The sequence below is a fragment of the Microbacterium sp. Root280D1 genome (assembly GCF_001428975.1).
Lineage (GTDB): Bacteria > Actinomycetota > Actinomycetes > Actinomycetales > Microbacteriaceae > Microbacterium.
Genome location: NZ_LMJK01000002.1, coordinates 169,764 through 285,106, shown reverse-complemented (window position 1 = coordinate 285,106; position 115,343 = coordinate 169,764). Strand labels below are relative to the sequence as shown.

At 68.4% G+C, this 115,343-nt stretch carries 101 protein-coding genes and 1 tRNA gene (1 of these 102 only partly in view); 44 read left to right on the top strand and 58 right to left on the bottom strand.

Features of this window, described 5'->3' with window-relative positions; genetic code table 11:
* Positions 1–124: 124 nt before the first annotated feature.
* Positions 125–727, top strand: a complete 603-nt coding sequence (locus ASE34_RS07435) for a PadR family transcriptional regulator (RefSeq protein ID WP_056278246.1) — start codon at positions 125–127, stop codon at positions 725–727.
* Positions 728–789: 62 nt separating this feature from the next.
* A complete protein-coding gene (locus ASE34_RS07430) occupies positions 790–2,127 on the top strand; it encodes a hypothetical protein (protein ID WP_053095666.1) in 1,338 nt (445 codons plus the stop codon).
* 63 nt (positions 2,128–2,190) lie between these two features.
* Here the strand turns inward: ASE34_RS07430 and hpf are convergent, their stop codons facing one another.
* From hpf to mtrA, 5 genes are all read right to left on the bottom strand, one after another.
* Positions 2,191–2,847 carry a ribosome hibernation-promoting factor, HPF/YfiA family gene (gene hpf / locus ASE34_RS07425; protein ID WP_053095665.1) on the bottom strand — a complete coding sequence of 219 codons (657 nt, stop codon included), beginning with the start codon at positions 2,845–2,847 and terminating at the stop codon, positions 2,191–2,193.
* A 94-nt stretch (positions 2,848–2,941) separates the two neighbouring features.
* Entirely contained in the window at positions 2,942–3,631 is a 690-nt protein-coding gene (locus ASE34_RS07420) for a ComF family protein (RefSeq protein ID WP_056278243.1), read from the bottom strand.
* 109 nt (positions 3,632–3,740) lie between these two features.
* On the bottom strand, positions 3,741–5,459 hold the full coding sequence (locus ASE34_RS07415; RefSeq protein WP_056278240.1) for a GerMN domain-containing protein: 1,719 nt from the start codon (positions 5,457–5,459) through the stop codon (positions 3,741–3,743).
* Positions 5,456–7,132 carry an MtrAB system histidine kinase MtrB gene (gene mtrB, locus ASE34_RS07410; RefSeq protein WP_056278234.1) on the bottom strand — a complete coding sequence of 559 codons (1,677 nt, stop codon included), beginning with the start codon at positions 7,130–7,132 and terminating at the stop codon, positions 5,456–5,458. The genes ASE34_RS07415 and mtrB overlap by 4 nt, the downstream gene beginning before the upstream one ends.
* A 7-nt stretch (positions 7,133–7,139) precedes the next feature.
* A complete protein-coding gene (mtrA, locus tag ASE34_RS07405) occupies positions 7,140–7,820 on the bottom strand; it encodes an MtrAB system response regulator MtrA (protein ID WP_053095661.1) in 681 nt (226 codons plus the stop codon).
* A gap of 96 nt (positions 7,821–7,916) precedes the next feature.
* On the opposite strand from mtrA, the gene ASE34_RS07400 reads away from it, so the two are divergent.
* From ASE34_RS07400 to ASE34_RS07380, 5 genes are all read left to right on the top strand, one after another.
* Positions 7,917–9,356 (top strand): hypothetical protein, encoded by a 1,440-nt coding sequence (locus ASE34_RS07400; RefSeq protein ID WP_056278230.1) that lies wholly within the window; start codon positions 7,917–7,919, stop codon positions 9,354–9,356.
* On the top strand, positions 9,353–9,994 hold the full coding sequence (locus tag ASE34_RS07395; protein ID WP_056278227.1) for a DUF4129 domain-containing protein: 642 nt from the start codon (positions 9,353–9,355) through the stop codon (positions 9,992–9,994). The genes ASE34_RS07400 and ASE34_RS07395 overlap by 4 nt, the downstream gene beginning before the upstream one ends.
* A complete protein-coding gene (locus ASE34_RS07390; RefSeq protein WP_056278224.1) occupies positions 9,991–11,184 on the top strand; it encodes a DUF4350 domain-containing protein in 1,194 nt (397 codons plus the stop codon). Before ASE34_RS07395 ends, ASE34_RS07390 begins: the two co-directional genes overlap by 4 nt.
* A 99-nt stretch (positions 11,185–11,283) precedes the next feature.
* Entirely contained in the window at positions 11,284–12,207 is a 924-nt protein-coding gene (locus tag ASE34_RS07385) for an AAA family ATPase (protein WP_230100690.1), read from the top strand.
* Positions 12,208–13,515, top strand: a complete 1,308-nt coding sequence (locus ASE34_RS07380) for a DUF58 domain-containing protein (protein ID WP_056278220.1) — start codon at positions 12,208–12,210, stop codon at positions 13,513–13,515. It abuts the gene before it with no gap.
* Positions 13,516–13,525: 10 nt separating this feature from the next.
* On the opposite strand, the gene ASE34_RS07375 is transcribed toward ASE34_RS07380, so the two are convergent.
* Entirely contained in the window at positions 13,526–14,518 is a 993-nt protein-coding gene (locus ASE34_RS07375; protein WP_053095656.1) for a stage II sporulation protein M, read from the bottom strand.
* A gap of 16 nt (positions 14,519–14,534) precedes the next feature.
* Here ASE34_RS07375 and ASE34_RS07370 point away from each other — a divergent pair, with 16 nt between their 5' ends.
* On the top strand, positions 14,535–15,344 hold the full coding sequence (locus ASE34_RS07370; RefSeq protein ID WP_053095655.1) for an RDD family protein: 810 nt from the start codon (positions 14,535–14,537) through the stop codon (positions 15,342–15,344).
* Positions 15,345–15,376: 32 nt separating this feature from the next.
* On the opposite strand, the gene ASE34_RS07365 is transcribed toward ASE34_RS07370, so the two are convergent.
* From ASE34_RS07365 to ASE34_RS07350, 4 genes are all read right to left on the bottom strand, one after another.
* Complete coding sequence (locus ASE34_RS07365; RefSeq protein WP_053095654.1) at positions 15,377–16,591, bottom strand: ABC transporter permease; 1,215 nt, start codon at positions 16,589–16,591, stop codon at positions 15,377–15,379.
* Positions 16,588–17,442 carry an ABC transporter ATP-binding protein gene (locus ASE34_RS07360; RefSeq protein ID WP_082586617.1) on the bottom strand — a complete coding sequence of 285 codons (855 nt, stop codon included), beginning with the start codon at positions 17,440–17,442 and terminating at the stop codon, positions 16,588–16,590. The genes ASE34_RS07365 and ASE34_RS07360 overlap by 4 nt, the downstream gene beginning before the upstream one ends.
* The gene (locus ASE34_RS07355; protein ID WP_230100638.1) at positions 17,439–18,398 is read right to left on the bottom strand and encodes an efflux RND transporter periplasmic adaptor subunit; all 960 of its coding nucleotides are present in this window, start codon (positions 18,396–18,398) and stop codon (positions 17,439–17,441) included. Before ASE34_RS07355 ends, ASE34_RS07360 begins: the two co-directional genes overlap by 4 nt.
* Before the next feature lie 80 nt (positions 18,399–18,478).
* Positions 18,479–18,685: a DUF3499 family protein gene (locus ASE34_RS07350; RefSeq protein WP_053095653.1), complete on the bottom strand. Its 207-nt coding sequence runs from the start codon at positions 18,683–18,685 to the stop codon at positions 18,479–18,481.
* A gap of 165 nt (positions 18,686–18,850) precedes the next feature.
* Here ASE34_RS07350 and ASE34_RS07345 point away from each other — a divergent pair, with 165 nt between their 5' ends.
* Positions 18,851–19,192 (top strand): metallopeptidase family protein, encoded by a 342-nt coding sequence (locus ASE34_RS07345; protein WP_053095652.1) that lies wholly within the window; start codon positions 18,851–18,853, stop codon positions 19,190–19,192.
* Positions 19,193–19,222: 30 nt separating this feature from the next.
* Here the strand turns inward: ASE34_RS07345 and ASE34_RS07340 are convergent, their stop codons facing one another.
* The 4 genes from ASE34_RS07340 to manA all read right to left on the bottom strand — a co-directional run bounded on the left by ASE34_RS07340 (position 19,223) and on the right by manA (position 25,294).
* Complete coding sequence (locus tag ASE34_RS07340; RefSeq protein ID WP_056278215.1) at positions 19,223–20,605, bottom strand: DUF5719 family protein; 1,383 nt, start codon at positions 20,603–20,605, stop codon at positions 19,223–19,225.
* Entirely contained in the window at positions 20,602–23,583 is a 2,982-nt protein-coding gene (locus ASE34_RS07335; protein ID WP_056278212.1) for a glycosyltransferase, read from the bottom strand. The genes ASE34_RS07340 and ASE34_RS07335 overlap by 4 nt, the downstream gene beginning before the upstream one ends.
* A gap of 92 nt (positions 23,584–23,675) precedes the next feature.
* A complete protein-coding gene (locus ASE34_RS07330; RefSeq protein ID WP_072591048.1) occupies positions 23,676–23,993 on the bottom strand; it encodes a WhiB family transcriptional regulator in 318 nt (105 codons plus the stop codon).
* Positions 23,994–24,151: 158 nt separating this feature from the next.
* Positions 24,152–25,294, bottom strand: a complete 1,143-nt coding sequence (manA, locus tag ASE34_RS07325; protein ID WP_056278209.1) for a mannose-6-phosphate isomerase, class I — start codon at positions 25,292–25,294, stop codon at positions 24,152–24,154.
* An 84-nt stretch (positions 25,295–25,378) separates the two neighbouring features.
* Between manA and ASE34_RS07320 the strand changes: the two genes are divergently transcribed.
* The 4 genes from ASE34_RS07320 to ASE34_RS07305 all read left to right on the top strand — a co-directional run bounded on the left by ASE34_RS07320 (position 25,379) and on the right by ASE34_RS07305 (position 29,763).
* Positions 25,379–26,794, top strand: a complete 1,416-nt coding sequence (locus ASE34_RS07320; RefSeq protein ID WP_056278208.1) for an O-antigen ligase family protein — start codon at positions 25,379–25,381, stop codon at positions 26,792–26,794.
* Positions 26,791–28,089 carry an O-antigen ligase family protein gene (locus ASE34_RS07315; RefSeq protein ID WP_056278204.1) on the top strand — a complete coding sequence of 433 codons (1,299 nt, stop codon included), beginning with the start codon at positions 26,791–26,793 and terminating at the stop codon, positions 28,087–28,089. The genes ASE34_RS07320 and ASE34_RS07315 overlap by 4 nt, the downstream gene beginning before the upstream one ends.
* Before the next feature lie 98 nt (positions 28,090–28,187).
* Positions 28,188–29,144: a glycosyltransferase family 2 protein gene (locus tag ASE34_RS07310; protein WP_053095647.1), complete on the top strand. Its 957-nt coding sequence runs from the start codon at positions 28,188–28,190 to the stop codon at positions 29,142–29,144.
* Positions 29,145–29,148: 4 nt separating this feature from the next.
* Positions 29,149–29,763 carry a hypothetical protein gene (locus tag ASE34_RS07305; RefSeq protein ID WP_056278201.1) on the top strand — a complete coding sequence of 205 codons (615 nt, stop codon included), beginning with the start codon at positions 29,149–29,151 and terminating at the stop codon, positions 29,761–29,763.
* 29 nt (positions 29,764–29,792) lie between these two features.
* Here the strand turns inward: ASE34_RS07305 and ASE34_RS07300 are convergent, their stop codons facing one another.
* Together ASE34_RS07300 and ASE34_RS07295 are read right to left on the bottom strand one after the other, a co-directional pair.
* Complete coding sequence (locus ASE34_RS07300) at positions 29,793–30,158, bottom strand: hypothetical protein (RefSeq protein ID WP_053095645.1); 366 nt, start codon at positions 30,156–30,158, stop codon at positions 29,793–29,795.
* A gap of 43 nt (positions 30,159–30,201) precedes the next feature.
* Positions 30,202–30,891: a hypothetical protein gene (locus tag ASE34_RS07295; protein ID WP_200955164.1), complete on the bottom strand. Its 690-nt coding sequence runs from the start codon at positions 30,889–30,891 to the stop codon at positions 30,202–30,204.
* A 92-nt stretch (positions 30,892–30,983) separates the two neighbouring features.
* On the opposite strand from ASE34_RS07295, the gene pseI reads away from it, so the two are divergent.
* Positions 30,984–32,045, top strand: a complete 1,062-nt coding sequence (pseI, locus tag ASE34_RS07290; protein WP_053095644.1) for a pseudaminic acid synthase — start codon at positions 30,984–30,986, stop codon at positions 32,043–32,045.
* A 9-nt stretch (positions 32,046–32,054) separates the two neighbouring features.
* Here pseI and ASE34_RS07285 read toward each other — a convergent pair whose 3' ends face one another.
* A complete protein-coding gene (locus tag ASE34_RS07285) occupies positions 32,055–33,539 on the bottom strand; it encodes a bifunctional UDP-2,4-diacetamido-2,4,6-trideoxy-beta-L-altropyranose hydrolase/GNAT family N-acetyltransferase (RefSeq protein ID WP_056278199.1) in 1,485 nt (494 codons plus the stop codon).
* Positions 33,540–33,645: 106 nt separating this feature from the next.
* Between ASE34_RS07285 and pseB the strand changes: the two genes are divergently transcribed.
* Genes pseB through ASE34_RS07270 form a run of 3 tightly spaced genes read left to right on the top strand, consistent with a single transcriptional unit; the run spans position 33,646 to position 36,490 of the window.
* Positions 33,646–34,635: a UDP-N-acetylglucosamine 4,6-dehydratase (inverting) gene (gene pseB, locus ASE34_RS07280; protein ID WP_056278197.1), complete on the top strand. Its 990-nt coding sequence runs from the start codon at positions 33,646–33,648 to the stop codon at positions 34,633–34,635.
* Positions 34,636–34,637: 2 nt separating this feature from the next.
* A complete protein-coding gene (locus tag ASE34_RS07275) occupies positions 34,638–35,762 on the top strand; it encodes a DegT/DnrJ/EryC1/StrS family aminotransferase (RefSeq protein WP_056278194.1) in 1,125 nt (374 codons plus the stop codon).
* Positions 35,648–36,490, top strand: a complete 843-nt coding sequence (locus ASE34_RS07270) for a glycosyltransferase family protein (protein ID WP_268778154.1) — start codon at positions 35,648–35,650, stop codon at positions 36,488–36,490. Before ASE34_RS07275 ends, ASE34_RS07270 begins: the two co-directional genes overlap by 115 nt.
* Positions 36,491–36,515: 25 nt before the next feature.
* On the opposite strand, the gene ASE34_RS07265 is transcribed toward ASE34_RS07270, so the two are convergent.
* The 8 genes from ASE34_RS07265 to rfbA all read right to left on the bottom strand — a co-directional run bounded on the left by ASE34_RS07265 (position 36,516) and on the right by rfbA (position 46,885).
* On the bottom strand, positions 36,516–37,253 hold the full coding sequence (locus ASE34_RS07265; protein WP_056278192.1) for an ABC transporter ATP-binding protein: 738 nt from the start codon (positions 37,251–37,253) through the stop codon (positions 36,516–36,518).
* Positions 37,250–38,071, bottom strand: coding sequence for an ABC transporter permease (locus ASE34_RS07260; RefSeq protein ID WP_056278189.1), 822 nt, complete (start codon positions 38,069–38,071; stop codon positions 37,250–37,252). Before ASE34_RS07260 ends, ASE34_RS07265 begins: the two co-directional genes overlap by 4 nt.
* A 10-nt stretch (positions 38,072–38,081) precedes the next feature.
* Positions 38,082–39,218 carry a UDP-galactopyranose mutase gene (glf, locus tag ASE34_RS07255; protein ID WP_056278187.1) on the bottom strand — a complete coding sequence of 379 codons (1,137 nt, stop codon included), beginning with the start codon at positions 39,216–39,218 and terminating at the stop codon, positions 38,082–38,084.
* 92 nt (positions 39,219–39,310) lie between these two features.
* Positions 39,311–41,389 carry an acyltransferase family protein gene (locus ASE34_RS07250; RefSeq protein WP_056278184.1) on the bottom strand — a complete coding sequence of 693 codons (2,079 nt, stop codon included), beginning with the start codon at positions 41,387–41,389 and terminating at the stop codon, positions 39,311–39,313.
* A gap of 67 nt (positions 41,390–41,456) precedes the next feature.
* A complete protein-coding gene (locus ASE34_RS07245; protein WP_082586553.1) occupies positions 41,457–43,601 on the bottom strand; it encodes an acyltransferase family protein in 2,145 nt (714 codons plus the stop codon).
* Positions 43,598–45,013, bottom strand: coding sequence for a dTDP-4-dehydrorhamnose reductase (gene rfbD, locus ASE34_RS07240; RefSeq protein WP_056278177.1), 1,416 nt, complete (start codon positions 45,011–45,013; stop codon positions 43,598–43,600). Before rfbD ends, ASE34_RS07245 begins: the two co-directional genes overlap by 4 nt.
* Positions 45,014–45,017: 4 nt before the next feature.
* Positions 45,018–46,016 (bottom strand): dTDP-glucose 4,6-dehydratase, encoded by a 999-nt coding sequence (rfbB, locus tag ASE34_RS07235; protein WP_056278175.1) that lies wholly within the window; start codon positions 46,014–46,016, stop codon positions 45,018–45,020.
* Complete coding sequence (gene rfbA, locus ASE34_RS07230) at positions 46,016–46,885, bottom strand: glucose-1-phosphate thymidylyltransferase RfbA (protein ID WP_053095633.1); 870 nt, start codon at positions 46,883–46,885, stop codon at positions 46,016–46,018. Before rfbA ends, rfbB begins: the two co-directional genes overlap by 1 nt.
* Before the next feature lie 104 nt (positions 46,886–46,989).
* Between rfbA and ASE34_RS07225 the strand changes: the two genes are divergently transcribed.
* Genes ASE34_RS07225 through ASE34_RS07210 form a run of 4 tightly spaced genes read left to right on the top strand, consistent with a single transcriptional unit; the run spans position 46,990 to position 51,389 of the window.
* A complete protein-coding gene (locus tag ASE34_RS07225) occupies positions 46,990–49,275 on the top strand; it encodes a hypothetical protein (protein ID WP_056278173.1) in 2,286 nt (761 codons plus the stop codon).
* Positions 49,276–49,312: 37 nt separating this feature from the next.
* Positions 49,313–50,068, top strand: a complete 756-nt coding sequence (locus tag ASE34_RS07220) for a glycosyltransferase family 2 protein (protein WP_053095631.1) — start codon at positions 49,313–49,315, stop codon at positions 50,066–50,068.
* The gene (locus ASE34_RS07215) at positions 50,065–50,463 is read left to right on the top strand and encodes a DUF2304 domain-containing protein (protein ID WP_053095630.1); all 399 of its coding nucleotides are present in this window, start codon (positions 50,065–50,067) and stop codon (positions 50,461–50,463) included. Before ASE34_RS07220 ends, ASE34_RS07215 begins: the two co-directional genes overlap by 4 nt.
* Complete coding sequence (locus ASE34_RS07210; protein WP_056278170.1) at positions 50,460–51,389, top strand: glycosyltransferase; 930 nt, start codon at positions 50,460–50,462, stop codon at positions 51,387–51,389. The genes ASE34_RS07215 and ASE34_RS07210 overlap by 4 nt, the downstream gene beginning before the upstream one ends.
* A 27-nt stretch (positions 51,390–51,416) precedes the next feature.
* On the opposite strand, the gene ASE34_RS07205 is transcribed toward ASE34_RS07210, so the two are convergent.
* Positions 51,417–52,418 carry a glycosyltransferase gene (locus ASE34_RS07205; RefSeq protein WP_056278167.1) on the bottom strand — a complete coding sequence of 334 codons (1,002 nt, stop codon included), beginning with the start codon at positions 52,416–52,418 and terminating at the stop codon, positions 51,417–51,419.
* A 110-nt stretch (positions 52,419–52,528) separates the two neighbouring features.
* Here ASE34_RS07205 and ASE34_RS07200 point away from each other — a divergent pair, with 110 nt between their 5' ends.
* On the top strand, positions 52,529–53,791 hold the full coding sequence (locus tag ASE34_RS07200; protein WP_056278164.1) for a lipopolysaccharide biosynthesis protein: 1,263 nt from the start codon (positions 52,529–52,531) through the stop codon (positions 53,789–53,791).
* Positions 53,784–54,557, top strand: coding sequence for a glycosyltransferase (locus ASE34_RS07195; RefSeq protein WP_056278162.1), 774 nt, complete (start codon positions 53,784–53,786; stop codon positions 54,555–54,557). The genes ASE34_RS07200 and ASE34_RS07195 overlap by 8 nt, the downstream gene beginning before the upstream one ends.
* Positions 54,558–54,588: 31 nt before the next feature.
* On the opposite strand, the gene ASE34_RS07190 is transcribed toward ASE34_RS07195, so the two are convergent.
* Genes ASE34_RS07190 through ASE34_RS07175 form a run of 4 tightly spaced genes read right to left on the bottom strand, consistent with a single transcriptional unit; the run spans position 54,589 to position 59,994 of the window.
* Positions 54,589–55,479 (bottom strand): glycosyltransferase, encoded by an 891-nt coding sequence (locus tag ASE34_RS07190; RefSeq protein WP_056278159.1) that lies wholly within the window; start codon positions 55,477–55,479, stop codon positions 54,589–54,591.
* Complete coding sequence (locus tag ASE34_RS07185; protein ID WP_056278155.1) at positions 55,476–57,416, bottom strand: DUF6541 family protein; 1,941 nt, start codon at positions 57,414–57,416, stop codon at positions 55,476–55,478. Before ASE34_RS07185 ends, ASE34_RS07190 begins: the two co-directional genes overlap by 4 nt.
* Positions 57,413–58,315: a glycosyltransferase family 2 protein gene (locus ASE34_RS07180; protein WP_056278153.1), complete on the bottom strand. Its 903-nt coding sequence runs from the start codon at positions 58,313–58,315 to the stop codon at positions 57,413–57,415. Before ASE34_RS07180 ends, ASE34_RS07185 begins: the two co-directional genes overlap by 4 nt.
* Positions 58,309–59,994: a glycosyltransferase gene (locus ASE34_RS07175; protein ID WP_056278150.1), complete on the bottom strand. Its 1,686-nt coding sequence runs from the start codon at positions 59,992–59,994 to the stop codon at positions 58,309–58,311. The genes ASE34_RS07180 and ASE34_RS07175 overlap by 7 nt, the downstream gene beginning before the upstream one ends.
* A 231-nt stretch (positions 59,995–60,225) precedes the next feature.
* On the opposite strand from ASE34_RS07175, the gene ASE34_RS07170 reads away from it, so the two are divergent.
* Positions 60,226–61,059, top strand: a complete 834-nt coding sequence (locus tag ASE34_RS07170; RefSeq protein ID WP_053099057.1) for an ABC transporter permease — start codon at positions 60,226–60,228, stop codon at positions 61,057–61,059.
* Positions 61,043–61,786 (top strand): ABC transporter ATP-binding protein, encoded by a 744-nt coding sequence (locus ASE34_RS07165; protein ID WP_053095621.1) that lies wholly within the window; start codon positions 61,043–61,045, stop codon positions 61,784–61,786. The genes ASE34_RS07170 and ASE34_RS07165 overlap by 17 nt, the downstream gene beginning before the upstream one ends.
* Positions 61,787–61,835: 49 nt before the next feature.
* Here the strand turns inward: ASE34_RS07165 and ASE34_RS07160 are convergent, their stop codons facing one another.
* On the bottom strand, positions 61,836–62,909 hold the full coding sequence (locus ASE34_RS07160; RefSeq protein ID WP_056278148.1) for a glycosyltransferase: 1,074 nt from the start codon (positions 62,907–62,909) through the stop codon (positions 61,836–61,838).
* Positions 62,910–63,018: 109 nt separating this feature from the next.
* Between ASE34_RS07160 and ASE34_RS07155 the strand changes: the two genes are divergently transcribed.
* Together ASE34_RS07155 and ASE34_RS07150 are read left to right on the top strand one after the other, a co-directional pair.
* Positions 63,019–64,779, top strand: coding sequence for a DUF4012 domain-containing protein (locus ASE34_RS07155; RefSeq protein WP_053095619.1), 1,761 nt, complete (start codon positions 63,019–63,021; stop codon positions 64,777–64,779).
* A 143-nt stretch (positions 64,780–64,922) separates the two neighbouring features.
* Positions 64,923–65,504, top strand: coding sequence for a hypothetical protein (locus ASE34_RS07150; RefSeq protein ID WP_053095618.1), 582 nt, complete (start codon positions 64,923–64,925; stop codon positions 65,502–65,504).
* A 189-nt stretch (positions 65,505–65,693) separates the two neighbouring features.
* On the opposite strand, the gene ASE34_RS07145 is transcribed toward ASE34_RS07150, so the two are convergent.
* The 6 genes from ASE34_RS07145 to ASE34_RS07120 all read right to left on the bottom strand — a co-directional run bounded on the left by ASE34_RS07145 (position 65,694) and on the right by ASE34_RS07120 (position 71,590).
* Positions 65,694–67,064 (bottom strand): LCP family protein, encoded by a 1,371-nt coding sequence (locus ASE34_RS07145; protein WP_222839157.1) that lies wholly within the window; start codon positions 67,062–67,064, stop codon positions 65,694–65,696.
* Between the two features lie 80 nt (positions 67,065–67,144).
* On the bottom strand, positions 67,145–67,612 hold the full coding sequence (gene purE / locus ASE34_RS07140) for a 5-(carboxyamino)imidazole ribonucleotide mutase (protein WP_053099056.1): 468 nt from the start codon (positions 67,610–67,612) through the stop codon (positions 67,145–67,147).
* A 109-nt stretch (positions 67,613–67,721) separates the two neighbouring features.
* Positions 67,722–68,846: a 5-(carboxyamino)imidazole ribonucleotide synthase gene (locus tag ASE34_RS07135; RefSeq protein ID WP_053095616.1), complete on the bottom strand. Its 1,125-nt coding sequence runs from the start codon at positions 68,844–68,846 to the stop codon at positions 67,722–67,724.
* A gap of 82 nt (positions 68,847–68,928) precedes the next feature.
* Positions 68,929–69,483, bottom strand: coding sequence for a PH domain-containing protein (locus ASE34_RS07130; RefSeq protein WP_056278146.1), 555 nt, complete (start codon positions 69,481–69,483; stop codon positions 68,929–68,931).
* 57 nt (positions 69,484–69,540) lie between these two features.
* Positions 69,541–70,305, bottom strand: coding sequence for a biotin--[acetyl-CoA-carboxylase] ligase (locus tag ASE34_RS07125; RefSeq protein ID WP_230100650.1), 765 nt, complete (start codon positions 70,303–70,305; stop codon positions 69,541–69,543).
* A 1-nt stretch (position 70,306) separates the two neighbouring features.
* Entirely contained in the window at positions 70,307–71,590 is a 1,284-nt protein-coding gene (locus tag ASE34_RS07120) for a CDP-glycerol glycerophosphotransferase family protein (RefSeq protein ID WP_056278141.1), read from the bottom strand.
* Between the two features lie 153 nt (positions 71,591–71,743).
* Between ASE34_RS07120 and ASE34_RS07115 the strand changes: the two genes are divergently transcribed.
* A complete protein-coding gene (locus ASE34_RS07115; RefSeq protein ID WP_053099055.1) occupies positions 71,744–72,769 on the top strand; it encodes a glycosyltransferase in 1,026 nt (341 codons plus the stop codon).
* 21 nt (positions 72,770–72,790) lie between these two features.
* Here the strand turns inward: ASE34_RS07115 and ASE34_RS07110 are convergent, their stop codons facing one another.
* Genes ASE34_RS07110 through ASE34_RS07100 form a run of 3 tightly spaced genes read right to left on the bottom strand, consistent with a single transcriptional unit; the run spans position 72,791 to position 77,123 of the window.
* The gene (locus ASE34_RS07110) at positions 72,791–74,227 is read right to left on the bottom strand and encodes a CDP-glycerol glycerophosphotransferase family protein (RefSeq protein ID WP_056278138.1); all 1,437 of its coding nucleotides are present in this window, start codon (positions 74,225–74,227) and stop codon (positions 72,791–72,793) included.
* On the bottom strand, positions 74,224–75,477 hold the full coding sequence (locus ASE34_RS07105; RefSeq protein ID WP_056278135.1) for a CDP-glycerol glycerophosphotransferase family protein: 1,254 nt from the start codon (positions 75,475–75,477) through the stop codon (positions 74,224–74,226). Before ASE34_RS07105 ends, ASE34_RS07110 begins: the two co-directional genes overlap by 4 nt.
* Before the next feature lie 53 nt (positions 75,478–75,530).
* Positions 75,531–77,123: a S1C family serine protease gene (locus ASE34_RS07100; RefSeq protein ID WP_082586551.1), complete on the bottom strand. Its 1,593-nt coding sequence runs from the start codon at positions 77,121–77,123 to the stop codon at positions 75,531–75,533.
* 100 nt (positions 77,124–77,223) lie between these two features.
* Here ASE34_RS07100 and ASE34_RS07095 point away from each other — a divergent pair, with 100 nt between their 5' ends.
* The gene (locus ASE34_RS07095; RefSeq protein WP_056278132.1) at positions 77,224–78,423 is read left to right on the top strand and encodes an aminotransferase class I/II-fold pyridoxal phosphate-dependent enzyme; all 1,200 of its coding nucleotides are present in this window, start codon (positions 77,224–77,226) and stop codon (positions 78,421–78,423) included.
* Between the two features lie 10 nt (positions 78,424–78,433).
* On the opposite strand, the gene ASE34_RS07090 is transcribed toward ASE34_RS07095, so the two are convergent.
* Complete coding sequence (locus ASE34_RS07090) at positions 78,434–79,255, bottom strand: carbon-nitrogen hydrolase family protein (protein WP_056278131.1); 822 nt, start codon at positions 79,253–79,255, stop codon at positions 78,434–78,436.
* 78 nt (positions 79,256–79,333) lie between these two features.
* On the opposite strand from ASE34_RS07090, the gene ASE34_RS07085 reads away from it, so the two are divergent.
* A tRNA-Met gene (locus tag ASE34_RS07085) sits at positions 79,334–79,407 on the top strand.
* 120 nt (positions 79,408–79,527) lie between these two features.
* Here ASE34_RS07085 and ASE34_RS07080 read toward each other — a convergent pair.
* Both ASE34_RS07080 and ASE34_RS07075 read right to left on the bottom strand, forming a co-directional pair.
* Positions 79,528–79,995, bottom strand: coding sequence for a hypothetical protein (locus ASE34_RS07080; RefSeq protein ID WP_053095607.1), 468 nt, complete (start codon positions 79,993–79,995; stop codon positions 79,528–79,530).
* Positions 79,996–79,999: 4 nt separating this feature from the next.
* Complete coding sequence (locus ASE34_RS07075; protein WP_053095606.1) at positions 80,000–81,319, bottom strand: hypothetical protein; 1,320 nt, start codon at positions 81,317–81,319, stop codon at positions 80,000–80,002.
* 221 nt (positions 81,320–81,540) lie between these two features.
* On the opposite strand from ASE34_RS07075, the gene ASE34_RS07070 reads away from it, so the two are divergent.
* Entirely contained in the window at positions 81,541–82,131 is a 591-nt protein-coding gene (locus tag ASE34_RS07070) for a hypothetical protein (RefSeq protein WP_056278129.1), read from the top strand.
* Positions 82,132–82,281: 150 nt separating this feature from the next.
* Here ASE34_RS07070 and ASE34_RS07065 read toward each other — a convergent pair whose 3' ends face one another.
* Positions 82,282–85,176, bottom strand: coding sequence for a UPF0182 family protein (locus ASE34_RS07065; RefSeq protein WP_053095604.1), 2,895 nt, complete (start codon positions 85,174–85,176; stop codon positions 82,282–82,284).
* A gap of 46 nt (positions 85,177–85,222) precedes the next feature.
* Positions 85,223–86,317: a PDZ domain-containing protein gene (locus ASE34_RS07060; RefSeq protein ID WP_082586550.1), complete on the bottom strand. Its 1,095-nt coding sequence runs from the start codon at positions 86,315–86,317 to the stop codon at positions 85,223–85,225.
* A 117-nt stretch (positions 86,318–86,434) separates the two neighbouring features.
* On the opposite strand from ASE34_RS07060, the gene ASE34_RS07055 reads away from it, so the two are divergent.
* Complete coding sequence (locus tag ASE34_RS07055; RefSeq protein ID WP_056278123.1) at positions 86,435–87,841, top strand: zinc-dependent metalloprotease; 1,407 nt, start codon at positions 86,435–86,437, stop codon at positions 87,839–87,841.
* Between the two features lie 789 nt (positions 87,842–88,630).
* Here the strand turns inward: ASE34_RS07055 and ASE34_RS07050 are convergent.
* Both ASE34_RS07050 and nudC read right to left on the bottom strand, forming a co-directional pair.
* Positions 88,631–90,352, bottom strand: a complete 1,722-nt coding sequence (locus tag ASE34_RS07050) for an ATP-dependent helicase (protein ID WP_053095601.1) — start codon at positions 90,350–90,352, stop codon at positions 88,631–88,633.
* Entirely contained in the window at positions 90,349–91,248 is a 900-nt protein-coding gene (gene nudC, locus ASE34_RS07045; RefSeq protein ID WP_056278120.1) for an NAD(+) diphosphatase, read from the bottom strand. Before nudC ends, ASE34_RS07050 begins: the two co-directional genes overlap by 4 nt.
* A 64-nt stretch (positions 91,249–91,312) precedes the next feature.
* On the opposite strand from nudC, the gene ASE34_RS07040 reads away from it, so the two are divergent.
* Entirely contained in the window at positions 91,313–92,662 is a 1,350-nt protein-coding gene (locus ASE34_RS07040) for a phosphotransferase (RefSeq protein WP_235567450.1), read from the top strand.
* Here ASE34_RS07040 and ASE34_RS07035 read toward each other — a convergent pair.
* Both ASE34_RS07035 and ASE34_RS07030 read right to left on the bottom strand, forming a co-directional pair.
* A complete protein-coding gene (locus ASE34_RS07035) occupies positions 92,608–96,087 on the bottom strand; it encodes an ATP-dependent DNA helicase (protein ID WP_082586549.1) in 3,480 nt (1,159 codons plus the stop codon). The genes ASE34_RS07040 and ASE34_RS07035 overlap by 55 nt on opposite strands.
* A complete protein-coding gene (locus ASE34_RS07030) occupies positions 96,051–99,284 on the bottom strand; it encodes an ATP-dependent helicase (protein WP_056278110.1) in 3,234 nt (1,077 codons plus the stop codon). The genes ASE34_RS07035 and ASE34_RS07030 overlap by 37 nt, the downstream gene beginning before the upstream one ends.
* A 186-nt stretch (positions 99,285–99,470) precedes the next feature.
* Here ASE34_RS07030 and ASE34_RS07025 point away from each other — a divergent pair, with 186 nt between their 5' ends.
* The gene (locus ASE34_RS07025; RefSeq protein ID WP_053095596.1) at positions 99,471–99,695 is read left to right on the top strand and encodes a DUF3107 domain-containing protein; all 225 of its coding nucleotides are present in this window, start codon (positions 99,471–99,473) and stop codon (positions 99,693–99,695) included.
* A 7-nt stretch (positions 99,696–99,702) separates the two neighbouring features.
* A complete protein-coding gene (locus ASE34_RS07020) occupies positions 99,703–99,990 on the top strand; it encodes a hypothetical protein (RefSeq protein WP_056278108.1) in 288 nt (95 codons plus the stop codon).
* Between the two features lie 22 nt (positions 99,991–100,012).
* Here the strand turns inward: ASE34_RS07020 and ASE34_RS07015 are convergent, their stop codons facing one another.
* Positions 100,013–100,726, bottom strand: coding sequence for a ferritin-like fold-containing protein (locus ASE34_RS07015; protein ID WP_053095594.1), 714 nt, complete (start codon positions 100,724–100,726; stop codon positions 100,013–100,015).
* A 167-nt stretch (positions 100,727–100,893) separates the two neighbouring features.
* Here ASE34_RS07015 and ASE34_RS07010 point away from each other — a divergent pair, with 167 nt between their 5' ends.
* Entirely contained in the window at positions 100,894–102,417 is a 1,524-nt protein-coding gene (locus tag ASE34_RS07010; RefSeq protein WP_053095593.1) for a DEAD/DEAH box helicase, read from the top strand.
* Between the two features lie 73 nt (positions 102,418–102,490).
* On the opposite strand, the gene ASE34_RS07005 is transcribed toward ASE34_RS07010, so the two are convergent.
* Complete coding sequence (locus ASE34_RS07005; RefSeq protein ID WP_056278106.1) at positions 102,491–103,366, bottom strand: PHP domain-containing protein; 876 nt, start codon at positions 103,364–103,366, stop codon at positions 102,491–102,493.
* Between the two features lie 88 nt (positions 103,367–103,454).
* Here ASE34_RS07005 and ASE34_RS07000 point away from each other — a divergent pair, with 88 nt between their 5' ends.
* Genes ASE34_RS07000 through ASE34_RS06990 form a run of 3 tightly spaced genes read left to right on the top strand, consistent with a single transcriptional unit; the run spans position 103,455 to position 106,832 of the window.
* Complete coding sequence (locus ASE34_RS07000; protein WP_056278102.1) at positions 103,455–104,474, top strand: endonuclease/exonuclease/phosphatase family protein; 1,020 nt, start codon at positions 103,455–103,457, stop codon at positions 104,472–104,474.
* Positions 104,475–104,511: 37 nt separating this feature from the next.
* Positions 104,512–105,933 carry an aminopeptidase P family protein gene (locus tag ASE34_RS06995; RefSeq protein WP_056278099.1) on the top strand — a complete coding sequence of 474 codons (1,422 nt, stop codon included), beginning with the start codon at positions 104,512–104,514 and terminating at the stop codon, positions 105,931–105,933.
* 8 nt (positions 105,934–105,941) lie between these two features.
* Positions 105,942–106,832: a phosphotransferase gene (locus ASE34_RS06990; RefSeq protein WP_056278096.1), complete on the top strand. Its 891-nt coding sequence runs from the start codon at positions 105,942–105,944 to the stop codon at positions 106,830–106,832.
* A gap of 4 nt (positions 106,833–106,836) precedes the next feature.
* Here the strand turns inward: ASE34_RS06990 and ASE34_RS06985 are convergent, their stop codons facing one another.
* From ASE34_RS06985 to ASE34_RS06970, 4 genes are read right to left on the bottom strand one after another with little or no spacing between them, the layout of a single operon-like run.
* A complete protein-coding gene (locus ASE34_RS06985; protein WP_056278094.1) occupies positions 106,837–107,592 on the bottom strand; it encodes a metallophosphoesterase family protein in 756 nt (251 codons plus the stop codon).
* A 12-nt stretch (positions 107,593–107,604) separates the two neighbouring features.
* Positions 107,605–108,255, bottom strand: coding sequence for an alpha/beta family hydrolase (locus ASE34_RS06980; protein WP_056278091.1), 651 nt, complete (start codon positions 108,253–108,255; stop codon positions 107,605–107,607).
* A complete protein-coding gene (locus ASE34_RS06975) occupies positions 108,255–109,034 on the bottom strand; it encodes a DUF4870 domain-containing protein (protein ID WP_056278089.1) in 780 nt (259 codons plus the stop codon). The genes ASE34_RS06980 and ASE34_RS06975 overlap by 1 nt, the downstream gene beginning before the upstream one ends.
* Positions 109,034–109,801 (bottom strand): general stress protein, encoded by a 768-nt coding sequence (locus ASE34_RS06970; RefSeq protein ID WP_230100666.1) that lies wholly within the window; start codon positions 109,799–109,801, stop codon positions 109,034–109,036. Before ASE34_RS06970 ends, ASE34_RS06975 begins: the two co-directional genes overlap by 1 nt.
* A 100-nt stretch (positions 109,802–109,901) precedes the next feature.
* On the opposite strand from ASE34_RS06970, the gene ASE34_RS06965 reads away from it, so the two are divergent.
* From ASE34_RS06965 to ASE34_RS06950, 4 genes are read left to right on the top strand one after another with little or no spacing between them, the layout of a single operon-like run.
* On the top strand, positions 109,902–111,167 hold the full coding sequence (locus ASE34_RS06965; protein ID WP_053095585.1) for a magnesium transporter MgtE N-terminal domain-containing protein: 1,266 nt from the start codon (positions 109,902–109,904) through the stop codon (positions 111,165–111,167).
* Positions 111,167–111,712: a DUF1003 domain-containing protein gene (locus ASE34_RS06960; protein WP_053095584.1), complete on the top strand. Its 546-nt coding sequence runs from the start codon at positions 111,167–111,169 to the stop codon at positions 111,710–111,712. Before ASE34_RS06965 ends, ASE34_RS06960 begins: the two co-directional genes overlap by 1 nt.
* Positions 111,709–112,827, top strand: coding sequence for an Mrp/NBP35 family ATP-binding protein (locus ASE34_RS06955; RefSeq protein ID WP_056278087.1), 1,119 nt, complete (start codon positions 111,709–111,711; stop codon positions 112,825–112,827). The genes ASE34_RS06960 and ASE34_RS06955 overlap by 4 nt, the downstream gene beginning before the upstream one ends.
* A gap of 8 nt (positions 112,828–112,835) precedes the next feature.
* Complete coding sequence (locus ASE34_RS06950; RefSeq protein WP_082586548.1) at positions 112,836–113,309, top strand: hypothetical protein; 474 nt, start codon at positions 112,836–112,838, stop codon at positions 113,307–113,309.
* Positions 113,310–113,346: 37 nt separating this feature from the next.
* Here the strand turns inward: ASE34_RS06950 and ASE34_RS06945 are convergent, their stop codons facing one another.
* Positions 113,347–113,733 (bottom strand): twin-arginine translocase TatA/TatE family subunit, encoded by a 387-nt coding sequence (locus ASE34_RS06945; RefSeq protein ID WP_053095581.1) that lies wholly within the window; start codon positions 113,731–113,733, stop codon positions 113,347–113,349.
* Positions 113,734–113,822: 89 nt separating this feature from the next.
* Here ASE34_RS06945 and ASE34_RS06940 point away from each other — a divergent pair, with 89 nt between their 5' ends.
* Complete coding sequence (locus ASE34_RS06940; RefSeq protein WP_053095580.1) at positions 113,823–114,458, top strand: O-methyltransferase; 636 nt, start codon at positions 113,823–113,825, stop codon at positions 114,456–114,458.
* 91 nt (positions 114,459–114,549) lie between these two features.
* Here the strand turns inward: ASE34_RS06940 and ASE34_RS17520 are convergent, their stop codons facing one another.
* Together ASE34_RS17520 and ASE34_RS06935 are read right to left on the bottom strand one after the other, a co-directional pair.
* Positions 114,550–114,723 carry a DUF3117 domain-containing protein gene (locus tag ASE34_RS17520; RefSeq protein ID WP_067122349.1) on the bottom strand — a complete coding sequence of 58 codons (174 nt, stop codon included), beginning with the start codon at positions 114,721–114,723 and terminating at the stop codon, positions 114,550–114,552.
* Between the two features lie 96 nt (positions 114,724–114,819).
* On the bottom strand, positions 114,820–115,343 hold the end of the coding sequence (locus ASE34_RS06935; protein ID WP_053095579.1) for a hypothetical protein. Its footprint extends 694 nt past the window's final position; 524 of the gene's 1,218 nt are visible here — the last part of the coding sequence; its start codon lies off the right edge, out of view; its stop codon occupies positions 114,820–114,822.

Genomic DNA, 115,343 nt, shown 5'->3' with positions numbered 1-115,343 from the left:
GCCAGGCATACCTTGTCATGTTACCGGTCCGTGACCTGCACGTCGTCTGCACGTCGTCTGCATGGCGTGCCTCCAACGCGTTTCCGAGTATGTATATATTGGTCCACGACACCGGGAGGTCCATATGTCGGTTCGACAGAGTCTGCTCGCGATCCTCGCTCAGGGCCCCTGCTACGGCTACCAGTTGCGGCACGAGTTCGACCGCCGCACGGGCTCGGTATGGCCGCTCAACGTCGGTCAGATCTACAACACGCTCGAGCGCCTCGAGCGTGACGGGCTCGTCGCTCGCGGTGCAGCGGACGAGCACGGCCACGTCTACTGGGAGATCACGGCCACCGGCGCGTCCGAGGTGGACCGCTGGCTCGCGTCTCCCGCGCCACGAAGCCAGGCGACGCGCAACGAGCTCGCCATCAAGCTGGCTGTGGCGGCAACCCTCCCCGGCGCGGACGCCGCCCGAGTCATCGCGGCCCAGCGCGCGGCGTCGGAAGAGCATCTCGCAGATCTCATCGCGACGAGGGCGACGCGCGAGGACGACAGCCCCGAGGGGCTCGCATGGTCGCTCGTCGTCGATTCGATGATCTTCACGGCGGAGGCCGAGGTCCGCTGGCTCGACCATGTGCAGACCCGGCTCGCCCAGCACCCTGTCCACGCCCTCGCTCTCGAGTTGACGACCGATCGACCCAAACGTGGCAGGCCTTCGAGGGCAGACGTGGCGGCACTCGTCTGACGGGTTTCGCCTCAAGCGTATGCACAGCCAGCGGCGTCGCCCGGGAAACTAGGATCAGTCCTATGGCTGGAATATGGGGCAGACGCAAGCGCGAGCAGGAAGAGCTGGCCGCACAGGACGCCGACCTGGCTCGCCGCGCTGAGCAGGCACTCGTCTCGGCGGACGAGCGCATCAGGAGCACGTCCGACGAGCTGGCGTTCGCGGAGGCCGAACTCGGGGAGCAGCTGACTCGTGACCTGAAGAAGGCGCTCGCTGCGGTGCGCACGCATCTGCGCGAGGCATTTCAGCTCCACCAGCTCAACCACGATGAGATTCCCGACACGCCTGAGGAGCTCCGCACCCGCAACGCGCGGATCATCCAGCTGTGCGATTGGGCGCAGGATCTGCTCGACGAGAAGACGTCGGATCTCGCGGCATCGATCTCGAAGGTGCGTCGCGCACCCGAGATCATCGCCCAGGTGCGTGCCGATGCCGAGGCGCTGAGCGCACGGATCCCGCACACGAACGAGACCGTCGCGCGTCTCTCCGCGCGTTACTCGGACTCGGCGATGCACCAGATCACGGCGAGCGCCGCCGAAGCAGAGCAGCTGATCGCGTTCGCAACGCACGGCGCGGCCGTCTCAGAGCGTCGCCGCGCGGCGAAGCAGAACGAGGAGGCGAACCTCGCACTGGAGACCGCCACCGAGGCCACGCGGCGCGCTTCCGCGCTGCTCGACGCCGTGGAGGACTTCGAGATCGAAGCGCTGCGTGCGGAGTCGACCCTTGCCGAGGTCGTCGCGGATTCACGCAACGACCTCATCGCCGCGCGCACCGCCCCCCAGGTGCCGGCCGTCGCGGCCGCCGTCTCCGCGCTGCAGGACGCGCTGAGCGCCCTGTCGCCCGCGGGCACCCCCGGGGATCCCTTCGCCGAGCTGTCGCAGCTGCGCGACGCGAACACGGCTCTCGACGACGCGATCGCCACCGCTCGGCATCGCGAGGCGCACCCGCTGCCCAGCATCCAGCAGGTGCAGCATGCGATCGATGATGCCGACCGCCAGCTCGGCGTCGCCCGCGGACTCATCGCCGGGCACCGCGGCTGGATCGGCGCCGACGCGCGCACGCGCCTCGCCGAGGCCGAGAGGCTGCGGGTCGATCTGTCGGATCTGCTTCCGGCGGAAGAGACGCGCGACGAGGCTCTGGCCAGTGCACGACGCGTCGCACACCTGGCTTCTGAGGCCCTGCAACTCGCCCAGCGCGACATCGATTCCTCACGGCCGCAGGATCAGGGCTGGGGCGGCGGAAACGGCTGGGGCGGCGGCGGCTGGAGCGGCGGCGGCCGACGCGGCGGTGGCGGCGACGTCGCCTCGGGCATCCTCGGCGGCCTCGTCATCGGCAGCATTCTCGACGGCATCTTCGACTGACGCGGTCGCACAACGCGACGACGGCCCGGCTCCCTCTGGAGCCGGGCCGTCGTCGTCTCAGCCTCAGGAGGCGAGCGCCTCAGTGGGCGGAGCCTGCGTCTCGAGAGCGATCACACCGTAATCCCAGCCCTTGCGTCGGTAGACGACGCTCGGGTGGTCGGTGCGCACGTCCACGAACAGGAAGAAATCGTGCCCGACCAACTCCATCCGGTCGACGGCCTCTTCGACGGTCATCCATTCCGCTCCGAAGTTCTTGGTGCGGATGACCACCGGCGAGTAGACCTCGTCGTCCTCGTTCTGGATCGGCACGTTGCCGGTCGCGACGGCCCGCAGGACATCCACGGATGCCGGCTGGACATCGATGCCCTCCAGCGCTCCGCTCTCCTTCTCGAAGTGCGCGCCACGCGGGTGCTGGCGTCCGTCGACTCGCTTCTCCTTCGCTCGACGAAGCTGCTCGGCCATCTTGTCGACGGCCATGTCGAGTGCGACGAACTTGTCTCCGTCCGTGGCTTCAGCGCGCACGACGGGGCCCTTGCTGACGAGCGTGAGCTCCACGGTCTCGTCCGGCACGTGACCGTTGCGGTACACCCGGTGGGTGACCTTGACATCCAGCCGTTGCGCACGGGACGCGAACGTCTGGATCTTGGCGATCTTCTCTTCGACAACGGCTCGGAATCGATCGGTGATACCCACCCCGACGCCAACGATGCTCGTTTCCATTGCTGCCTCCTTGTCCCGGTCCTCCCGGCCAAGGGCGGACCGTGGTCGCCTTGTGACCCCCCACGGTAGTCGGCCTGACCTCGGATGTCACGGGTCAGTTGCTGCGTGTCCCCGATGCGTTCACATTCCGTTCGCTGTGACGCGGCGTGGCGGCGAGCGCGACCGCTGCCAGGACATGGGCGCCCGCGTCTGTCAGCGCCCGAGCCGCCTCATCGAACGTCGCACCCGTCGTGACCACGTCGTCGACGAGCACGACGGTCTCCCCCTCGAGCACACGTCGCGCTCGCATGCTCCCGCAGACGTTCTCCGCTCGGCTCACGGAATCGAGGCCTCGCTGATCCGTGCGCCGACCCCGCAGAACGAGCAACCGGTCGGGAAGCCGACCCGCCCGCCGGATCAGCAGCTCGGGCACCCGGTAGCCGCGCCGTCGAAAGGCGGCCACCGATGTCGGGATCGGCACGAGGTGGAGCGGCCGATCGGCATCCGGGCGCGCCTCGAGCACGTCGACCACCTCCCCCAGCGCCGATCCGAGCGGGCGAGCGAGCACCGTCTCGCCGTCGTCCTTCATCCTGCGGATGCATCGCGCCGCGACCGACTCGAAGGGCATCGCCGCGCGGACCTCCAGTCCGGCGGGCGTGCGGCGGACGAGCGGCTCCGGGCGGATGCTCTGTCGGCACGAGCCGCAGAGCAGCGTCTCGGGCCGGTCGCACCCCGCGCAGGTCGCCGCGAGCAGAAGGGCGAGTATCTCGAGTCCTACGGCGCGGGCCGGTGGGTGCGGTGACATCCGTCGATGCTCTCGCAACAATCCGGCGCCGGGGCTGCAGAGGCTGCGCGGAACGCGGCCGTCATGGACTGTCAGTCGATGTCGGACGGCCGTGCAGGGACAGTCGCGCTCAGTGCCCCGCACGCGTCGCGAGAAGTGAGACTCCGCTGATCGACTCGCTCCATGCCGAGCCCGCACGGGCGAACACGGCGCCGTCCGCGCCCAGCACTCGCAGACCGGTGGCTGCGCGCGCACCCGCCAGGGACACCGCGCCGGTCGGAGCCACCTCTGACGTGCCAGGCCCTCCGACCACCTGCGTGACGACCATCCGGTCTGCGGGATCCGTCAGCAGTCCGAGACGATCCGCGCCCAGCCAGACGAGGCCGATGGCGCCGCCGTCGAGCTGCGCCAGCGGCTCGGTGAGTCCGAGCTCGGTCGGAAGCCCGGCCTCATCGCGGATCACCGATGACACGACGATCCAGCGCTCGCCCCCGATCACGACGGCCGCGGCGACGCGGGCCCCATCCGCCGAGACGCGGATGGCGGATACGGAGGAGGCCTCCGGCCACGCGCCCGCGATGCTCTGAGGGGCGACATCGCTGCCGATCGCCTGCAGAGCCGCCGGTGCGTTCGAAGGGACCGACCACGTGTAGTCGTAGGGATCCATGGACGGCCGCACCAGCGATGGGCGGTCGTCCAGCTCGTTGAAGCTGCCTTCACCTGCGAGCCACACGTGCCCGTCGATGAGCTGCACGGCCGCGTGGGAGCTGTCGACCGACACGTCGACCGCTGTGACGGGCTGACCCGCGTTCACGATCTGGTCCGAGACGCCGGGGATCGGCGTGATCTCTCCACCGACCAGCATGCCGAAAGTCCCGTCCTTCAGCACGAGGCTGCCCGGATCGGCCTTGTCCGTCACGACCTCGACGACCCCGGCCTCCAGTGTGCGGCCGTCGACCGTGAAGCGCACCTGGTCGATCTGCACGCCACCGGCGGTCAGGGTCGCCTGGAGCTGAGTGCGCATGCGCGCGAGGGTGGTCGGGTCGAGGCCCAGCGCCGCCCGGTTCAGGGCGACGTCGGCGATCTGGTCGGGGTCGATCGGCACGGAGTCCCGTGCGAGCTGCACCTCCTGCGGGAACGCGCTCTGCACGGCCGGATCGAGCCAGGGGCTGGGCGCGCCGCCGATCAGCGACTGCGCGATGGTCGTCGCCACCGTGGCGCGTCGAGGGAACCAGCGCACATCGGGCACGAGTCGTTCCCACGTCTGATCGAAGTACTGCAGCGCGTAGTCGTCGTACACGCGCGAGAACCTGGATTCGTCGATCACCACGCCGTCCGGCGCCTCGGCGATCCGCCACTGGCCGTCTGTGAGTTCGACCACGAAGGCCGAGTTCGAGGCGCCGAACGCCTCGGAGTACGCTCCGGTTGCGTCGACGCTGGCGACCTGATCGAAGGCGACCCTCACGTCGGCCGTGTCGCCGTCATCGGCATCGTCGTCTTCGTCGACATTCGAGCTGAACGAGCGAGTCGCCGAGCTCACATCGATCGACACGCCGGTGTTCGGACGCCAGGTCGATGCGAGCTCCGGGGTGAGAAAGCTGCGAGCGGTGTTCCAGTTGTCGGCCGGGGTGATCGCGGCCTCCATGAAGCCTTCGACGATCGCCGCAGGCCCCGCGCCGTCCACCGGACCCGAAGCGAGCGGGAGGAAGTCCTGCCCCTCGGGGGACGCCCCGAGAGGCTTTCCCGGCTGTGCGTCTCCGCTGGTCGGAAGACCTGTGCACGCTGACAGGATGAGCACGGTCGCCGCGATCACGAGACCACGCAGCGCGCGCCGAGTCCGCGCGGTCATTCGATGCTCCTTCGATCGAAGAGCTCCGCCGGGACATCGGCGAGCTGGATCGGCTGCGTGGCATCGCCGAGTTCGGCGAGCGGCTCCTGCGGCTCGATCGGGATGGGCGAAGGCCCATCCGTCGCATCGCCACGGCGAGGCAGGGTCAGAACGAAGTTCGTCCCGACGCCGAGTTCGGACCACACCGCGAGCGATCCGCCGTGGAGAGTCGCATCGCCGAGCGCGATCGACAGTCCGAGCCCCGTGCCTCCGAGAGTGCGCTGGCGGGAGGGATCAGCGCGCCAGAATCGGTCGAACACCCGCTCGGCATCCGCCGGGTCCATGCCGAGCCCGAAGTCGCGGACTCCGGCGGCGACCGCATGCTGATTGCTGTCGACGGTGACCACGATCGGCCGGCCCTCGCCGTGCTCGATCGCATTGCCGATCAGGTTGCGCAGCACTCGTCGCACCCGCCGCGGATCCATGTCGACCGGCGAATAACCGCCGGGGGCGACGAGCCTCAGCTCGCTGCCGCGATCGTCGGCAAGAGGACGCATCTGCTCGATGATGTCCTCTGCCAGATGTGCGAGGCTCGTCGCCTCGAGCTCGAGCTGCACGGAGCCTGCGTCGTAGCGGCTGATCTCGAGCAGATCCGACAGCAGCGTCTCGAACCGCTGCACCTGCGTGTGCAGGAGCTCGGTGGTGCGAGCGGTCGTCGGATCGAACTCCTCCCGCTGATCGTTCAGCATGTCTGCGGCGAGGCGGATCGTGGTGAGCGGAGTCCGCAGCTCATGCGACACATCTGACACGAAGCGCTGCTGCACGAGTGACAGCTCGCCGAGCTCCTTGATCTGGGATTCGATACTGTCGGCCATGGCGTTGAAGGAGCGTCCCAGGGTCGCGATCTCGTCTTCCCCGTGCACGTCGATGCGGACGCCGAGGTCGCCCGAGGCCAGACGCGCGCTCGTCTCGGCAGCCTCGACGATAGGCGTCGACACGGTGCGGAGAACGATGAAGGAGATCGCGGCGACGATCGCCACCAGACCTATGCCGGCGACCCACAGGGTGCGCTGCACGAAGGTGAGAGTGTTGTCTGCATCCGCGAGGTCGTACGCGAAGTAGATCTCGAACGGCCCCGCCTCGGGAACCCGCAGCTGCTGCCCCACGATGATCCCGGGCACAGCTCGGCCGCCGACCTCGAGTGATACGGACTGCCAGGACTGCCAGTCGTCGAACTCGACCACCCTGTTCCTGAGGCCCGAGGTGATCAGATTGTCGCTCAGCCCGGCGGTGAAGCCGTTGAGCGGGACGTCGGGGTCGACCTCCATGCGGAATCCGGCAAGACCTTCGGCCGTCGAATTGCGTCCGAGGTCCTCCTGCACGCTGTCCCACAGCTCCGGCAGGGCTGCCGGGTCATCGCCCAGCGCCGTCGCGTCCAGGGTCGCCTGCGCCTGGTTCACCGAGCGGGCCGCGTCTTCGAGCGCCTCGTTCTTGCGGGATTCGAACAGATCGTTCTGGATCACCAGCGCCATCGTCACGCAGGTGATCAGGATCGCGGTGGACGTCAGCAGAAGCGTGATCGTGAGCGTCCGGAATCGCAGAGAACTGCGCCACAACGCCTGGACGACGGTCGGCCAGCCACGCCAGTCGCGGATGACAGCGACCGCCGTGGTGGTCGCTGTGGTCGCGGCCATCGTGGGCCTAGCCCGCGCTCCCGGCACGGTAGCCGACGCCCCGTACCGTCATGACGATCTTGGGGTTGTCCGGGTCGAGTTCGACCTTCGCCCGCAGACGCTGCACGTGCACGTTGACCAGCCGCGTATCGGCCTTGTAGTGGTAACCCCACACCTGCTCGAGCAGCATCTCCCTCGAGAACACCTGCTGGGGCTTCGACGCGAGCGCGACGAGCAGTTGAAACTCCAGGGGCGTGAGAGCGATCGGAGCCGTGCCGCGGCGCACCTCATGGGCGTCGACGTCGACGGTGAGGTCTCCCACGCGCAGCTGCTCCCCCACATTCTGCGACGTGGGCCGCAGTCGGGTTCTGATACGAGCGACGAGCTCCTTCGGGTTGAAGGGCTTGACGATGTAGTCGTCGGCTCCGACCTCGAGTCCTCTGACCACATCAGCGGTGTCGCTGCGGGCGGTGAGCATGATGACGGGGACTCCGGATTCGGCGCGGATGCGCGTGCAGATCTCGATGCCGTCCATCCCGGGCAGCATCAGGTCGAGCAGCACGAGATCGGGACGCTGTGCGCGCCACTCGTCGACCGCCCGCGCACCGTCGGCGCAGAACACCGGCTCGAAACCTTCCGTGCGCAGCACGATGCCGATCATCTCGGCGAGCGCGGTGTCGTCGTCGACCACAAGAATGCGTGAGGTCATAACTGTTACCTTATGGCACTCAGTACCACGGTCCTCCTGTCTACGCGCCCGACGGGTCATGTGACACGATGGGAGCGCACGACGGAGGGAGCGCCGGTGAGCGGCCAGACATGGACCCCTGCCCCGAAGAAGGGCATCATCCCCCTGCATCCGCTGACGTTCGGGATGCTGTTGAGCAAGTCGTTCGTCGCACTGCGCCACAACCCCAAGGTCCTCTTCGGCTTCGGAGTCGTCATCCAGCTCGCGGTCGTGGTGCTCAGCGCCACGGTGATGGGCTTCGTGTTCGTCACGACGTTCACGCGGCTCGAGTCGCTCTCTCCCTCCTCCCCGGACTTCGAGGCCGTGTTCGCCGGAACGATCGCGATGAACATCGTCGCGGGCATCTCCGTCGGTCTCGCGTCCGTCGCTTTCACCGCTCTGATGCAGGGCGTCGTCGCAGCCGAGATCGGCTACGCCGCGATCGGCGTGAAGGCCACGCTGAAGACCCTCTGGCGCAAGATGACCCCGTCGTTCTGGCGGCTGGCCGCCTTCGCTTCACTCTCGGTCATCTTCATCTTCGGTGTGATCGTCATCCTCTTCGTCATCGTCGCCGGCTTCGTCGCCAGCGGGCTCGGCGGATCCGCTGAGGCCATCGGCGGCGTCGTCATCCTCGTGCTGCTCGTCCTGCTCACGACGATCCCCCTCCTGGTCTGGCTGACGACCAAGCTGCTGCTGGTGCCGTCCATCCTCGTCCTCGAGCGCGCGAAGCTCCGCGATGCGCTCGTGCGCTCGTGGCGACTCACCCGCGGTCGCTTCTGGATCGCCTGGGGAGTCACCTTCCTGATCGGCGCCATCATGGGTGCCGCGATGCAGCTCGTGAATCTCCCCGTGTCGCTGCTGAGCTCGATGCTCGGATCGGTCATCGCCCCGACCGGCTCTGCGGACACTGCCGCGATCATGGGGTTCGTCTTCGCCCTCCTCGCCCCGCAGATCCTGCTCCTCGTGCTGCAGGCCATCACGCTCGTGGTGCAGAGCACCGCAGGCACCCTCGTGTATCTCGACAGTCGGATGCGCTACGAGGGTCTCGACCAGGCGCTGATCAGTCATGTCGAGCGACGCGACCTGGGGTGGACGGAGGAACAGCTCGGCGACCCCTTCGTCGTCGACGCCACGCGCGCCGTCTCGAGTGCACCGCCGCCCAAGCAGGTGCCCGAATGGGCGACGATGACGCCGGCCGGCTATGAGACGCAGCCGTATGGAGGGCAGCCGTACCCCGGGCAGCAGTACCCCGGGCAGCAGTACCCGGCACAGCCGTACCCGGCACAGCCGTACCCGGCACAGCCATACCCGGCACAGCCGTACCCCGGGCAGCAGTACGGGTACCCGACTCAGCCTCCCCCTGCACAGCCGCCGTACGCGCCGCCGGCTGCGACCGTCCCGCCTCAGCCACCGGCGTATCGGCCGGCACCGGCGCCCGCCGCTCCCCCGGCATCCTCAGCGCCCGCGGACGACTCCACCTGGGCGGCCCCCGGAGCGGGCAGCGAAGGATCTGCATGATCCGCCCGCTGGACGATGTGCTGGTGCCCGACGGAGACGAGGCGAGACAGTGGGCCGAGCAGGAGCTCTCCGACCCGCGCTATGCCGATGCGAAGCCGACGTGGTTCGATCTCGTCGCGCGTGACATCGGACGGTTCCTCGCCGATCTGTTCAGCTCCGACAACGGCGCCAGCGTCGGGCCGCCTGCACTGATCATCGTCAGCGTCATCGTCTTCGGCGCTCTTGTGGCGGCCCTCATCATCTGGGGTCGCCCTCGCCGCTCCCAGGCGATCCGTCGGCCGGGTGCCGGGCTTCTCGGCGCCGAGGACGACCGCTCGGCGGCGCAGCTGCGTGCGGATGCCGACCGTGCCGCGCGGGCGGCGGACTGGGACGAGGCGACGGTCCTGCGGTTCCGCGCGCTCGCGAGAGGACTCCTCGAGCGCGACCTCATCGAGCCGTCCCCCGGCGCGACGGCCCAGGCGATCGCGCGCGAGGTCTCTGTCGTGTTCCCTGCGGAGACGACGCCCGTCCGCCAGGCCGCCGTGTTCTTCGACGACGTGCGCTATCTGCGGCATCCCGCGACCGCTGATCGCTACGCGGAGCTCGCAGCGACAGACGACCGGCTCAGTGCCCTGCGCCCGGAAGCAGTGACCGCGTGAGCGTTCTCGAGCAGCAGGACGTCCCCGCGTCGACCGCCGAACGCGCGCCTCGAGGCCGACGGTCGCGAGCTCTGCTCGGATGGCTGATCATCGTGGCGCTCGTCCTCGGCGGCGTCTTCGTCGCGATTCAGGTCGGTGTGCGCATGCCCGATCAGCGGGGTTCGCTCGATCCCGAGAGCGTGAGCGACTCGGGTGCCATGGCCATCGCGCAGATCCTGCAGGAGAACGGTGTCGAGGTCTCGGTCTTCCGTTCGCGCACCGAGGCACGCCAAGCGCTCGATGACGACGCCACGCTCGTGATGGCGAATCCGTACACGCTCTCCGACGAGGCGATCACCGAGCTCATCGAGCCCGCCGACCGGGTGGTCTTCCTGTCGAGCAGTACGCACCTGCTGAGCCTCTTGCGGATCGGCGACAACGCCACCCCGGATTTCACCCCGGTGCAGGCGGACTGCGACGCACCCGAGTTCGCGGACGTCGGCTCGATCCGTCCTGATCGGCTGTTCACGCCCGCCGACGGCGTGGAGGGATGCTTCGGCGACGACGACGCGGCGGCCGTGCTCATCGATGAGAGCGACGGAGCCACGCATGTCGTCGTCGAGGGTGCGCGCCTCTTCAGCAACGCCTATCTCGCGGATGACGGCAACGCCGCACTCGCGCTCGCGCTGCTCGGACAGACCGAGCGCGTCGTCTGGTACGTGCCCAGTTTCGGCGACACGGACATCGAGGGCGAGACCGAGGACACCCTCGGGTCGCTCACCCCGGGATGGGTGACACCGGCCATCCTGCTGCTCATGCTGGCCGGCGTCGCGGCAGCACTGTGGCGCGGTCAGCGCTTCGGACCGCTCGTCGCCGAGACGCTGCCGGTGACGGTCCGCGCCTCGGAGACCATGCACGGTCGCGCACGTCTGACCGCGAAGGCCGGCGACGCCGCGCACGCGGGCGAAGCTCTCCGAGACGGGAGCCGGCGCCGCCTGGCGCGCAGGCTCGGCCTCGCTGTCACCGCGAGTGCCGAGGAGGTCGCGGATGCCGCAGCCGACCGGCTGCGCGTGCCGCGTGGCTCGTTGCACGAGCTGCTCGCGGGCGCGCCACCCGTCGACGATCCGTCACTGATCGACCTCGCGCGCCGACTGCAGGAACTCGAGAGCGCCGTCGACGCCTCGTCCTTCACGGAGCGGAGATCCGAATGAACCGCCCCCGCCGAACCGCCGTCCATCCATCATCCGACCGGAAGCCGAGGACACCACGTGACCGCTGAGAACTTCAACGACGCCGAGCTGCGTCAGGCCATGCACCGCGTGCGCACGGAGGTCGACAAGGCCGTCGTGGGCCAGGCGGGCACGGTGACCGGCCTGCTGGTGTCGCTGCTCGCGCGAGGACATGTGCTGCTCGAGGGCGTGCCCGGGGTGGCGAAGACCCTGGTCGTGCGCTCGTTCGCCCGGGCGCTCGGCCTCGACACGAAGCGCGTGCAGTTCACCCCCGACCTCATGCCGGGAGACGTCACCGGTTCGCTGGTCTACGACGCCCGCACGGGCGAGTTCGACTTCCGTGCGGGTCCGGTGTTGACGAACATCCTTCTCGCCGACGAGATCAACCGCACGCCTCCGAAGACCCAGGCCGCCCTGCTCGAGGCGATGGAAGAACGTCAGGTGTCCGCCGACGGTGTCAGCCGAGCTCTGCCCGACCCGTTCCTCGTCGCCGCGACGCAGAACCCGATCGAGCACGAGGGCACGTATTCGCTGCCGGAGGCCCAGCTCGACCGCTTCCTGATGAAGCTGGTCGTGGGAATGCCGGAGCGGGATGCCGAGGTGTCCGTGTTGCGCAAGCACGCCTCCGGCTTCTCCCCGCGCGAGCTCACCGGCGTGGAGGCGACCGTCTCCGCGGACGAGATCCGTGCGGCTCAGGATGCGGCAGGACGCGTCGAGGTCACCGATGACGTCCTCGGCTATGTCGTCGACCTCGCCAGAGCCACGAGGCAATCGCCCTCGGTCGAGCTCGGCGCGAGCCCCCGCGCCTCCACGGGTCTGCTCGCCGCTGCGAAGGCGTGGGCGTGGCTCAACGCATCCTCTGCCGTCACGCCGGATCACGTGCAGACGATGCTCGTCCCCGTCTGGCGGCACCGGCTGCAGCTCCGCCCGGACGCCCAGATGGAGGGCGTGTCCGCGGATGCCGTGCTCACATCCGTCGTCCAGCAGACCAGGGTGCCGATCTAGGTGTTCGTCACCGGCCGTCTCGCGCTTGCCGTCGCCGTCGGCATCGTCCCGCTCGTCCTCGCCGGGCTGGCGGACTTCCCGCCCTATGCCGCCCTCGGCATCTGGGTGCTGCTCTGCGTCCTGCTGATCGTCGTCGATGTGCTGCTGGCTCCAAGCCCCCGCTCCGTCGTCGTGACCAGGCGCGTGCCGACGCGCACCCGCATCGGCGAGCAGGTCCCCGTGAGCGTCGCGCTGCAGAATCAGGGTCCCCGGACGCTCCATGCGCTGATCCGCGATGCCTGGCAGCCGACGGCCGGAGCGGGTGAGGCCCGTCAGCGACTCAGCGTCCCGCCGGGCGAACGGCGACGCGTCTCCATCCCCCTGCTGCCACGACGTCGCGGCGAGCTGGCGAGCGAGTTCGTGATGATCCGCTCGCTCGGTCCGCTCGGCCTCGCCGGCCGGCAGGCCCGTCACCTCGTACGCGGGACCATCCGGGTGCTGCCCGCCTTCTCGTCGCGGAAGCACCTCCCCTCCCGCCTCGCCCGTCTGCGGGAGCTCGACGGGAACACGAGCATCCAGGTGCGCGGTCAGGGCACCGAGTTCGACTCGCTCCGCGAGTACGTCCGAGGGGATGACGTGCGGTCGATCGACTGGCGCGCCACCGCTCGCGCGGGCACCACGATGCTGAGGACGTGGCGACCGGAGCGCGACCGCCACGTCGTGATCATCATCGACACCGGCCGCACGGCCGCCGCGCGCGTCGGCGACGGCACGAGGGTCGATGCCGCCCTGGAGGCGTCTCTTCTGCTCGCGGCCCTCGCCGCACGTGCGGGCGACCACGTGCATCTGCTCATGTACGACCGGGTCGTGCGGGCGCGCGTGACCGGTGTGGAGGGGACAGCGCTGCTTCCGGCGCTGACCGATGCGATGGCTCCGGTGCACGCGCGTCTCGTCGACACCGATTGGCCGGGTGCTTTCGCTGCCGTGCGCACGCTCACGACCCGTCCGTCGCTCATCGTGGTGCTCACCGCTCAGGATGCGGCTGAGTCGGCTCGCGGATTCCTCGGTGCGTTCCCCGACGCGAGCAGGTCGACATCGATCCTCGTCGGTTCGGTCACCGACGACGGCATCGCAGATCTCACGACGCGGCGCGGATCTCGAGAGGAGATCTACCTCGCTGCGGCGGCCGAACGCACGATGCGCGACGCGGAGAACGTGGCCGACGCGGTGCGCCGCGCGGGAGGCGAGGCGATCGCCGCTGACCCCGAGTCGCTGCCTCCGAGGATCGCAGACCGGTACCTGGAGCTGAAGGCCGCCGGGCGCCTCTGAACGCGGAGAGTCAGCCGGCCAGGAGCCTGGGCGTACCTGCCTCGTACTCGACGAGGTCTCCGGTCTCGCCGCGGCGATACGCTCGACCGCCGATCACGAGCATATAGATGAGGAACGCGGCGAGGGCGGCGACGCCGATGCCGATCTTGACCGGCCAGGGCAGCGCCCACCCCGTCACGAATCCCTCGATCAGCCCGGACACGAACAGCGCGAAGACGAGTCCGATCGCCACTGTCGCGAGCGAGCGTCCCTCGGACGCGAGTGACTCGCCTCTCGAACGGTGTCCCGGCGCGACCCACGACCAGAACAGGTGCAGACCCGCCGCAGCCGCGACGAAGATCGACGTCATCTCCAGGAGTCCGTGCGGGAGGATGTAGAGGATCATCACATCGACCTGGTCGTGTGCGGCCATGACGGCGCCCGACACGCCCAGCCCCATCGCGTTCTGCACGAGGACGTTGATCGGCCAGATGCCGGTGATGCCGAACAGCACGCATTGCAGGGCGATCCAGGCGTTGTTCCACCAGACCATGCCCATGAACACCGCGGCCGGGTTCTCGGTGTAATAGCCGGTGAAGCTCTCGTCGGCGTACTGCTCCAGCAGGTCCGGCGGGCCGAGGGTCGCGAGGAGTGCCGGATCTGCGGAGATCCATGTCGCGGTCCCGACGACGATCGCGATGAATGACGCCGCGATCACGAGCGTCGTCCAGCGCAGTCGATAGAGCGCGGCGGGCAGCTGCAGCGAGAAGAATCGGCCGGTCTGGGTGAGGATGCTGTCGGACGCCCCGGTGAGTCGCAGCCGCGCGCGCACGAGGATCGTCGAGAGGTACGCACCTTGAGGTGACTCCCCCACCGAGGTCTTGAGCTCAGCGAGATCCGCGGACGCCGCGCGGTAGCGGACGATCAGCTCGTCGACGCCCGCGCCGTCGAGCCGAGCACGGCTCAGCTGGTCGAGCCGTTCCCACTCGGCGCGGCGTGCATCTGTCAGCGCATCGGCATCCACCTGATTTACTGTACTCATGTCCGCCGCGCTCGATGCATCCGACGAGGTCCTCTCGGGCGAGGCCGTCGCGATCGACGTGCAGCCGATCGGCTTCGTGTTGCGAGCCGCGGGCGCGATCATCGACCTCCTGGTCGGGCTCGCTGTGTTCCTGTCGACGATCTTCCTGCGGATCTGGCTCCTCGACATCGGCGTCCTGACCCAGGCGACAGACACGATCGCCTTGATCGCCTCGATCGTGATCAGCTTCGTGGTGCTGCCGATCACCATGGAGGTCGCCCTCAAGGGCCGCAGCCTGGGCAAGCTCGCCGTCGGGGGTCGGATCGTGCGACTCGACGGTGGCGCGACCGGTTTCCGCCATGCGTTCATCAGGGCACTCCTCGGCGTCCTCGAGATCTACATGACGCTGGGCAGCATCGCGGTGCTCGCCGGAGCGTTCAGCGCCCGCTCGCAGCGGCTGGGAGACATGGTCGCCGGCACCTACAGCCAGCGCGTGCGCACGCCGAAGCTGATCCCGAGCGTCCCCGTGCTGCCGCCGATGCTCGCCGGCTGGGCGCAGATCGCCGATGTCGCGCGCCTCCCCGACCGTCTCGCGCGCCGCATCTCGCAGTTCCTGCAGAGCGCTCAGCGGATGGTCCCGTCAGCTCGCGCCCGAGTGGCGCAGGATCTCCTGACCGAGGCATCGCCGTTCGTCTCGCCTCTGCCTCAGGCCGCCCCGGAGGTTGCGCTCATCGGCATCACCGTGCTGCGGCGCGAGCGGGAGCGCAGAGCGCTGGAGAACGCCGACCGCCGAGCGGAGAAGCTCACCGGTCGACGCGTCGGGGCCTGAGCACACCGGTCTCTTCGCGAACCCCGGCGCCGTCAGAATCGGATCGCGTCGATCACCTTGACGCGAAGGGCGACCAGTGCAGGGATGAAGCCGGCGACGGCGCCCACCAGGATCGACGCGGCGAGCCCCACGAAGGCCGCGCGCATCGGGAACGGCGGCACGTCCTGGATCCCGTAGAACAGCGAGGTGACGACCCAGTCCGAACGGAGCACCGCGACGACGATCGCGATGCCGACGAGCCCCGCCACCGTCGTCGCGACGAGGCTCTCGAGGAAGACCGAGAAGAAGACTCGGCCCGAGGTGGCGCCGAATGCGCGACGCACGCCGATCTCACGCACTCGCTGCCGCATCGCGACGAGCTGGATGTTGATCAGACTCAGAGCTCCCAGCGCGAGGATCACGGCAGCGATGCCGCCGGTGACCATCTCGAACGTCGCCTGCGCATCCAGCGCACCGGGCTGGGCGGCCCAGTCCGACCGGCTGACCGACACCGTCTGCCCGTCCGGGAGCCCTGCGCGAAGATCCATGGCGAGCACGGGTGCGATCTCGTCGACCTGCTCCTGTCCGAGCCAGACCTCGTACTGCGGCCAGGCGCCCTCCGGCAGAGCATCGACGCGGGCACGATACGCGTCGTAGAGGATGTCGACCCGAAGCTCCTCGTCTCCGAACCCCTGGCGAGGCACGACACCCACGACCTGATAAGTGCCACCCGCAGGCCCCGCGAGCGTGAGAATCGGATGCTCCGCGACGGGCGTGCGACCGATGCGATCCCACAGCGCCTCCGTGATCACGACGGGCGGGGAGAGTGCGTCGGCATCCGCATCCCGCATCCATCGGCCCACGAGCAGCTGCTCGCGGTGGATCTCGGAGTAGAGCGGATCGATCAATCGTGAGTTGACATCGACGATGCCGTCCGGCAGCTGCACCGGAACGACCATGCCCTGCGCGATCCGGGCCGTGTGGCTGAACTCGAACCGCTCGGTGACGCGCGTGAACCTCTCATCGAAGGCGTCGAAGTCGACCGGCGCCCCGTCGTCGCTGCTGATCGTGACGACCAGGGTCGCCGCCCTGCCTCCCCAGCGATCCGACTGCTCCGCCTGGAACTGACGCTGATATTCCGAGACGGCGACGACCCCGGTGAGGGCTGCCACCGAGACCGCGATGCCGATCAGGCTGAGCAGCACACGCAGCTTGTGGACGCGGATCTCCGCCCACGCATCCGACAGCGCTCCGAGGATGCCGGTCATGACGCGGCTCCGCGACGCGAGTACGGCATGGCCGGCATGCTGTCGGGTGTCGGCATCTCGGCCCCGGTGGACGCAGCCGCCGGTGCGGATGCGGACGGGACGGATGAAGAGGGAACGGATGCGGAGGGAACGGACGCCGCGAGGGTCGAGGCTTCGAAGGCGCGGCTGAGATCCGCAGGCTCGAGGACCCCGGCGTCGAGTCGGTAGTGCCGTCGGGCACGGGCGGCCACATGGAGGTCGTGCGTGATGGTCACGAGTGCCGCGTCGGTCTCGGTCGCGACCTCGTCGAGCAGCGACATGACGGACGCGCCCGTGTCGATGTCGAGTGCGCCGGTCGGCTCGTCCGCGAGGATCAGCACGGGCCTGCGCACGAGGGCCCTCGCGATCGCGACCCGCTGCTGCTCTCCTCCCGAGAGTCGATCGGCGATCTGCTCGATGCGATGACCGAGGCCGACTCTCTCGAGCATGTCAGCGGCGATCTGCCTCCTGTTCCAGAACAGCCGACCGCGCGCATGGCCGAGTGGCATCATCGCATTGTCGAGCGCGGTGCGCCCCGGGAGCAGATTGAACTGTTGGAACACGAAGCCGACGTTGTCGCCGCGCAGCCGGTCCAGCCGCCCCGACCGCATCCGACGCACTTCGCGATCCTCGAACGACACGGAGCCGGTGGTCGGAGCGTCGAGCATCCCGAGGATGTTGAGCAGCGTCGACTTCCCGGAGCCCGACCTGCCGACGATCGAGACGTGATCACCCGCACTGACCTCGAGCGTGATCCCTCGCAGGATCTCCAGCTCCGAGTCGTCAGCGAGCCGCACGCTCTTCGTCACATCGCTCAGCGCGACGAGAGTCACCAGCTGACCCCGCTGTCGCACTGCTCGACTCCGGGAGCCACCTCGTAGCAGACCTCCTCGACCGGGGCGACGAAGCCGGGGACGAACTGGCGGATCGACTCCCCCTCTTCGAGGCCGGAGACCACCTCGACCATGGCCCCGTCACTCACGCCGAGCTCGACCGCTCGCTCTTCCGGTTCAGCGCCGTCGCCGGCATCGACCCAGACGTTGCCCGTGCCCGCGCCACCCTGCACAGCGGTGACCGGCACCACCAGGGCGTCATCCACCTGCCCGAGCGCCAGATCCATCGTCGCCGGCAGACCGGCGAAGACGACCTGGTCACCGGGCACCGCGCATCGCACGCTCGCTGTGCCCTCGGCGCTCACCTGCACCCGCACTCCTGTGCACACGAACGGCGCGGGCCCCCCGGTGATCGTCACCGATGCGTCGGCCGGCGCATTCACCAGGCGGTACAGCTGGACCGGCTCGACGGTCGCGAGCAGGTGGTAGCGCGCGGGCGTGAGCGTGAAGATCTCGGTTCCGGTGGATGTCGCCTGACCCTTCACGAGAGCGATCTCCGAGACGTCGCCAGCCTCCGGCGCGACGACGTCCACATCCTTCTTGGGCTCGTCCTGCCTGATCGTGAAGAGCTTCTGCCCCGCCGCGACGGTCGCCCCGTCGGGGACATGCACCGCGATGACCGTTCCGGTGATCTCCGACCGCACCGGGAACGCGTCATCGCGTGCGACGTTGCCGCTCAGGGTGAGAGCGTTCACCACCGAGCCCCGTTCGACCGGGATGACGGGATCGACGATCGACGACTCGGGGCTGACCATCGCCTCTGTGGCGTCCGGGAAGAACGCGATCTTCACGAGAGCCGCGGCGCACGCACCGAAGACGAGAACGAGAAGAAGAGGGAAGATCCAGCGTCGCCAGACGATCACGGCTGCCTTTCCGGCGGCGCCGCCCTGGCGCATCCGCGGTCAGCGTATCGGCATGCGTCGATGACCCACCCGCCCCGAGGCGGCGTGTCCCCGTCGGCGATGCGGACGGTATATCAGGCGCGAAGCGCCTCGTGCCGGACGACGAGCCATCCCGCAGGAACGGACAGGCGGTCCGCATGCTGTGCGCACAGATCATGCGCGTTCGGGTGGCGCGCCATCCCCAGGGGCCCGAGCGCGGCCATCTGATCGCCGTAGTCGTAGGTGAGAGTGGCCACGGCCTCGCGCGCGCAGCCGACCTTCGAGCAGAGTCTTCCGTCCATTCACGCCAGGCTACGTCGAGGTTCATCGGATGAGCGGATGCCGCGCCGCCGCGCCCGTCGGACTCAGCCTAGACTTTCGCTATGCCCCGTCGCTCCCGCACCTCTGACGCACCCCGCCGCGGGGCCAGGCACGGGCGCCACGGTCGGCTCGGACGCAGCGAGGTCGTGCGCCCTCCACTCGCCCCTCTCGACGGGCGCATCGACCGGTTCGATCTGACCGTCGGCACTGCGGTGGAGTTCCTTCGAGGAACCTGGCCCGAACTGCAGGAGGTGCGGTTCGAGATCGGCGCCATGCCCGCGTTCGAGGCCGCAGACGAGGTCCCGCGCTGGTACCTCGATCACGAGAAGGCGCGCATCGTGCTCTTCCGGCTTCCCATCGAACGGCTGCTGCCGCCGGGACACGACGACTCCGCCCACCGCAGGATGGCGATCGAGAGCGCCGTGTTCAGAGCTGCGGCCGAGTACGTCGGCCGCGAGCCCTGGGACCTCGGCGGCCACGAGCACTGAACTCAGAGACCGTCCTCGCCGGTCCGCAGGTCACGGGTAGACGGTGATGCTCTGCTGCGCTCCCGCAGCCGGCCATACCGGCCAGACCGCGAGCGCTCCGGGCGCGCTCATCGTGACGGAGGCATGCACCGGCGCCGAGGTCGACAGCGCATACACCGTGCGCGGCGTCACATCGACCGACGCCGACGAGTGGGCGGGGACAGTGACCTCGACGGGCTCTCCGCCCGATGTCGATGCGACCTGCACCGTCGCATCGACATCCTCGTCGTTGGCGAGCACGAGGCGAGGCGTCGGCCCGGCAGGAACGGCGACGTACACGTCATCCTCGAGCTCCGGGGCCGGCGTGACCCAGGCGAAATCGTCCTGCGGCCCGGCGACATCCTGCTGCCGCACCGCGGCGAGCACAGGGTTGTCCGATTCGATGCTCATCGTGTAGTCCCCCGGCGACAGCGCGGAGAGCGACAGCTCGGTGGGTGCGTCGGCGGTGAGCGGAACGGTGAACTCGTCGGCGATCGTCGACGCACCGACCTCTCTGACCGTCACGACGGCCTGGGAATCGACCTCGGGTGACATCAGCCGCAGAACCGCCATGTCTGCGTTGTCGCCCTGGTTCTCGAAGACCTGGATGCCCGGGAGCACCGGCTGACGCTGCGCAGCGGGAACCGCATCCTGCAGGTCGATGCCCGAGGGATCGAGGGTCCGGGTGAGCGACGACTGCAGTACAGCCCGCACGGGCGACCCTGTCGCGGTCACCTTGACGATCGGGAAGTCCGATCCGGCGGCGATCGAGGACAGCGCGAGCGCGACCTGAGACTCCGCGGGGACGATCACGGTGCTGGACGCCCGCGCAGACCCGAACACGCCGAGAGAAACAGTGGAGGGCACGACCCCGGGGTTCGTGAGAACGATCAGGTCCTCGGTCCCGGTGGCGACCGTTCCGCCGACGAGCCACGACTCGATGCCCGCAGGACGGCAGGGCGCCGCGGCGAGACCGAACAGGTCCGCCTCCTGCACGCTGACCGACTCCGTGGCGCCGAGCAGCGGCGCCTGGCGTCCCTCGACAGGGCCCACGAGGCGTTGCGCGGATCCGCCGTCGGCGAGGTCCTTCGCAGGCAGGGGACTCGACTCCGGTCGCCCGGATGACCCCTCGGAGGTCAGTTGGGGAGACGCCGCCGACACCATCTCGAGCGGGTTGGAGGGATCTCGACCGACCGCGCGAAGGTCACCGTTGCAGACGAGAACGGTGTCACCCGGAAGGGGCGCCACCTGCGCCTGAGCGGGCTCGTGCGAGACAGTCGGCCACGGCGCGGTGATGCCGACGACGACACCGACGACGCACGCTCCTGCGACGACGGCGCCTGTCAGGACTCGAGCGCCGGTCGCCGCCACCCGGAATGCGCGGTTGCGGGTCATCGCCGCTCCTCCTCACCCTGTTCGGTCGACGGATGGGCCTCGACTGCCGCATCCGGCTCGGGCCCGTCCGAGGGCGCGGCGTCGGCTGTTGCGGCTGTCTCAGCGACCTCCGGATCGCCGTGCGGTTCTGCGGCGCCGTCGCGGTCCTCGGGGTGCCGAGGCAGCACGAGCGGCTCTTCCGGTGCTCGTCCGACGATGCGCGAGCGGGCGCGGGCTGCTCGCCGCGACGCACGTGTCGGCACGGACAGCAGCAGCGCCGCGAGCACGAGCACGAGCTGGACCGTGCTCACGAGGCGCGCTGTCGCCTGCTGAGCGGTCGAGAGCGGAGCCCGTGGCGAGGCGTCGGCCTCGAGCCTGTAGAGCACACCACGGTCGGTCGAGCCGGCCTGGACGAACCCAGCCCGCTGGTCGAGCGATGTCACCGCGGCCGTGCGCAGAGAGCGAGCACGGTCCGACTCCTCACCCGAGACCTGTGCGAGCAGGACGTACGAGATCCCCGTCCGAGCCAGCTCATCAGCCGCATCGAAGTCCCTGGCCGAGAGCAGATCGACCGCGAGCGTCGTGAGGTCGGAGCCGCGCAGCTCCGTCGCTGTGGAGAGGATCGTCGTCTGGGCGCTCAGCGTCTCGCTTCCGCCCCACGCCACCTCGGTCGCCAGGCCGCCGTCGTTCTGCGGGGTGAGCACGAGGGTTCCGATCTGACGGTCGGCACCCGCCTGCGCTGCGACATACGCCGGCAGCGTCGATGCGGGACCGTCTCGGAGCTCCGACTCGTCCGCGTGGACCGCGGCCAGGGCAGGAACAGCGCACACGGCGATCGCAAGACCGGCGACCGCCGCGCTGAGCACCCGGACCCGTGGCATGGTCACCGCGGTGTCGAGCGTCACGAGGGCGGCTCCGGTGACGCCGATCCACGCGAGGCTGAGACCCGAACCCGGCCAGATGGCGACGGGAGTCCCTTGGGCGAAGGACACGGCGACTCCCACGGCCAAGAACGCGGTGGCCAGGCCGCAGAGCGCGACGAGCAGAAGAGTGATTCCGGCTCGCCAGCGCGGGGCGACCGCTGATGCGAGAGCGAGGAGCGCGAGCGGGGCGAGCAGCACCCCCACCCACGGCGCGAGCTCGAGGCCGAGCCACGTCGCCCACCCGGCCATGTCACCGCTGGGGAATCCGCTGGCCAACGCGAGTCTGCCTGCGGCATCGGCCGCTGCCTGCGGACCGGCCCAGATCGAGCCGGGATCCGCGAGCACCGCGAGGATGTCTCCGCGGCTCAGCTGCCAGACCACGAGCGGCGCGAAGAGGGCGACGGCGGGAATCGGCACCCAGACCAGGCGGACGGCTCCGCGGATACGAGCGCCGGCGAGGGTGATGCCGAGCGCCACGACCCACAGCAGGAGGAGTGCCGGGGCGAGCGAGGGCGCACATGCCGTGACCGCGGCGAAGAGGAGCGATGCTGCACCTGCCGCGCCCCACGAACGATGGGCTACTGCCCCTGCGTGGAAGAGCCAGGGCAGGAGGAGGTGCACCAGCACAGCGGCGGGGCGACCGTCGACGAGCGCGGTGAGGAAGGTGGGAGCGAGCGCCCACACGATTCCGGCGAAGATGCGCAGACCCGCACGATCGGTCACTCGCGTGGCCGCGAACCAGCCGCCGAGCACGGCGAGGGGCAGCGCCAGCACCCAGAGGAGCACGAGGGAGAACGACGGGGCGGCCGGCCAGAGAGAGCCGAGCACAGCGAGCACTCCGGAGAAGGGGTCCGCGGGGCCGACGACGTCGACTCCGAGACCGCGCAGCCCCCAGGCGGCGTCATTCCACAGCGCACCCACCGTCGACCGCAGCGGAAGCAGCGCACCGCCACCGAGCACGGGCCACGCGAGGATCGTGGTGAAGGTCGCGATGCTGACGACGAGGGCACCCAGCACCGCCCAGGCGCCTCCGCCCGAGAAGAACCGGAGCTCACTGACCGCTCCGCCCTCGCTGCCGTGGCCGTCATCCAGCCGACGACGAAGATCGGAGCTGCTCACACGCAGCGGGGCGATGCTCGACCAGCTCGAGGTGCGGAAGGAGCGGATGCGAGAACGAGACCGCGCGATCGCGCCGAAGCGGAACATCGCCGTCACCGCAGCCGCCCACTCGGGCGCGACGGCCTCCGGCCGCTTGCCGATCAGGTCGGCCATGGATCGCCAGAGCGCGAGAGGAAGCAGAGTGAGCCAGTGCAGCGGGACGGAGATCGCCGGGGCATAAGCGAGGCGGCGGTGCAGCTGGGCGAGTCTGGTCGCGAACGCGCGCCTGCCCCGCGCGGTCGGAGGTGTCCCTGGTCCGTCCGGTGACACGGATACGCGCGCCGAGGGCGCGAGCACGACGCGTCCGCCACCGAGGCGGGCACGGACTCCGAGGTCGAGACCCAGGTCGGCTCCCGCGAGCGCCGGATCCGGACGCAGCGCATCGCGGACCTCGCCGCGGATCAGCATGCCGCGGATGTCCGCACCGAGCGCGTCGTCGCTGGCATCGTGCTGTCCTTGGTCGAGCTCGCCGCCGGCCAGCTCCACCGAGCGCCCCAGAGTCGTCATGCTGACGCCCAGAGAGACGATCTCGCGGTCGTTGTCGGTCTGCACGAGCTTGGGCGCCACGATCGCCGCCGACGGAGATCGTTCGAGAGTGCCGATCAGGCGCTCGAGCGCTCGCGGGTGCGGAGCGGTGTCCTGTGCGAGCAGCCAGACGGCGCTGCCCTCGAGGATGCGGGGTCTGGCGAGTTCGACGGCATCCGCGAATGAGGTGTTGCCGCGCGCCTGGATGATGCCCTCGACTGTGCTGGTCACCGCCTCGCTCTCGCGAGCCGACGCCGCGTCGCCGCACATCACCAGGGTGATGGCGGCTGCGGGCGTCGTCTGGGAGCGCAACGCATCGAGTGTGCGGAGCAGCTGCGCGCGGGCGGAGGAACCGGGGCGCGCGACGATGATTGCGTGAACTCGGGCTGGCATGACGTGGTCAGCCTATGCGTGCGACAGGAATCGGGGGCTGACCCGACCCGGCGTGGCCGCGAAGCTATGAACGCGGACGAATCACTGCCGGGTCAGCTCGCGCGACGCTTGAGCTTGCGGCGCTCGCGCTCGGAGAGACCGCCCCAGATTCCGAAGCGCTCGTCGTTGTTGAGCGCGTACTCGAGGCACTCGCCGCGGACATCGCAGGACGTGCAGATCCTCTTGGCGTCGCGGGTCGATCCGCCCTTCTCGGGGAAGAAGGCCTCAGGATCAGTCTGCGAGCACAGTGCATCGCTCTGCCATGCGAGAGCATTGTCATCGTCGGTCTCGACCTTGCGAACCCCGGGAACACCGAGGTTGATCGGATCGACGAACCAGTTCTCCGGTACGTCTGAACGGTAACCCGTCATCTCGCTCTCCAACCCCTAAATTCCGCCCCCTCGGCGGGCCGTGCTCAACTAATTACACCCGTGTCATTCCCATCGGTCAAGTCGCGGATCGTAAACCCTCAATCCGGTCTTGAAGGTTCTTGACCTCCGTACGGCGTGTCGCACGTCCGCCCGAGGAGTCAGCGGCCGGAGGTGAGATCGCCGGGCGATGCGACGAACGCCTCGCCCTGGCCGCCGACGGTCAATCGAACCTCGTCGGCGGACGCGAACGCGACGGTGCCGACCGGAACATCGAGCACTGCACCGTCCGCACCGCCCACCCTGACGCGACCGGACGTCGCGAGGACCATCGTCGGTCCGTCCACGTCGATGACGACGTCCTGGCCGTCGAGTTCGACTCTTCTCAGCGAGAAGTCCGCGACGGGCACCGGGTACTCCGTGATCGCACCATCCGTCGTCGGGCGCAGCACCGGCACCTCGCCGGTCGTCGTGTCGAGGACCGAGAGCAGCTCGGCCACATCGATGCGCTTGGGCGTGAGACCGCCGCGCAGGACGTTGTCGCTCGCCGCCATGATCTCCACTCCGAGACCGGCGATGTAGGCATGCAGGAGCCCGGCCCGCAGGAAGATGCCCTCGCCCCTGCGAAGCACCACGTGGTTCATGAGCAGCGCGACGACCACACCGGGGTCTCCCGGATAGGTCTCCGCGATCGCCGCCACACCGCGGAGCGTCTCGGCCCATTCGCCCGACGCGGAGGCTGCGGCCGCGCTCACCGAGGCGACGACGTCGTCGACCACGGACCGCGCATCGCCGGACAGCAGCCAGCCGATCGTGTCGCGCAGGACGTCGCCCTCACCGCGGAGACGATCAGCGAGTTCCTCGACCCCGGCGCTCTGCCCCAACTCCCCCAGCAGGCCCAGGGTGTCGCCGACGGGGCGCAGCCCGCTCAGGGATTCGAACCGTTCGCTCAGGGCGACGATCAGCTCGGGCTTGTGGTTGTCATCGCGGTAGTTGCGAGTCGGGTCCGTGGCGTCGAGCGTCGATTCTCTCGCCCACCCGGCTCTCGCCTGCTCGACGGTCGGGTGCACCTGGATGGACAGGGGCGATGCGGCCGCGAGGAGCTTGAGCAGGTACGGCAGAGCACCGCCCGTGACGGCGTCCAGCGTCCCGCCGCCCTGCACGTCGGACGGGTCTCCCGGGTGGTCGCCGAACCACACCTCCGCCTCAGGCGCACCCGTGGGGGTGCGGCCTTCCAGGTCGGCCAGGAGCGTCGGGGATCCCCACGCGTAGTCACGGGGTGCATTCGAGAGACTGAGCAGCATGCCACCAGGCTATTGGCAGGGAACCCACGGTGCCACGACCGTCCCATCGGTGACTCGCGACTTCCGCGCGGTAGCCTGAACGCGATGGCGCAATACACGAAGCACCCGGTCGCCGCCCCGCCCGCCGCTCCCGAGCGCGAGTCCACGGGGCATCTTCTGCTGCGCGGGTACATCGGCCTGGTGCTGTTCGCGACCTTCGCGCACTCGGCGGTGTACAACCTCGTGGGCGAGATCGGCGCATTCATCACCCTCCTCGTCTTCCTGATCGCGACGCTCTCCATCGGCGTTCCGATGATCGCCCGTCGGCGACCTGCCGCGTTCGCGTGGCGTCGCCTGCCCTGGGCCGCCGTCGCGTACACCGCGCTGGCCCTGCTCTCGATCGCGTGGTCTCAGTGGCGCGGAGCGACCGTCATCACCTGGGTCCTGCTCGCCACCGTCACGGTGAACGCGCTCTTCATCGTCCACGTGCTGACCTGGCACGAGATCGTGCGGGCGCTCGCTTCCGCGTTCAAGTGGATCCTCGGCCTGTCCCTCGCGCTCGAGCTGTGGGTCGCCCTTGTCGTCCACGCTCCGATCCTGCCGAACTTCTTCGTGCGGCCGGACGGCGAGACCAACGCCCACTGGTACTGGGTTCGCGGCAACCTCGTGGACGGCGGCCGGATCCAGGGCATCGTGGGCAATTCGAACGTGCTCGCCATCATCTGCCTGTTCGCGATACTCACCTTCGGCGTGCTGTTCGCCGCGCGCACGCGCTGGCGCACCACTCTCGCGCTCTGGGCCCTCCTCGCGGGATACTTCCTCGTCCGGGCCGGATCCGCGACGGCATACGTGTGCGCCGCCGCTGCCGCCGCAGTCCTGGTCGTCGCCCTGCTGATGCGCCGCGCGAAGTCTCCGGGCGCACGAACACGACTGTATGTGCTGTTCATCGGCGGCGCCGTGGTCATCGGATCCGCCGTCTGGCTCCTGCGTGAACCCCTGTTCGCGCTCATCGGTCGCAGCGCAGACCTCACCGGGCGCTCCGACAAGATCTGGGACAAGGTCCTCGCGCGTGCCGCGGAGCATCCGATCTTCGGCAACGGGTTCTCGAGTCCCTGGGTCCCCTTCGATCCTGCCTTCGCCGGATGGATCGAGGATCACGGCATCACCGTGTTCCACGCGCACAACATGTGGCTCGACGTGCTGATGCAGCTGGGCGTGGTGGGGGTCGTCCTCATGGCTCTCGCCTATCTCAGTCTGCTCTGGCGTTCGTGGTTCTTCGCCATCGACCGCCCTCGCTGGGATCTGAGGTCGGACCGCGACTATTCGGCGATCACTCTGCTTCCGAGCCTCTTCACGGTCGTGCTGCTCGTGCAGGGTCTGACGGAATCGACCCCGATCATGCTCTGGGGCTGGATGCTGCTGGTCCTGCTCTCGTTCAAGATCAAGGTCGTGCCCCTGGTCGGCGTCGGTGAACGCGAGCGTGTGATCGAGCGCGGCGAGCGAAGCCGGCGGGTTCCGTGACGCCCGAACGTCGTCTGAGCGATCTGCTCGGCTCGGCCGAGTTCGCCCGCGCGTACACGATCGCGGTCCTCACAGCGGTCTTCTCGTCGTTCGCGATCGAGCACATCGCCTCATCGGTCACCCTCGCGACGATCATCGCCGTCCTGTGCGTCGTCGGCGCCTGGATCCTGTGGGTGCGCAGGGAGGAGCTGTCGCTGCTGCGGATCGCCCCGTCGTCGCTGCTGGCCTTCCTGGCGTGGGCCGCCGTCAGCATCGTGTGGACGACCGACAAGTCCGACACCGCTTTCGGTTGGATGGAGATCTTCGGCTTCGCCTTCCTGGCGATCACCGTCGGCCACATCCGCGACACCCTCCAGACCGTCCGCGCCCTGGGCGACTCGCTGAGGTTCCTCCTCCTCGTGTCGCTGGGCCTGGAGCTCCTCTCCGGCGTGCTGCTCGACACGCCCTTCCTCTTCCTCGGCATCCAGGGAGACCTGGCCGTCGGCGGGCCCGTGCAGGGGATCTTCGGCAGCAGGAACATGCTCGGTTTCGTCACCGTGATCGCACTCATCACTTTCGTGGTGGAGTGGCGGTCGCAGTCGCTGACCGCTCGCATCGCGATCCCCTCGATCGCGCTCGCGGCGCTGCTGGCCTTCTTCTCCTCCTCCCCCACCGTGCTCGTGCTCGCGGCCGCAGTCGGCGTCGTCGCCGTCGCGCTCGCGATCGTCCGTCACACCCCGCCCGAGCGGCGGACCATCGTGCAGTGGGTGCTCGGTGTCCTCGTCGCTCTCGCCCTCGCCGCCGCGTTCGCACTGCGCCATGTGATCATCGCGCTGCTCGATGCCGGTTCGGACTTCTCGATCAGAGCGACCCTGTGGAACACGATCCTCGATTTCGTCGCTCTCAAGCCGGTCGAGGGGTGGGGCTGGTACGGCGCGTGGGCCCGCGGAGAGTTCCCGTTCACGTACATCAACTTCCTGCTCGACGATCACCACCAGAGCGCGCTGAACGCGTACTTCGACGTCCTGCTGCAACTGGGCGCCGCCGGCCTCGTGCTCTTCCTCCTGTTCGGCGGCATCGCCACCGTCCGGTCCTGGCTCGTCGCGAGCGCTCGACGTTCGGTGGTCTACGCCTGGACCCCGCTCATGCTCGTCACACTCGCCGTCGAGTCGATGTTCGAGAGCTTCACGATCGTCGGCGCGGGCTGGTTCATGCTCGTGCTCTGTGCGCTGCGGGCCGGCCAGACGAGGTCGTGGCGGGAGAACATCGACGCCGCGCACACCGGAGCGATCCCGACGCTGCGTCCCGAACGCTGACCTCCGCGCCGCGCCCTCGGCGGATTCCGAACTGCTCCGGGTAGGGTGGATCTGCTCGCGGCGCCCTGCGGGCCCCGAGCCTCCGGAGATTTCACCTCGTGACTCACGCCCCCTTCGACCCGGCCTCCGCGACGATCGTCATCGTCACGTACAACCGGTCTCACCTCCTGACCGGCCTCCTCGAGAGCATCACGGCGATGGACCCGAAGCCGGGCCACGTCGTGATCATCGACAACGCCTCGTCCGACGACACCACCGAGGTCGTCGACTCCTTCCGTCCTCGGCTCGGCACCGAGATCATCTACCGACGCCTCGAGACGAACACCGGTGGGTCGGGCGGCTTCAGCGAAGGCATGCGCACGGCGTACGAGCTGGGTTCGGAGTGGATCTGGATGATGGACGACGACGTCGAGGTCGTGACCGACGGCCTGGCGAAGATGGGCAAGTGGGCCCCGCGGTTCAAGAGCATCCAGGGCCGCCGGTACGACTACGACGGCAGCGAGTTCTACTGGCAGTACCGGATCGCCGAGCGCATGGGCATCCCGATCCCGTTCGCGCCGTCCGGGTTCGATGCGTCGGGCTACAAGGAGATGAACAGCGGATGCTTCGAAGGCATGTTCATCCATCGGTCCATCGTGAAGCAGATCGGTCTGCCCGACCACCGCTTCTTCATCTACTGGGATGACCAGATGTACGGGTGGCTCGCCTCGCGCAAGACCACTGCGGTGATCGTCGACGAGTTCGTCCTGCGACGCACTCGCGAGATCAAGCAGTGGGACATGGGCATCCGCCACATGAACGCCTCGAGCAACGCCTACCGGTTCTACATCATGCGCAACCGGGCGTACATCAAGCAGTACTACCGCGTTCACCGCAACTACAACCCCGTGCTGTTCGGCCTCGGGACGTCGATGACGTTCGCGAAGGAGCTCATCCGCCTCCTCTTCGTCGAGCGCACGGTGCGAGGGACGAGCAATCTGTTCCGGGGACTCAAGGAGGGCGGCAAGCTCGGCCGCGATCGCTCCTGGACGCCCATGCCCGCTCTGGAGGACTGACCGCATGACCGACGAACCGCAGCCGGAACTCCGCTGGGCGCCACTGGAGCCGAAGCCGAGCAATCCTGGTCGTGTCTGGCTCATCGTCGGGCTCGTCGTCGCCGTGCTCGTCATCGTGGGCGTGCTGCTGTTCTTCCTCCTCCCGCGGGGCGAGACCCCGACTCCGGGAGCCAGCGGCTCSCCCYCCCCTTCCGCGTCGGCATCGACATCACCGTCCCCGTCAGCGTCGCCGACGCAGACCGAGACCCCTCAGCCGACAGCGGAGCCCGCGCCGACGATGACACCGATCACGACCCCGCCCCCCGTCGCGGACCCCTCGGTCGACGCCTTCCGCGGACAGGTTCAGGGCTGGCTCGATGATGCGCTGACAGGACTGCAGATCGTCAGCGAGTCCAGTGGACAGGACGCGACCGAGGTCATCGAGAGCCTCCAGGCCGACGCGCAGCGGCTCGGCGAGAGCGCTCCGCCCTCATCCATCGAATCCGCCTGGGGCAGCGCGCTGAGCGAGTACGACCAGGCGCTCAGCTCGCTGCACTCCGACGCGGCCGCAGGGATGCAGCCGAGCGTCGACAGTGCACGCTCGGCTGCGAATCAGCTTCGAGGCCTCGTCGGGCTCTGACCCCGCGGCGGCGGCCCGATCCGTTCGGCTCAGTCGCCGTCGGACTCGAGGCGGCGCAGGCGCTCCTCGTAGTGCGCCGCGAGTTCGAGGCGCAGTCGCGCGCGCTCGTGCTCCGACTGGGCGCGGCTGAGCGCCTCGTCGGCTTCCAGATCAGCCACATCGAGGCGCACGCGCAGCCACTCGAACCGCTGCTCGAGCGCGGCGACCTGAGGAGCGATGCGATCGAACTCGGATCTGATGTAAGAGAAGTCGGCCTGGGTTCCCGCGAGGCGTGCCTCGTAGTCGCGCTGCGCGTGTTCGACCTGCTCGAGAGCACGCCCCATGCGGGCGTCCACTCTCGCGTCTACACGGCGTTCGACGACGGCGTCGAGTCTGCGACGGAGTCGGTTCAGCATTCAGTCCTCAATCATTCGGGTGATTGTCGATGGTCTGTGGGATTCAGCGGTAATACGTGACGCGGCCGGAGTCGATCCAGTGCCGCACGAGCGCCGACTCCAGGTCGATCCGGTGCTCTGCTCCGACCGCCGAGGGGTCTCCGTAGGCGTGGTTCCATGATGTCTGATCCGGCGCGTCGACGAAGGAGAATCCGGCCGCATCGACCGTGGCGTCCGGGAACAGGCGGGTGGCGATCCAGAGCATCACCGTCCCCGTCGTCGCCCACTGGCCACCGCTGCGCGGATCGGCTCCCATCGCCTCGCCGAGTGGCAGCACCACCTCGCGGTTCGGCATCGTCACGATTCCGAGATCCGCGGGCCAGAAGGCCGGGAGCTTCGGGTTCTCCCAGAGCAGGCGCCCGGGTTCGATCATCAGGTAGAGGCGCTCGGAGTAGCCCTCGAAGAACCAGGGCGTCGGACGCACACCACGATTGAACACGACGACGTCGGCGCGCCGACCCACCGACGGCATGCCGTCGACGTCGTCGACACGGAAGCCGTTGACTCGGAACACGATGTCAGCCGTGTCGATCATCGCGGCGCGCTCGTCGGACGGCTCGAGCGGCTGATTTCCGACGACGGCGATCCGACGAGCGGTATCCGCTCGTCCGTATGCCGTGACGAGCGGACGGAGTCGGTCGTAGAAGTCGACCTCTCCGGCAATCGCCCTGTCATCACCGACAAGATCCGTCACACGCCCCATGAGACCTCAGCTTAGGGCACCGCGGCGGCTGTCCCATCGGCGGGGCGGCGAGTCACGGAGAGGACGCGTCTAGAGTTGTCGGCGTGACTTCTTCGCAGACCATCCCGCTCTCCACGGCGAGCATCGGCACCGGCTCCCCCGTGTTCACGATCGCTGAGATGTCGGGAAACCACAACGGCGACATCGATCGGGCGCTCGCGATCGTCGACGCGGTCGCCGCCACCGGCGCCGACGCTCTCAAGATCCAGACTTACACCGCCGACACGCTCACGATCGACTCCGACAAGCCCGCCTTCCGGGTCGCGAGCGACCACGGGCTCTGGGGCGGCAGGAACCTCTATTCCCTCTACCAGGAGGCTCACACGCCGTGGGAGTGGCATGCGCCGATCTTCGATCGCGCGCGCAGCCACGGACTCATCCCCTTCTCGACGCCCTTCGATCCGAGCTCGGTCTCGTTCCTCGAAGAGCTGGGGGTCGAGATCTACAAGACGGCATCCGCTGAGATCGTCGACATCCCGCTCCTCCGGGAGGTCGCCCGCACCGGTAAGCCGATGATCGTGTCGACCGGCATGGCGACGCTCTCGGAGATCGATGCGGCGGTGACCGCCATCCGCGGTGCCGGAGGCACCCAGCTCGTGCTGCTGGCCTGCACAGCGGCCTACCCCGCGGTTCCCGAAGAGGCGCGACTGGGCAACATCGCGGCGCTCCGAGACGCCTTCGACGTGCCGGTGGGACTCTCGGACCACACGCTCGGGATCGGGGTCGCGGTCGCCGCTGCGGCCCTCGGCGCGGTCGTGATCGAGAAGCACGTCACGCTCGACCGAACAGACGGCGGCGTCGACGCGGACTTCTCTCTCACGCCCGACGAGTTCAGCGCTCTCGTCGTGGCCTCCGAACAGGCGCGCGTCGCGTCCGCGAGCGGTGTGTCCTTCGGACCGACCGCTCAGGAAGAAGCGGTGCTCGCCCTTCGCCGTTCGCTGTTCGTCGTCGCCGACGTCCGAGCCGGCGACACCGTGGGACCCGAGAACGTGCGGTCGATCCGCCCCGCCGGCGGACTCCGCCCCGATGACTTCGCTCTGGTGAGCGGACGCACGTTCACGCGAGACGTCGAACGCGGCACCCCGCTGACCTGGGATGCGCTCTAGACCGCGCTCCTACGAGAGCCGCCACCGGGCGAGGGTGAGGAAGCCGGCATCGTCGGCGGGCAGGTACGGCAGATAGCCGGCGCGCTCGAACAATCGTCGTGATGCGACGTTGTCGCCGTGCACGGTGGCCACCATGCGCACCGGCGGCTGTGCGGCGAGGGCTCGCTCCGCGGCCTGGAGCACCGATGCCGCCACCCCGCGGCCACGGCTCTCGGGTGCGACCGTGATCGAGATCTCCCACTCGTCGGCCGACCGTCGGTCCCATCGGCAGGTGGCGACCGGCACTCCGTCGGACTCGACGATCAGGAGTCGCCGGTCGGGGTTCCGCAGGCTTCGCGCGAGCCAATCGGTGTGCGATCTCCAGTCGATCTCGCCGCGTGAGCGCGAGCCGGAGCGGACCTCCGGGTCGTTGCGCCACTCGAACAGTCTCCGCCCGTCGTCGACGTTCGCCGCACGGGCGACGAGTCCGGAGGGAGGCTCGACGGAAGGGCGGGTCGTCAGCAGCTGTTCCCAGGACGCCACGATCCGCCAGCTCCCGAGTCCGTCGACGGTCCGCTTCAGCTCGGCGGCCGTCCGGGCGAGCGATGCCGGAGAAGCCAGGAGATCGGCGAGCGCGCCGATCCTCTCCTCGAGTCCGTGATGGGGCGGCTCCCCGAGGCCCACCGCGAGCCCCTGTTCGACGACCTGACGGTAGCCGACCCGCTGGTTGTCCGCCACGCAGACGAGCGCCATGGGAAGACCCATGCACGCGAAGTCCCAGACCGAGGTGCCGGCAGCCGTCACGGCCAGGTCGTGGGACGCGGCGATCGCGGGGAGGTCCTCGACGAAGCCGAGGACCTGGACGGCATGACGCGAGGACCCCGCCGCGGACAGCACGTCGGGACGCCGCCGGGGGTCGATCACCGTGATCTCCACCGGAGAAGGAACGCGATCGAACGCGGCGACGACGCGCGCGGTCACGCCGTGAGGGTCCGTGCCGCCCATCACGATCAGCACGCGAGGCGCTGCCGCCGCCGTTTTCCGGGCGTCACGCTGAGCGAGCACCTGAGCGCGTACGACAGCCGCGTCGATCCCGGCCAGATGACTCCGGCTGCGTTCGGGACTCGCGAAGGTGCGCTCGGACGCCAGATTGGCATCGATGGCCAGATCGGCATCGCGCACACCGAACGGACCATCCTGCATGTTGCTGAGCAGCACTGCGAGGGACGAGAGATCGGGGACTTCGCGATAGGTGTCCAGATGGATCACGTCGGCGTCCCGCCCGAGCTCCGCGAAGTCGCCGAGGCTCGCCGCGGCGCCGTCCACGGTGAGCAGCTCGAGTTCCGGATCCATCCGGCGCAGGACCTCCGCGCCGACCGCATCCACATCGCCGAACACCGACGCCGCCCACCCCCGGTCCCGCGCCTCGCGGGCGATGGTGAGAGTGCGCATGAGGTGCCCCATGCCCGCCTCGACACCGGCATTGCAGTGCAGGAGGACCCGTCGCCCGCTCATCACACGTCCCTCTCCTCGGGGGCGCGGCTGCGCCCACCCGATAGGATAGGCCGGGCATGGAACAACCCGAGCATCCGTGCCATCACGACAACGCTGAGGAGACAGAGTGTCGGTTCTCGAGGGCGCGAGCATCCTCATCACTGGCGGCACCGGGTCGTTCGGCAAGGCGTTCATACGTCACGCCCTGACCCACATCAATCCCCGGCGTCTCGTGATCTTCTCGCGCGACGAACTCAAGCAGTACGAGGTGCGGCAGCAGTTCGGCGACGACCCTCGACTCCGGTGGTTCATCGGCGACATCCGCGACGAGAGGCGACTCGCTCGCGCGCTGCACGGCGTCGACTACGTCGTTCACGCCGCTGCCCTCAAGCAGGTGGACACGGCCGAGTACAACCCGTTCGAGTTCGTGAAGACGAACATCCTCGGCAGCCAGAACGTGATCGAGGCGTCGATCGACGCCGGTGTGAAGCGCGTCGTCGCGCTGTCGACGGACAAGGCCTCGAGTCCGATCAACCTCTACGGTGCGACCAAGCTCACGGCCGACAAGCTCTTCATCACCGGCAATCACTACGCAGCCGCGTACGACACGCGGTTCGCGGTGGTCCGCTACGGCAACGTCATGGGATCCCGCGGCTCGGTCATCCCCTTCTTCTCCCGCCTGGGTGCCGAGGGAAAGCCGCTTCCCATCACTGATCTTCGATGCACGCGGTTCTTCATCACACTCCCCCAGGCGGTCGAGATGGTGATCGACACGTTCGAGCTCATGCAGGGCGGCGAGCTCCTCGTTCCGCGGATCCCGTCGATGAAGGTCACCGATCTCGCCCACGCCGTCGTGCCGGGAGCGGAACTCGTCGATGTAGGCCTGCGTCCGGGCGAGAAGCTCCACGAGGAGATGATCAGCCCGGAAGAGGGCCGTCGCGCCGTCACGGTCAGCGATGGGAAGTACTTCATCATCCAGCCCGACCTCGCGTCCTGGGGCTATCAGATGCCCGCCGGAGCCGTACCCGTGCCGGAGGGCTTCGCGTACCGGTCGGACAGCAACGATCAGTGGTACTCGCAGCAGGAGATCTCCGAGATCATCGAGGCGGGGATCTGACGATGCTGCCCTACGGACGGCAGTCGATCTCCGAGGAGGACATCCAGGCCGTCGTCGAGGTGCTCCGTGGCGACTGGCTCACGACCGGCCCGGCAGTGGCCGCATTCGAAGCGCGACTCGGCGAGATCGCCGGCGGGCACCGGGCGGTCACCGCGACCTCGGGCACGGCGGCGCTGCACATGGCGTACGCGGCTGCGGGGGTCACGCACGGAGACACCGTGATCTCGACTCCGATGACCTTCATCGCCACGACCTCGATGGCGTCGGTCCTCGGGGCCGACATCGTCTTCGCAGACGTCGAGGAGGACACAGCGCTCATCGACCCGGACGCGGTCGACGCCCTCGTCGATGAACGCACCAAGGTGATCGCCGCCGTGGACTATGCGGGACACCCCGCCGACTACGACAGACTGACAGAGATCGCGGCGCGTGTGGACGCGCTCGTCCTCGACGACGCCGCCCATTCGATCGGCAGCACGTACCGGGGTCGGCCGGTCGGCGATCTCGCGGACCTGACGACGTTCTCGTTCTTCCCGACGAAGAACCTCACGACCGGCGAGGGCGGTGCGCTCGTCGCCAAGGATCCGAAGATCGCCCAGCGCGCCCATGAGTTCCACTTCATCGGGCTGGTGCGGGATGCCGATCGCTTCGCGATGACGACGGAAGGCGCGTGGCATCAGGAAGTCCATGAGTTCGGGTTCAACTATCGCCTCGACGACATCGCCTGTGCACTCGGGATCGCCCAGCTGGCGCGGCTCGACTCGTTCCGGCGGCGACGCGCCGAGATCACGCGGCGCTACGACGCGGCTCTCGCAGGCGTCGACGGGGTCCGTACTCCGATCCAGCGTGACGACGTCGAGCTGATCCGGCATCTCTATCCGGTGCGCATCCTCGACGGACGCCGTCGGACGGTCTTCGACCGGATGCGCGCGGACGGCATCGGGGTGCAGGTCAACTACATGCCCGTGTACTGGCACCCCGTGTACGCGGACGCCGGTTATCGCCGCGGAATGTGCCCGAACGCGGAGGCCTTCTACGCCGAGGAGCTCTCGCTCCCCATCCACCCCGAGCTCACCGACGACCAGGTCGACCAGGTCGTCGAGTCGCTCCTCAGGGCTCTGCGTTGACGCGGATCGGGATCATCACGCAGGCGCGGATGACCAGCACCCGTCTTCCGGGGAAGGTGCTGATCCCGGCCGGCGGCCGCTCCATGCTCGACCACCACCTCGACAGGCTCGCCGCCACCGATCTGCCGATCGTGCTCGCCACCACCACGAACGCCGCAGACGACCCTCTCGCCGCGCTCGGGCACGCACGCGGCATCGACGTGTTCCGCGGCAGCGAGACCGATGTGCTGAGTCGGTTCGCGGGGGCGGCTTCCTCCGCCGAGTTGGATGTCGTCGTCCGAGTGACGTCGGACTGCCCGCTGATCGATCCCGCCGTGGTCCTCGAAGGCGTCCGTCGATTCATCGAGCTGGACGATCCTCACGCTCATGTCTCCAACGTCCTCCAGCGCACGTACCCGCGAGGCTTCGACTTCGAGGTGTTCTCCGCGGCCGCTCTCGCCGACGCCGACAGGAACGCCACCGAGCCGGCGGAGCGCGAGCACGTCACCCCTTATCTCTACGCGGGCGGGTCACCGCGGGCGAACATCCACTCGATCACGCAGGACGTCGATGCCTCGCGCTATCGGGTGACGCTGGACACTCCGGAGGACCTGACGGTCATCCGCAGCCTGATCGAAGAGCACGGTGCCGCGTCGCTGGACGCGACCGGGATCGTGGCGGTGCTCGACGCGCATCCCGAGCTCGCCGCGTTGAACGCGCACGTCGAACAGAAGAAGCTCGGGGAATGACCGGGAGATCGCCGGCGAATCCCGCTCAGCCGCGGTTGTAGTCGGCGTTGTAGCGATCGAGGACGTCCGCGATCGGCCCGTCGAGCACGAGCCCGCCCTTGTCGAGATAAAGACCGCGGGTGCAGAAACGGCGGAGGTCGCGCTCGTGGTGACTCACGAAGAAGAGGGTGCGCCCCTCGGCGAGCAGCTCGTCGATGCGCTTGTAGCACTTCTCCCGGAAAGCCTTGTCTCCGACCGCCAGCACCTCGTCGACCAACAGGATCGGCTCATCGAGCTGCGAGACGACGGAGAACGCCAGCCGCACCTTCATCCCGTTCGACAGGTGCTTGTAAGGAGTGTCCTCGAATCCGGCGAGTTCGGCGAAGGCGATGATGTCGTCGTATCGTCGCGCCACCTCGTCTCGCGACATGCCATGCAGGCCCGCCGTCAGAGCGACGTTCTCCCGCACGGTCAGGTCCCCCACGAATCCACCCGTGATCTCGATCAGCGGAGCGACCCCGCCGTGCACGGTCACCGATCCCTCGTCGGGGAGCAGCACCTTGGCGACGAGACGGAGAAGCGTGGACTTCCCCTGACCGTTGCGCCCGACGACGCCGATCGATTCTCCTTGCTGCACCGTGAACGAGACATCGCGCAGCGCCCAGAACTCGCCCGGACGCGAGCGACGCGACGCACCCGCGAACAGGTCCTTGAAGTTTCGGCTTCCACGGCGGTTCCGACGGAAGCGGACACCGAGATCCTTGGCCTCGATCGCGACGGTCATCCCAGCTCCTTCAGCACGGAGCGCTCGAGGGAGCGGAACGTCCACACGCCGAGGGCCAGGATCACCAGGGTCATGCCCACGCTGACCAGCAGTGTGAAGGGGTTCCACTGGTCGGGGAAGAACGGCATCCGATAGAGCATGAAGATCCCTGCGAGAGGATTGAATGCACCGAGCGTCTGGAAGATGCCGGGGAGGTCGGTGACGTTGTAGATGATCGGCGTCGCGTAGAACATGGCTCGGAGGATCAATGCGGTCGTCCGTTCGAGGTCGACGAAGAGGACGCAGAGCGGAGCGACCAGCAGGCCGAGTCCCACGAGGAGGACGGTCTGGAGGAACACCGCGACCGGCACCCAGAGGACTCCCCAGCCCACCTGCACCGTGTGCGCCGGATCCTGCTCGACCAGCAGGTTGATGATCACGAAGGCAGCGAGCACAGGCAGCGAGAAGAGGAACTCGATTCCCTTGCTCAACACGATGCGGTTGACCCAGATCGAGCGCGGGATCGCGGTCGATCGTACGAGCCGCGCATCCTTCTTGAACGCGCGCGTGAAGTCCGTGACCGACGTGTTGAACCACACCCAGGGCAGCAGAGCGCTGATGAGGAACACGATGTACGGATCCTCGCCGACGTCGCGGTTGAAGATCTGCGTGAAGACGAACCAGTAGATCACGCTCATGACGAGCGGATCGAGTACCGACCACAGATAGCCGAGCAGGCTCGTCGAGTACCGCACCTTGAGGTCTCTGGCCGACAGCAACCACAGAGAATGCAGATAGCGCCGGGGCGTCCCGGGCGCCCCGACAGCAGCGTGACTCACGGTGTCGAGTCTACGAGAGCGAGTTGTTCCACAGCGACAGCGCCGAGCCGATGGCCATGTGCATGTCGAGGTACTGGTACGTGCCGAGGCGTCCGCCGAAGTGCACGTCCTTCTCGCCCCTCGTGAGCTCGCGATAGGCGAGCAGGCCGTCACGGTCCATCGGGGTGTTCACCGGGTAGTACGGCTCGTCCTCGCGGTTCGCGAAGCGAGAGAACTCCCGCATGATGACCGTCTTGTCCGACTCGTAGACGTCCTTGCGCTCCGGGTGGAAATGCTTGAACTCGTGGATGCGCGTGTACGGCACATCCATATCGGGGTAGTTCATCACGCTGGTGCCCTGGAAGTCGCCGATGTTCAGCACCTCCTGCTCGAAGTCGAGCGTGCGCCAGCTGAGGGCACCCGCCGTGTAGTCGAAGTAGCGGTCCACGGGGCCTGTGTAGACGATGGGCAGCTGTCCGACCGTCGCCCTCTTGTTCAGGGGCTGAGCCTCATCGAAGAAGTCGACGTTCAGCTTCACCTCGATGTTGGGGTGATCGGCCATCCGCTCGATCCACGCGGTGTAGCCGTCCGTCGGCAGCCCCTCCCACGTGTCGTTGAAGTAGCGGTTGTCGTATGTGTATCGCACAGGCAGGCGGCTGATGATGTCGCCGGACAGCTTCTGCGGATCCGTCTGCCACTGCTTCGCGGTGTAGTCGCGGAAGAACGCCTCGAACAGGGGGCGGCCGACGAGCGCGATGCCCTTCTCCTCGAAGTTGGACGCCGTCTTGACGTCGAACTCCCCCGCCTGCTCGCGCACGAGGGCCCGTGCCTGGTCGGGCGTGTAGGCCGACTGGAAGAACTGGTTGATCGTGCCGAGGTTGACCGGCATCGGGAACACGGTGCCCTTGTGCGTCGTGTACACGCGGTGCACGTAGTTCGTGAAGCTCGTGAAACGGTTGACATACTCCCACACCGTGGCGTTGGAGGTGTGGAACAGATGCGCGCCGTAGCGGTGGACCTCGATGCCCGTCTCGGGCTCGGCCTCGCTGTAGGCGTTCCCGCCGATGTGGTGGCGACGGTCGATGACCGTCACCTTGCGGCCTGCATCGGCGGCGCGTTCTGCGATGGTGAGGCCGAAGAAGCCCGACCCGACGACAAGAAGATCCATGTTGCTGCTTTCTGCCCACAAGGCTGACATCCGCACGGCGTCGCGCGGCACACAGCAGACAACTCTACCTGCAGCGCACTCGGCGCTGCCTGTCAGCCCGCCTCGGTGCCGAGAGGCCCTCCCACGTCCAGCATCTGCTGGAGCATCGGGGCGAGCGTGCGCCCATACGAGTCGGAGAGGTGATTGTCGTCGATGTAGACGGCGACGTTGCCGATCGAGCCCCTGCACACGCCCTCAGGACACAGCCAGGGTCGGAAGTCCACCGCGATCACCCCGTCAGCCGCCGTGAGATCGTCGAAATCCTCTCCGTCGACGAAGGCGAGTTCGGGCACGTCGCACGATGCGGCGTCGGCACCCGGAACGACCTCCGAATCCTCCGACACGCACTCGTACATGTCGAAATCGAAGCGAGGATTGTCGCGCACGGCGATCACCTGGATGCCGTTCGCCGTGAGCTCCTCCGCGATCTCGCGGATCCCCTCGACGAGAACCTCGGGAGACGAGGGCGTCGCCCGGGTCGCGACCAGGTAGACCGCATCCGGCTGGACCCTCATCGCATACTCGATCGCCGCGGCGCGCCATTCGTCGCAGGGTGTACCCGCCGCCGACCAGGTCGGAGCTCCGATGCCGATGGCGCACCCTCCCTTCAGCAGAGCGACGAGGCCCCATCCCTGCTGATCGGCGAGAACGGCGAGAGGCGACATGAGCTGCTGTGCGTGCGAATCCCCCATCACGAGCACTCGCCAGGCGTCGGAGTCCTCCGCTGCCGCGGTCTGGGCGCAGCTGCCTGCCAGCGCAGGCTCCACAGGTTCGAGGTCTCCCGCGCAGCTGCCGTTCAGGTCCACCCACTCGTCATCGAGCGCCGTGGCCGGCGGCATCAGCGGGAGGTCGGTGACGGCGAGATCGATCGGCGAGTCGATCTGGGCGGCACCCGGATACCCGCCGCTGTCGCTGTCCATCAGCGCCGCCGCACGATGCTGGATCGTGAGCTGCCAGGCGGCGAGGGGTGCGGCGACCAGCAGGACCGAGGCCGCGAGTGCGAGGACGCCGAGACGACGGGAGCCATCGAAGAACGCGGCGTCGCGGATCGGGCGCTCCACGAGCGTCGACACGATCCGCGCCAGCACGAACGAGACCAGGACGATACCGGCGCCGGCCAGCCATCCCGGCTCGGACCTGCCGCTCACCATCATCCAGGTCACGAGGACCGGCCAGTGGACGAGGTAGAGCGCGTACGCGTCATGGGAGACGAATCGCAGCGGCGCCGACTCGAGGATCATCGCGGGGCCGCCACGCGGGCGGTCGCGCCCGGCGACGATGACGAGCGCCGTGCAGATCACCGGCCACAGAGCGAGATACCCGGGGAATCCGCCCTGCACGTCGAGCACGATTCCGCACATGACGATGCCGACGATCCCGACCCAACCGAGGAGTGCGGCGATCGACGGTCGGACGCGGACATGCGGGAGAGCGATCGCGACGAGCGAGCCGGCCGCGAACTCCCACAGTCGCGTGCGGGTGTCGAAATAGGCGAAGGACTGGGCGCGCATCGTCTCGACGACCGAGAATGCAAGCGAGGCGACGAAGATCGTCCCGAAGACGACGGCGAGTGCGGGGATGACGAGGTGGCGCCGACGACGGAGGATCAGCCAGACCGCGGCGATGATGAGCGGCCACAGGATGAAGACCTGTCCTTGGACCGACAGCGACCAGAAGTGCTGGAACGGACTCGGGGTCGCGGAGTCGCGAGCGTAGTAGTCGACCTCCGACAGGGCCAGCGTCCAGTTCTCGACGTAGAAGAGACTCGACCAGGCCTCACGCCAGACGCGCGGCCACTCGGTCTGCGGATACGCCGCGAACGCGACGCCGAGGACGCCGACGATCGTCACGGCCGCGGCGGGCAGCAGCCGCCGGAAGCGGCGCAACCAGAAGGACGCGAGCGCGAGCGGACGCTCCGACCCGACTCGTCGCACGAACGACGCGGTGAGGAAGAAGGCGGAGACCATCAGGAACACGTCGACGCCGCCCGAGACGCGCCCCAGCCACACGTGGTACGCCACGACCAGCAGGATGGCGAGCGCGCGCAGACCGTCGATGTCCGCGCGGCGGGTGAGCGGATCCCCGGCGACAGGCGCGGTCGGAGGAAGCGGTGTCGGGTGCGTCGTTTTCATGAGGGGCGGCGTATCGGCGAGGGGTGTCGCCGCAGTCGTCTCGGGTCGACCGTCTGCCTCTGCCAGCCTATCCGCCCGTTGCGAGCAGTCGCTCGGCCGCCGCGTCGATCTCGGTTCCCAGCAGTCTGGCGTATTCGAGATTGAGATGATCCGCGTCGTAGTAGACGGGGATGCCGCCGACCACGGCGTAGCACGATGTCGCGTCGCAGAATCGGTCGGTCAGATCCAGCACGCTGATCGACGGTGACTCTGCCTTAGCGCCCGCCACGACCACCGGGTCGACCGGGTGCGCCTCGGCTCGAGGGCGCGCGCAGGACTTCGGGTCCTCGGCATTGTGCAGCACGCAGTCGGGGCTTCTGACCTCAGCGTTGAACGGAGGATCCGCCAGCGCGAGCACCTTGATCCCCTCCTCGCTCCACCGCGCCCAGTAATCGAGCAGTCCGTCCGACATCTGATCGACCTGCGGCCGGTCGCTGCCGTCGTCCACCAGCTGGAGCCGCGACGCCATCGCGGTGATGACGAGGTCCGGATCCTCTTCGGCGACGGTGTCGGCGAGGTCGCTCGACCACTCGCGGCACCTCTCGACGTCGGCGGCACCCCACGCGCTGCGGAACCCGATGAACTCGACGTCGGCTGCGGGACACCCGCCGTAGAAACTCGTGTCGACGATCCAGCCGTGCTCCTCTGCGATGTCGAACACAGCTCCCTGCCACTGCTGCGCATGGGAGTCCCCGATGAGCCATACCCTCGTCGGATCCTCTTCGCCTCGCGAGAAATCGCACTCGTGGGTGGTCTTGAGGTCCCCATACGTGAGAATCGGCAGGAACTCGCCGCACTCCGCAGGCGTGTAGAAGTACTCGTTCTTCTTGGTCATCACCGAATAGTCCGCAGCCCCGAAAGGGTCGTCGCACTCGGCCCCCGGTGCGAGCGCCGAAGGCCCTTCGCACGTCGACGCGGCGAGGTCGTCCGGTGGGCTGTCCGCCTCGACCCTCGCCGCATATGCGGCAAGGACCGCCGCCACGAGCGCCGCGATGACGAGCATCCCCGCGACCATGAGCCCGAACGCGCGGCGCGAGGAGCCGCGCCAATATCCCCAGGTCTGTCCGGCGTCTTCGACGAACCTCTTCGTGAGCACGGCCAACACCAGCGAGATGGCCAGAACCGCGATCTTCGAGAGAGTGCTCGCTTCGCCACCGATGACGAACGGGGCGACGACGATGAGCGGCCAGTGCCAGAGATAGAGCGAGTACGAGACTCCGCCGATCCACTGCACAGGTCTCAGTGCGGTCACCTTCGCATGCCAGAGAGCGGCGTGCGAGTTTCCGGCGAGGATCACCGCTGCGGTGCCGAGAACCGGCACCAGTGCGGCGTACCCGGGGAAAGAAGTCGCATGATCATAGGCGAAGGCGGCGACGACGATGAGGCCGAACCCGAGCAGGCTGACGATGTCGGCCGCGGCGCGTCCGAGCGGGATTCGACTGCCGAGCAGCGCGACCGCCCCGCCGATCGCGAACTCCCATCCGCGCGTGAACGTCGCGAAGTACGCCTGAGGCGGAGCCATGGTCGTGTAGACGACGCTGGCGACGAAGGAGGCGACCCCCACCAGCGCGACGACCGCGATCAGCGCCGTGGCCGTCCGCGCTCTCACTCCGCGTCGCGTGTCCGGTCGTCCGGTGCGCCGCGACACGGCCAGCGCGGCCACCAGCAGCACGGGCCAGACGATGTAGAACTGCTCTTCGACCGACAGCGACCAATAGTGCTGGACCACGCTCGCCGCATCATTGAGCGCCGAGTAGTTGACCGACATCGATGCCAGGAACCAGTTCTCGACGTACCCCGCGCTCGCTGCGACCTCCCAGGCGCCCCGCTCCCAGCGAGGGTAGGGAAGGAACAGCACGAGAAGCACGAGCGACACCGCGAGGACGAGCAGCGCCGCCGGAAGCAGGCGCCGGATCCGTCGGGCGTAGAACGCACCGAGGCGCACTCCCCCGGTCCGTGTCATCTCGCCCACCAGGTGCCCCGTGATGAGGAAGCCGGAGATCACGAAGAACACATCGACTCCGACGTAGCCGCCGGGCAGGCGCATCGGCCAGAGGTGATTGAGCACCACCAGGCCGATGGCCACGGCGCGAAGTGCTTGGATGTCGGTTCGGAACACCCGCGCCTTCGGCGCCGCGGTCGGAGCGTCTGCGCTCCGCAACGACACGCTCACGACGCGAGATACTCCCTGAGGAGTTCGTCTCCCACGCGAGGGGTGAAGCCGATGCTCTGCACCCGGGTCAGGTCGAGGACGCTGTTCGTGGGGCGCGGAGCGACGGGCGACGTCGCCGCGGCGAAGTACGCGTCAGTCGACACACCCGTGACCCGCGCCGGATCCTCGCCGACGAGTTCGAACACACGGCGGGCGACGTCGGCCCAGGTGACGCTCTCGCCCTCGGATGTCAGGTTGTAGACGCCGAACGGCGGGCGGGTCTCGACGAGGGTGCGGATGAGGCGCGCGATCTCGGCCGCGAACGTGAGTCTCCCCCGCTGGTCGTCGACGACCTTCGGGTCGACTCCCTTCGCGGCCAGCGACGCCATGGTGCGCACGAAGTTCCCACCACTCCCGATCACCCACGAGGTGCGGACGATGTAGTGACGAGGGGCTGTGGAGACGGCGAGATCGCCCGCCGCCTTCGACTGGCCGTAGACGCCGAGTGGACACACGACGTCGTCCTCCGTGTACGGTCGCTCGGCGGTTCCGTCGAAGACGTAGTCACTCGACACATGCACGAGGGTGATGCCGTGCTCCGCAGCGATGCGAGCGAGAGCTGCCGGTCCGGCGGCGTTGACCGCCCACGCATCCCGCCTGCCCTCGGGCGTCTCCGCACGATCCACGGCCGTGTACGCGGCGGCGTTGATGATCGTGTCGTAGTCGCGCCACCGTCGCGCGTCGGTCAGAGTCGTCGATCCGAGATCGAAATCCGCGCGCGTCGTCCATTCGACGCTGCCGACGCCTTCGAACTCGGCTCGCAGCGCGGTTCCCAGCTGCCCGCCCGAGCCGATGACGAGGGTCTTCTTCGGGGCGACCGGCTCGACATCCGCGAGACGCGGGTGTGCGAGGTCCTTCGCAGACACCTCGGCCTCGGCGAGCGGGATGGGCCACTCGATCGCGACGGTCTCGTCAGCGAGATTCAGGAACGAGTACGAGGCGTCCGGCGACCAGTGATCGTTCACGAGGTAGGTGTACGCGGTGTCAGGCTCGAGGGTCTGGTAGGAGTTGCCGACGCCGCGAGGCACGAAGATCGCCTTCGAGGGATCCAGCTCCGCCGTGAAGACCGCTCCGAATGTCGGGCCTTCTCGCAGGTCGACCCAGGCCCCGAAGATCCGACCGGTCGCGATCGACACCCACTTGTCCCACGGCTCGGCGTGGATCCCGCGAGTCGTGCCGACGGCGTCGTTGAAGGAGACGTTGTTCTGCACCGGACCGAAATCGGCGAGGCCCAGTGCGGTCATCTTCTCGCGCTGCCAGTTCTCCTTGAACCATCCGCGCGAGTCGCCGTGCACGGGCAGATCGAAGATCTCGAGCCCGGGAATCGTCGTCTCGGTGCGACTCAGAGGCTTTCCGAAGTCGATCTCGCTCACCGGGTCACTGTCCCTTCGACGCGTAGAACGCCTCGGTCTGGTCCTTGGACGGCGCCCACCACGATTCGTTGTCGCGGTACCAGGCGATGGTCGCGGCGAGTCCGGACTCGAAGTCGGCGAACTCCGGCTTCCAGCCCAGCTCGGTGCGGAGCTTGGTGGAGTCGATCGCGTACCGCAGATCGTGACCTGCGCGGTCCGTGACGTGGTCGTACGCGTCTCGCGGCTGGCCCATCTCCTCGAGGATGAGCTCGACGACGTCCTTGTTGTTCCGCTCCCCGTCGGCGCCGATCAGATAGGTCTCGCCGATCCGACCCTTCTCCAGGATCGTGAGCACGGCGGACGAGTGATCGTTCGCGTGGATCCAGTCCCGGACGTTCTCCCCGGCACCGTACAGCTTCGGCCGGATACCGCGGATGACATTGGTGATCTGCCGAGGGATGAACTTCTCGACGTGCTGATAGGGGCCGTAGTTGTTGGAGCAGTTCGAGATCGTCGCCTGGACGCCGAACGAGCGGACCCACGCGCGCACGAGCAGGTCGCTGCCGGCCTTTGTCGACGAGTACGGCGACGACGGGTTGTACGGCGTCTGCTCGGTGAACCGCTCGGGGTCGTCGAGTTCGAGGTCGCCGTACACCTCGTCGGTCGAGATGTGGTGGAACCGCGTCTCGTGCCGACGCGCCGCTTCCAGCAGCGTGTACGTGCCGATGATGTTCGTGTCCAGGAAGGGACGAGGACTGTGCAGCGAGTTGTCGTTGTGCGACTCCGCCGCGTAGTGCACCACGGCGTCCGCTTCTGCGGTGAGCCCGTCGACGAGCTCGGCATCGGTGATGTCACCGTGCACGAATCGCACCCGGTCCTCGGGGAGCCCCTCGAGCGACGCCCGGTTTCCGGCATAGGTCAGCGCGTCGAGCACCGTGACTGTGTGATCGGTGTTCTCCACCGCGTAGTGGACGAAGTTCGAGCCGATGAAACCGGCGCCTCCGGTGACGAGGATGTTCGACATCAACGACCTCTTTCCAGGGTCTCGAGCAGGTAGGTGCCGTATCCGGACTTCACGAGCTTCGTGGCCCGCTCGCGCAGGTCATCGTCGGTGAGGAAGCCCTGACGCCAGGCGACCTCCTCGGGGACGCCGATGCGCAGACCCGTGCGGCGCTCCATGGTGCGCACGTAGTCGCCGGCATCCGACATCTGGTCGAAAGTCCCGGTGTCGAGCCACGCTGTTCCGCGCGGGAGCACCTCCACCTGGAGCGCGCCTCGTTCGAGATAGGCGCGGTTGATGTCGGTGATCTCGTACTCGCCGCGAGCGCTGGGCTCGAGGGCGCGAGCGATCTCGACGACGTCGTTGTCGTAGAAATAGAGTCCAGGTACGGCGTAGTTGCTCTTGGGGTGCTCCGGCTTCTCCTCGAGCGAGACGGCACGACCGTCGGCATCGAACTCGACCACTCCGTAGGCGTTGGGCTCCGCCACCCAGTAGGCGAACACGGCGCCGCCCTCGACATCGGTGTAGCGCTTGAGCTGCGTTCCGAGCCCCGGGCCGTAGAGCAGGTTGTCACCGAGCACGAGCGCGACCTTGTCGTCGCCGATGAAGTCCGCTCCGATCACGAAGGCCTGTGCCAGGCCGTCCGGCGAGGGCTGCTGTGCGAAGGTGAGGTTCACTCCGAACTGCGAGCCGTCTCCGAGAAGCCGCTCGAACTGCTCGGCGTCGTGAGGCGTGGTGATGATCAGGATGTCTCGGATCCCGGCCAGCATCAGCGTCGACAGCGGGTAGTAGACCATCGGCTTGTCGTACACGGGAATCAGCTGCTTCGAGATGCCGATCGTGATCGGATGCAGTCGGGTTCCTGAGCCACCAGCGAGAATTATGCCTTTCACCCCCATATCGTGCCACATCCCAGCTGGGACTCAGACAGGCACGATTTACTTGCGTCACATCGTTCACACTGGCATCGTCTGTGCATTTCCGTCACAATGAGCAGGTGACCGGCTCAAAATCCCCCCACCTGCTCGGCCTCATCGCCAGTGCAGCGGCTGTCGTCTTCGCCGCATCCCTGCTCGTGGCGACGCCGGCCAACGCCGTCGCGCCCTCCTCCTCCGGCGCTCTGTCGGCTGCAGGGGCCACGCTGACATCCTCGACCGCAGTGACGGGTTCCGCGGACGCATCCATCCGGGACACCGCGAACCTCGCGCAGTTCAAGCCGGGGAACATCATCTCCGATGGCGTGTTCTTCCAGAGCGACACCATGTCCGCCGGCCAGATCGACTCGTTCTTCCGTGGGAAGGTGGCTTCGTGCCGAGGCGGGTACGTCTGCCTCAAGGACTACCGCCAGAACACACCGAACCGTCCTGCGGACAGCTACTGCCGCGGATACTCCGGAGCGCCGAACGAGTCGGCGGCGACGATCATCGCGCGGGTCGCACAGTCCTGCGGCATCAACCCGCGGGTGCTCATCGTCATGCTCGAGAAGGAGCAGAGCCTCGTCACGCACACGTGGCCGAGCACCTGGCGCTTCGACATGGCCCTCGGCCAGGGGTGCCCGGACACTGCGCCGTGCGATCCGGCCTACGCAGGCTTCTTCTACCAGATCTACGGCGCCGCCCGGCAGATGCAGATCTACGCCGAGGGACGCTGGTTCACGTACTACGCGCCGGGGAAGACCTGGAACATCCTCTACCACCCCAACCGGGCCTGCGGGTCCGCCCCGGTCAGGGTCGAGAACAAGGCGACCGCCGCTCTGTACTACTACACGCCCTACCAGCCGAATCGGGCGGCGCTCAACGCCGGATACGGCACCGGGGACGGATGCTCCAGCTACGGCAATCGCAACTTCTACCAGCTCTTCACCGATTGGTTCGGCAGCACTCAGACGACGGGCGCCGCTCCGGCCACCCTCGCGCAGGTGCCGGGTCGCGCGGAGATCTACCTCGTGCAGTCCGGTGTCCGCCACCATGTCGTCGCTGCCGAGGACCTCGCCGCACTGCGGTCGAGGCTCGGCGGTGCCGTGTCCGTGGCCGCGGCGTACCTCGACCCGATGCCCGAGGGCAAGCCGGTCACGCGGTACGTGCACGACCCTCGCACCGGGACGCTGTACCTCCTGGAACCGGACGGCACCCGCCATCGCTTCGTCGACGCGGCTCAAGTCGCCCTGTTCGGATACGCGTTCAGCTCGTACGTCAACCTCACGGGCACCACTGCGGACCGATTCTCCGAGGGTGCCCCTGTCGGTTCGTTCTTCCGCTCGGGGGCGGACCCCGAGGTCTACCTCTACCAGGGCGGTCTGCGCAGGCATGTGGCCAACCAGCAGACCTGGCTCGAGGTCTCCAAAGGAACATCCGGGTACGTCGCGTCGATGAAGCCGTCCGCGGCCGCATCGATCGGCAACGGGCTCCTCGTCATCAAGGCGAACAGCCTGATCCGCGCCGCGGGAACACAGGATGTGTTCCTCACGCTTCTCGGCGACCGCCTGCTGCGCGTACCGAGCACCGCCCTCGCCCGTGAGTTCGGCGCTGCCGGCATCACCGTGGTGCCGAGCAGCTCGGTCGCAGCCAACACGAGAGTCGGTTCGACGCTCACCCCCGTCGTCTCGTGCGGCAGCAGCACTCTGATCGCCGCGGGCGGCAAGCTCCATCCGGTGTCGGGCACGCAGTATGGCGGCATCAAGCCGACCACGCTGGGCAGCGGGGAATGCGGCGCGATGCCCCGCTCGAAGACCACGGTCTCCGCACCTCTGTTCATCCAGCCGCAGGGAGCCCCGGAGATCTACGTCGTCTCGGGCGGCACGCTGCGTCATGTGCCGTCCCCTGCCGACCTGCTGGCCCTCAACGGGTCCAGGCCGTTGAAGGTGCTGCCCTGGTCACCGGCCACCGTCGAATGGTTCGGCACCGGTGCGGCGAACCTGCCCGAGAAGTCGTTCGTGCGCTTCACCGGGCGCGAGGAGATCTACCGATACGAGAACGGGACATTGCGTCACGTCCGCAGCATCAAGACCCTGCTCCAGCTGAACGGGGGAACCGCGCCGCGCGAATACGTGCTCCCGGGTGATCAGCTGTCGCGATACAAGGTGGGATCCCCTCTGCTGACCAGCGGAACCGACTTCGTGCAGTTCACCGGCGCGCCGGAGATCTACTTCTACGAGAACGGCAAGCTCCGACATGTGACGTCGATCGGGGTTCTCCTCCGGCTCGGTGGAGGGCGTGCACCCGCAGTGCTCCAGCTCGCCCCCGCCTTCAAGGCCGACTACGCCATGGGCGCTCCGATCACGTGATCGTCGCGTTCGGCCGATCGGATAGGATCGGTGAACTATGAGCTTGTCGTCGGACCGTGTCCTCGTGATCGTCCCCGCATGGAACGAGGCCCGCAACGTCGGACGCACCGTGCACGAGATCCGGGCAGCGAGCGCCGACTTCGATCTGCTCGTCGTCGACGACGGATCGACCGATGACACGAGCGCGGTCGCGCGAGAGGCCGGCGCCACGGTCATCTCCCTCCCCTTCAACCTCGGCGTCGGCGGAGCGATGCGCACCGGCTTCACCTACGCGAAGCGCCACGGCTACACCCGGGCCATCCAGGTCGACGCCGACGGCCAGCACAACCCCGTCGACATCGCCCGAGTCCTCGACGGCCTCGACACGGCGGATATCTCGATCGGCGCACGTTTCGCGGACGTCGGCGACTATTCGGTTCGCGGCCCGCGTCACTGGGCGATGGTGTTCCTGGCCAAGACCGTGTCCCGGGTCGCGAAGACCCGTCTGACAGACGTGACGAGCGGCTTCCGCGCTGCCAACAGCAGAGCCATCGAACAGTACGTCCGCTATTACCCCGCCGAGTACCTCGGCGACACCATCGACTCCCTCGTCGCAGCGTGCCACGCCGGATTGACGGTGACGCAGGTGCCGGTGGCCATGCGGCCGCGCGTGCACGGCACCCCGAGTCAGGGCCCGATCGGAGCATCGATCTACCTGCTGCGTTCGGTGTTCACCCTCGGCCTGGCGATGCTGCGACGACCCGGTTCGACGAGTCGGTCCACATCCGTGGGCGAACCGGAGGTCGCACGATGATCGTCATCGTCGGGATCGCTCTCGCTCTCGTCATCCTCGCCCTGGTCTTCTGGATGCTGCTGACGCGACGTCTTCGCGAGAAGTACGCGGTGATGTGGATCGTCATCGCGCTGAGCGTCCTGCTGCTCGGGATCTTCCCCCAGCTCCTGCTCTGGGCGACATCGCTGCTCGGTGTGCAAGTGCCGGCGAACCTGCTGTTCGCTCTCGCGATCACCCTGCTCCTGGGAGTCGCGCTGCACCTCTCCTGGGAGCTCTCCCAGGCAGAGGACGAGATCCGCCGCGTCGCGGAGGAAGCGGCGCTGTCGCGCGCGGAGATCGACCGGTTGGATCGCCGCATCGCCGCTCTGGAGGCTCAGCACCGCGGCCGCGACGCCGACAGCGCTCCCCCGGCATGACGTCCGGAGCCCCGAGCGCCGATGTCTGGGGCGTCGTCACCGTGCATCGCCCGGCACAGGTGCCTCCGCTTCTGGGAGATCTCGCTCCGCAAGTCACCGGCATCATCGTTGTCGATGACGGCAGCGGTGCAGAGTTCGACGTGATCCGCGCGGACATCGCATCGACGGGTGCGCAGGTGATCACGTTGGAGAGCAACCGCGGCATCGGTGCGGCACTGAATCACGGCATCCGCTGCGCCATCGAACACGGCGCGAGCGCGGTCGTGACATTCGACCAGGACTCGACCATCGCCCCCGGCTTCGTCGCCGCTCTGGGCGCCGCGCACGAGCATGCGCGCGCGCACGGCGTTCCCGCGGGCCCCGTGGTTCCGGAGTTCTTCGCAGACGTCTCCCAGGCCGGGTCATCGACGCCGCAGGGAGTGGTCCACGCCGCCCACGCGATCCAGTCGGGCATGTATCTTCCGTCAGAGGTGCTCGAACGGGTCGGGCTGATGGACGAAGCCCTCTTCATCGACCTCGTGGATACGGACTTCGAGATCCGCTGCCTGGATGCCGACCTTCCGTGCATCGTCGCCCCCGGCCTCCGCCTGCCCCACCGCCTGGGTGCACGCTACCGGGTACCCGGCCCGCTCGGAGCGGTGCTTCCCACCCTCACGCTGAGCACGCCGTTCCGGTACTACTACAGGGCGAGGAATCGGATCGTCGTGGGACGGCGGCATCCGCGTCACCGGGCGCGCCTGCGTCGCGACGCGCGAGCCGACTACGCGTACTTCCTCATCGCGTGGATGCTGTCCAGGCCCCGATCCACCATGCGCAAGCTGCTCATCGCGGGGTTCCGTGACGGACGCGCTGAGCGCCTGGGCAGGATGAGCCCGGAACTCGCCGCTGACGCCGCTCGAGTCACCTGGCGCGCGCGCCCTGTGTGACCGGCGCGAGATCTGCGAACGGACCGCTCAGCGTGCCACCGTCGGGGTGCGCCGCCGGCCCCGGATCAGCCACCCCGCTGCCCAGCTCGCGACATAGGCGATGACGAAAGGCGTCGGGACGGCCCGCGCGCGGCGAACCCTCCGCAACATCCCCAGGGTCACCGGCAGTCGCCGACCCGAGCCGAAGAGCCGATCCAACTCGATCGCGCGTGCCGCGCGGGGATCACGCTCCAGGAGCGTCTGCGCCATGAGCTGGCGCCACCCCACATAGATCCAGAACAGCATCCGCGTCATCGCGGACGGTGACGCCGCCCCCTCGTACCGCACGGCGAACGTGACGGCGTTGCCCCAGGCTCTCCGCAGGGTCGCGATCGGGCCGAGCCTCAGCCTGCTCGGGTCACCGAACACGTTCGCGGAGTGCTGCACGTAGTCCTGCACGACCTCATCCACGATGCGACCGCCTCCCTGCGCCATCCCGACGACAGCGAGCCAGTGATCGTGCGCGACCGTGTGTGAGGAGAGGCGGGGAAACGGCAGCGCCGTCGTCAGCAGGTCTCGGCGGAAGAGGCACAACGAACCGGTGAACTGATTCACGATCATCGTCGATGCCGGGTCGAGCTGCCGGCGGTCGGTGAATCCGAGCACCTCGTCACCGGGATGGGACACCAGACGCGCCTGCCCGGAGACGATCGCCGAATCCGAGAGGTACGGGAGCAGCTTCTCGAGCTTGTCGGGATACCAGAAGTCGTCCTGGTCGCTCAGCGCCACCCACTCGGTCTCGGCGGGCACCGCTGCGAGACCCCTCTCGAAGTTCAGGTAGAAACCCAGGCGTCTGCCGTCCGCGACGATGCGGAAGCGCTCGTCCCCGGCCGCGACCTCGGCGACGACCTCCTCGACGGTCTCCAGTTCTCCGTCGACGGAGATGATGCACTCCCAGTCGGTGACCGTCTGATCGCGAATCGAGGCGAGCTGGCGGGTGAAGAGTTCCCGGGAAGGTCGGTAGGCGGCGAGCACGATGACACCAACCATGGGACCCTGACCTCTCGTTCACGCCGACTCAAGTAGTCTAGGGTCGCACGCGTTCACGTCCGCGCCATCCGGAATGGTGTCGGGCCGCAATGGTCCGAGGAGTCCCATCGATGAAGGTTCTGCTGTCACGCTTCGCGGGCTTCAGCGCCGTTCCTCTGATCTCATTCATCGCGCCGCTGTTCCTGTTGCCGATCATCCCGAACGTCTTCGGTCTGGCGGCGTGGGGCTCCGTGGGCACGGCTCAGGCCGTGGGAACCGTCTGCGCGATAGTCGCGGGATTCGGCTGGAACATCTCGGGCGGAGCGCGCATCGCGCTCAGTGCCGACGACGACGCCCGACGTCAGCTCTTCGGTGATTCGTTCTGGTGCCGCGGACTGCTCGTCGTCGCGGCGGGACTCGTCGGTGCCGCCCTCAGCTCGGCCCTGGTTCCCCCCGAGTTCCGCCTTGTCGCCGCCCTCGTCACGCTGGCGACCACTGCCGCGGCCATGACCGTCGTCTGGTACGCAGTCGGCGTCGGGGATGCGCGGGTCGTCCTGCTGTTCGAGACCGTGCCGGTGAGCCTCAGCGTCGCTCTCGCGATCCCGCTCCTCCTGCTCACCGAGCAGCTGCTGTGGTATCCGGTCCTCACTCTGATCGGCTTTCTCACCGGCCCGCTGCTTCTGAATCTCCGCCTCTACCGACGACCCGTGCCTCCGTTCGCCGGGCGGCGCATCCTGCGCGCATACCGCGCGAACGTCTCGGTCGCCGCGGCCGAGACGATCGGCGGAACCTACACCTCTGCGCCCATCCCGCTCGCCCAGGGCCTCCTCGGCGCGACGGCCAGCGGTCAGGCGACCTCCGCCGACAAGTTCTTCCGCATCGCCCTCTTCGCCGTCACCGTGCTGTCGAACACTCTGCAGAAGTGGGTGCTCGAAGTGTCTTATGCGCATGGCCGGGCGCGCCGCCATCTCGTGGCATTCGGCCTCCACACAGCCCTCGCTCTCTTCGGCGGTACGGCGCTGGCTCTGCTCGGCCCTGTGCTGTCCACGCTCCTGTTCGGCCGGGCGGCGACGCCCGAGATCACCGTGTTCCTGGGCTTCGGCGCCACCTTCGCGCTGACGAGCCTGACGACCCCCTTCATCCGCAACGTCCTGGTGCCGGCCGGCCTCAACCGCTACGTGCTCTACGGCACCCTCGGCGCCGCTGTCGTCGGAGTGCCGCTCATGATCTGGGCGTCCCAGTGGGGTCTCAGCGGGATCATCGCCGGCCTCGCCGCCTCGGAGCTCGTGATCCTCGCCGTCGTCGGGTCGGCCGGAACACATCATCTGCTGCGGGAGAGGCGGGCGGCTTTCGCTCTCGTGGCACCGTCTGAGCGAGGAGTCGCACATGACTGAGACCGTGTGCGTATGCATGGCGACGTACAACGGCACAGGGTATCTGCGCGAGCAACTCGACTCGATCCTCGCGGGACTGCGGCCGGACGATCAGGTCGTCATCGTCGACGACGCGAGTACCGACGGCACCGTCGCCCTTCTCGAGACATACCGCGATGCGCGCGTGACCGTGTACAGAAACCCGAAGAACCTCGGTTACGTCAAGACGTTCGAGCGTGCGCTGTCGCTGGCGGACCGTGACGTCATCTTCCTCTCCGACCAGGACGATGAGTGGGTCCCCGGGCGTCGCGACCTGTTGGTCGAGGCACTCCGCGACCGCTCGATCGCCGCCGGCGACCTGGTGCTGCTCCCTGACGACTCGCCACTGAGCTCGCCGCTCACCGGACGACCCTGGCGCCTCGCTCCGCTGCCCTCGGGCGGATCCCTGGCGAACGAGCTGCGTCTGCTGGCCGGCGATGCCCCCTACTACGGCTGCGCGATGGCGATCCGACGTGAGGCCTCGGAGCTGATCCTGCCTTTCCCGGGGTTCCTGGTCGAGTCCCACGACCTGTGGATCGCGACGGTCGGCAACACGGCCCGTGTGCTCGCGCATGTGCAGAGCCCGGTTCTGCGACGTCGGCTGCACGATGCCAATGCGTCGGCACCGAGGCCACGGGGTCTCCGCAAGGCTCTGCAGTCGCGGTGGATGCTTCTCCGTGCCTGGCGCGAGGCATCCCGTCGCGTCGCCGAGGCACGACGACTCAGCCGAGGCCGCTCAGCCCCGTAGACAGCGGCTGAGCAGTTTTGCGTGCCGACCCTCAGCGGGGATCCGCGACGTGCGCCAGGGCCGACCGCACACCCCGCGCCGTGCCATGCCTCAGGACGAGGGGCAACGCGGCGATCCCGTGCAGACGGGACATGAGACGTACTCTCGCGGTCCGCGCTGTGCGGCTCCATCCCCGCGCAGCGGCCGATCGACGCGCGATGCGGTAGTACCGACGCTCGTCGAGGAAACGACTGCCGTCGAGCAGCGTCTTCTGAGACGCGCTCGCCAGATGACGCCGATAGGAGAACGCGAGCGGCGGCGTATACGCCAGCGTGCCCCCGTCGAACGCGATGTCCATGAGGAGAGCGAGATCCTGGATGACGGCGAGGTCATCCGTGAAGTCGATCCTGCGCAGCGTCTCGACCCGCAGCGAGAGCGAGGGCCAATACAGCCAGTTGCCCCGGATCAGCGTCGTGGCCATGTCAGGGCCGTTGAACACGGTGATCCCCTGGCCCTTCGGGGTGAGCAGGCGCTGCTTGATCCGATCGACGAGGGGCAGCACGACCGCGCCGCGCTCATCGATGACCTGGACTCCCGGCTGGATCACATCCGCGTGGGGCACGGCACGCGCCGCGGCGCGGACGACCGCCACGTAGTTCGGGTGCAGGAGGTCGTCGCAGCCGAGGATCGTGACGAAGTCCCCGGACGCGCGGCGCACCGACTCCCGGAAGTTCTCGGTGATCCCGACGTTGTGCTCGTTCCGGGTGTAGATGATCCGCTCGTCCGACTCCTCGTCGAAGTGCGCCGCGACGGACTCATCGGGATAGCAGTCGTCGATGATGGTCAGCCGCCAGTCCGGGTCCGTCTGGGCGCGCACCGATTCGACGGTCTCGTAGAGCTGTTCGGGGTCTCCCCAGAAAGGCACGAAGATCTCGTACGTCATGAGCCGAGTCCGCACGAGACGATCTTGTAGAGCTTCGCATCTCCGCGCTGCTCGACGAGCTCGACGTAAGGCGAGCTCTCGAGGTCGTCGAGTCCCGAGTAGTCGCCGTCGTTCTCCTGGAAGTCGCCGTCGGCGCTGAAGTCGAGGACGTACGCGACACCGGTGTCCTCGAGGGCGTCGCACACCTGCGGAGAGTCGCCGTCTGTGTTCAGCTTCGTGTTGATCGCCTCGGCGTCGTCGGTGAGATCCATCAGGAGATGCGGCATGAGGACGCGTCGTCCGCTCACGCCATAGGCGAAGGACGCTCCGGTCCACGGGTCTCCCGCGATGACGGCATCCTCGGGAACGAGCTCGTCGAGATCCTCCATGAGATCGAGCTCGTCCGGAGACAGGATCGGCCCACCCGGTCGCAGCTCGTAGGTGAACTCGATATCTGCTGCCGCCTGCCGGATCGCGGCGTTCTGGGTGACTCCGACGAGTGCGATCACGACGACGGCGATCAGGACGATCGGCAGACGCTCGGAGAAGCGCCGCACCGGCGCGAGCAGGCGCTGACGAAGAAGCCATGTGACCAGCACGATGCCACCGAGCGCAGCGAGCGGGAGGACTCCGATCGCCCAGAACGCGGCGATACGAGGCGGGTTGTTGTACCACGGGGCCGTGAACCAGAACCGGAGCGTCTCATACGGTGACGCCGACACGATGATATAGAGCACGGCGGAGATGACCGCCATCGCCAGGACCGACCACCGCGCATAGGTGCCTCGGCGGATCACGCTGTACGCGCCGATGATCATCAGAGCGGTGATCCCGAGCGAACTCGGGTAGCCGTACACGCTCGCCGCGACGACCTCACCGATGGAGTCGGGCACGGTGTTGATGATGGGCCAGTAGATCTGGCTTCCGGGGGGACGCACGACCTGCAGGAGGACCACGCCGACGGCGGCGTAGGCGACGAGCAGGCCCATCGCCATCACCCGCGGGCGTCCGGGAGCCCTCATCTGATGCAGAAGCCTGGCAAGGACGAAGGGCACCGTGAGAGCGACGACCGCCATGAGAGCCCCGGGGTGCGCGACACCCAGGCCCGGCACGACGAGCACCAACAGCAGGGCCCAGTCCTGGCGACGTGACACTTGCCCGGGCCTGAGAAGCCACCAGGCGACGACGATCGCGGCCGGAGCCACGGCCAGGCCGAGGAACAGCGGATAGAGCACCCCGTAGTGCAGGAGCAGGAAGGGGAACGCCGGGAAGGCGGCAGCCAGAGCGCCCGCGATCACCGTCATGATCTGGTTTCGTCCCAGAAGCTCGCGCACGAGGAACACCGCGCCGATCGGCCAGACGACCGCCGCGACGACGATGATCATCGCATTGGTGGCGAGGGGCACGGATGCCCCGCTCAGGGCGACGACGATGGAGACGAGCGCGTGCCATCCGGACGGGTAGAAGGGGACGCCGGCCGGCGACGTCATGCTTCCCAGCCACAGCGGCGATGCGTTCCCGGTGTCCAGGACGTACTGCACAGCGTTCAGATGGAAGAAGTTGTCGTAACGCTGTGAGAAGAACTCTGGGTCGTGCATGCTCCGCACGAGCACGAACGCGATCAGCGCAGCGGGCACTGCGATGGAGACGATGATCGCGACCAGCTGCCTCGCGCTCACGTGCGTGCGTGGTCTCGTCGGGACTCCGACGTGCTTCGACCAGAAGAAGGCGGCGAGCGACGCCACCGCGGTGAGTACGAGGACGGGCAGGATGCTCCATCGGATTCCCACGAAAGGCGCTGCGATGGCGGCGACCGCGACGAGGGAGACGCTCAGCGCCGGTGCCAGCGCGAGGAGTCTCATTCCGCGCAGGCGGAGGAGGAAGCCGAGCAGGAGTCCCGGGAGGAAGAGAAGAGCTCCGGTGACGATCAGTGCGGGCAGGATCGAGACCCAGCTCACGCCGCCTCAGCCTCCGGGTAGCGGACCTTCGGATTGAAGGTGATGCCCTTCAGCCACTTGCCGAGCAGCTTCGCGCGCAGATCCAGCGGGACGCGACCGCGGTGCAGGCTCACGAAGAGCCGTGCGCCGAACTCGATGAAGTACAGGAATCCGCGATGGTGCAGCTGCCAGGAGGCCTCGTTGCGCACGCCGTACGAGAACTTCCAGAGGCTCTTGCGGTCGACCATCGCGAAGTTCACTCCGCGGTTGTCGCCCATGTCGTGGACCACGACGCTGTCGAGCACCTGCACGCCGGGGCAACGAGCGGTGAGGCGAAGGGTGTACTCGCGGTCGTCGAACCAGATGAAGTACTCGGAGTAGGGAAGCCCGTACTCCGCGATCGCCCAGCGTGGAATGAGCACGGAGACGAACGAGCACGCTGTGACCATGACATTGTTCTGGCCCTTGACGAGCAGACGACCCCAGTCCCACGTCGTCACGGGGTTGTTCATCTCGCAGATGCTGCCGTCGGTGAACTCGACGACGGAACATGCGAAGGGGACGTCGCCGCCGAGTTCCTGGACGGCCCCGTCGAATCCGGCGATGAGGCTCTCGAGCGCTTCCGGCTTCGGATAGCAGTCATCGTCCATGATCCACACGTGGTCCGCGCCGGAGGCGTATCCGCGCAGCATCCCCTCGGAGAAGCCACCCGCTCCCCCGGAGTTGGTCGACATGGTCACGACTTCGAGGGGGACGGACGTCTCGAGGGATGCCAGGTACTCCGCCGTGCCGTCGGTCGAGGCGTTGTCGATGACGAACAGCGTCTCGACGGCGTGCGTCTGCGCCTCGATCGATGCGATCACCGTCTTCAGCTTCTCGAGCCGATTGAACGTGACGACCACTCCAGCGACACTCACCATGAGCCCACCTCTTCCTTGAACCATGAACTCGCGGACTGCTGGGACAGCAACTTCTTCTCCGCCTTGCGCTCCTTCCGCCACAGCGCTTCCCTCGACTCCTCGTCATCGACGAGCGGGGCCACCGCCTCGGCGAGTCGACGGGCGGCGACACGTGCGTGACGCGGAACCAGAGCGGATTCGGGGATGATGTCGCTCTGTGCCCCGACATCCGTCGAGATCACGGGCACACCGTGTGCGATCGCCTCGAGCGTCGTGAGCGTGAGTCCCTCATTGTGCGACGCGACGACGAGCACATGCGCTTCATCGAGCGTCTCGGAGACAGGGGTGTCCGAGCTGCGTCGGACGATGTCCTCCCCCAGCCCCTCGGCACGGATGATGTCATCGACCCAGCTCGACAGCTCGCCGCCGCCGTGAAGGATGAAACGCAGCGAGTATCCCTGGCGCTTCAACCGCCTCGCCATGGTGATGTACACCTCGGGCGCCTTCTGCCGGGCCATCCGGCCGATGAACGCGACGGTGAACTGCTCACCCGCGGTCCGCGGACGGAACACGGCATCCTTCGGCTTCACGGTGAGTCCGCCGAGCGGTGCCATGACCACACGGTCAGCAGGGATGCGCTGCACATCGGTCATCCAGCGGGCGAGGCTCGGCGAGATGACGTGATGCGTCGTGATCGATCGGGACGCGATCGCACTGCTCAACGGATACCCGCCGCCGGTGTACTCGACGATGTGAGTGCTGTCGATGATGGGGATGCCGGGACGCGATGCGGCGATCCAGGCGACCCGGTCGTACAGCCACTGATTGTGGTGGATGACGACACCGCGCACGTCGAAGGTGCGCAGCAGCGAGCGGAGCAGCGGTTCGACGCCGGCGGTCTGCGAGGTGACGGTGGGCTCGGAGAACGGGATGAGCAGCGCTCCGTCGAGCTCGGGCCGTGTGACCCATGGCTGGTGAGAGTCCCGATTGGTCAGCACGATGGGAAGGAAGCCGGCCTCGCGCACCAGACGCACCGTCTCGAACGCCCAGAGTTCGGCGCCACCGAGCTCGAACCAGTGGAGTCCGATGATCACGGCCTTCGGCGCCCCGTCGAGAACCGGGCCGGCCGGCACGATCACGTCGTCCTCGTGTGCGCCCCCCGGACGGAACTCCGCCTCGTAATCGCGAGGCTCGATGGCCGTCGTGAGCTTGCGGCGGAATCTGAGCAGCGAGAGGTCCCGGGCGTCGTCGTAGAGCAGCGGCGCGCGCGACTTGACGCTCCGTGCGATCCGGCCGACCAGGCCGGGACGCTGCGGGCGGTAAGGGTCCGAGTCGAGCACATCGTCGGATGACACGTGCAGATGCCTGGCGGGCGACGCCACGAGACGGGCCGAGGCCGCTTCCGCACGCTCGGGCTCACGCTCTTCGACGGAGACGGAGCTGACGATGTCGAAGCTCCCGATGCGGTGTCGGTTGTTCCTCGAGAGTCCGTCGAACGTGCTGTCGTCGGTCAGTCGAGGCGTCGTCTCCACCGAGCCGTCGTAGAGATGGATCCGCAGCTTTCGCTGAGGTGCCATGAGCGCGTGGAAGTTCAACGCGCCGACGAGAAGGCGGCGTTCGCGCTCCGACAGATCGGCGCCCGTCTGCGGGTCCTCGAAGCGGAAGAGTGCAGGCTGATCGAGAGCTTGAAGAGGTGTCACGGATACAGTTTGCTTTCGGATCGACGGACGCACGAGACCTCCGCGATCCTACCAGCGGCCCAGCCCCTGACCCTGGGTTGCGCCTGTGCCGCGCGTTCGGACGCATCCCCATCGATCTGCCAGGGACACCGCGCGGAGGATCGTATGATTGCTCTCGGTGCGCCCGAGACCGTCGGCGCCTCGGAAGGTGGAATCGCGGTGCAACAGGCTCGCACAGCCGACGACCAGAGAATGACGACTCCTGGCGCGAATCGAGGGCTCCTCGAGGTCTTCCGGCAACGGCATCTCCTCTCGCTCATCGTGCGCAAGGAAGTCCAGATCCGGTATCGGGGTTCCATCTTCGGCTGGCTGTGGTCGTACGTGAAGCCACTCGTGCAGTTCGTGGTGTTCTTCGTCGCGATCGGCGTGTTCCTCGGCCTGAACGACCGCGTCGACTACTTCCCGATCTATCTGCTCTCGGGCATCACCGTCGTCACCTTCTTCAACGAGGCGTTCTCCAACGGCACCCGGTCCCTGGTCGACAACGCGGCGCTCATCAAGAAGATCTACCTGCCTCGCGAGATGTTCCCGATCGCCAGCATGATGATCGCCGCCGTGAACACGGTGCCGCAGATCATCGTCGTGATCGCCATCTCGCTGTTCTTCGGGTGGGCGCCCACCTTCGCCTCGCTCGGCGCCATCCTTCTCGCACTCGTCATCATCGCCGTGCTCGCCAGTGGCCTCGGGCTCTTCTTCGGGTCGATCAACGTGACGTTCCGCGATGCGCAGAGCTTCGTCGAGATCATCGTGATGGTCGCGATCTGGGCCTCCCCCGTGATGTACGAGTGGACGCAGGTCGCCAATGTCGTACCCGACTGGCTCTTCGTCCTCTATCGACTGAACCCCATCACCGCCGCCGTGGAGCTCTTCCACTACGGCGTCTGGTTCCCGCTCGGGCCTGACGCGTCCCCGCTCCCCGACGTGTGGATGTACGGGCTCATCGCCCTCGTGACGTCTCTCATCGCGCTGGTCATCGGCCAGCTCGTCTTCCGCCGACTGGAGGGCCGCTTTGCCCAAGATCTCTGATGCGCAGCCACTTCCGCGGATCATCATCGACGACGTCCACAAGACGTTCAAGCTCCGGCACACGCATTCGATCAAGGAGACGGCTCTCGCCGCGATCCGTCGCAAGCCGCTGACGACCGACTTCCACGCCCTGGACGGCGTGTCGTTCGACATCCAGCAGGGCGAATCCGTCGCTCTCCTCGGTTTCAACGGATCGGGCAAGTCGACGATGCTCAAGCTGATCTCGGGTGTTCTCGAGCCCGATGCCGGCACCGTGCTCACTCGCGGCCGCATCGCCGGCCTGATCGAGGTCGGCGCGGGGTTCCACCCCGATCTGTCCGGACGCGAGAACATCTTCCTCAACGCCGCGATCCTCGGCATGAGCAAGAAGGAGACCGAGGCTCGGTACGACGAGATCGTCGCGTTCAGCGAGATCGAGCAGTTCATCGACACCGAGGTGAAGCACTATTCGTCCGGCATGTTCCTCAGACTCGCGTTCTCCGTGGCGATCCACACCGAGATGGACGTCCTGCTGATCGACGAGATCCTCTCGGTCGGCGACGAGCCGTTCCAGAAGAAGTGCCTCGCTCGTGTGCGCGAACTGCACGCTGAGGGGAAGACGCTCGTCGTGGTCAGCCACGACCTCAACATGGTCTCGAACCTGTGCGACCGCGGCATCCTGCTCCAGAAGGGCAAAGTGCGCTTCGATGGACCGAGCGCGGAAGCCGTCGAGGTCATGCGCTCCTGAGAGCCCGCTGACGCTGTCGGCGAGCTCGACGACAGCGGTGCCGGTCGTCTCAGAGATCCGCGTGGAGTCCCCACACACGCTCGGCCGCGCCGAGCCAGGAGAACGACCTCGATCGATCCGCGCCGAGCACGCTCAGACGCCGTGCGCCGTCTCCGACCGCATCGACGACGGCCTCGGCCATCTCGGTCGACGGCACGATCGCGCCCCCGTCAGCGATCACATCCCGATGGACTCCGCTGTCGACGGCGACCACCGGCACACCGAGGGTCATGGCCTCGACCGCACGCCATGGCCACGCAGCGCGTGGGCTGGTCGCGACCAGCGCCGACGCCCCGGCGAAGACGGCCGCCCGATCCTCCGTCGACAGTGCGCCACGGATGTGGGCCCGTGCTTCAGGCAGCCCTGCGGCCACTGCGACCTCGACGAGTCGCGGTTCTGCCCCCTCCGGAGCGTCGAGCACGACGGCATCCCTGCCGGATGCGACAGCTGCCCGGAAGCCGTGCTCGAGCGACTGCGCCGATCCGGTGAGCAGCACATATCCTTCCGTCAGGGACAGAGCGGCTCGTCGTTCTCGCGCGTCGAGGGGCATCACCAGAGCAGTTGGGGCGGCCCCAGGGATGACGCGAATCCGTCCGCTCAGCTTCGCGATCTCCGCCAGTCGCTCACCGACCGAGTGGGAGGGCACCACGACGGCATCCGCGTGCTTGACGGCTCGCTTCAGCATCGCCCGCTGCCAGGCGACCACGGACTTGGTGAGCGAATCCGGCTCGTCCCACGCCTGCAGATCCCACAGCGTGACTGTCGTCTGATCGAGGTCGTGCAGGCGGTCGTGACGCACCAGCGGAGCCATCAGGGTCGGCGAGTGGATGAGCCCCCCGCCCACCCCGGGGGCGATGCCCAACTGCCAGGACGCCGCGAGCTCGCGCCGCGCGAGCGACAGTCTGCGCACGTCGACCAGACCCGGGATCTGCACGTCGACGCCCGACGGGACGATGGCCTCGACCTCGCACCCGGAGGGGGCGGTCGAGATGAGCGCAGCGGTGAGGTCCGACGCCGCTGAGGCGTGGTCCGCGTGCACGACATGCGTCAGCTGATCCAGAACAACACGCAGCCGAGCACCCATGCGACAACAGTAATCGCCCACCCGCCCCGAACCTGGGAGCAGCACCGGGTGCGCGGAGGATTGCGGGGCCGTCCGCCGCCGATATCTCGCTTCGTGCTTGAATGCAGGGGTGAGTGACGGACGCCTGCCTGTACGTCGTCGATGGTTGCGGTGGACCATCGGCGCGATCGTGACCCTCGTCGTGCTCGCGATCGGCTGGGTCGGCATCCGTGGGATCGGAGCCGTGAATGATCTGCAGCAGGTCTCGGCCGCGTCGTCGAAGCTCAAGCAGGCGATCGGGCAGGGCGACCTCGACACAGCCGCAACGCTCTCTGCGCGCATCGCTCACCACGCACGGTCCGCGCACGACCTGACATCCGATCCGATCTGGTCAGGCTTCGGTCTGCTGCCCTGGCTCGGACCGAACTTCTCGGCGGTGAGCGACGTCGCCGAGATCGCCGACGACGTCGCGTCGGACGCGCTCGTTCCGGTGCTGGCCGCCGCTGAGGAACTCGATCTGGCGAGTCTGGGCCTCTCGGGTGGCGTCGTGGACCTCACGCCTTTCGCGCAGATCGAGCCCCCGTTGGCTGAGGCGAGTGCCACGCTGACCTCTGCGGAGACGCGAGCGCTTGACATCGACGCGGGCGCGACGATTCCTCCGCTCGCCGATGCCGTGCGAGAGATGCGATCGGCCGTCACGCAGGCTGCCACCGTCGTGGGAGCGCTGCATGGAGCGTCCGCGCTGCTGCCGAGCATGCTCGGCGGAGAGGGTCCCCGCAACTATGTGCTCGCGATGCAGAACAATGCCGAGCTGCGATCGTCCGGCGGCATCATCGGGGCGATCGCCCTGCTGCACGCCGAGAACGGCCGGATCACGCTCGTGCAGCAGGCCTCCGTTCCGGACTTCCCCTCCCTCGACACGCCGCTGCCGTTGAGCGAGTCGACCGTCGCCCTCTTCGAGGACAGCCCCGGTCGGTATATGCAGAACCTGACGAGCATTCCGGACTTCACCGAAGCGGGCCCCGCGATCGCGGCGCGGTGGCAGAACCGATTCGGGCACCCCATCGATGGCGTCATCGCGGTCGACGCCGTGATGACGGAGAACCTCGTCGCAGCCACGGGCCCGCTCACCTTCGGGCCGTTCAGCGCGACGAAAGACACCGTCGTGGGCCTGCTGATCTCGGAGATCTACGCCAGCGTGCCCGATCCGGCGGCGCAGGATGAGATCTTCTCCCAGGCGGCGGGAGCGCTGCTGTCCGCTGCACTGACCGAAGCGGCCCCGAAGGATCTCGTCGCCGCCCTCGCCGAGTCGGCCGACGAGGGACGCATCCGCATCTGGAGCGCGCATGAGGATGAGGAGGCGATCCTGTCGGCGTCGACGCTCGGCGGGGCGCTGCCCGAGGACGGCCCCCAGACCCACGTCGGCGTGCTCTTCAACGACACGACCGGCGGGAAGATGGACTTCTACGCGGACGCGGCCATCACGACGTCGATCGGCACGTGCGACGGCGAACCGACCACGCAGGTGACGGTGACCTGGAAGAACGACGCGCCCGCGGACGCCGGGACGGCGCTGCCGCCATACGTGACCGCTAACGGGTTCTACGGAGTACCCGCCGGGTCGACCAGGACCCTGATCACCGTGTACGGCCCCGAGGGCGCGACCCCGTCTCATATCGATCGCGACGGAGAAGAGGTCAGTGTGCAAACGGCTCTGCTCGGCTCCCGCTCCGCCGTTCAGCACGAGGTGCTGCTGGCTCCGGGCGAATCGTCGACGATCACCGTCGAATATCAGGGAACCGGCGCCGGAGAACGACTGACGGTGGTCGATCACACGCCCATGGTCACCGCACCCGACGTGTCCCGCGAACAACTGCGTTGCGCGTCGTGACTTTCTTGATTCGATGATGTAGGGTCATTCTCACTGGGGAATATCTGAGTTCTGCAATTCTGTCGTGGGGACAGGAAGAGCTCACGCAGTCGGATGCAGGGGTGTATCCGAAGGCGATTCCGCGTGTATTTCTGGGGAGAATCATGCTGAAGAAACTGGCTGCCATCAGCCTTACCGCTGGCGTACTCGTGCTCATGGCACCTGCTGTCGCCTCCGCCTCACCGGTCGTTCCGACCGAGTCCGACTCGTATGCCGGCACGCCGCGGGTGAGCGTCGATGATCCGATCATCGACATCTGCGAAGTGTCCACCGTCGTCTTCGGCGCAGGCTATTTCCTGCCGTCTGAGAACGTCGGAGTGTCGGTCTCTGGCCTCAACGCGGGCGACTCCGCTGTCTCGGGCAACACGGCCGCGGCGGACGGCAGCCTCGTCGTCACCTTCCGCCCGCCGGCCGACGGCGAGGGCTCCTACGCACTCGCCTTCGACGGGTCGCGGTCGTACACGGCGACGATCACCGTCTCGCACGGCCACGATTCGGCGGTGAGCTGCGACCACGATCCCGGTGTCGCGGCCGCGGGCACGGAGCTTCCGCTCACCGGCGGCGGGCTCGAGCTCGCCCTCACGGGCGGCAGCGTCTCGCCGTGGGTTCTCGGAGGTGGGGCAGCTGCTCTGGTGGCTGGTGGAGTTCTCGTCGCCACAGGCGTCACGCGCCGTAAGCGCGCCTAGGTCAGGTCCCCGCTTTCAGCGGGAACCGACTGGACGACGGTGATCCCTCCCCCTCCGATCACCGTCGTCTGGTGAATCCGGTCCTGAACCGGAGGCCCACGGCCGCCACCTTCACTCTCAGGTGGCGGCCGTGGGCTCACTCATGTGCACCGGCCGTTCGAGGGAGAACATCCCGATCGACGTCGCCGATCACGGAGTCGGCGTCGGCGTCTCCGTCGGCGGGTGCAGCGTCTGCCGGACCAGCTCGTGGATGTACCCGTAGTCAGGGGTGTGCTCGTCCACCCCGTTGTCAGGAGTGAGCTCGATCGTGGCGACGGTCTGCTCCCGGGCCTTCGTCATCAGGTCGAAGAACTCGGGCAGCTTGTCCTGAGGCAGATCGGTGCTGATCAGCGCGGTACCCGCGGCGGCCACCTCGTTGAAGCGCGTGAGCACCGTCTGCGGGGTGAACTGCGCGAGGATCGCCTCCTGCAGTTCGCGCTGGCGCTTCATCCGATCCCAGTCGCTCGTCGTGTACCGCGATCGCGCATACCACTGCGCCGTGTCACCGTCCATGTGCTGCTCGCCGACCTCGATCCACCCGATCGCCCATGCGTCGACGTCATACGGGTCGGTGCCCTCGGGTGGGCCACCCTTGGGCAGCCGCTCCGTCACAGTGATGTCCACACCGCCGAGCGCGTCGACGAGCGCAGCGAAGCCGTGCATGTCGACGAAGACGTAGTACGGGATCTCGATGCCGAGAACGCCCTCCGCCGCATCCTTGGTCGCCTCGATGCCGGGATCGGAACCGTGCGATGCGGCGTCCGGGTACAGGCCCGTGCCGTTGTCGTCACGGCAGATCTCTGCGGCATTGCGCACGTGGTTCATCCAGCCGTTCCAGCCGCACGCGCTGGAGCTGTGGCCCTCGAAGCCGTTGGGATACAGAGCCTGCATCGGGCTTCCCTCGCTGAAGGGCGCATTGGGCAGCTCGCGCGGGATCCCGGTGATCGTCACGGCGCCGGTGGTCGCGTTCACCGAGACCACCGAGATGCTGTCGAACCTCATCGAGTCTCGGCCCTCGCCGCTGTCCGCTCCGAGCAGCAGGATGTTGTAATACCCCTCGCTCGGCGGCAGGCTGGGCCCGCTCTGTCCGAAGATCGTACTGATCGTTCCCCGGGCTGTGCCGACGTACGACGCCGCGTATGCCGTTCCGGTTCCGACGAGACCGAGCAGAAGCAGGGCGACGAGTGGGATCGCGAACTTGGACGGGCCCGGAACCCTGACCAGTCGGACGAGCCGCAGCACATCGAAGGTGAGCACCACCCACAGCACGAGGTAGGCGATCAGCAGCACCTGGACGAGAGTCAGGATGACCGCGGAGAACCAGCCTCCGCCCACCGTGAGCCACAGCAGCACAGGACGAGCGAACAGCGCCAGCCCTGCGCCCACGATCACGAGCAGCCATGCGGTCAGCGTCGCCCCGAGACCGAAGCGTCCGAGCCTGCGATTGCCGGCGAGAACCTGGGCAGAACCGGGCACCAGCAGGTTGAGCAGCACCAGCCACCACCCGCGTTTGGTCATCATCCCCGCATCGGCGGTGTTCGGATGCCGGATCGGGCGGCTCTCGATCAGTGGTCGCGCCGTACCTCGCGGCGGCGCAAGGGTCACAGGGACCCCTTCAGCCGATCGTTCTTCTCCTCGACCTGCGCTTCGAGGTCGAGCGCATAGGCCTCGACACGATCGGCGAGGTCATCGTCGGAGGTGCCGAGGATCCGCGCCGCGAGGATGCCCGCGTTGCGCGCTCCCGCTATCGACACCGTCGCGACCGGGATTCCGGCGGGCATCTGCACGATGGAGAGAAGCGAGTCCATCCCGTCGAGGTACGCGAGCGGAACGGGGACTCCGATGACCGGCAACGCGGTCATCGAGGCCAGCATCCCGGGAAGATGAGCGGCCCCGCCGGCACCTGCGATGATCACACGGATGCCGCGACCGCGCGCTTCCCGCGCGTACTGCATGAGCTTGTCGGGGGTGCGGTGCGCCGAGACGACCTCCACCTCGTGCGGGATAGCGAAGTCGCTCAGCGACTGAGAGGCGTCGCTCATCACGCGCCAGTCGGAGTCGGAACCCATGACGACGCCGACGAGGGGCGCGGTGGAGGAGTGCAGTGGCTCAGTCACCCACTCAGGCTACGGTCTGGTGCTGGGAGAAACCCCGAACGGCACACCCCTGACCGCACGCTCAGTCGAAGTGCGCCGCCGCGGCGCGCGCGACGTACACCGCGTCATCGAGGTCGTCGCCCGTCACATTGACGTGCCCGACCTTCCGACCCGGTCGCGGGCTCTTTCCGTAGGTGTGGATCTTCGCCGACGGATGCTCGGACATGGCTCCGGCGAAACGGTCGCCGAGCGTGCCGGTCTGCGGCCCTCCGAGGATGTTCACCATCACGGACCACGCCGCCTGAGGCGCGGTGTCGCCGAGGGGCAGGTCCGCGACAGCGCGCAGGTGCTGTTCGAACTGCCCGGTCACTGCGCCGTCCTGGCTCCAGTGGCCGCTGTTGTGCGGACGCATGGCGAGTTCGTTCACGAGGATGCGCTCATCGTCGGTCTCGAAGAGCTCGACCGCAAGCATCCCGGTGACCCCGAGTCCTTCCGCGATCGATCGACCGATCTCCTCGGCGACCCGGACGAGGCGCTCGGCCGCATGAGGCGCCGGCGCGATCACCTCTGCGCACACGCCCCCGCGCTGCACCGTCTCGACCACCGGGTAGGCGACGATCTGGCCGCCCGGACGACGAGCCACCTGCTGCGCGAGCTCGCGCACGAATCCGACCAGCTCCTCGACCAGCAGCGCCTCGCCGTCGGCGAGCCCGTCGAACCAGTCCTGAGCCTCGCCGGCCTCTCGGACCACGCGGACTCCCTTGCCGTCGTATCCGCCGCGGGGGGTCTTCACGACACCCTGCCCGTCGTGCTCGTCGAGGAATGCCTGCAGCTCGGAGGAGTCGCGCACCGGCGCCCAGTCCGGCTGAGGAACCCCGAGCTCTTCGAGCCTCGCCCTCATCAGGAGCTTGTCCTGGGCGAACTGCAGGGCGTCCGGCCCCGGGTGCACGGCGACCCCGTCGGCGACCAGTGCCCGCAGCACCTCCTGCGGCACATGCTCGTGGTCGAAGGTGACGACGTCCACGTCGCGGACGAACGCGCGGACGACCTCGAGGTCGTGGTAGTCGCCGACCGCGGTCGCGGCGAGCTGCGCGGACATCCCCTCGTCCTCAGCGAGCACCCTCAGCTCGAGTCCGAGCTCGACCGCCGGAGCGATCATCATCCGAGCCAGCTGGCCTCCACCGATCACACCAACGCGCAGCGCCATGGGCCGCCTCCATTTCGTCCTGACCATTCTCGCGCATCAGCGCGGGCGGCGTTCACGCGTCCCGCCCGACGCGGTACCGCGCTCAGAATCCGGCAGTGCCGTCGTGACCTGACTGCGCATCGCGGTGCGCCAGGATCTGGCTCACCTCGATCTGATCGGCCAGTGTCTCGTGCACGAGCGTCACGTTCGGGACATTGGGCAGACGCAACGGCGCATCGACCCCGTTCGAGAGGGTGATCGTTCCGACGCCCCACATCCGCTGGATCATGCCGCGGCGGACGCCGATCGTGTATCCCCGAGCGTGCGACATCTCCCGCCTGTTGCGGGCGCCGATACCGTGATTGACGATGACCCTCCGCGTGGTGAGAGTAACGGAGCGCGAGTACCAGATGACCCAGGGCACGACGACCAACAGGAGGACGATCGCCCCGGCTGCACTCAGCAGCATCCAGTTCTCGAACGGCGCCGGGAGGTTGTCGTAGAAGAAGGACGTCGCACCGAAGACGGCGATGAGCACGAGCGCCGACCAGAAGAGCCTCCGGGCGTGAGTGCGGAACCGGGCGATGAGCAGCTCTTCCGCGGGCGCACCCGGCGGTGGCATCGTCGGCCTTCCGCCGAGAGTCACGGGCTGAGTCACCCCTCCATTGTGCCCGCAACCGCCGACATCGCCGCTCGCGCGCCGGGCGTGTCAGACTCACGCCGGACGGACGTGCACCACATCTCCGGCAGAGATCGATGTCTCGGCACCCTCCCCCTGCACGACGAGCCGACCGTCCACGTCGAGTCCGGTGGCTCTTCCGACGAGGACGGAATCGCCGGGAAGGGAGACCCTGACGTCGAGACCGATCGTGGCGCACCGCTCGGTCGCGGCGGCGTGGAGACCGCTCGAGACGGCGTCGCCCGCTCCCGCGAGCTCGGAGACCAGCTGATCGAGTGCGCGCAGGTAGGTGGCGAGAAGCCTGTCGGCGTCGGCCTCGACGCCGAGGATCGCGAAGGACGTCGCGGTCGGCACCGGAAGCTCCGACCGTGTCATCGCCGTGTTCACACCGGTTCCGACGACGACCGCATCCTGAGTCGCCTGCGCCAGGATTCCGCAGATCTTGCGACCGTCGACCAAGATGTCGTTCGGCCATTTGACCGCCACGTCGTGGTCGGGAAGCTGTTCGGCGATCGCATCCGCCATCGCCACTCCGGCCGCGAGCGGGATCCAGCCTCGCGAATCCGCCGCCGAGGGCAGCCTCCGCAGCAGCACGGAGACGGCGAGCGATGCGCCAGGCGCGGATGTCCAGGAGCGGCCGAGTCTGCCGCGCCCCGCCGTCTGGTTGTCGGTGACGACAACGGACAGGTGCGGCGTCGACGGCGAATCGCGCGCTCGCTCGCTCAAGATGTCGTTCGTCGAGCCTGCTTCGGTCAGCACCTCGAGACATGAGGCGACCGCGGCAGTGAGTGGAAGGTCCACGTCAGACCTCCTCTTCGTCGGCCTCTTCGTCGTCATCGTCCTCATCGGTGCGCACTGCCCCGATCTCGTTCGCCTGCCAACGATCCCACTTCTGCATGAGCTGCGCGATCGCGGCGTGGAACTTCTCTGTGGCCACTCCGGGGGTCGTGTCTCCGAAGTAGTGCTGCACCCACATGCGCAGCCTCGCGATGGCGACCTCGTCGGCACGCACGCGTTCCACCTCGGCGACGATGTCACCCGCAGCGCCTGCGTCGAGCCATTCACAGTCCGACAGGTAGCCGTTGGTGTCGATCGATGCCCTCTCGTCGGCCGGCCGTGTGATCATCAGCGGCTTGCCTACTGCGAGGCGGTCGTAGACCATCGCCGAGATGTCGACGATCGCGACATCGGCGGCGGCCAGCTGCCATCCGAGCTCCGCGCCGTCGTCGTAGACGTGCTGTGCGGACGGATCCGCGGCGTTGGCGGCCGCGATGGCGGCGATGATGCGTCGGTGCGCGGCACCGTACGCGTCGTCGATCACGCCGCTTCGCGGGTGCGGGCGGTAGATCACGCGGTGCCTCTCCGAGGCGAGCAGCGTCGTGACGAGGGTCTCGCCGTGGGTGGCGATCGACCCGTAGTGCGCGCTCGGGCGGTCGCCCTCCCACGTCGGGGCGTAGAGCACCACGGTGCGCTCGTCCGGAACGTACGGCAGCGTGCCCGAGTAGTGGTCGGCCTGCGGCCGGCCGATCTCGATCGTCCGTCGATCGATGTCCCAGTCCCAGAGAGTCCGTGACAGGCGGTCACGGGCAGCCTGTCCTGCGACCAGGGCGTAGTCGTACGCCTTGTACTGATTGGTCGTCATGTACATCTTGTCCGACTCGCCGTGATTGATGAACACGTGCCAGCGCCTGCCGTAGCGGAACATCTGGAAGTTGCGGGTGTTCTGATTCACGTAGAGGACGACACGGATGTCCTGCGTGCTGAGGAAGCGTTCGAGATCACGGATCGTCGGGACGAAGGCGACGGGAGGACCGTCCTCGTCGAGCAGCTTGTCGGCGCCCGTCGCCGACCGGGACAGCACGACGACGGGCCAGTGCTTCGACAGCTCCACGAGAGGGCGATACCACTGCCGCATCTGGTACATGTTCACGTCGCCGTCGGCGAAGTACACCGCCACCTGGTAGTGCTCCGGCGGGTGCGGTTCGCGCTCGGCGAGGCGCCGCCGCACTCGCTGCACAGCCTTGCGCGAGGCGAGCGCCCGCTTCAGCAGACGGTAGGCCTTCTTCGCATCGGACACAGCACCCATCCCTCCAGGATACCGAGTGCGGCGGCTCGCCCCGCCTGACGCCTTCCGAGATCACCGGTGCCGGGAATCAGCGAACGCGCGAGAAGCGCATGCCATGATCGTCATGTGCCTGACAACGACATCGCCGCCCCGGAGAACGGAGTGTCTTTCGTCATGCCCGTGCTCAACGAGCGCGCCTATCTGGAGCACGCAGTCGCCTCCGTGCTCCAGCAGGAGCTCACTGTCCCGGCCGAGCTGGTGCTCGCGCTCGGGCCTTCCACCGACGGCACGACGGAGCTCGCCCAACGCCTGGCCGCCGGGGACGCGCGGATCCGGCTCGTCGACAACCCCGCAGCTCACATCCCGGTCGGATTGAACGCCGCGATCCGGGCCAGCCGCTTCGCGACGATCGTCCGCGTCGACGCCCATTCCGAACTCGCTCCGGGCTATGCGGCCCTCGCCCTCGCGACTCTCGAACGCACGGGTGCCGCGAACGTCGGCGGTGTGATGCGCGCTGACGGGCGCACGCCGTTCCAGACCTCCGTCGCGCGCCTCTACAACTCCCCCGTCGGCCTCGGCGGGGGGGCCTATCACGGGGGCACCCACGAGGGCGAGGCCGAATCCGCCTACCTCGGCGTCATGCGTCGGTCGGTGCTCGACGAGGTCGGGCTCTTCGACGAGTCGATACGTCGCGGAGAGGACTGGGAGCTCAACCTCCGCATCCGCCAGGCAGGACATCTCGTCTGGTTCGATCCCGATCTCTCGGTGACCTACTGGCCTCGCGAGAGCTGGCTGCGGCTCGCCCGTCAGTTCCGGGCCACGGGCGCGTGGCGCGGCGAACTCGTGCGACGATACGGACGCCGCAACGGCATCCGGTACTTCGCTCCCCCGGCGCTCGTCGTCCTCGTCGCGGCCGCTCTCCTCACCGGCGTCCTGCAGCTGACCGGCATCCTCTCCGGCGCTCTCTCGCTCGTCGTCGGGGCTGTGGTCTATCTGCCGCTGGTGGCGTATCTGCTGCTCGTGGTGGGCGTCGCCTGCCTTCCCGGCGGTGGCGGGCTGCGCCAGAGACTGTGGACACTGCTGGTTCTGCCCACCATGCACCTCTCCTGGGGCCTCGGCTTCATCGAGGGCGTGCTGCGCGGCGCTCGCGACACGGTCGACGCGTCCCGACTCGGCACCCGCAACACGCCACTCCCCTGACGCGCCGCACCGCCGACCGGCTCACCGGGTGACGTACCCCTGGTCCAGGATCCGCGCGACGACCCGCTCGGCGGAGCGACCGTCATCCCGCGGGTTGAACTGCGCCCGCCAGGCACGATATCGCTCGGCATAGACGTTCCCGTGCTCGCCGTCGGCGAGTGCCGCGACCAGTTCATCCTGCGTGCGGACCAGAGGGCCGGGGGCGCGGGTCTCGAGATCGAAGTAGAACCCACGGAGCTCTCCGCGATAGTGGTCGAGGTCGGGCACGAGGAAGAACATCGGCTTGCCCGTGACACTGAAATCGAACATCACCGAGGAATAGTCGGTGATCAACACGTCGGCGGCGAGCAGAAGCTGCGAGGTCTCGGGGTATCCGGTGACGTCGATCACGCGAGCGCCCGCTCGGTCCCGTCCCGTGTCGATCGTTCGCGAGTGGCCGCGCACGAGCACGACGGAGTCCGTCTGCCTCGCGAGCTCCTCCGCGTCGATGAAGTCGACCATCTCGGGTCGGTCGTCGCGCCAGGTGGGCGCATACAGCAGCACGCGCTCGCCGTCGGCGATGCCCAGGTCCGCGCGGATCGCTGCGGCATCCCCGGTGACCAGAGCGTCGTTCCGCGGATACCCCTCGACCCAGATGGGCCGTCCGAAGAATGCGTACGCCTTGCGGAGAATGCGCTCGGAGTAGGTGTTCTGTGCCAGGAGCACGTCCCAGCGTCGAGACTCCTTGATGACCGCCGCCATCCGTCGAGGAGCGAACCCCGGACGATGCAGCGCCAGCCGCTTCAGGGGCGTGCCGTGCCAGGTCTGCAGCACCTTCTGGCCGGGCTTGCGGGCGAAGCGGCGGCGCAGCCAGTCGTTGACCACGAGCAGGCGGGATGCCGCGCGGGCACGCCACCACTCCGGGCTGCCTTCGACCACCGCGATCGCCCCGTCGGGAACCGCCACCGACAGGTCGACCACACTCCAGTAGCGCGTGACGTCCGGCGCCTGCGCGTACAAGGCGCGGTCGATCGCCTGCGGGTTGCAGCCGACGGCACGTCCGTAGAAGCTCTCGAAGAAGACGGCGTTCTCGGTCGCCCCGGGATGCGCGAGGTAGCGGCCCTCGAGCGTCGCCTGCCCCTCGCTCGTCTCATAGGCGGGATCGATCGGGGCCGCGATGCGCACGGTCGTCCCGTCGACGGCGACGCGCACGCCGGTCAGCACCTCCGCTGCGACGAGGAGATCACCGAGCTCCACGTCTGCAATGTGCAGCTCGTAGTCCCCAGTCGGCAGGGGGAGCTCAGGGCCGCCCCACCGTGCCGCGCGCAGCGGGAACGTCGCCTTCCAGGTCTTGCCTCCGCCGGTGATGCGCGCGGCGACCCGGGCGCGCGGCCCGATCAGCTCGGCGGTGGTGGGGCGCTGGCCGGCGCCTGCGATGACCAGCGTCTCTGCCGCCTCATCGATCCGGGCCGTGGTCATGCTGCTCCCTTCGGCGCGGGGATCCCCCGCGCACGGATTGTCTCGTAGACGCGCCGGGTGTTGCCGCCGTCGCGGAAGGCGTGCATCTCCGCGCTGAGCGTACCCGAACGCTCGGCGCGTGCAGAGAAGAGGTCCTCGTCGTCCAGAAGTGCAGACAGCTGCGGCAAGAGCGAGTCCCAGCCGGTCGCGGCGTCGTCGCCGGCGACGTCCTGGAACCGACCGTAGAAGCCTCTCGTCCGCGCGTAGTCCTCGGCGTCGGGAGCGAGGAACAGCACCGGCATTCTCAAGAGTCCCACGTCGTACGCCATCGAGGAGTAGTCGGTGATGAGCACATCGATCGCCGGCAGCACCGGCGTGACGTCGGTCAGCAGGCCGGAGCCGAGCATCCGCACCCTTCTGCTGGGCAGCGGAGGCGCATACCCGCCCTCTCCGAGCGGGTGGGAGCGAACGAGCAGCACGGCATCCCGCTGCTCGAGCATCTGGATGATCCGCACCCACTGAGTCGCCGACGGGACTGCCGGATCATCGGCTCCGTCGCGCCAGGTCGGGGCGTAGAGGATCGTCCGAGATGCGGTCGGCAATTCGCCGACGACGCGCGCCAGCGCATCGGACGCGGCGGCCCGACGCTCGGTCGGGTCGCCTGCGGACAGCACGTCGACGCGCGGCTCGCCTGTGACGACGACGCGGCCGTCGCCGAGCGCGAAGGCCGACTCGAGCCGACCCCTCGACCGGTGGGATGCGGCCGGGAAGACTCGGATCCGCTGAGCGGCTCGGCGGTACAGGAAGCCGACGAGACGACGCAGCAGCGGCGCACCGGGGACGTCCGGGACCTGCGTGGTCGCGGGTGAGTCCAATCCGATCCGCTTGAGGGGAATGCCGTGCCAGAGCTGCACGACGAAGGCACCGGACACCGCATAGCGGTTGACGTCGCCGAGGCCGTGCGTGACGACGACGACGCGGGCACGCGCCGTCGCCCACCACCCTCGTAGGCTGCCCTTGCGCATCGTGCGGAGGCCGAGCGCCGCGGCATCGCGGTCTTCCCGATCGGAGGACGTGAGCCACACGGTGTCGTGCCCCTCAGCTGCGGCGACACGGTGCAGGGCGAGAGCCCCATCCCCGACGCCTGCACCGCACCCGAACACCCATCGGGCGCCTCGCGGAATCACGAGGGTGCCGGCGCGTCCGGCGAGATAGAGCGGTATCCGAAGCAGCTTGGCCGCATTGCCGGAGCCGAAAGAGAAGGACGCCACCCCGCGAGCCTATCGCGGGGTGGCGTCCTTCTCGGTGAGCACGGTTGCCGGAGTCAGCCGGCGAGGTCGCCCAGGGTCACATCGGCCTCGTATTCCTTGCCGCCACGGATGTACGTGACCTTCGCGTCGCTGCCCCCGGCTGCCGCCCGCACCTGCGCCGTGAGGTCGCTGGCGCTCGTGATGGGCACGCCGTTGAACGCGGTCACGATGTCATCGGCCTTCAGCCCGCCGGCCGCGGCGGCGCCGCCACCGGTGACATCCGCGATGTAGGCACCCGACACGTCGGCATCCTTGACGCTGGCCGCATCCTGCACCGACGCCCCGAGCAGGCCATGGGTGGCTGCGCCGTCGGCGATGATCTCCTCCGACACCCGCTGAGCGATGTTCGCGGGGATGGCGAAGCCGATCCCGATGGATCCCGACTCCTCCGAGCTCCCGGAGCTCGCGATCGCGACGTTGATGCCGATGAGCTCGCCCTTGCTGTTCACGAGCGCGCCGCCGGAGTTGCCGTGGTTGATGGCGGCATCCGTCTGGATCACGGCGATCGAGATCGACTCCGACGTCTGCTGCGAGGTGTTGCCGGGCAGATCGAACTGGAACGGGCCCTCGCCCTCCTCAGGCGTCTGCTGCTCGTTCTGCGGAGCATCTTCCGAGGACGAGTCCGGAAGCGCCGACGACGCGATCTGGATGCTGCGGTTCAGAGCACTGACGATTCCGGTCGTGACCGAGTTCGACAGGCCGAGCGGCGCGCCCAGAGCCACCGCGGTGTCCCCCACGTTGAGCTTGGAGGAGTCTGCGAAGTCGATCGGGGTGAGATCTGTCGCGTCCTCGAGCTTGATGACGGCGAGGTCGTAGATCGGGTCGGTCCCGACGACGGTCGCCGAGAAGATGCGGCCGTCCGACGTGGTGACGCGGATCGTGGGATCGGCGACTGCGCCGCCGAGCGTCACCACGTGAGTGTTCGTGAGCACGTAGCCGTCGTCGCTGATGATGACGCCCGATCCGCTGCCGCCCTGATCGGAGCCGGCCACCTCGATGGTGACGACCGACGGGAGCGCCGCGGTCGCGACGGCCGTCGTCTCGTTGACGGAGCCGGGGTTGTTGACGGTGATGGTCTCGGGACCCTGGGCGACGCCCGTCGAACCCTGGTCGGAGATCCCGTTGAGGATCGCTCCGCCGCCGAAGCCCGCGACACCGCCGACGAGCGCAGCCGCCACGACGATCGCGGCGAACTTCACTCCGGCGCGCGGCTTCTGCTCTTTGACCTTGACGGAGCCGTCGACCGGCTGCCCGGGCTGCGCTCCGGTGTGCAGACCGAACGCCGCACCGGGAGAGGCCGCGGCCGGTCCGCCGACCGGGCCCGATGCGTGGCCAGGGTGGTGTCCCGGCGCTCCGAGGTACTGCTGCGGGACGGTCTGGGCGTCCGGCGCCACCGGGGCGGTCGGCGCCTCGAATGCCGGCGCGGGTGACGATGTGAACGTCGCGGGAACGTGGTGTCCCTGATATGGCCCCGGGGCGGCGACGATGCCGGGGGTCTGAGCGGCGGCATCCGTCGTCGAACGGTCGACGACCTCTGCTGCCTCGGTGGACGGCGCTGCGTCATTCGACGCAGGTGCCGTGTGGTCCTGGGTGCTGTCTTCGTTCATGGTGTGTGCTCCTTCAACAACGCCCTCTCAGAGTGACGCCTGTATCTGTGCGTTTCGTATGGCGAAGATGAGTTTCACCTATGGCCTTAGCCTGTTCTTCATGAGTGTCATCCCCGGCGCATGGCGGCGCACGGCAGCGGGAGCCGGTCTGCTCGCACCAGACGGAACCGTCGCGCCCACCATCTTCGCAGAGATGTCCGCTGCTGCGGCCCGAACCGGTGCGATCAATCTCGGCCAGGGCTTCCCCGACGAGGATGGTCCTGCAGAGGTGCTCGACGCTGCCAGGGACGCGATCTCCCGCGGGGTGAACCAGTACCCGCCCGGAAGAGGGAACCCCGACCTGCTCGCCGCGATCAGCGAACACCAGCGGCGCTTCTACGGGCTCGAGGTCGACCCCTCCACAGAGGTGATCGTGACGGCCGGTGCCACCGAGGCGCTGACCGCGACGCTGCTCGCCCTCATCGACGGTCCTGACGACGAGGTCGTCGTCTTCGAGCCGTACTACGACTCCTACGCGGCGGCGGTCGCTCTCGCCGGCGCACGACTGCGCACGGTGCCGTTGCGAGCACCGGACTTCCAGCCCGATTTGGAGCAGCTGGCGGCCGCGGTGTCCGACCGCACGCGCATCATCCTGGTCAATGACCCCCACAACCCCACCGGAGCCGTCTTCGGTCGCGAGGTGCTCTCGGAGGTCGTCCGTCTCGCCGACCTGCACGATGCGATCATCGTCACCGACGAGGTCTACGAGCATCTCGCTTTCCAGATCCCGCACACCCCCGTCGCCACCCTGCCGGGTGCCGCCGAGCGCACGCTCACGATCTCGTCGGCAGGCAAGACGTTCTCCGCGACCGGCTGGAAGATCGGCTGGGTGCACGGCCCCGCCGATCTCATCACCGCTGTGCTGACCGTGAAGCAGTATCTGACATACGTGAACGGCTCGCCGTTCCAGCCGGCGATCGCCGTGGGTCTGCGCCTCGGAGATGCGTTCTTCGCGGATGCCGCGTCGACGCTGGCGCGCAAGCACGAGATACTCGGCGCCGGCCTGCGCGCCGCCGGGTTCACCGTGCATCCGCCCCAGGGCGGCTATTTCACGGTGGCCGACGCGTCAGCGCTCGGCGGAGCGGATGCCGCGGAGTTCTGCCGCGCACTTCCCGAACGCGCAGGAGTGGTCGCGATCCCGCTGACCGCCTTCGTGTCGCAGTCACGCCGACGCGAGTACGCCGGGCTCGTCCGCTTCGCGGCGTGCAAACGCGTCGAGATCCTGGAGGACGCGGCGACGAGGCTCGCGACGAGCTTCTGAACGCTCTCGTTCAGCGCGGACCGACGGCGTATCGGCGCCCGCGCAGGGACGGGTTCACTGCCCGCACGCGATCGATCGTGCTCCGCTCGACTGTCGCGACCGCGATGCCCTCGTTCGTTCCCACCCCGGCGAGCACGACGCCCTGCGGATCGACGATCTGCGAGTGCCCGACGCCGATCGGGGTCGGGTGGTCGGCGGCGATCACGTACGCGGTGTTCTCGATGGCGCGTGCCGCCAGCAGCGTGGTCCAGTGGTGCTCCTTGAGCGGACCGCGGACCCACTCGGCCGGCACCACCAGGGCGTCGGCGCCGGCATCCATCAGAGTGCGCGACACCTCGGGGAATCGCAGGTCGTAACAGGTCATCAGTCCGAATCGGATGCCCGCGAGCTCGAACGTCGCCGCTCCCCCGACCTCCCCCGCCTCGACCCAGTCGGACTCGGTCTGGCCGAAGGCGTCATACAGGTGCTGCTTGCGATAGGTCGCGAGGATGCCGTCGCCGCGCACCGCGACCACCGTGTTCCTCACATGAGCGGCGTCCGAGGCCTGCTCGGCCAGCCCCGCCACGATCACCACCGCGTAGTCGGAGGCCAGCGCAGTCAGTGTCGACACGAACTCACCATCGAGTGGCTCCGCGTTCTCGGCGAGAGTGGCGTCCATCGGATCCACGAAGTAGCTCGAGTACTCGGGGAACACGACCAGCCTGGCACCGCGTGCGGCGGCCTCCGCCGTCAGCTCCGCGATCCGATCCCGGTTGGCCGCACGGGAGGCGGTGGGGGCGAACTGACAGACGGCGACGGGCACAGCGACGGGCACGGCGGGGGTCTCTGGCATGCTCCCATCCTCTCGCACACGCGTCCTCGCGGCTCGATTCGCGCACTCCTGATTCGCGTGTTAGGCTATTGATCGTGCCGCGGGGTGGAGCAGTTCGGTAGCTCGCCGGGCTCATAACCCGGAGGTCGCAGGTTCAAATCCTGTCCCCGCAACGAGAATGCGACACACGAAAGGCCCCTGATCGGGAGATATTCCGATCAGGGGCCTTTCGCATGTGTACCTCACGCCGGCCTCGCAGCCGAGCGACATCGAGATCGCTCGGCTGCGAAGGATCAGCGGTAGCTGAGTGTGAGCTCAGGACCGGTCGGCTCGACGAACTTGACTCGGACGCTGCCCAGCGCCGCCGCGCCGGCCGCGACGTAGCTCATCACGACGCGGTCCCTGTTCGCGGTTCCGCCGTCCGGCAGGATGAGAACGCGCGCGACCGAGAGCGCGTCCACGAAGTCACCCGCCGAGGCGCCCCCGACCCGGCCCTGTTCCCAGGTGCGGAAGACACTCGCCGCGGGTGAGCTGTCGCGCTGCACTCCCTCGGAGATGGTGGTGCGCGCCATCTCGTCGAGGAAGGCGAGATTGTCGAGAACCATATCGACGTCGTTGAGGACGGACTCGTCGAAGCGGTCCGGATAGTCGATCTCGATGCGCACCTGCACATCGTCTCCGTCGAACGGCACCGAGCCGTTCATCGCGCCTCCTCCGGTTCCGCCGTCGAGGGTGATCTGTCCGAGATGACGGCTCTCCATCAGCTCACACCCCCAGATTCGCACTGAGGATCTCTTCGGCAAGGAGGCGCGAGACCTCCTGCGAAGCCGCGGAATCCGACGAGAAGAAGTCCTCCACAGTCGCGTCGAACAGCTGATGTCCTCGGGCATACTCGGCCACGGTGAGGGCCAGGCAGCGCGCCGTCAGCGCGTAGAGGTCGCTCGCCGCGTAATGCGTGCCGTTCGACGAGCGCCCGACGCCGGCGCCGCGGGGAGTCGGGTTCGACGCCGGCGCGCTGCCGAGCGCCGCCGCGGCACTGGCGAGCTCCGTATCGATCCGGCCCATGCTGTTCGACACCACGGTCGCATTGCTCCTGTCCATGCTCATCGTGCCGTCACCGACCGGGTACGGGCCGAGAGCGAACGCGTCCAGATTGTAGGTGGCGTTGTCGGAGCGGATGATGCTCGCGGCTTCGGTCATCGCGTCGTTGAGCTCGTTCTCCTGCTTCTCGAGCGCCTTGTCGAGATTGCCGAGCGCCTCGTCGAGAGACGACAGGATGTCGGAATAGGTGTTGCCCTCGATGACGACGTTGCGGGCGATCCCCTGCACGGCGCTGCTGGCCGCGCCGGCGATTCCCGAGAGCACGGCTGCTGCGGCCACCGTGCCCGTGCCGGCCGTCACGATCGCGGATACGACGCCCGCCACCGCTCCGACGACGGTCAGCACGAGCGTCCCGTTGGCCGCAGCGGCGTTCCCCGCCTTCTGGTCCCAGGCGGCGCGAGCGCTGTCGCAGATCGACACGACGTCCTGTCGCGCGGCGGGCCACATGGCGGCCTGAGCGCTGTAGTTGAGCTGGAGGATCACGCATGCGTCCCCCAGGCCGTGGGTGACGGACTGGAACTGGATGTAGTACTTGTCGATGAACGCGGGCTTGAAGCTGCCCTCGATCTTGTTCGCCATCATCTCGTGCACCGAGTCGTTGGCTGTGCCGATCGCACCGGTGTTCTGCACCGACGCACCCGCGCCCGAGGTGCCGAGGATCGCGGCTGCCGCCGAGGTCGCACTCGCCGGCGCCTCGCAGGCGTCGCCGCCGTCCGGCAGATCAAGCCACTTCGACACGCGGGCATCGATCGCGGCCCGGATGTCGTCGAAAGCCGGTGCGACCGAGTGGTTCACGCCGTTGCCGTCGCCCCCACCCTCGCCTGCGGCATTCGGCCGGTTGTAGAAGTTGAGCATGAAGCCCCACTTCGCGTAGATCTGGTCATTTCCCCAGTTCGGGTGAAAGCCCTGGTCCGCCATGAAACAGTCGATCGCGGCGCGCTTCATCTTGCCGATGATGTCCGGCAACTCCGAATAGTCAGGCATATCTCGATCCCCTCCAGTCTCGATTTCCGTCAAGTGCCGCCCGGACATCTCTCGACGCGTCGGGACGGCTCCACCGAGAGACTAATCGATTCCCGGACTCCTTCGCTCGCGACAGGACGACACCCGCATCGCCCGCGGATCCACTCGTTAGACTGTCCCACCGAACGGCGCGACCGTCGACGGCGGCGCGGTCGGTGGAAACAATGACCCGGAGGTCCATCATGACGCAGACTCCCGACAGCGCCGCGCGGAAACGTCCCGCGCTCGCATCAGGCTCATCGCGGCGCGCGATCGTCAGCCTCTGGATCGGCGCCGTGGCTCTGCTGATCTCCGTCGCATTGATCGTGCTCCTCGTGCCCGTACCGGCCCTGCTCCCGGTCGCAGCAGCCGCCGCGCTGCTGGCGATCGTCGCTCTCCTGCTGGGCGGTCGAGCGAGACGCTCCGCGGTCGCTCGCACGGGAACGGCGGCCGTCGTCGTCGCAGCGGTCGCCCTCATGGTCGATCTCATTCTCGTCGTCGTGATGGCAGTCGGCGTCCTCGCCGGCAACGGCCTCAACCACGTCGAGGTGCGCGCCACGGGCGGACCCACATTCACGGTCTCCTTCGCCGATGACACACAGGCGTACGACGAGGAGTGGGCCTCCAGCGGCTGGAAGCAGTACACGACGACCGGCGATTCGGCGGAGATCGTCGTCACCGCCCCGGACGACGACACGGACTCGACCGTGAGCTGTCAGATTCTGTGGAACGACGAGCTGGTCGTCGAGCAGAGCGGCACGGGCTCCGTGACCTGCCGCTACGACGCGGACTGACCGACCGGACTGATCGGCGCGGACGGATCGCGGCGGCGTCAGCGGACTGCTCGTCGCGCCCGTCGCCTGCCTCCGCGGGCGCCGGCAGAAACGGACGATGCCGCCCCTCGCGAACGAGGGACGGCATCGTGTGCAGACGGGGCCGGGGTGTTACTCCCCCGAGGCGGCTTCCAGTCCGAGCAGCGTGTTCACGGCATCCGTGAGGCGCTTGTCGGCCTCGGCGAACTTGGTCAGGTCGCCTGCCTTCAATGCGGCCTCTCGGTCGGTCAGCGCCTGCTGCGCGGCTGCAAGAGCCTCGGCCTCGGCGTCGGTCGGCACCGTCGGCTCGGTCGGGACCTCACCGGTGTCCGGGTCGGGCTCGGTCGGCTCGACCTCATCGTCTCCACCGGTCGCACCGGCATCACCGCCGAAGAGGGTGTCGAGCGCGGCGGTCAGCGTGTCTTCGAACGCGACCTTGTCGCCGAAGGCCACGAGGACCTTCTGCAGACGCGGCAGCTTGGTGCCCTCCGAGGACTGCACGTACACCGGCTGCACGTAGAGCAGACCGCCGCCCACGGGCAGAGTGAGGAGGTTTCCGTACAGCACCTCGGACTCGCCCTGCTGCAGCAGGTTGAGCTGCGGCACCACAGCCGTGTCCGAGTTGTAGGTGTTCTGCACCTGGCCGGGGCCCGGCACGGTCGTATCGGTGTCGATCTCGAGCATCCGAAGCTGGCCGTAGCCCTCCGCCTTCACGCCGGCCTCCGATCCGGCATCCGAGTCGACCGCGAGATAGCCCATCAGCACGTCGCGGTTGCTGCCGCCCTGCGCCGAAGGAATGAACGTCGAGAACATCGAGAAGCGCGGGGAATCCTGACCCGGCATCTGCATCGTCAGGTAGTACGGCGGCTGCAGGACCTGCTCGCTGCGCGGGTCGTTCGGCGTCTGCCAGCGGTTGTCCTGCTGCGCGAAGGAGCCGGCGGTGTCGATGTGGTAGGTGCCGAGGATGTCGCGCTGCACCTTGAACAGGTCGGTCGGGTAACGGACGTGGCTCATCAGATCGGCCGACATGTCGCTCACGGGCTTGAGCGTCGACGGGTAGATGTTCTGCCAGGTCTGCAGCACGGGATCCTGGTCGTCCCATGCGTACAGGGTGACCGAACCGTCGTAGGCGTCGACCGTGGCCTTGACCGAGTTGCGGATGTAGTTGATCTCGTCGATCGCGAGCGTCGGCGACGGGAGGTTCGAGTCGGCGATCGCATCCGACAGGCTCACGTTCGTCGAGTAGGGGTAGGTCGAGCTCGTGGTGTATCCGTCGACGATCCAGACGATCCTGCCGTCCACGACGCTCGGGTACGGGTCGCTGTCGAGCTCGAGGTATGGCGCGACCTTCTGCACGCGCGTCTTGGGATCGCGGTCGTACAGGATCTGCGAGTCGTCGTTCACGAGGTTCGAGAACAGGATCTGCTCCGACTGGAACTTCAGCGCGTACAGCAGCTTCGTGAAGCTGCTCCCGATCTTCGGTCCGCCGTCGCCCTCGAACGTCGTCTTGGTCTCGCTGGCGCCGTCCTTGCCTCGCGGATAGTCGATCTCGACAGGATCGGTTCCGTCGGGAGAGCCGACGATCGAGTACTCCGGCGAGTTCTCGCCGAAGTACACGCGCGGCTCGAACTCCTCCTGCTGGGTGAGGAAGCCGTCGGACGGGATGCCACGCTCGAGGAAGACCGGCTCGCCGTCGGGCGTGCGCTGGTTGCCCGCTGCGACGACCAAGCCGTAGCCGTGCGTGTAGACAGCGGCGCGGTTGTTCCAGTTCGTGACGTCGACGCCGTTCATGTCGAGGTCGCGGACGGAGACGACCGTGTCCTGCATCTCCCCGCCGATCTCGTATCGGTCGACGTCGAGCTTCTCCTGGAACTGGTAGTAGCCGCGGTACTGCTCGAGCTGTCGCACGGCGGGGCTGATCACGTTGGGGTCGACGATGCGGATCGATGCGGTGGTCTCGGCGTCTTCACGCAGCTGGCCGGCCTCGGCGTCGGTCTCGGCTTCGAACGGGGTGGTCTCGAGGTCGGCGACCCCGTACGCCTCCTTGGTGCCGTCGATGTTCCGCTGGTAGAACTCCGCCTGGTAGGCGTTCTGGTTCGGGCGGACCTGGAACGTGGTGACCGCCCACGGGAATCCGACGCCGACGACGAGCGAGGCGACGATGAGCAGCGCGGTCGCGGCGAGAGGGAACCGCCAGCGGCCGATGACGGCCGTGACGAAGAAGAGGATGGCGACGAGCGCGGCGATGATCGCGAGGATCGCGAGGCCGGGGATCGTGGCGTTGACGCCCGTGTAGGCCGGGCCGACGATGCGGTCGTCCTGTGCGACGAGGGTCTTGTAGCGGTCGAGCCACAGGCTCGCCGCCTGAACCAGAAGGTACAGACCCGCGATCACAGCGAGCTGGATGCGTGCGGGCTTCGAGATGCGCAGCTCGCCCTGACCGATGCGGACCGACCCGTAGAGGTACGACACCAGCGCGGTGACGATGAGGGTGAGCAGCAGGACCGCAGACACGAAAGCAAGCAGGATCGAGTAGAACGGCATCGCGAACATGTAGAAGCCGGTGTCGACGCCGAACTGCGGGTCGGTGGCGTCGGTCGCGACGCCGTTGGCCCAGAGCCAGACGGTCTTCCACTGGCTGGCCGCCGAGAAGCCGGCGAAGAGGCCGAAGAAGATCGGCATGCCCCACATCGCGAGGCGGCGGAGCGGCTCGATGACCTCCTGGTACCTGTCGAGCTGCGAGCTGAGCCGCACGTAGACGGGGCGCAGTCGGTACGCGAGCTGGATGGCGACGAACAGCGGCACGGCCATGCCGAGGAATCCGACGACGAACATCACCGCCGTGGCGAACCATTGGGTGGTGAGCACTCCCGCGAAGCCCACCTGGTCGAACCAGAGGAATTCGGTGTAGAGCGACGCGAAGACGAAGAAGGCGGCGATCAGCGCGGCGATGATCGCCAGCGAGATACCGAAGATTCTTCGCGAGGTTCGGGGAGTGGCCGGGTTCGGTGCAGAAGTCGAGGTCACCCTCCCATCCTAGGCACGCCTTACTGTGCTGCGGCTGTCATACCTGTCACGGGGAGGTCACGACGTCGCAGGTCGGGAGCGATCCCACGTCGCCGCCGTTCGCGATCACCTCGAGCGCGTCGAGCGATTCCTCCAGCGTCGAGGTGCTGATCACGGTCAGTCCGTCCGGCACGTGGCCGGTGACCTCGTCGCAGTTCGTCGACGGAGCGAGGAAGTACTCCGCCCCCGCATCACGGGCACCGTAGAGCTTCTGACGGATGCCGCCGATCGGCCCGACCGTCCCATCGGCCTCGATCGTGCCGGTGCCGGCGACGTTCTCGCCGCCGTTCAACTCCCCTTCGGTGAGGGTGTCGATGATGCCGAGCGCGAACATCATCCCGGCGCTGGGTCCACCGACGTTGTCGAGCTGGAGCGTCACATCGATCTCGAAATCGTAGTCCGTGCGCAACGTGACACCGATCAGCCACGTCGTCACGTCACCGTCGGTCTGCTCGACGGGCGTCACCTCGACCACCTGTTCCTCGCCGGAGCGCTGCACGGTGAGCGAGACCGGCGCGCCCTCCCCATCCTGGATCGCCTGACGCAGCTGCTTCGCGGAGGTCACCGCGGCGCCGTCCACTGCGGTGATGACGTCCTCCGCCTCGAGTGCTCCCTCGGCCGGTGCATCCTCGACGACCTCCTGGACGACGACCTCGGCTCCGGTGTCGTAGCCCAGCTCGTTGAGCGCTGCCGCGGTCGCCTCGTGCTGCGAGTCCACCATGAGTGTCGCGTTGCGTTCGTCGCGCTGCTCCGTCGTGACCCCCTCGGGGAACACGGAGTCGAGAGGCACCACCGCTCGTGAGGAGTCCATCCACGCGAGAGCGAGCTCGAACCAGCTCGGGGTGCGCTCACGGTTTCCGACGACCTGCACGGTCGTGAGGTCGAGAGTCCCTCCGGTCTCGAACGTCTCGGCGCCGTCGACCTGGATGAGCGGAACCTGCTCGCCGTCGGCTCCTGCCGCGGTGCCGAGGGTGTCGTAGACCGGGCCCGGACGCTGGATCACGTAAGGCGTCGGGAGGAAGGTCAGCACGACGAGCGCGATCAACGCGACGACCAGCGCCCAGACTCCCAGTCCGAGCTTGACAGACCGGGTTCGATCCACAGGGTTCCTCCGTCGTTCGCGGGCGGCGTACAGCGATCTGTCCGCTTCGGGGTCTCGCGGCCGATCCTGTGACTAGCGTAGATGCCACGGCTTTAGGCGTGCTGAGAGGCGAGCGACATGTCAGACAACGACCCGACCCCCGAGGACTTCCAAGAGTTCCTCCGACGCATGATGTCCGGCCAGGGCGCCGGAGACATCGACCCCGAGGCGCTGCAGAACGCCTTCGCGGGCATGGATGGGATCCAGATCGACCCGGCGATGATGCAGACGATCATGTCGCAGCTGCAGGGTGCGTTCGGCGGCGATCCCTGGGAGAACGCGCTGCGGCAGGCGCTGCACATCGCCAACCGCGACGGTCTCGGCATCACCGACGGCTCGCGGACCTCGCTTGTCGACTCCTTCGCCCTCGCGGACCTCTGGCTCGGCGAGGCGACCACGATCTCCGAACTCGGCGAGTCGCCGAAGGCCATGACGCGCGGCGAATGGGTCGAAGCGACCCTGCCCGTGTGGAAGGAGATCGCCGGCCCCGTGTCGACGAGCATCGCCGATGCGCTCACCAGCGCGCTCGACACGCAGGTGCCCGAAGAGATGCGCGACGTCGTGCAGGGCGCGGGCAAGCTCATGCGCGGTCTCGGCGGCTCGGTCTTCGCGGCGCAGTTCGGCCAGGTTCTCGGCAACCTCGCACTCGAAGTGGTGTCGGGCGGAGACGTCGGCATCCCGGTGCTTCCGGCCGGCACTGCCGCTGTCATCCCCCAGAACCTGACAGCATTCGGCGAGGGTCTCGAGATCCCCGAAGACCAGATCACCCTCTATCTCGCGACCCGCGAACTCGCATACGCCCGGCTGTATCGCCACTCGAAGTGGCTGCACCTGCACGTCATGGCGCAGATCACCGATTTCGCCCGCGGGGTCACGGTCGACGTGGATGCACTCGAGGACGTCGCAAGCCGTCTCGACCCGTCCAACCCCGAAGAGCTCCGCGCGGCAATCGAAGGCGGAGCGCTGCTTCCCACGCAGACCGACGCGCAGCGCGAGGCACTGGCCCGACTCGAGAACCTCGTCGCGACGATCGACGGCTGGGTCGACGTCGTGACCGCGCAGGCCACCTCGCGTCTTCCCGACGGTGCCCGCATCGCCGAAGCCGCTCGCCGCCGCCGCGCGGTGGGCGGTCCCGCCGAGGACGCACTCGGCGCTCTCGTCGGACTCAAGCTGCGGCCCCGTCGTCTGCGCGAGGCGTCGGCCATGTGGCAGGCGGTGACAGACGCCGTGGGCATCGCCGGACGCGACTCCCTGTGGGACTACCCCGACCTCATGCCGACGTCGGACGACATCGACGACCCGTCGGCGCTCGTGGCGCGACTGCAGGCGAGCGCGCGGGGAGAGCAGCCGGTCGCCGATGAGTTCGACGAGGCGCTGGCACGTCTGCTGGATGGCGACGACTTCTCGCAAGAGCAGCCGGAGACGCCCGAAGGCGAGCAGGACACCGACGGTGACGACGGCCCAGGAGGAGACCGACCCGTGTGACCGACGGGGTGGCAGAGTCTCGAGGACTTTTCCACGGATGCCCGCGACTCCCCCACCGGGAGCTCGGCTTTGCGCAGAATCGAGGGATGTCTCCTCTGACACCCAAGACCATCACTCGCCTGGATCCCGCGGTTCCGCTGCTCTGGCGGGACGGTGAGACACTGCAGATCGGCATCGAGGGGACGCTGCGCATCGCCGCCTCGGAACCGTGGGTCGAGCGTCTGATCGCTCGGATGGCCGCCGGATTCCGGCGCGGGGGCTTCGATGTCGTGGCACATGCCGCCGGCGCCCCGCGCGCAGAGGCGCGGATGCTCCTGTCGCGGCTCGAGCCGCTGCTCGTCGACGATTCTCCCGCTCCCCCGGCTGCGTGGGTGGAGAGCATCGACGTCGCCGACGCGCGATGCGAGTTCCGCATGCGCGAGGCGCTCCTCGACGAGGGCATCGCCGTCGGCGAGCGGGAGAATCCCCGCGACATCGGCATCGTGCTGGTCGAAGGTGCGGCGGCCGCGCTGCACTTCGCACGCTACCTTCGCGACGACACGTCGCACCTGCCGGTCGCGCTCGAGCGAGGACGGATCACGGTCGGACCCCTGGTGGTACCCGGCGAATCGGCCTGCCTGACCTGCCGCGACGAGCATGAACGCGAGCGCGACGATGCCTGGCCCCGCATGCACGCCCAACTCATCGGGCGCGGCGCGGGTCCGATCAGTGCCGCGCGGATCACGGAGGCGGCGACGCTCGTCGCGCGGCTGCTCGCAGAGAGCGCGGCCCCGGGCTCGTTCGTCGAGGTCAGCGGCGAGGGGCGCCGCGACTGGCGCTCGGTGACGTTTCACGAAGAATGCCGGTGCCGCGAGCAGTCGTTCCCATCTCTGCCAGGAACCGCGACGGGGCGCGTTCCCCGCGTCCCGCTGAGCGCGACCACGACAGCGAGAGAGTACGCGCGGCCCGCGTGACGCCGACGTAAGCGAGGCGGCGCTCTTCGTCGATCGCCTCGAAGCCGGTGGCGTAGGAGATCGGAAGTGCGCCCTCCGCCCACCCCGCGAGGTAGACATGCGGCCATTCGAGACCCTTGGCGGCGTGCAACGTCGACAGAGTCACGGTGCGCATGGTGGGCTCGTGCTGGTCCTTCGCGCGCGCCATGAGCGCGTCGCTGAAGGTGCGCAGGGTCTCATCGGGTCCGGCGTCTTCGGCGAGACGCAGAATCGCCCGCCGAGCCTCCCAGCCGTCGCGCTGAGCTCCCCCGGCCGCCGGTGGCTCGTCGGAGAGACCGAGCTCGCGGAGGACCCTCTGGACCCCGGGCAGGAAACCGTGCTCGGTCGGCGCGACCGCGGCGGCCCGCAGGGCCAGGATCGCCTGTCGCACCTCGGGCATCGCGAAGAACCGGGTTCCACCCAGCACCGATGTCGCGATGCCCTCGGCGGCGAGCGCCTGCTGCAGCACCGCGGACTGCGCATGAGCCCGGTAGAGCACGGCGATCTCTGAGGGCGAGGCCCCTGACTCGATCCGCGCTGCCACGGCGGCGGCGATCCCCTCTGCCTCGTCGCGCTCGGAGTCGTACGCCGTGACCGTGGGCGAATCCGCGTTGAACGTCTCTCTCGCCGGGACGAGTTCGAGGGCGCCCGGCCGCCCCTTCATCAGGGCGTTCGCCGCTTCGAGGATCGGGGCCTGCGAACGGTAGTTGGTCTCGAGACGCACGACCGTGGCATCGGGATGCCGCCGCTCGAACTCGAGGAGGAATCGCTGTTCGGCGCCGGCGAACGAGTAGATGGTCTGACTCGCGTCACCGACGACGCAGATGTCCTTGCGATCGCCCAACCAGAGTTCGAGCAGGCGGTTCTGGAGCGGAGAGACGTCCTGGTACTCGTCGACTGTGAAATGCCGATACTGCTCGTGCACGGACGCTGCGACGCGAGGTTCGGCCTCGAGCATCCCGGCGCAGGCCAGCAGCACGTCCTCGAAGTCGAGTTGGCGCCGCTCGTCCTTCAACGCTTCATAGCGCTGTTGCAGTTCGACGAACTGAGCGGAGTCGACGCCGCTCAACGTGCGGCCGAGCGACGCGTGCTGTTCGATCGACAACATCGACACCTTGCGCCATTCGATCTCCGAGGCGAGGTCGCGAAGCGTCGCGGTGCTCGGCCGCAGTCGCATCGCGTCGGCAGCCTGGCCGAGCAGCCTCACCTTGTTGTCGATGATCGACGGAGCGGGTGATCCGGCCAGCGTGGGCCAGAAGAAGTTCAGCTGGGCGAGGGCGGCGGCGTGGAATGTCCGCGCGGCCACGCCCTCGACGCCGAGCGCGCGCAGACGACCCCTGAGCTCGCCCGCCGCCTTGGCCGTGAAGGTCACCGCCATGACGCGCGACGGCGAGTATGCACCGGTGTCGACACCATGGGCGATCCGGTGGGTGATCACTCGGGTCTTCCCGGTTCCCGCACCTGCGAGCACGGCGACGGGACCGCGCAGCACGGATGCCGCCTCCCGCTGTCGATCGTCGAGGGCTTCGAGCGCGCTCACGCGCGCTCCTCGAACCAGTCGAGGATCAGTGCGCGGGCGATGGACGCGGGTCCGGGGAGGCCGACGGGTCCGTCACCGGCGAGAGCGGACCCGATCTCGTCACGGGTGAACCAGCGGACGTCGATGATCTCCTCCCCGTCGGGCCGCAGCTCGTGCTCATCCAGAGCGACGGCACGGAAGCCGAGCATGAGCGAGCGAGGGAACGGCCACGGCTGAGACGAGACGTAACGCAGCGAGGCCAGCCGAACGCCGGATTCCTCCTCGAGCTCACGATGCACGGTCGACTCCAACGACTCGCCCGCCTCGGTGAATCCGGCGAAGCAGGAGTACATCCGGCCGCCCCAGTTGGCGTTCGCCCCGAGCAGGAGCCGTTCGCCGTCAGAGCTCTCCACCGCGACGATGACGGCTGGGTCCGTCCGAGGGAAGTGCTCGCGACCGCAGACGAGGCAGCGGCGCGACCATCCGGCCTGGCGCAGCTCCGTCCCTCCGCCGCATCGGGGGCAGAACGGTGCGTCCCGCAGCCAGCCTCCCAGCGCGAGCGCCTCGATGAGCAGCTCCGTGTCACCCGAGCCGAGACGCGCGCCGAGGTCGCGGAGTCCCAGCCACACCTCGTCGGGTGCGGTGTCGACGGTGTCGCCCTCGGGCTGCAGAACGGCGAGAAGCACGGCGGTACCGTCACCTTCGCGCCCGAGGAGCGCCCAGGTCGCATCGACGATCTCGGCGGCGGGAACCCGCAGCAGCGTGGCCGATTCGAGGTCGGCGCCCGAGATGCGCACGCGGCCGTCTCGTACGGCGATGACCCGCGTCGCCTCGTCGGCGCGCAGACGATCGAGGACTCCGGGTTCGACCCGCAGATCCGCTGCGCGATCGAGGGATGTGCTGCTGCCGGCGATCATCGTCTCCCTCTCTCACGGGCGTGGCGGAAGCTGGACCACCCCCACGTCCACCTACCCTGGAGGCATGGGACGCTCTCCATTCACTCTAGCCGCGGCGGTGACTGCCGCACTGCCCGGCGCCGAGGTGATCGGGGCCCGCACGCTCAGCGCCGACGGTGACGGACGCTTCGACTCCGCGGTCGCCACTCTCGCAGACGGGCGCGAGCTCGCGATCCGTGTCGCCGATGACGACGAGACCTCACGCGAGCTGGCCGCCGAGGCCCTCGCGCTGCGGGCTCTGACGGCCGGTGCGCGGGCGATGCTCCCCTTCCGAGCCCCCGAATACATCGGCGAGACGCGACTCGCAGACGCCCGCGCGCTCGTGACGGAGCTGCTGCCCGGATTCCAGATCGAGGCGGCGATGGTGCCGGCCGGCCGTGGCGCCGCCGAATCGATGGGTGCGGCGATCGCGGCAGTGCACTCCCTGCCCACCTCCGTCGTGAGAGGCGCCGGATTGACGACGCGGTCTGCGCAGGAGAGCCGCGACGAACTCGCTCGACTGATCGACTCCGCGGCATCGACCGGGCGCGTCCCCGCGCGGCTCACCGTGCGATGGCGCGACGCCGTCGCCGATGACGATCTCTGGCGGTTCGAATCGACGGTCGTGCTGGGCGGCGTGCAGTCGACCTCCTTCATCTTCCGGGACGACCCGGATCTCGGTCCCGAGGTCACCGGACTCATCGGCTGGCATTCGCTCTCCGTCGGAGATCCGGCGATCGATCTGTCGTGGCTGTCCACCGCCCCTGATGCGGCGCACGACGTCCATGCCGCGTACGCTCGGGCCGCCGACCGCGGGCCGGACGGCGCTCTCGAGGTGCGCGCACGCCTGCTCGCCGAGCTCGAATTCGCCCGATGGCTCGTGCACGGCGACTCCTTGCACCGACCCGACATCGTCGACGACGCCGCCGCCCTTCTCGAGGCACTCGCCGAAGGATTGCACAGCGACGATCTCGGCGTGATCGCGTCGCGCAACGAGGGCGTCGAGTCCGCCCTGGACGCGCTCGACAGAGTGCCGGCACGCGCCTCGGCGGGGGCCGACACGTCGATGCAGACCGACGCGTACAACCCGAACGAGCTGTGGCGCGACGACGAGGCCGACGGTCCCGATGGCGATGCCGACGATCAGGCGACGAGCGATCTCAGCGACGCCGCCGCGGACGCCGCTCGTCGTCTCGAGGTCGGTGGCCTCGAGACGGAAGATCTTTCAGGCGTGCGCAGGCACACCGCGCAGGAGCCCGCCGCGGAGCGACGCCCGGTCGATGACCCGGCGCGGACTGAGCGAGCGGACGGCTCAGACGAGGGATTGCCGGAGGACGAGGCTCAGCGGGCCGCCCGAGCAGCGCTCCAGCGCTGGAAGAGCTCCGACTCGGAGTAGACGCGGTCACCGCGGATGACGAGGTCGTCCGCGACGTAGTACAGCGCCACGTCGATCTCCTCCAGGGGCACTCCGAAACGACGGTGGTAGGCGAGACGGTAGAGCGCGAGCTGCAGCATCCGCTCCTCCCGTTCCCGAGGTGTGCGTGGGGCCTTGCCCGTCTTCCAGTCGACGATCTCGATGCGCCCGCCGCGATCCTCGCGTCGATAGACCGCGTCGAGTTTGCAGATGACGATATGGCGTTCGTCACCCGGCACAGCGCCACCCAGCGCGAAGTCGATCTCGATCTCGACCGCGATGGGCTTGAGCGCTCCCCACTCGCTGGCCTCGAAGATCGACTGCAGGGTCTCGAGGTCGGCGGCGTCGGCGGACGAGACCTCCGCTCCGCCGACGGTCTCGACGAACGAGAGATCATCCTCGTCGACCTCCCACAGCGCCTCGTCGACGCGCTGACCGACGCCGACGAGTTCGCTCCGCCGCTCGACCCATGCGTGGAACAGCGTGCCCAGCCGGGTCTGCCGATACGGCCGCTCAGGCATCGGACGGACGATGGAAGACACGGTGCCGGTGAAATCGGTGACGTAGTCCTTGAAGCGGGAGGCCGGCACCCGGGTGGGCGGTGATGCGTCGGTGCCACGCAATCGGGCGGCGCGCTCGGCGAGCAGACGCGCCAGTTCGGGAGCGGCCTCCGGCTCCCCGTCGGCTGCCGCGCGCACGGCGGCGGCGGCTGCCTCGACGACCCCACGCCGAGCGCCGAGCGGGTCGAGAGGCCAGGTGAGCGTTGCGCCGGGGCCGTCGTAGGGGTTCTCGTCCGGATCCACGGGCTCGATCGGAGCGATTCCGAGAATCTCCATCGCCTCGGTCAGATAGGGGCTCGGCTTCTTCGGCTGCTTCTGCCCCGCCCAGTGGGCCCCGGTCAGAAGCAGATGACTGCGCGCCCTGGTGACGGCGACGTAGGCGAGTCGACGCTCCTCCTCCTGCTGATACTCGCGGTAGGCGTCCTTGAAGACCGTGATCGCGCCCGGCGCTGTCTTGCTCCTGCTGGTCAGCGATGCGATACCTGCCTTCAGCCGCTTCGCCGCATCGAGCTCTTCGTCCGAGGGCGCTATCCAACTGAAGGTCGGCAGGGCCGCGCTGTCGCCTCGCAGAGCGAACGGCAGCACTCCGAAGCCGAACCATCCTGAGGTGTCCGTCGGGCGCGACGGCAGTTCGCCCTCGACCATGCGGACGACGGCGACCGCATCCCACTCCAACCCCTTGGATCCGTGGATCGTCAGAAGCTGGACGACCCCGGGTTCGGGCGGCTCGGGCCGCGGCACCAGCTCGTCTGTGCTCTCGGCCTTCTCCAACCAGGCGAGGAGACTCGAGATGGTCCCCCGTTCGTCTGCGGCGAGGAACGACCGAACCTCGTCGGTGAATGCGCGCAGCTGCGTCGCCGCGATACGCGCCGGCCCTCTGGTCTCGTTCGCTGCGAGCTCGATGTCCAAACGCAGCTCGAGCTCGATCAGCCTCAGCAGATCGGGAAGCGGAAGCGACGACGCCCGTCGGAGGCGTTCGAGCATCTCGCCCGCGGCACGGATGCGAGAACGCCCGTCCGGCGTGATCCCGGCGAGAAGGCGGTAGTCGTCGCTGAGACCGCGGAGCACGTCGACGGCGTCGATGATCGACAGCGCCTCGTCCGCCCCCCGTGACGCGCGGATGCGTTTGCGGAGCTCGTCGTCCAGCGGCAGCAGCCCGCTGTCCCGACGGGAGAGCTCCGCCGCGAGCTGCTGCAACGCCGCCATGTCGGCGACACCGACGGAGAATCGAGGACCGACGAGGAGCCTGATCAACGCAGAGCCCGCCGTCGGATCGTGCAGCACGCGCAGCGTCGACACGACATCGACGACCTCGGGGGTCGCCAGGAGTCCCCCGAGCCCCAGGATGCGGTGCGGAATCCCTTCTGCGGCAAGGGCCGCCGCGAACGTCTGCATGTGCCGCTTCGACCGGAACAGCACCGCTCCGGTATGCGGCTTCGCGAGGTCGTCGTGCTCCGCGCGACGCGCCGCGAACCATTCGGCGACCGCGCGAGCCTCGTCATCGACGGTGAGCGGGAAGCTCATCTCGACCGCTCCGGGGCCGGCGCCGGGACGAGACTCGAGCGGTGGCACATCCAATCCGGGCCTGCGCAGCGGACCGAGGATGCGGTTGGCGACACCGAGGATGCTCCGGTCGTTGCGCCAGCTCGTCATCAGACTGTAGTTGCCGACGCTCTCGTGTTCGGAGAAGGTGCGCGCGAAGGCATGCAGATTGTCCGCGCTGGCGCCTCGCCATCCGTAGATCGACTGGTGCGGATCCCCGACCGCCATCACCGCGGTGTCGCGGAAGAGTCGGGCGAGGAACTGCGTCTGGATCACCGAGGTGTCCTGGTATTCGTCCAGCAGCACCACCTGATGCTGCTGCCGCAGGTCCTCGCGCACGTCGGGAGACGACTCCACGATGTCGTAGGCGCCGCTGACCTGGTCGGCGAAGTCCAGCACTCCGCGGCGCTCCTTCTCGGCGATGTAATCGCGCACCAGGACGGACAGAGCGGGAAGAGCGCGCAGGTTCGCAGCCGCGGTCGCGACCTCCGCGTTGCTGAGGTACGGCTCGAACGCCTCGGCCTGGCGCAGCGCGATGCGATCGGCGCGGTCGAGATCGACCCGGTGATCGAGCGAGTCGCCGGCCAATCTCTGAACCGCGTCGACCACCCCCGCCACCGACCGGTCGATCTCCTCCAGCTCCGGCAGGTCGGCGCGCAGCACCACGTCGCGCACGAGCATCCAGGATGCGGCCTGGCTGAGCATGGCGACGTCGGAGTCGCGGCCGATGCGCGCCGCGTGCTCGCGCACGATGCCATCCGCGAACGCGTTGTAGGTCGAGACCTTCGGACGGATCAACAGATCCTCGGCCGAACGGGGGGTCGAGACCGCCCCGGTGCCGAAACGTGCGGCGAGCTCGTCGAGCACCTGCGATCGGACGACCTCGCGCTGTCTGGCGTTCGCGGCTCTCGACACGCGATCGAGGGCACCGCTCGCCACGATCTCGGGCAGGTGCGGCAGCAGTCCTCGTCTCCCGTATTCGTCGATGAGCGCCAGACGGACGCCGATGCGCTCCGCGAGCTCACCCGCGGCCTTCCGCGTGAAGGTCAGGCCGAGGATCTGATCGCGTCGCACATGCCCGTTCGCGACCAGCCAGACGACGCGGCCGGCCATCGTCTCGGTCTTTCCGCTGCCCGCGCCCGCGACCACCAAAGCCGGCGCCGGTGGCGACTCGATCACCCGCTGCTGAGCCTCCGTCGGTGCGGGGAGACCGAGCGCGGCGGCGACGTCCAGAGCGGAGATCCCGTTCCCCGCTCCCGTCCACGCCGTCACGCGCTCACCGCGGCGACGGTGTGGATGCGGCATGGCTGGACTCGCCATTGCGTATCCGCGCAGTGAGTCTCGACATGGGCCGTGAAGCTCGCCGCCGACATCCCTCGGGCGGCTTCCGCGATCCGCCCGAGGAACTGGACACGCTCTTCACCGGCGAGGGTGTGCTGGTGCGCCACGCGGAAATCGCTGCCGGCCAGGGTCTTGGCGACCAGGACCAGGCGCGCGCCGGCGAGGGCCGCAGGATCCGCTCCCGCCACGAGTCCTTCCTGCACCGCCACCTGGTATGCGGCGAGCTGGGCGTGGTCAGCCACCTTCTGCTCGCTCTCCGGCTCGTACTTGCCGGTCTTCAAGTCCACGACCACGACGCGCTCCCCGCTCTGCGCATCGGCCATGCGCGTCCACTTCTGTCCCCGCGCCTTCGCATGCTCTCCACCACCCGCGGTGTACGCCTCGACCCGGTCGATGAAGCCGTGCACGATCGCATGGTGCGGATGGGGGTCGCCGTCGACGCTCGCCGCACGCACGCCCGGCGCGATGCCCTCCTGCTCGGGCACCTCGACCGCGAACCGGAACTCCACCTCGCCGGCGATCACTCGACCGCCTTCGTCCGACACGTCCGACAGGTAGCTGTGCAGTCGATCGATGTACAGATCGGCGCGGTGCCTCTCCTTGCGACCTATCCAGGCCGTCTCGAAATCGAGCTCCGGCCAATGCTCGGCCAGGACGTCACGCAGACGGTCCAGTTCGCCGTCGGGCACCTGCTCCATCGCCTCGTGGATGATCGTGCCGATTCCGGCCGACGGCGGCATCACGGTGTCGCCGCCCAGGGCGGACACCGCCCAGTTCAGCTCGCACTCCTCGAAGGACTCCATCCGCGACGGCGAGACCCGGGCGGCGTCGACGGCGAGGTCGTGCAGCGGTGCATCGGTCGTCGGCGGCGTCACTCCGTACCACTCGTCCGGATCGGCACCCGGCACTCCCTCCCGCGCGAGCACCGCCAGCTGGGCGGAGGCGTGGTCTCGGGCGGCACGGACGCTCGAGGTCGTCAGTACCCGACGATGACGCGCCACGAGACCGCGCAGCGTGAGCGGGTGCTCGGCCGAGGCATGCAGCTCGGGCGGGTCGGGCGGCGGGAGGAAGCCGAAGAACGCACTGGGTGTCATGTCGTCGTCATCGACCGCGGTGATGAGGAGTCTGCTCCGCGAACGAGAGATGGCGCGGACGAACAGCCGCAGCTCATCGTGCAGAGCGGCGCGGCGCCTGTCGAGTGCCTCGGGCGGGTGCTCGGCGGTTCCGGTGCGGGATGCGAGCAGTGCGTCGGCGAGACGCCAGGACTGGAGCATCCCGCCGCGCAGCCGCACATTCGGCCAGATTCCGTCCTGCACTCCGGCCACCACGACCGCGTCGAACTCCGTTCCGAGTGCGGTCGCCGGTGTGAGCAGGGTCACACGGCCCGGCCGGTCGGGACTCGAGAGGGAGTCTTCGGGCACCTCGCTGTCGAGGATGTCGCGCACGAAGACCTCCGGCTTCTCGTTCGGGGTGCGCTCGACGAATCGCTTGGCCGCACCGAACAGGGAGACGAGCGCATCGAGGGCTCGCGCCGTCTCCGCGCCGCTGGTCTGCAACGACATCTCACGCCAGGCGATCTGGAGCTTGCGCCCGTCGACCGCTCTGGCCTGGTCCCAGACCCGCCACAGGAGATCGTGGATCGTCTCGCCGTCGGCAGCCGCGGCGGCCACATCTGCGATCGTCGCGGCGAAGCGCGCGGCCAGGCGCGATTCCTGGGCGTCGATGAGCGTGAAGTGGTAGGGCGATGCCAGCGCCTGGCGCAGCAGTTCCCGTGCGGGCGTCGAGCCCCCCAGGTCGAGCTCGATATGGCGCAGACGAGCGCGAAGGCGTCGGAGCCCGATCGCATCCATGCCTCCGAAGGGCGTGCGGAGCGCCTCCTCCCAGTCCTGGGGAGTCCGCTCCTCGGCCGGCGTGAGGGCCAGGCGCACGATGCCGACGATGTCGCGCACGATCGGCTCGGAGCCGAGAGGACGTTGCACGCCCGCGGCTCTCGTCGGGATCTCCCGCGCGGCGAGCTCTGCGTCGAGCTGCGTGACCTGCCTGGTGTCGTGTGCGATGACCGCGATGCGATCCCACGGGACGTCATCCACGAGATGCCATTCGCGCATGACACCCGCGATGCGGTCGAGCTCTTCATGCGGTGACGGGGCGATGAAGGTGCTCACGTCGCCGGGGGCGCCCGGGCTGTGCGCGGCGACGGGCTCGGGCGCGCGCCTGTGGTCGACGCGACCCGACACGCCGATCGCCTGCGTGACGGTGCGGGTCAGCGCGGTGAGCGCCGGCGCCTGACGATGAGGGACATCGAGCACGTGGACCTCGCCCAGCGCCGTGGCGAGCTGCGCGAACAACTCGGGGCTCGCGCCGCGGAAAGCTCCGGAGGAGATGTCAGGATCGCCGAAGGCGAGCACTGCCGTGCCTCGCGCACGGAGCGCCTCGACCACCGCGATGCCACCGCGCGTCAGCTCCTGCGCGTCGTCGATGAGCACCACCCTGAGGTCGGCGAGAGGGCCGAGGGCACTCGGCTCGGCGGTGCGCAGGATCGTGCACGCCTCGGCGAGCAGGTCTGCCGCGTCGCGGTGGGATGCCCGTGCCAGGTCGAGCACGGCGCGGTATTCGACGAGGAACTCGGCGACGGACGACCAGGCGGGGACATCGGACGTGCGCAGCTCGTCGGGCTGCGCCCCCAGTTCGACGCATTCCGCGAGGAAGGCACGGAGCTCGGAGCGGAACCCCTTGGAGGCGCGTACGGCGGGGCTCAGCGCCTGCGGCCAGTCGATGCGCTCGTCCTCCGCATCGCCGGCGAGGAGCTCGGCGATCAGGCGGTCCTGGTCTGCGCCGGTCAGCAGAGCCGGTGGCTCCGCCCCTTCGCGAACCATCGCTCCGCGCACCACCTGGAATGCGAACGACCCGAGCGACCTGGCCAGCGGCCCAGGAGTGGCCTGACCGATCCTGACCCCGATGCGGTCCCGCAGCGCGGTCGCCGCCTGCCTGCTGGGAGTGAGGACGAGGACCTGCTCCGGACGCATCCGCGCTGTGTCGAGCAGATGGACGACGCGCTCGGTGAGAGTGCGGGTCTTGCCTGTGCCGGGCGCCCCGATGATGACGCCGGATGCCGAGGCGTCTGCACCGATCACGGCGTTCTGCGCGGCATCCTCTGTCATGTCCTCCACGCTACTGCGGCGCGCCGACATCGCCGGGCGTCGGCGTCTCGCGACGGTGTGCGCTCAGGGCGAAACCGGCCCGATCCGCGGATCCCGTCACCTCGCCGCCCGGTAGAGTTGGGCTCAGTCGTCGACCTCCGAGGTCGACTCGACCACAGCATCGTCGACTGGAAAACAGGAGTACGCGTGGAAATCCGCATCGGCATCATCAACACCGGCCGCGAGCTCAGCTTCGAGACCGCATCGAGCGCGGACGAGGTCCGCACGCAGGTCTCCTCGGCTCTCGAGCAGAACACTTCTCACCTGAGCTTCGCCGATGTCAAGGGCAACTCCTACCTGGTTCCGACCGCGAACCTCGCGTACATCGAGCTCGGCACCGAGGAGTCTCGTCGCGTCGGCTTCTTCGCCTGACCCCACGATGTACATCCTCCTCGCTCTCGTCGGGGCGTGCGCGCTCGGCATCGCGGCCCACTACATGATCGGTGGGCGGGAGTTGCGCGGGGTCGCTCTCACCCCCGCTGTCGCCACGGCCCTCGCGGCCGTCGTCTACACCGGCCTGCAGTGGCTCGGCGTGGGCGAGGACAGCATCTGGCTATGGCTCGCGAGCGTCGTGGGCTCCGTCGGCATCGCGGCAGTCGCCACCGTCGCGATCGTCGCGTCGCGCCGACGCAGCGATGCCGCGGCCAAGGCGGCGCTCGGCATCTGATGCCGTCGGCCGGGTCCGTCGGCTAGGAGGCGAGACCCATCGCATCCATGCGGCGTGCGTGCGCGCCCATCAGCTCGGTGTAGACCAATTCGACGCGGTCCTCGCTCATCGCGGCGAGCTCGGGCTGACGCAGCGCGGACCGGCACACCAGGATCGTGTCCCCCACGAGCCGGCGCGCCCACATCGAGAGCAGCGACCGCCACTCGCCGTCGCCGTCGATCGTCTCCTGGATGATGGCGACGATCTCGTGTCGCGCGTCGTCCTCGGAGAGGATCTCCGCGACCCTCTCCCCCGTGTCGCCGTAGCTCGAGGCGAGTGCGAAGTAGAAGTCGTCGAGCATCCCTGCCGTGATGTAGACGGCGAGGAGAGTCTCCCGCGGACGCGCGCCGATGGTCTTGCGCCGGAAGGCGTCGAGGTTCTCCCGGAACGGGAGCATGAGCTGCGTCGGATCGTCTCCGCGCTCCGCGATGAGTTCGACGATCGCCCGATGCTTGGTGAGCGCAGCACCGGCTGCCCGGGAGAGCGCCTCCTTCTCGGAGAGCTCCGGAGTCGCCCTGATCAGCCGCGTGAGCGTCTCGAAGTACCCCAGCTGGAGGTACGCCGCCTGTCCCAGGAATCGCGGCAGCTCCGGCGCGAGTTCGGCGAAGTCGACCCGCGTCGCCGCTCCTTGATCGCCCCGACTGCGCAACGTCATCGTGCGCCGGGGCGTCCTACGCTTCCAGAACCAGTTCACCACGGGGTTCACACTACCCGGGGGACGCGATATTCCCGGGCGTCGCCACCCCCTCGGGTAGGCTGTCCCTGTCCCCGCCGTCGGAGCGGGGCCCGCGCCTGTGGCACAAGAGACGGCGTGGATCCGTGAACATGGCGATCCTCGCAGGTCGCCGGACAGGCATCTGAACATTGACAACCTTCGCTGATCTCGGAATCGATCAGGACATCATCGACGCTCTCGCCTCCAAGGGCATCGTCGACGCATTCCCGATCCAGGAGCAGACCATCCCCCTCGGCCTTCCGGGCCAGGACATCATCGGCCAGGCCAAGACCGGAACAGGCAAGACGTTCGGCTTCGGCATCCCCGTGGTGCAGCGGCTCGGCCTCGACCCCGAGCACGGCGTCAAGGCGCTCATCGTGGTGCCGACGCGCGAGCTCGCGGTGCAGGTGTACGAGGACATCGACCTGTTGACGAGCAACCGCTCCACCAGCGTCGTCGCGATCTACGGCGGCAAGGCATACGAGGGCCAGATCGACCAGCTCAAGGCGGGCGCCCAGATCGTCGTCGGCACGCCCGGTCGCCTGATCGACCTCGCCGGCCAGCGTCTGCTCGACCTCTCCAACGCGACCGAGGTCGTGCTCGACGAGGCCGACAAGATGCTCGACCTCGGATTCCTCGCGGACATCGAGAAGATCTTCCAGAAGGTCCCGGCCGTCCGTCACACCCAGCTGTTCTCCGCGACCATGCCCGGACCGATCGTCGCGCTGGCTCGTCGGTTCATGACGAACCCGATCCACATCCGCGCGACCGACCCCGACGAGGGTCTCACGCAGGCGAACATCAAGCACCTGGTGTACCGCGCCCACTCGCTCGACAAGGATGAGATCATCGCCCGCATCCTCCAGGCGGAGGGTCGCGGCAAGACGGTGATCTTCACCCGTACCAAGCGCGCCGCGCAGCGCCTCGTCGACGAGCTCAGCGACCGCGGCTTCAACGTCGGCGGCGTGCACGGCGACATGGGACAGGACCAGCGCGAGCGGTCGATGGCCGCGTTCAAGGCCGGCAAGCGCGACGTCCTCGTCGCGACCGATGTCGCCGCCCGCGGCATCGACGTCGACGATGTCACGCACGTCATCAACCACACCATCCCCGACGAGGACAAGACGTACCTGCACCGCGCCGGTCGCACCGGCCGTGCGGGCAAGACCGGCATCGCCGTGACCTTCGTCGACTGGGAGGACCTGCACAAGTGGGCGCTGATCAACCGCGCCCTCGAGTTCGGGCAGCCCGACCCGGTCGAGACCTACTCCTCGAGCCCGCACCTGTTCAGTGACCTCGACATCCCCGCAGGCACCAAGGGCCGTCTCGTGTCGGCTCCCAAGACCCAGTCGGTGAAGACCGAGCGCGCACCGCGCCCCGAGCGTGCGGCCGATGCCGCGGCCGAGGGCACGGATGAGGGCGGCACCCGCCGTCGTCGGCGTCGTCGGGGCGGCTCGACCCCGGTGGGCTCGACGTTCGCCGAGGGCGCTGCCGACGCATCACCCGGAGACTCTCAGTCCTCGCCGTCAGCGGACCGCGGCGCCGAGGGCGCCGGCACCCACGACGGCGCAGGCAAGGAGCACCACGACGGCAAGCCGGCCCCGGCCCGTCGTCGCCGTCGTCGCCGCGGGGGTTCGGGCGGCGCGGGAGCGGCTCCGGTCGTCGGAGCCTGATCGACTCCACCTCAGGGACTCACAGAGGGGCGGATGCTGCAGCTGCGGCATCCGCCCCTCTGCCGTCCCGGCGTCAGGCGTAGCGGGGCGCGGAGCCGGTCGCGCGCTCGATCAGTCGCTCCACCATCTCGTCGGATGTGGTGTTCTCGCCCGGCAGATTGGGTTTCCCGGTGCCGTGATAGTCGCTCGAGCCGGTGACGATGAGATCGTGCTTCGCGGCGATCGCGTGCAGCGTCTTCCGGCCTGCCGCGGTGTTCTCCCGATGATCGATCTCGAAACCGCCCAGGCCTGCGGCTATGAGCTGCTCGATGAACGGCACGGGCATCATGTGGTCGCGGCCGATCGTGGCAGGGTGCGCGATGATCGCCACCCCTCCGGCCTCGGTGATCAGACGCACTGCCGTGAGGGGGTCGGGCGCGTAGTGCGGCTCGTAGTAGCCCTCTCTGGGGTGCAGAATCCCGTCGAACGCCTCGTTGCGGTCGCGCACGATTCCGCGCGCCACAAGGGCATCGGCGATGTGCGGACGGCCGACCGTCGCGTCGAGAGTGGTCTGGGCGAGGACATCGTCCCAGTCGAGGTCGTAGTCACGACCGATGCTGCGGACGATCCGCTCGGCACGACCGATCCGGTCGCCTCTGATGCGATCGGTCTCGGATCCGAGCGCCTCGTCGAGCGGATCGAAGAGGTAGCCCAGCACGTGCACACTGCGCCACTCGTGTTTCGCGGAGAGTTCCATGCCGGGGATGAACGTCATCCCGAGCTCGGCCGTCGCCGCCGCCGCCTCGTCCCACCCCGTCGTGCGATCGTGATCGGTCAGCGCCATCGTACGCACCCCGAACCGGTGTGCCTGGCGCACGACATCGCCGGGCGACTCCGTTCCGTCCGAGTGGTTCGAGTGCATGTGCAGGTCGGACGGACCGGCGAAACGGCGGGATCGAGCGGTGGCCATGCTCCGAGCGTACCGACGACCGTGGACGTCGGCCGCGCACGCCTGTCGCTCTAGGGACTTCACAGAGAGGACTTCTAGGCTGAAGAGGATGTTTCGACTACTGGGGATCCTCGTCACCGTGCTGCTCGCGATCGCGACGGCCGTCGTCGTCTGGCCGCAGTTCTTCCATCTCGAGCAGACCTATCCGTTCGCGCAGATCGTCGCCGCCCGCGGCGTGGTCCTGGCGGCATTCCTCCTCGTCGCGGCCGTTTCGCTGCTGCTCCTGCTCGCGAAGCCGTTGCGCGGCTTCGCGGCATCCGTACTGATCGTCGCCCTGCTCGGCGCCGGTGCGACGGGAGTCATCGGCTTCATGCGCGGGTTCGGCGCGGACACGCTCCCCGCCGCCACCGATTCGAGCATCCGGGTGCTCACCTGGAACACCGCCGGCGACGAGGTGTCCGCAGAGGAGATCGCGCGGGAGATCCTCGAGCGTGGCGCTGACGTCGTCGCATTGCCCGAGACCACCGAAGAGGTGGGCGAGCAGATCGCCGTGCTGCTGCGCGATCAGGATCACCCCATGTGGGTGCACCATGTGCAGTTCAAGCCCGACGTCGTCGACGGCCCCAAGTCCTGGCACACGACCGTCCTCGTCTCCCCCGACCTCGGCGAGTACTCCGTGATCGAGTCGTCCGAGGACGGCTCCAACAACACCGGCTCGGTGCCCAGCGCGGTGCTGATGCCGGTCGATGGCGAGGGTCCGACGATCGTCGCGGTGCACGCCGTCGCGCCCCGGATGGAGGACATGGCGCAGTGGCAGAGCGACCTGCGCTGGATCGCCGACCAGTGCCCCGAGGGGAACTTCATCCTCGCGGGTGACTTCAACGCGACGATCGACCACATGGCGGGGCTCGGCGTCGACGGCGGCGACATGGGGTACTGCCGCGACGGCGCGAGCCGCTCCGGCAACGGATACAGCGGCACATGGCCGAGCTCGCTGCCGGCGCTGCTGAGCACCCCGATCGACCACGTCATGGCGTCGCCGAGCTGGTCCACGACGGGTTCCGTCGTGATCGGCGGCTCGGGAAGCGACCACCGCGGTCTCGTGGTGCAGCTCGAACCCGCAGGCTGACATGCCGTGGCCGTCGCTCAGGTGACAGACTGGAGGGATGAGCACCGCTGAGCGCGACACGATCGCAGAGCCCACGACCGAGACTCCCGCCGAGACGACCACCACGAATCGGAAGCAGCCCTTCCCCCGCGGATTCCTCGACACGATCTCGACCGGATGGGCGGAGCGCCCCGAGTCGATCCCCGCGCCGCGAGCGCAGGCGCCGTTCGCCGCCGTGCGTCGCGCCGCCCTGTCCGCTGCCTTCCCCGGCAAGCGACTCGTCATCCCTGCCGGTTCGCTCAAGCAGCGCAGCAACGACACCGACTACCCGTACCGTGCGCATTCGGCCTTCGCACACCTCACGGGATGGGCTTCGGATGCCGAGCCCGACTCGATCCTCGTGTTCGAGCCGGCCGAGTCCGGCCACGATGTGACGCTGTACTTCCGGGAGCGCGCCGATCGCACCACCACGGAGTTCTATGCGGACGCCACGGTCGGTGAATTCTGGATCGGCCCTCGCCCGTCTCTCGCCGGCGTCGCGGCAGACCTCGACATCGCGACCGACCACCTCGAGAGGTTCTCGGCCGCCGAGGGAGAGCTCGTGCTCGACGAGGACGACGACCTCACCCGCTTCGTCTCGGAGCTGCGGCTCGTGAAGGACGAGTACGAGATCGCCGAGATGCGCCGAGCGGTGGACATCACTGCGCAGGGATTCGAGGACGTCATCCGTTCGCTGCCCGACGCGATCGCTCATGCTCGCGGCGAGCGCGTCGTCGAGGGCGTCTTCCACCGCCGCGCGCGCGAAGACGGCAACGGCGAGGGGTACGACACGATCGCCGCATCGGGTCCCCATGCCTGCTACCTGCACTGGACCCGCAACGATGGCACGGTCGTGCCGGGAGACCTCATCCTCGTCGACGCGGGCGTCGAAGCGGACAGCCTGTACACCGCGGACATCACCCGCACGCTCCCCGTCTCCGGAACCTTCACCGAGGTGCAGCGCCGGGTGTACGAGACGGTGCGCGAGGCCGCTGATGCCGCGTTCGCCGCGGCTCGCATCGGGGTGCGCTTCCGCGAGGTCCACGAGGCGGCCATGCGCGTCATCGCCGCGCGCGTCGCCGAATGGGGAATGCTCCCCGTGAGCGCACAGGAGGCGCTGGACGGTGACACCGGCGGGCAGCACCGCCGCTACATGGTGCACGGCACGTCGCACCACCTCGGCATCGACGTCCATGACTGCGCTCAGGCCCGGCGTGAGATGTACTACGACGGCATCCTCGCCCCGGGAATGGTCTTCACGATCGAACCCGGCCTCTACTTCCAGATCGACGACCTCACCGTTCCCGAGGAGTACCGGGGTATCGGTGTGCGAATCGAGGACGACATCCTGATGACCGAGGACGGCCCGGTGAACCTCTCGACGGACATCCCGCGCACGGCGGACGAGGTCGAAGCCTGGATCGCACGAGTCCAGCACTGACCTCACGGATGCACGAGGGCGAGCTCGCACTCACGGACGATCGCGCTGCGCGGCTGATCGTGCAGACGTTCCCCGAGCTCGCCCATCTGCCGATCGAGCGCGTCCGCTCGACGGGCACGGTGAACACGATCTTCCGGATCGGCGACGACCTCGCGGCACGGTTCCCCCTCGTCGCAGAATCGCGCGATGTCCTCGGCGCCGAGGCCGCGGCGATGGCTGAGCTCGCCGACGTCTGCGGCGTGCCGGCGACGCGGCCTGTCGGACTCGCCGCGGCGACCGAGGAGCATCCTTCTGCCTGGTCGATCCAGACCTGGTTGGCGGGTGTCGCCGCGACCCCCGCCGGCCACGCATCGTCGGAGTCGCTCGTCTCGGACGTCTCCGGGCTGATCACTGTGCTGCGGTCGACCGAGACCCGCGGACGGAAGTTCGACGGGCGCGGCCGCGGTGGTGTTCTCCGTGACCACGACGAGTGGGTCGCGCTCTGCATCGAGCGCAGCGCGCACCAGGTCGATCCTGATCGCGTGGATCGACTCTGGAGCTCGCTGCGCGACGCGCCCCGCGAGGGTGCGGACGTCATGAGCCACCGGGACCTCACGCCGTTCAACCTGCTGGTGGCCGACGATCGTCTCGTCGGTGTCCTCGACGGCGGGAGCTTCGGCCCTGCCGACCCTGCGCTCGATCTCGTCGCCGCGTGGCATCTGTTCGACGCTCGGGGGCGATCCGTCGTGCGTGACCGTCTGCGCGTCTCCGACAGCGAGTGGCGGCGAGGAGCAGCCTGGGCGCTGCAGCAGGCGATGGGCCTCGTCTGGTACTACGAGTCCTCGAACCCCGCCATGAGCGGTCTGGGACGGTCGACGATGAGGCGTCTGCTCGACGATCCGGACCTCGCGAACCTCTGAGCGATCATGGCGTCGTCGTCTGCGATGCCTGCCGCCCTCGATATACGGCGGTGCGGAGCTCGACGGCCCAGACATCGGCGGTCGGCATGTCGAGCGATTCGGCGACGGCGATCTCGGCCTCGACGTCGTAGGGCACGCGCACGAACTGGATCCCGAAGGGATCGTCCGCCGACTGTCCTCCTTCGAGGATCACGTAGGACGGAACGGGTGTGTCGAGCGGGTTCCCGACGCTTCCGACGTTGAACAGCGTACGTCCGTCGTTCGATTCGATGTAGGCGTCGTGGATGTCGGCGTAGCCCACCACATCGGGCAGCGGGCCGTCGCCGGTCATCTCCGTCGCCTCGAACATCGCGGAGAACTGCTCGGGCGTGTGGGCGAAGTGCACGCGGACGTGCGGGCTCTGCGCCGACGCGTGGAACAGGCGGATCCGATGACCGCTGAGGACCAGATCGACACTCAGCGGAAGCGACCGGAGCCACGCCCTGCTCGGCGCCGACAGCTCATCTCGCCACCACAGCATCTCGGACGGCCCGTCGTCGGGGATGGTCGGCAGGAAGTCGTCCCAGTTGCCGCGGACGTTCACCTCGCACACGTCGCGGCAGCGCCGCACGGCGTCCTCGCCTCGTGGCCCCTTGCCCGCCGTGTCTCCGAGGTTGACGATGCGGGCGATGCCCCTGCGATGGATGTCGGCGAGCACCGCCTCGAGAGCGGTCAGGTTTCCGTGGACATCGGAGATCAGGGCGACGCGTTCGAGACTCACCCTGCCATGCTGTCAGGGCCGGACGAACTCCGCGACGATCGGCGCGAGCGACGCGCCGATGTCGGATGCCGCACGCTTGCGCCCCTTCACCTCGAAGGTGTGACCGCCACCCTCGATCCAGACGACGCGGGCGTCCTGACACGTGGAGACGACGTCATCGAACTGTGTCAGAGGTTGGATGAAGGGGTCGTTCGTGCCCTCGACGAACAGCTGCGGCGCAGCGACCGCCGGCAGGTGGTCGGCTCTCGGCTTCTCCGGTCTGCCCGGAGCGTGCAGCGGGTAGCCGAGGTAGACGAGACCGTCGACCGCCAGTCCCTCGGCCACGGCCATCGATGCCATGCGTCCGCCGTAGGACTTGCCTGTGGCCCAGATGGCGGCCTCCGCGTCGAGATCGCGCGCGAAGGCCACCGCCGCGTTCCACGTCGCGATCGCGTGCGCCGCAGGCCCCGGCATCCTGCGCCCCTGCTCCACGTAGGGGAAGTTGAACCGCAGGGTGGAGAATCCCCGGTCCGAGAGCGCATCCGAGAATCCCACGAGGAATGGATGGTCCTTGCCCGCACCGGCGCCGTGGGCGATCAGGACTGTCGCGCCGTTGTCTCCGGGCGCCCAGTCGGCAGAGACCGTCGTCACCCCGGAGGGCAGCTCGACCGGGATCTCGAGCATCAGGCCCGCAGGTACGGGATGGCGAACGGCACGCGCATGACCTTGCCGCTCGACGCACGCACCATGCCCACGATCACGAGCACGACGTGCAGCACCGAGAGCGCGAAATAGAGCGTGATGGGGATGCCGAGCGGGTAGAAGCCGGTGGTCGGCGAATCGGAGGTCAGCGCGAACAGCAGCACGAAGTGCGTGACCAGGAGCACCGTGGAGACCAGAAGGTACGTCAGCCCCCAATTCAGCGCAGCGCGAGCGTTCTCACGCGCGACCCCGCCGTATCGACGGGACGCCCCGCCGCTCACGGCCATGGCGAGTCCGGACGCGAGTCCGCCGACGAACGGGAACGGGATGAGGATCAGCAGGCCCAGTGCCCACGGAAGCAGACCCCGCGGGGGGACGGCCGCAGGGTAGGCGCCGACGGGGTACCCCTGTACGGGGTAGGCCGGCGGCGCGTAGCCCGGTGCCGATTGCTGCGGCGCGTAGCCCGGCGCCTGAGGCGGCGCATACCCCGGGGCCTGGGGTGCCGCATACCCCGGGGCCTGCGGCGGTGCGTACCCGGAGCCCTGCGGCGGTGCGTACGCGGAGCCCTGGGGCGGTGCGTAGCCGTGCGACTGCTGCGGGGCTGAGCCGGGCGCCGGCGGCGGGGCGTACGGGTTCAGCGGACGGGCCGGCGCCGCGGGCTGCTGCCCGTCAGGGAAGGGCGGAACGGGAGGCACGGGCGTCGGTGCGGGCTGCGCCGATCGCTCGGACGGGGTCGACGGATCGCGGGGTGCGTCTGACATCAGGCGGGCTCCGCAGACTTCGGAGGAACCCCCGCGCCACCGGTCCCGGGCGCCGCGGGAGACGGCGGCTCCGGATCCGCGGGCCTCGGCGGGACGGCCGGCTCTGCAGGCGGAGTCTCACCGCCGCCCAGCGGCGGTGTCGGCTCGCTGCCGGGAGTCGGATCGGCTCCGGGCGTCGGCTCTTCGGGCGTCGGCTGTGTCGTGGTCGTCGGCTGTCCGGCCGGTTCGTGCGCGCCGGGGGTGATGCGCTCGCCGTACCGCGGCGGCTCGTCGAGGTTCACCGGTGCCCGCGCCGGTGCCGGCGTGGCCGCACCCAGGGCGAGACGGGCCTTCGCGAGCGAAGCGGCCTGGACGCGGACCTCGTAGTGATCGGCCGCGAACTGCGTGACGCTCGCGAAGTCGCGGCGTCGCCGCACGATCGCATACGTGACGAGGCTCAGAAGCATCCCGAGTGCGACGCCGATGAAGACGAATCCGACGAACAGCTGGATCGGAACCTCCGGGTTGCCGATCACGAGGATCGCAGAGAGGAAGAGACCGATGAGCACGCCGTTGATCGCTCCCGATCGGGCGGCTGCTGCATAGCCCAGACGCCCGGTGATGCGCTCGACCGTCCGGACGCTCTGTCCGATGATCGCGATGTCCCGGGCGGGCACCTCCTGGGCGATCAGTTTCGACACCGTCTTCTGGGCGCCTTCGTAATCGCGTGTGGAGGCGACGATCTCGCCCTCATCGCGGCTGTCGGCTGGACGGTTCAGCATGCTCATCCCGCCATTGTTCCATGCCTTGTGGTGACAGGGCCGGGAGTGTGTCGTGCAGCGGTGCCGCCGGGGCCACCCCTGCGACACCGGCGACTACGCTGGACGAGTGAGCACACAACGGGTATTCGCCGCGCGCCTTGCTGGCTGCGCCGTCTTCGACCCCGTGGGCGACCGGCTCGGCAAAGTCCGTGATGTCGTCATCGTGTACCGAAGTACGGGTGCTCCCCGCGTCATCGGCCTCGTCGTCGAGATCCCCGGGCGCAGACAGGTCTTCCTCTCCATCGGACGGGTGACGTCGATCCGCGCGGGCCAGGTGATCAGCACCGGTCTCATCAATGTGCGCCGATTCTCACCGCGCGCCGGCGAGGTGCGCGTTCTCGCCGAGCTCCTCGGGCGTCGGGTGAGCCTCGTCGACGGCAGCGGCACCGCCGTGATCGAAGACGTCGCCATCGAGCCGAACCGCATCGGGGAATGGGCGATCAGTCAGCTCTTCCTGCGTCGACCGAAGACCAGCGCCTCTCCGTTCGCGAAGGGACCGACCACGTTCGCAGCCTGGAGCGAGGTCGCCGAGCAGCACTCCCCCGGCGAGTCCCAGTCGGCCGAGCAGCTCGTCGCGTCGTACTCGGAGCTCCACGCAGCCGACCTCGCGAACACCCTGCTCGACCTCCCCCAGCAGCGCATGATCGAGGTGGCCGAGGAGCTCTCGGACGACCGCCTGGCCGATGCCCTGGAGGAGATGCCCGAAGACGAGCAGGTGCATATCCTCGATCGACTCGGCGACGAGCGCGCCGCCGACATCCTCGACCAGATGGAACCGGACGACGCCGCGGACCTCCTCGCGCAGCTTCCGCCGAATCGTCTCGAGCAGCTGCTCGAGCTGATGGAGCCCGAAGAGGCCGAGGACGTCAGGATGCTGCTCCGTTACGGCCCCGACACGGCCGGTGGACTCATGACGCCCGAGCCGATCATCCTGTCGGCCGACGCGACAGTGGCCGAGGCGCTCGCCCTCATCCGGCGCCACGAGCTGCACCCCGCCCTTGCAGCCGCGGTCTTCGTGACCCTGCCGCCGTTCGAGACGCCGACCGGTCGGCTGCTCGGCATGGTGCACTTCCAGCGGATGCTGCGCTACCCGCCGCACGAACGTCTCGGGGCCATCATGGACGACAGCCTCGAGCCGGTGCGGGTCACCGCGTCCGCCGCTGAGGTCGCCAGGATGCTGGCGAGCTACGACCTCGTCTCGCTCCCCGTGATCGATGCCGCCCACCGACTGGTCGGCGCGATCAGCATCGACGACGTCCTCGACTACCTGCTGCCCGATGACTGGCGCACGCACGACAGCGACGAGCCGACGGTCTCCAAGGAGGTGCGCTGATGCCCCGCTCCCGCTCGCGCTCGCCTCGGCTCGACGCACCCCTGGGCCGCGGCACCTCCCGCCAGCGCTCGACGTCGCGTGATCGCTTCGGCCGTTTCACCGAGTGGGTCGCCCGCGCCATGGGCACCCCCGCGTTTCTGCTGATCCTCACTCTGTTCTGTGTGCTCTGGATCTGCTGGAACACACTGCTGCCCGACCACCTGCGCTTCGATGACGCGGCGCTCGGTTTCACGGCCCTCACCCTCATGCTCTCGCTGCAGGCGTCGTACGCGGCCCCTCTGATCCTTCTCGCGCAGAACCGCCAGGACGACCGTGACCGGGTGCAGATCGAACAGGATCGTCAGCGGGCCGAGCGCAATCTCGCCGACACCGAGTACCTCGCCCGTGAGATCGTCGCGCTGCGGATGTCGCTCGAGGAGCGCAACAACCAGGTCGTGACCCGCGATGTGCTGCGGCAGGAGCTCAAGTCGCTGCTCGCCGAGCTCGGAGACCATGACGACGAGCCGGTCGAGCGACGCCCCCGCGGCCGCGCCGCATCATCATGAGCACCGCTGATTCCGTGCGGGCGGCCGTAGCCGCGGTCACAGATCCCGAGCTGCGACGCCCCATCGGCGATCTCGACATGGTCAGGGAGATCGACGTCGACGGTCCGCGCGCGCACGTCGCGATCGTCCTCACGATCGTCGGCTGCCCGGCTGCCGCCCGCATCGAATCGGACGTCCGCGCGGCCGCCGCCTCCGTGCCGGGGATCACCGAGGTGGACGTCGAGGTCGGTGTCATGACGCCCACCGAGCGCAAGGCGCTCACCGAGAAGCTGCGCGACGGCCGGCCGCCGCGCCAGATGCCCTTCGGCCCGGACTCGCTCACGCGGGTGATCCTCGTCTCCAGCGGCAAGGGCGGGGTCGGCAAGTCCACGGTGACGGCGAACCTCGCGGTCGCACTCGCCGCGCAGGGTCTCGCAGTCGGTCTCGTCGACGCCGATGTGCACGGCTTCTCGATCCCCGGGCTCCTCGGCATCCCCGCGGGGACACAGCCCACGCGCATCGATGACCTCATGCTCCCGCCCGTCGCCCACGGAGTGAAGACGATCTCCATCGGCATGTTCCTGCGCGACGGCGAGGCCGTGGTGGCCTGGCGCGGTCCGATGCTGCACCGCACAGTGCAGCAGTTCCTGACGGACGTGTTCTTCGGCGACCTCGACATCCTGCTGATCGACATGCCCCCCGGCACCGGCGACATCGCGATCTCGATCGGGCAGCTGTTGCCGCACGCCGAGGTGCTCGTCGTGACGACCCCGCAGGCGGCCGCATCCGACGTCGCGATCCGCAGCGGGCTGGTGGCGCGTCAGACCGGTCAGCGGGTGATCGGCGTGGTCGAGAACATGGGCGCGCTCACCCTGCCGGACGGCACCGTGATAGACCTGTTCGGCTCGGGTGGAGGTGCCGCCGTCGCAGAGGCGCTGTCCGAGACGCAGTCCGTCCCACTGCTGGCGTCGATCCCGCTCAGCCCCGCGCTGCGCTCCGGAGGCGACGACGGTGTGCCGGTCGTCCTGAGCGACGGCGCCGATGCGGCGGCGACGGCGATCCGTGATCTGGCCCGCACTCTCGCCGGACAGGGGCGCGGACTCGCCGGCCGGTCGCTTCCCATGAATGTCGGATAGGCCCGACCATGACTGTCACCGTCGATGAGCGGTTGCTTCGGGGAATGGCTCGAGATGCCGCGGTCTACGCGCTCACTCGTCCTGCGGCGATCGTGATGTGGATCGCCCTCGCTGCAGCGCTCGCGCTGAGCATCCTGAATCTGAGCGCGACCGGAGGCAACCCGGGGCTGTCGGGTCTGCTCCCCGTCGCGAGCATCGGTCTGATGCTCTATGCCGTCGTGATGACGATCGTCGGAGCGCGGCGTGCCGTGCATTCGGCGACCCCGCCAGGCACCGTCGTCTGGGTGCGACTGGGCGACACTGCCCTGCACATCGGCGCGGGGCATCGCTCGTCCGACATCGACTACAGCACCTTCCAGAGCGTGCGAGCAGGCGCTGACGCGGTACTGCTCAAGCTGCGTGGCGCGTCGGCGATCACCGCCATCCCCCGGTCACTGGTGACGGACGACGACCTCGCCACGCTGCGCGCGCGCATCGGCTGAGCCTTCGCAGCGGAGCTCCGCCGGGCGGAGACTCGGGCTATGTCGCTTCGGAATCGTACGGCGGAGGACTCGCGACCGAGAACTCCGGTCGCACCCTCGCCGTCCGCACCGGTTTCACCGTCGGCTCCGCAACGACTGCCTCCGCACGGGCGGGACCGGGCGCAGCGTCGTCTTCGAAGAGCGCGTCGCGGATGATGCGCCGGGGGTCGTACTGCCGTGGATCGAGTTTGCGCCAGTCGACGTCGTCGATCTCGGGACCCATCTCGTCGCGGACACGCGATTTGGTGTCGCGGAGGAACTCGCCGGCGCGCCGAGCGAGCTTGGCGACGCTCTCGGCGTAGCGGGGCAGCCGCTCCGGTCCGATGAGAAGCACAGCGATCAGACCGATGAGCAGCAGCTTCTCGAAGGTGATCCCGAACTGCATCTGTCCAGGCTACCGCCGCGCCTGCCGTTGTGCCGCGCACCGAGCGCATACCCTGGGAGAACACATATCTCAGTCGGGAGAATCAGGCAATGAGCGAGAACGATGCGAATGCACGTTTCATCCGCGAGTCCATCGCGGAGCCGTCGCCGATCGCCCGCGCGCGTGCGCACGCCATCGAACTCGGCGCGTCGCCGATCAGCGCGGCCGTCGGCTCGCAGATCGCCGTGCTGGCCGCCGCGACCGGTGCCAGATCGATCGTCGAGATCGGCACGGGCGCCGGAGTCTCGGGGCTCTGGCTGCTGCGCGGCGCGCCGCAGGCGGTGCTGACCTCGATCGACAACGAGCCCGAGCACCTCGCCGCCGCCCGTCAGGCCTTCTCCGACGCACGCGTCCCCGCGACGAAGGCGCGTTTCATCACAGGTCGCGCGGCCGACGTGCTGCCCCGCATGAACGAGGCGTCATACGACATCGTGCTGGTCGATGCCGACCCCGAGAACGTCATCGACTACGTCGAGCATGGCCTGCGGCTGGTGCGTCGAGGCGGAATGGTTCTCGTCCCCCGCATTCTCGGAGGCGGCCGTGTCGCCGATCCGGTGCAGCGCGACGAGGTGACCTCCGCCTACCGCTCGCTCGTGCAGGAGACTCAGGAGTCATCAGCCGTGCTCGCGACCGTCTCTGCCTCCGGCGAGGGGCTGCTGCAGCTGATCAGCGTCGGCGAGAGCTGAGCCGAACACCGTCGTGAACGGACGGAAGAGGGCGACGGATCATCGATCCGTCGCCCTCTTCGTGAATCCGCGTGCGCGAATTCGAGTTCGATCAGGCGGGCGTCACGACGGCTGCCAGCACGTCGTGAAGCTCCTTCGCCTCTGCGTCGTTCACGGAGACGACCAAACGGCCGCCGCCTTCGAGCGGGACGCGCACGATGATGAGTCGCCCTTCTTTCACGGCCTCCATGGGTCCGTCTCCGGTCCTCGGCTTCATCGCTGCCATCGTGGGCTCCTTTTCCTCCGGTGGTATGCGATCAGTTTATCGGGTGTTACCGGAACCTGGATGTCCCCTATGAAGAAATGCATCAAGCCTTAACATTCACGGCACCTGCCAGAAGGTGTTCCCCAGGGCGTAGATGTGGAATATCCACAGCCACTGCCCCAGCAGGCAGACGGCCAGGACCCCGAGCCGCCAGACGCGCGAGCGCGGCACCGCGAGTGCTCCCCAGATCGGGCTCACGGGCAGCAGCAGCCGGAAGGTGCTCGACTGAGGGAAGAACACCGCGAGCAGGTAGAGGAGGTAACTCGCGCTCCACAGCCGCAGGTCGGGACCCAGCGCACGCACCTGCGGCACGTAGAGCAGGGCGGCACCCGCTGCCACCACCAGGAGCGCGACGGCGACCGGCCCCCACGAGCCGGGGAGTCCCCACTGACCGAACCAGAACTGGGATGCCTGGACCCACCCTTCGAAAGGCACGAACCCGTCGACACCGCCCACGAGCCAGTTGCGACGCCAGGAGAGCTCGGTCGCCAGGTACGCACCGGGATCGCCGGTCACGACGCCGGCGATGACCTGCCACGAGAAGCCCGCGACCGTGGCGAGTGCGCCGAGCGCCACGATGT

Excerpts from the sequence above, each read along its gene's own strand:
- ASE34_RS07180 (WP_056278153.1), bottom strand. The coding sequence starts at position 58,315 with ATGGTGAGTGTCGCTGGAGTGGTCGTCACGTTCAATCGGCTCGAGAAG.
- ASE34_RS07210 (WP_056278170.1), top strand. The coding sequence starts at position 50,460 with ATGACGTCCGGAGCCCCGAGCGCCGATGTCTGGGGCGTCGTCACCGTG.
- ASE34_RS06975 (WP_056278089.1), bottom strand. The coding sequence starts at position 109,034 with ATGTCAGACGCACCCCGCGATCCGTCGACCCCGTCCGAGCGATCGGCG.
- ASE34_RS07385 (WP_230100690.1), top strand. The coding sequence starts at position 11,284 with ATGCACCGCGTGCGCACGGAGGTCGACAAGGCCGTCGTGGGCCAGGCG.
- glf (WP_056278187.1), bottom strand. The coding sequence starts at position 39,218 with ATGGATCTTCTTGTCGTCGGGTCGGGCTTCTTCGGCCTCACCATCGCA.
- ASE34_RS07300 (WP_053095645.1), bottom strand. The coding sequence starts at position 30,158 with ATGCTGAACCGACTCCGTCGCAGACTCGACGCCGTCGTCGAACGCCGT.
- ASE34_RS06955 (WP_056278087.1), top strand. The coding sequence starts at position 111,709 with ATGAGCACCGCTGATTCCGTGCGGGCGGCCGTAGCCGCGGTCACAGAT.
- ASE34_RS07415 (WP_056278240.1), bottom strand. The coding sequence starts at position 5,459 with ATGACCGCGCGGACTCGGCGCGCGCTGCGTGGTCTCGTGATCGCGGCG.
- ASE34_RS07030 (WP_056278110.1), bottom strand. The coding sequence starts at position 99,284 with ATGACAGAGGATGCCGCGCAGAACGCCGTGATCGGTGCAGACGCCTCG.
- ASE34_RS07040 (WP_235567450.1), top strand. The coding sequence starts at position 91,313 with ATGGGACGCTCTCCATTCACTCTAGCCGCGGCGGTGACTGCCGCACTG.
- ASE34_RS06990 (WP_056278096.1), top strand. The coding sequence starts at position 105,942 with ATGCACGAGGGCGAGCTCGCACTCACGGACGATCGCGCTGCGCGGCTG.
- mtrB (WP_056278234.1), bottom strand. The coding sequence starts at position 7,132 with ATGGCCGCGACCACAGCGACCACCACGGCGGTCGCTGTCATCCGCGAC.
- ASE34_RS06960 (WP_053095584.1), top strand. The coding sequence starts at position 111,167 with ATGCCCCGCTCCCGCTCGCGCTCGCCTCGGCTCGACGCACCCCTGGGC.
- ASE34_RS07265 (WP_056278192.1), bottom strand. The coding sequence starts at position 37,253 with ATGACCGTCGCGATCGAGGCCAAGGATCTCGGTGTCCGCTTCCGTCGG.
- ASE34_RS07250 (WP_056278184.1), bottom strand. The coding sequence starts at position 41,389 with ATGAAAACGACGCACCCGACACCGCTTCCTCCGACCGCGCCTGTCGCC.
- ASE34_RS06945 (WP_053095581.1), bottom strand. The coding sequence starts at position 113,733 with ATGCAGTTCGGGATCACCTTCGAGAAGCTGCTGCTCATCGGTCTGATC.
- ASE34_RS07320 (WP_056278208.1), top strand. The coding sequence starts at position 25,379 with ATGGCGCAATACACGAAGCACCCGGTCGCCGCCCCGCCCGCCGCTCCC.
- ASE34_RS07135 (WP_053095616.1), bottom strand. The coding sequence starts at position 68,846 with ATGGCGCTGCGCGTTGGTGTGATCGGTGGAGGCCAGCTGGCTCGGATG.
- ASE34_RS07035 (WP_082586549.1), bottom strand. The coding sequence starts at position 96,087 with ATGCCGCATCCACACCGTCGCCGCGGTGAGCGCGTGACGGCGTGGACG.
- ASE34_RS07120 (WP_056278141.1), bottom strand. The coding sequence starts at position 71,590 with ATGGGTGCTGTGTCCGATGCGAAGAAGGCCTACCGTCTGCTGAAGCGG.
- ASE34_RS07070 (WP_056278129.1), top strand. The coding sequence starts at position 81,541 with ATGACGCAGACTCCCGACAGCGCCGCGCGGAAACGTCCCGCGCTCGCA.
- ASE34_RS06980 (WP_056278091.1), bottom strand. The coding sequence starts at position 108,255 with ATGCTCGAGATCCCGGTCGAGCTGCCCTCCGGGGTGACGACGGTCTCT.
- ASE34_RS06970 (WP_230100666.1), bottom strand. The coding sequence starts at position 109,801 with ATGAGCATGCTGAACCGTCCAGCCGACAGCCGCGATGAGGGCGAGATC.
- ASE34_RS07420 (WP_056278243.1), bottom strand. The coding sequence starts at position 3,631 with ATGTCACCGCACCCACCGGCCCGCGCCGTAGGACTCGAGATACTCGCC.
- ASE34_RS07370 (WP_053095655.1), top strand. The coding sequence starts at position 14,535 with ATGTCCGCCGCGCTCGATGCATCCGACGAGGTCCTCTCGGGCGAGGCC.
- ASE34_RS07435 (WP_056278246.1), top strand. The coding sequence starts at position 125 with ATGTCGGTTCGACAGAGTCTGCTCGCGATCCTCGCTCAGGGCCCCTGC.
- ASE34_RS07200 (WP_056278164.1), top strand. The coding sequence starts at position 52,529 with ATGAAGGTTCTGCTGTCACGCTTCGCGGGCTTCAGCGCCGTTCCTCTG.
- hpf (WP_053095665.1), bottom strand. The coding sequence starts at position 2,847 with ATGGAAACGAGCATCGTTGGCGTCGGGGTGGGTATCACCGATCGATTC.
- ASE34_RS07095 (WP_056278132.1), top strand. The coding sequence starts at position 77,224 with ATGAGTGTCATCCCCGGCGCATGGCGGCGCACGGCAGCGGGAGCCGGT.
- ASE34_RS07340 (WP_056278215.1), bottom strand. The coding sequence starts at position 20,605 with ATGACCCGCAACCGCGCATTCCGGGTGGCGGCGACCGGCGCTCGAGTC.
- ASE34_RS07150 (WP_053095618.1), top strand. The coding sequence starts at position 64,923 with ATGCTGAAGAAACTGGCTGCCATCAGCCTTACCGCTGGCGTACTCGTG.
- ASE34_RS06940 (WP_053095580.1), top strand. The coding sequence starts at position 113,823 with ATGAGCGAGAACGATGCGAATGCACGTTTCATCCGCGAGTCCATCGCG.
- manA (WP_056278209.1), bottom strand. The coding sequence starts at position 25,294 with ATGCTGCTCAGTCTCTCGAATGCACCCCGTGACTACGCGTGGGGATCC.
- ASE34_RS07285 (WP_056278199.1), bottom strand. The coding sequence starts at position 33,539 with ATGAGCGGGCGACGGGTCCTCCTGCACTGCAATGCCGGTGTCGAGGCG.
- ASE34_RS07365 (WP_053095654.1), bottom strand. The coding sequence starts at position 16,591 with ATGACCGGCATCCTCGGAGCGCTGTCGGATGCGTGGGCGGAGATCCGC.
- ASE34_RS07195 (WP_056278162.1), top strand. The coding sequence starts at position 53,784 with ATGACTGAGACCGTGTGCGTATGCATGGCGACGTACAACGGCACAGGG.
- purE (WP_053099056.1), bottom strand. The coding sequence starts at position 67,612 with ATGGGTTCCGACTCCGACTGGCGCGTGATGAGCGACGCCTCTCAGTCG.
- ASE34_RS17520 (WP_067122349.1), bottom strand. The coding sequence starts at position 114,723 with ATGGCAGCGATGAAGCCGAGGACCGGAGACGGACCCATGGAGGCCGTG.
- ASE34_RS07220 (WP_053095631.1), top strand. The coding sequence starts at position 49,313 with ATGAGCTTGTCGTCGGACCGTGTCCTCGTGATCGTCCCCGCATGGAAC.
- ASE34_RS07215 (WP_053095630.1), top strand. The coding sequence starts at position 50,065 with ATGATCGTCATCGTCGGGATCGCTCTCGCTCTCGTCATCCTCGCCCTG.
- ASE34_RS07350 (WP_053095653.1), bottom strand. The coding sequence starts at position 18,685 with ATGGACGGAAGACTCTGCTCGAAGGTCGGCTGCGCGCGCGAGGCCGTG.
- ASE34_RS07020 (WP_056278108.1), top strand. The coding sequence starts at position 99,703 with ATGTACATCCTCCTCGCTCTCGTCGGGGCGTGCGCGCTCGGCATCGCG.
- ASE34_RS07330 (WP_072591048.1), bottom strand. The coding sequence starts at position 23,993 with ATGACGGGTTACCGTTCAGACGTACCGGAGAACTGGTTCGTCGATCCG.
- ASE34_RS07205 (WP_056278167.1), bottom strand. The coding sequence starts at position 52,418 with ATGGTTGGTGTCATCGTGCTCGCCGCCTACCGACCTTCCCGGGAACTC.
- ASE34_RS07075 (WP_053095606.1), bottom strand. The coding sequence starts at position 81,319 with ATGCCTGACTATTCGGAGTTGCCGGACATCATCGGCAAGATGAAGCGC.
- ASE34_RS07005 (WP_056278106.1), bottom strand. The coding sequence starts at position 103,366 with ATGGCCACCGCTCGATCCCGCCGTTTCGCCGGTCCGTCCGACCTGCAC.
- ASE34_RS06995 (WP_056278099.1), top strand. The coding sequence starts at position 104,512 with ATGAGCACCGCTGAGCGCGACACGATCGCAGAGCCCACGACCGAGACT.
- ASE34_RS07000 (WP_056278102.1), top strand. The coding sequence starts at position 103,455 with ATGTTTCGACTACTGGGGATCCTCGTCACCGTGCTGCTCGCGATCGCG.
- ASE34_RS07430 (WP_053095666.1), top strand. The coding sequence starts at position 790 with ATGGCTGGAATATGGGGCAGACGCAAGCGCGAGCAGGAAGAGCTGGCC.
- ASE34_RS07160 (WP_056278148.1), bottom strand. The coding sequence starts at position 62,909 with ATGGGTGCTCGGCTGCGTGTTGTTCTGGATCAGCTGACGCATGTCGTG.
- ASE34_RS07275 (WP_056278194.1), top strand. The coding sequence starts at position 34,638 with ATGCTGCCCTACGGACGGCAGTCGATCTCCGAGGAGGACATCCAGGCC.
- ASE34_RS07055 (WP_056278123.1), top strand. The coding sequence starts at position 86,435 with ATGTCAGACAACGACCCGACCCCCGAGGACTTCCAAGAGTTCCTCCGA.
- ASE34_RS07170 (WP_053099057.1), top strand. The coding sequence starts at position 60,226 with ATGACGACTCCTGGCGCGAATCGAGGGCTCCTCGAGGTCTTCCGGCAA.
- mtrA (WP_053095661.1), bottom strand. The coding sequence starts at position 7,820 with ATGACCTCACGCATTCTTGTGGTCGACGACGACACCGCGCTCGCCGAG.
- ASE34_RS07190 (WP_056278159.1), bottom strand. The coding sequence starts at position 55,479 with ATGACGTACGAGATCTTCGTGCCTTTCTGGGGAGACCCCGAACAGCTC.
- ASE34_RS07115 (WP_053099055.1), top strand. The coding sequence starts at position 71,744 with ATGCCCGTGCTCAACGAGCGCGCCTATCTGGAGCACGCAGTCGCCTCC.
- ASE34_RS06950 (WP_082586548.1), top strand. The coding sequence starts at position 112,836 with ATGACTGTCACCGTCGATGAGCGGTTGCTTCGGGGAATGGCTCGAGAT.
- ASE34_RS07080 (WP_053095607.1), bottom strand. The coding sequence starts at position 79,995 with ATGGAGAGCCGTCATCTCGGACAGATCACCCTCGACGGCGGAACCGGA.
- ASE34_RS07110 (WP_056278138.1), bottom strand. The coding sequence starts at position 74,227 with ATGACCACGGCCCGGATCGATGAGGCGGCAGAGACGCTGGTCATCGCA.
- ASE34_RS07335 (WP_056278212.1), bottom strand. The coding sequence starts at position 23,583 with ATGCCAGCCCGAGTTCACGCAATCATCGTCGCGCGCCCCGGTTCCTCC.
- ASE34_RS07090 (WP_056278131.1), bottom strand. The coding sequence starts at position 79,255 with ATGCCAGAGACCCCCGCCGTGCCCGTCGCTGTGCCCGTCGCCGTCTGT.
- ASE34_RS07395 (WP_056278227.1), top strand. The coding sequence starts at position 9,353 with ATGATCCGCCCGCTGGACGATGTGCTGGTGCCCGACGGAGACGAGGCG.
- nudC (WP_056278120.1), bottom strand. The coding sequence starts at position 91,248 with ATGATCGCCGGCAGCAGCACATCCCTCGATCGCGCAGCGGATCTGCGG.
- ASE34_RS07145 (WP_222839157.1), bottom strand. The coding sequence starts at position 67,064 with ATGATGACCAAACGCGGGTGGTGGCTGGTGCTGCTCAACCTGCTGGTG.
- rfbB (WP_056278175.1), bottom strand. The coding sequence starts at position 46,016 with ATGTCGAACATCCTCGTCACCGGAGGCGCCGGTTTCATCGGCTCGAAC.
- ASE34_RS07355 (WP_230100638.1), bottom strand. The coding sequence starts at position 18,398 with ATGCGCCAGGGCGGCGCCGCCGGAAAGGCAGCCGTGATCGTCTGGCGA.
- ASE34_RS07100 (WP_082586551.1), bottom strand. The coding sequence starts at position 77,123 with ATGAACGAAGACAGCACCCAGGACCACACGGCACCTGCGTCGAATGAC.